This window comes from Aeromonas sp. ASNIH2 (genome assembly GCF_002934795.1).
GTDB lineage: Bacteria > Pseudomonadota > Gammaproteobacteria > Enterobacterales > Aeromonadaceae > Aeromonas > Aeromonas caviae.
Genome location: NZ_CP026406.1, coordinates 3,587,612 through 3,694,757 on the forward strand (window position 1 = coordinate 3,587,612; position 107,146 = coordinate 3,694,757).

Below are 107,146 nucleotides of genomic sequence, written 5' to 3' on the forward strand. Positions count from 1 at the left end.
GAACATAAGGAGGAGGCGGGCTCATCCGGTGATGAGCCTCATCTTATCCGTATCAGACGGGAAGCTGAACGGATTTTACCGCTTTTGCGCACACCGGGCGGCCTGGGGCCGCCGCCCGGGACGGTTCGCTAGCGGGTCTGGAGAATGGCTTTCTCCATGCGGGCCAGGGCCTCGGTGAGACGGGCACGGGTGCAGCCAAAGTTGAGCCGCACGAACTGGCCGTTGCCGAACTGGGCACCGGGGGAGAGACCCACGCCCGCCTGTTCGAAGAAGGCGACGGGATCGTCCAGGCCCAGGGCGCTCATGTCGATCCAGGCGAGGTAGGTGGCCTGGTTGCGGGCCAGCTTGACGCCGGGCCAGCGGGCCACGGCCTGCTCGATCAGGGCCAGGTTGCCGGCCAGGTAGTCGAGCTGTTCATTCAGCCACTGCTCGCCCCCCTCATAGGCCGCCTCGGCCGCCACGAACCCCAGCAGATTGACGTCGGCGCTGATGCCGCGCATCGCCTGTTGCAGCTTGAGCCGCAGGCGGGCATTGGGGATCACGGCGAAGGAGCAGCACAGCCCCGCGATGTTGAAGGTCTTGCTCGGCGCCATCATCACCGCGGAGCGCTCGGCCGCCTCCAGGCTCAGGGCACCATAGGGGATGTGGCGGGCATCTTTGTCCAGCAGCAGGTCGCAGTGGATTTCGTCGGAGCAGATCACCAGGTTGTGGCGCTCGGCGATGGCGTCGATGGCCAGCAGCTCTTCCCGGGTGAAGACGGTGCCACCCGGGTTGTGGGGGTTGCACAGCAGCAGCAGATCCGCCGAGGGGGCCTGACGCTCAAGCTCTTCGAGATCCAGCACCCAGCGACCTTCTTCCTCCACCACGGGGACGGTGAGCAGGGGGCGGTCATTGAAGCCCGGCGCCTGCAGGAAGGGGTAGTAGACCGGCTTGGGGGTGATGATGCCGCGCCCGTGCTGGCTCCAGGCCTTGCAGGCGAGGTTGAGGCCTGGCACCACCCCGGGCAGGAAGACGAGCCATTCGGGTTGGATGGTCCAGCCATAGCGGCTGGCCAGACGCGATACGATCAGTTCGATGAGCCGGGGAGAGGGGCGCGAATAGCCGAAGATGCCGTGGGCGACCCGTTTGGTGAGGGCCTCCAGTACGGCGGGGGGAGAGACGAAGTCGGTGTCTGCGACCCACATGGGCAGGACATCCTGACCCTTGTATTTGTCCCATTTCAGGCTCATGGTACCGCTGCGATCTATTTCCCGGTCAAAATCAAACATGTTAAATCCTTGTACTGGCGCTGGATGGGCTTCCAATGTACGGACTTGGACGCCCCCCCGCAACCCTTGAGGTGGCTGTTGATAATGGCATAAAATAGCCGCCGTCATACGCCAAGCCCGCCCGCATCTGGCTCCTTTTTTTCTTCCATATCAATGGTATCTCTATGAGTTTGCTGTCTGCTGCCCGCAAGAGGCCGGATCCCGTCTCTCTTTCGTTTCTCGCCGTGACCTTTATGACCGGGGTGGCGGTGGCGCTGCAGGTGCCGACCTTGAGCCTGTTTCTGGCCGAGGAGGTGCAGGTGCGTCCCTTCCTGGTGGGGCTCTTCTACACGGTGAACGCGGTGATCGGCATCCTCATCAGCCAGTGGCTCGGCCACCGCTCCGACAACAAGGGGGATCGCAAGCAGCTGATCCTGCGCTGCTGCTTCGCCGGCATCGTGCTCTCCCTGCTGTTTGCCTGGAACCGGCAGTACTGGTTGCTGGTGAGCCTGGGGGTGCTGCTGGCGAGCCTGACCGCCACCGCCAGCCCGCAGCTGTTCGCCCTGGCGCGGGAATACGCCGACAGCCGCAACAAACAGGCCGACATGTTCAGCTCGGTGCTGCGGGCCCAGTTCTCCCTGGCCTGGGTGATAGGGCCGCCCATCGCCTTCGCGCTCGCCATCGGCTACGGCTTCGAGGTGATGTATCTGGCCTCGGCGCTGGCCTATGTCATCTGCGCCTTCGTGGTGTGGCGCTGGCTTCCCTCCCTGCCGCTGCCGGTGATGGATAGCGAGGTGGAGCGGGTGAGCAGCTGGCGGGATCCGTCGGTGCGGGCTCTCTTCATTGCCTCCACCCTGATGTGGACCTGCAACAGCATGTACCTCATCAACATGCCCCTCTACATCACCCGCGAGCTGGTGCTGGAGGAGAAGCTGGCGGGTTTGCTGATGGGCACGGCGGCGGCCCTGGAGATCCCCTTCATGCTGCTGGCGGGCTACTACACCCGGCGCTTCGGCAAGCGGCCCATGATGCTGCTGGCGGTGCTGGCCGGGGTCGGTTTCTATGGCGGTCTCGTGACCCTGTCGAGTCAGCATGCCCTCATTGCGCTGCAACTGCTCAATGCCATCTTCATCGGCATCGTGGCCGGCATCGGCATGTCCTATTTCCAGGACTTGATGCCGGGGCGCGCCGGGGTGGCGACCACGCTCTTTTCCAACAGCATCCGCACCGGCTCCATCATGGCGGGGGCCATCGCGGGAACGGTGGCGGAGCTCTGGAGCTTCCACGGGGTCTTCATGGTGGCGGCGGCCCTGGCGCTGATGGCGCTGGCCGCCTGCTGGCGGGTCCCCAACGTATAGGGGATGCAAAGGGGAGGCCGATGCCCGGATGTGCCGGCACCAGTGCCCCGGTCGTGCGGGGAAGACGCGGCCTTACCTGGGGTTGTCTCCCTGGTATTCGATGCGCAGGCAGCGCAGCAGCAGCTCGGCCGCCGGCCCCAGCGCCTCCACCGAGGGGGTGAGCAGGTAGGTGTAGAGATAGCGCTCGCTACCGCCGGTGAGATCGAGCTGCACCAGCGAGCCCTCGGCGAGCTCCTCCTGCACCAGGTGGCGGGGCACCCAGGCGTAACCCATGCCAAGGCGCACCATGTTGAGCACCTCATGATAGTGGGTCGCCTTCCAGCCGGTGTCGTCCGCATCGTTCCAGTCCACCGAGCGGTGGATGGGGGGATGCAGGCTTATCTGGTTGTGGCTGGCCAGCACCTCGGCGGTGATGGGCTCTCCCTGCTCCGCAAGGGGGTGGCCCGCTGCGCACAGAGGAAGCAGACAGACTTCGTCCAGCGGCAGGCCGGTGCGATCCTGGGGCAGGTGCTCGGAGAGCATCAGATCTCCCGCCTGCAGCGCATTGAAGTGGCAGTGGATCCGCTCGTGCAGGTTGATGCGGCATCCGCGGCTGCGGGGATAGAAGTGGGCCAGCGCCCGGTAGAGGCGCTCCCGCGGCTGCACCACGGACACATAGAGGTTGATCTGCGGCTCCCACTGCCGCTCCAGGTTGTTGGCCAGGTTCTCCAGCTCTTCCACCTGCTGGCTGAGCTGGCGCGCCCGCTTGAGGAAGATCTCCCCCGCCGGCGTCAACACCGCCTTGCGTCCCCGCACCTCCAGCAGGGCCACCCCCAGACTCTGTTGCAGCTTGGCAACCGCATGATTGAGGGAGGATTGACTCTTGTTCAGCGCCTCGGCAGCCTGGGCATAACCGCCGCAGTCCACCACTGCCTGAAAGATCCGCCATTGCTCAAACGTGCTTTTGGGACGAAACATAGTGCAACCTGTCTGGGGCCGATGGGATTCAACAGGGCGCGCCTTGGCACCCCCTCTTCACTGTAATCCCATCCGGTTGATTTGTTGATTTATTTGGGCTGGGCCACGAAGGTCTTGCCGCTCTGGCCCTGACTGTCACGCCCCATCAGGTAGAGATAGAGGGGCATCAGATCGGCCGGGGTCTTGAGGGTTTGCGGATCTTCCGCCGGGAAGGCGCTGGCCCGCATCCTGGTGCGGGTGCCGCCCGGGTTCAGGGTGTTGACCCGCACACCGGTATTTTCCAGCTCGTCCGCCAGCACCTCCATCATCCCCTCGATGGCGAACTTGGAAATGGCATAGGTGCCCCAGTAGGCGCGCCCCTTGCGGCCCACGCTGGAGGAGGTGTAGACGATGGACGCCTCGCCGTGCTCCTTGGCGGTCTGGCGAATGAGGGGCAGCAGCGCCTGGGTCAGCAGGAATTCGGATTTGACGTTGACCTGCATCACCTCGTCCCACTCCTGCTCCTGAATGTGTTCGAACGGCGACAGGGTGCCGAGCAGCCCGGCGTTGAACAGCACGCCATCGAGGCGGCCGAACTGCTGGGCGAAGGTCTCCGCCATACCGCGGTAGTGGGCGGCAGTAGCCCCTTTCAAGTCCACTGGCACGATGGCGGGCAGGGGGTGACCGGCCGCTTCAATCTGGTCGTAGACCGCCTCCAGCTTGGCACTGGTACGCCCGAGCAGGATCACGGTGGCACCGTGGGCCGCATAGGTGAGGGCCGCTTCGCGGCCGATGCCGTCACCGGCACCCGTCACCAGAATGACCTTGTCCTTGAGCAGATCACGGGGGGCCTGATAGTCGAGCATGTGGACTCCTGTTAACAATGCCTGGCGGCTTGGCGCAACGAATCGAGTGGGCAAGTGTACTGATCCGGCCCGGCAGTTGACCAGTATGAGACGGCAAAAATGTGAATAAAACAGGGCGATAGCGTCGATCCCTCCGCCCTTGGCACGGGAGATGGCAGAGTTTTTGCGCGAGGGGGGCAAACTCCTTACTATGTGAAAAAACCGGACATAGCGCGGAGCATCAAGTGGCATTTTTGACCGAATACGGCCTGTTTCTGGCCAAGACCCTCACCTTCTTGCTGGCCATCGGCGCCGTCATCCTGATGGTGGCGAGCAGCCGCCAGCCCAAATCCCGCAAGGGGGAGCTGGTGGTGACCGATCTCTCCGGCGAGCTGGAGCAGGGGCGCCATCAACTACAGGCAGCCCTGGCGGGCAAGGCCGAGCGCAAGCAGATGGAGAAGACCCGCAAGGCGGAGCACAAGGCCAAAGCCAAGGGAGAGGATGAGCGCAGCCGGCTGTTCGTCATCGACTTCAACGGCAGCATGGATGCCAAGGAAGTGGCCTCCCTGCGGGAAGAGGTGAGTGCCGTGATAGGCGTGGCCCGGCCCGGGGACGAGGTGCTGCTGCGCCTCGAATCCGGCGGCGGCGTGGTGCACGGCTACGGCCTGGCCGCCTCCCAGTTGCAGCGGCTGCGGGACAAGGACATCACGCTGACCGTGGCCATCGACAAGGTGGCGGCGAGCGGTGGCTACATGATGGCCTGCGTCGCGGACAAGATCCTGGCGGCGCCGTTCGCCATCGTCGGATCCATCGGTGTCATTGCCCAGATGCCGAACTTCAACAAGCTGCTCAAGAAGCACGACATCGAATTCGAGATGCACACCGCAGGCCAGTACAAGCGCACCATCACCATGTTCGGCGAGAACGACGATCTGGGGCGGGAGAAGTTTCGCGAGGAGCTGGGGGCCATCCACGAACAGTTCAAGGCCTTCGTGGCCGAGCACAGACCCGGTCTCGACATCGACAAGGTGACCACCGGCGAGCATTGGCTGGCGAGCCAGGCCAAGCAGCTCGGACTGGTGGATGCGCTTTGCACCAGCGATGACTACCTGCTGGCCCAGGCCAGCCATCACAAGGTGGTCGGCATCCGCTACAGCAAACCCAGGAGCCTGACCCAGAAGCTTGGCAAGCAGGCGGCACTGGGGCTGGAGGGGGCCCTCGGCCGCCTGTGGCAGCAGAGCCCCTGGCGCTGAGAACCTGTTTCGAGCTTACTGCGAGGTCGTGATCAAGGCTCATGTGCTGCTCGGAATCCTCATGTGTATCTACACACTCCGGTTCCTGCGCTGCTCTTCACCTTGCTGACGATCTCTCGCTACAGCTCGTGAACAGGTTTTATAGCTCAGTGCAAAGGACTAAAAAGAGAGCCGGGCATTGCCCGGCTCTCTTTTTTTATTGCGTCGGCTCTGCAGGCCGATGGCGCACCTCAGCGCTGGAAGGGGTAGACGGAACCCAGTTTCAGGATCTGGGTCAGCTCGTCCAGGGCGGTGCGGGTCTCCAGCACCAGGGAGGGGTCGCGCAGATCGTCCAGCGCCAGGCTGTCGCGATAGTGCTTCTCGACCCACTGATCCAGGCGGGCAAACTGGCTGTCGGTGATGAGGCAGGCCGGGTTGACCGCGGCGAGCTCGGTGTCGTTCATGGCAACCCGCAGGCGCAGACAGGCGGGGCCGCCGCCGTTTCTCATGCTCTGCTTCACGTCCATGTAGTGGACGTCCTTTATGGGGGTGCCCAGGGTCACCAGCCTGGCCAGATAGGCGGACACCGCCGGGTTGTCGCGGCATTCGGTGGGGGCGATGATCGCCATCTCGCCGGATGGCAGGGTGAGGATCTGGGTGTTGAACAGGTAGGATTTCACCGCATCCTGCACCGACACTTCGCTGGTCGGCACTTCGATGAAGTGCAGTTCCCCGTCGCCGAACTTGGTACGCACCTCGGCCAGCGCCGCCTCGGTATTGAGGAACGCCTGCTGGTGGAAGAAGAGCACGTTCTGGTTGCCCACCGCGATGACGTCGTTGTGGAACACCCCCTGATCGATCACGTCCGGGTTCTGCTGGATGAAGACCGCGCTCTCATCCCCCAGGCCATGCAGGCGGGCGATGGCCTGGCTCGCCTCCAGGGTCTGGCGGGCCGGATAGCGTTTGGGGGCGGGCTGGGAGACGTCGAAGGCGCTGCGGCCATAGACGAACAGCTCGACCCCGGCCTCGCCATAGGCGCGGCACAGCCGGGTGTGGTTGGCGGCGCCTTCGTCACCGAAGTGGTCGTTCTCCGGCAGATGCTGGTGGTGATAGAAGTGGCGATCGTTGTTGAACACGGCCCGCAGGATGCGCCCGGTCACCTCGGGCTCCAGGGAGCGGTGGAACTTGTTGGTCAGGTTGGCGGGGGTGAAGTGAATGCGGCCATCCTGGGTGTCGGCGCTCGGGGAGACGGTGGCGGCGTTGGCAGTCCACATGCTGGAGGCGGAGTAGCAGGCGGCCAGCACGGCGGGGGCCTGTCTGGCCGCCTGGGTCAGGACGCTGGCATCGTTGCCGGTGAAGCCCAGGCGGCGCAGGGTCGCGAGATCCGGCCTCTCCTGGGGGGCCAGCACGCCCTGCACCATGCCGAGGTCGGTCAGCGCCTTCATCTTGCGCAGCCCCTGCTTGGCCGCTTCCTTGGGGTTGGAGGCCTCTTTGGCGTTGCTCTGGGAGGCGACGTTGCCATAGGAGAGGCCGGCATAGTTGTGGGTGGGGCCGACCAGGCCGTCGAAGTTGACCTCGAAGTGCTTCATGATCACATCCTTTCGATTTTTATATGGGGAGCGGTTCCTTCCGCGCACAAAGCTGCGGTGTGCGGCCATTATAAAGAGATTTCATCCTTTGTAACAAGCTGATAACCAGAATGGGTTTTTATGTCACAAGGGTGGCTGGATATGTCATTTCCAATCTAAAAAAGGGGGGGATATAGCATAAAAACAAAAAAGCGGTTGCTTCCCGCGCCCCGGCTTCGCATTAATAAATAAAGAAGCAGGGCGGTTCGGGCTGTCGGGCAAATTGACCCGCAAGATTGCTTTTTCCCGTCAAATCTCTTATACAGCCCCACAAAACCGCACGCCAACCCCGTCGGGTGCAATGAGGATAATAGTTACAGCATGGGCAAATCACTGGTCATCGTGGAGTCTCCGGCCAAGGCCAAGACCATCAACAAATATTTGGGCAAGGACTACGTGGTGAAATCCAGCGTAGGCCACGTGCGCGATCTGCCGACCAGCGGCAGCGCCAGCACCGAGCCCAAAAAACCTGTCATTCGCGGCATCAAGCTCAGCGAATCCGAGAAGGCGGCCAAGGATCGCAACGCCCTGTTCTCAAGGATGGGCATCAACCCGACCGCAGGCTGGCAGGCCAACTACCAGATTTTGCCCGGCAAGGAAAAAGTGGTCAGCGAGTTGCAAAGTCTGGCCGCCAAGGCCGACACCATCTATCTCGCAACCGACTTGGATAGAGAGGGGGAAGCGATCGCCTGGCACCTGCGCGAGATCATCGGTGGCGACGACAGCCGCTACAAGCGCGTGGTGTTCAACGAGATCACCAAGAGCGCCATCCAGGAGGCGTTCGCCCAGCCGTCCGAGCTGAACATTCACCGCGTCAACGCCCAGCAGGCCCGTCGTTTCCTCGACCGGGTGGTGGGCTACATGGTCTCCCCGCTCTTGTGGAAGAAGCTGGCCCGCGGCCTCTCCGCAGGTCGGGTGCAATCCGTCGCGGTGCGCCTCATCGTCGACAAGGAGCGGGAGATCAAGGCGTTCGTGCCGGTGGAGTTCTGGGATCTCAACGCCGACCTGCTCACCGCCGAGAAGAGCGAGCTGCGCATGGAGGTGGTCAGCCGCAATGGTGCCGACTTCAAGCCGGTGACCCAGGCCGAGACCTTCGCCGCCGTGGCGGCCCTGGAAGGGGTCGACTACAAGGTGGTCAACCGGGAAGACAAGCCGACCGGCTCCAAGCCCTCCGCTCCCTTCATCACGTCCACCCTGCAGCAGGCGGCTTCTACTCGTCTGAGCTTCGGGGTCAAGAAGACCATGATGATGGCCCAGCGTCTCTATGAAGCGGGTTACATCACCTATATGCGTACCGACTCCACCAACCTCAGCAAAGAGGCGGTGGATGCGGTGCGGGAATACATCGGCGAGCAGTATGGTGCCGCCTACCTGCCGAGCGAGCCGAACCTCTACGGCGCCAAGGCCAATGCCCAGGAGGCCCACGAGGCGATCCGCCCCTCCAGCGTCCAGGTGACTGCCGAGATGCTGGAAGGGATGGAGCCCGATGCCATGCGGCTCTATGACCTCATCTGGCGCCAGTTTGTCGCCTGCCAGATGACCCCGGCCCAGTACGACTCCTCCACCCTGACCGTCAAGGCAGGGGAGTTCGAGCTCAAGGCCCGTGGCCGCACCCTGCGCTTCGCCGGCTGGACCAAGGCCCTGCCGCCCATGGGCCGCAAGGGTGAAGACAGCCAGCTGCCGGCGGTGACCGTCGGTGAGGTGCTGAAACTGGTCAAGCTGGATCCGCGCCAGCACTTCACCAAGCCGCCCGCCCGCTTCACCGAAGCGGCCCTGGTGCGCGAGCTGGAAAAGCGCGGCATCGGCCGTCCGTCCACTTACGCCTCCATCATCTCCACCATCGTCGACCGTGGGTATGTGCGGGTCGAGAGCCGCCGCTTCTTCGCCGAGAAGATGGGGGAGATCGTCACCGACCGCCTGGTGGAAAACTTCGTCGAGCTGATGAACTACGAGTTCACCGCCAAGATGGAAGACAAGCTCGACGGCATCGCCGAGGGGAGCCTGGAGTGGAAGAAGGTGCTCGACGCCTTCTACGCCGAGTTCACCCAGGAGCTGGAGCAGGCCGACAAGCCCCATGAAGAGGGGGGCATGCGTGCCAACCAGATGGTGCTGACCGATATCGACTGCCCGGATTGTGGCCGCAAGATGGGTATCCGTACCGCCACCACCGGCGTCTTCCTCGGCTGCTCCGGCTATGCCCTGCCGCCCAAGGAGCGCTGCAAGAAGACCATCAACCTGGTCAGTGCGGACGAGTTCGTCTCCGCCACCGACGGGGACGAGGCGGAAACCGATGCGCTGCGAGCCAAGCATCGTTGCGGGATCTGCGGCACCGCCATGGACGCCTACATCATCGACGACAGCCGCAAGCTGCACGTCTGCGGTCGCAACCCGGATTGCGATGGCTACGAGGTGGAGCAGGGGCAGTTCAAGCTCAAGGGCTACGAAGGGCCGAGCATCGAGTGCGATCGCTGCGGCTCCGAGATGCAGCTCAAGAACGGCCGTTTCGGCAAATACATGGGTTGCACCAACGAGAGCTGCAAGAACACCCGCAAGATCCTGAAAAATGGCGACATTGCGCCGCCGAAAGAGGATCCGGTACCCCTGCCCGAGCTGAAATGCACCCAGTCGGACGCCCACTTCGTGCTGCGGGACGGCGCTGCCGGCCTCTTCCTGGCCGCCAGCAACTTCCCCAAATCCCGCGAGACCCGTGCGCCCCTGGTGGAGGAGCTCAAGCGCTTCCGCGATCGCCTCTCCCCCAAGCACCAGTACCTGGCGGACGCCCCGGCGTCAGATCCTGACGGAAACGCCTCCGTGGTGCGCTTCAGCCGCAAGACCAAGGAGCAGTACGTGATGACCGAGGTCAACGGCAAGGCGACCGGCTGGACAGCCCATTACGACAACGGAAAATGGCAGGAGAGCCTGCCCAAGGCGAAGAAAGCCTGATGGCGACGCCGCTCACAGCATGATGAAAGAGGCCCCTTGCGAGGGGCTTCTTTGTTGGTGGATGGCGATATACTGGAATGGCTGCATGGATGGCAGCGCAAGACAGGGAGTTGTCATGGAGATACATGAAATACGGCCGGGCATGACCTGCCTGACCCGTGAAGGGACAGCCTATGTGCTGGAGGTGGACAGACAGAGTCTGCTGGTGCTCTTGCAACGGGAGGATGAGACCATCCCGGTACAGGTGCGCAGCGATGACATTCTGGGGCCCATTGCCGGCGACTAGGGAAGGAACGTGACGGAGGGCGACCACAGATGCCCTCCCTTTGTTGCAAGAACGCCCATCCCTTCGGGACGTGTCAGCCTCGTCAGAAGGGAACCAGAAAGAGCAGCTCGGCCAGGTCGGGCTGCCACTGCCACTCCCGCATCCTGACCCGCCCGCCAATCACGGGCACCCCCTCCTCCTGCAGCAGCCCCGCTTGCTTGTCAAAGCCTGCGGATCCTTTTGGCAGCGAAATGGTGCCTGCCGCCCCCAGCACCCGGTGCCAGGGCAGCACCTTGTCGGTCTCCCGCAAGACTTTTCCCACCAGTCGTGCCCGTCCGGGCAGGCCCGCGAGATCCGCCACCTGGCCGTAGCTCACCACGCGGCCGGGGGGGATCAGGGCGAGGATCGCCTCGATGCGGGCCGTCTTGTCCAGGGGGGGCGCGTTCGTTCTCATGATGATGGCTCGTCAAAAACAGCAGAAGCGCCATTGTGGCGCTTCTGTCATGGGGCTTGCAATCTGTCAGCCGAAGGTCTGGCTCAGTCCCCTGAGCTCGCGGGCCCGCCTGAGCAGCTCCTGGCTGGAGTCGTCCACCGCCTGGATCTTCTGGCTGTTGGCGCGGGAGTATTCGGAGATCTGGTGGATGTTGCGGCTGATCTCCTCCACCACCACCTGCTGCTGCTCCGCGGCGGCGGCGATCTGGGTGGAGAATTCGGTCACCTGATCGATTTCCCCCAGCACCAGGTGCAGGTTGCCTGATCCCTGGCGGGTCATCTCGACGCATTCCCGGGTCTGGGCCAGGTTGTCCTGCATCATGCCCTGCCAGCGCTCCAGGGTGTGCTGGATCTGGCTGATGCTGCCCTGGATCTGCTCGGTCGCCTTGTGGGTACGGGTCGACAGGGTGCGCACCTCGTCCGCCACCACCGCAAAGCCGCGCCCTTGCTCGCCAGCACGGGCGGCCTCGATGGCGGCGTTGAGGGCCAGCAGGTTGGTCTGCTCGGCGATGCCCTGGATTTCACCCATCACGCTGCCAATGCGCTCCGACTCGCTGGCGAGCTCCACAGCGGAGTGGAAGGCCTGCTCCGCCTGGCTGGCCAGCCTGGTCATCTGCTGCTGGGTCTGGTCCAGCTGTTCCACCGTGCTCTGGCAACTGCTGCGCGCCTCGGTCACCTGGCCGTTGGTGTCCTGGATGTTGCGGGCAATCTCGTGGGCGGTGCTGGCCATCTGGGTCATGGCGGCCGCCATCTGCTGGGTCTGGGCATCCTGCTCGTTGATGTCGAGGAAGGCGCGGTGTGAGGAGTCCTGCAGATCGGTTGCCAGAGCCTGAAGCGGATGGGTGGCATCGTCGACCCGCCCCAGCACGGTGCGGATCCGGGCCTGCAGCATCTTCAGGTGAAAATCGGCGATGGCACCCGGGGCATCCCCCGAATAGACCAGCCGGGTCAGGCTGTCATATTGCTGACCGAGCTGCCTGAGATAGCGGGGCAAGGCGATGAGCTCGCGCCAGTAGGCGCCCGCAATGACGAGGGGGGGAAGCAGCATCAGCAGCGCGGTGAGGGGGCCCTGGGTGAGGGCGGCCCAGACCAGCAGCGCCAGCAGCGGCAGGCCGAGCATCAGCGGCCTGAAACGGCGCAGCGAGGGGCGGGCCGGGGTGCCCCGTTGCTCGGCCGAAAGCAGGGCCCGATAGGCCTGGGCGGCAGCCTGCTTGAGCTGGGGTTCTGGCTTGCAGCGCACCGACTGGTAGCCGCTTATCTTGCCGTGCTCGTAGATGGGGGTGACGTAGGCGTCGACCCAGTAATAGCGGCCATCCTTGCAGCGGTTTTTCACCACTCCCCGCCAGGGGTTGCCCTCCTTGAGGCGATCCCAGAGATCGGCGAAGGCGGCCTTGGGCATGTCGGGGTGGCGAACCAGGTTGTGGTTGTGGCCGACCAGTTCATCGACCTGGTAACCGGCGATGCGGCAGAAGGCGGGGTTGGCGTAGGTAATGACGCCGCGCAGATCCGTGGTGGAAACGAGTTGCACGTCGGCGGGAAATTCCACTTCACTGTCCACGACCTGGGCGTGTTTGCGGGCCATAAGGGTAAGCTCCGATCTGTTTGCTGATTGTTATTGTGGCGGAACCGCAGGGAGGTGCATCCCCTGTCTGGTTTCATCGGGGGCCTTATTTTGCCAACAAAGGCAGATGAAAAGTAGGGGCTAGGTTGGGTTTTTGTTGTCGATGGGTAAAAAAACGGCGACCAAAAGGTCGCCGAAAAGAAAAAGATAACACTACCTCTGTGGCACCCGGTAACGCACTTGCAACTGGTCGAGGATGTGCAGCTGGCCGGGCAGACGGGCGACGAAGTGCTCCCACACCTTGCGGGCGGGAGTGCTCCAGGCCACCTCTGCCGTGGCCAGCATGCGCGGGAACAACATGTAGTCGAGACGATCGCGAGTAACCGTTCACCGGGACGGTGTTGACAGCACCAACTCCTCCGGGAACGGGTAGTCGGTTTTCTCGATGCAGGACCTGACAACTGCCCTCAGCCACTCCTGCGGGCAGCGGCCCAATCGCTTGGCCGTCTCCACCAACGATAGGATACGCTGCCTAAACTGCTCGCCTCGATGCGACCAGACGCCATAGCTTCCCTTGCGCCACAGCACATAGCCACGCAGCGCCCGCTCCGCTTCATTGTTGGTCAGCGCTATCTCGTCGTTTTCCATAAAACGCCATAGCATCTCATCGTCCTTGAGCAGTAACTGGCAGCGCCCACGGTAGCGCTTGGAACACAGTACACTGCCCCGCTCCAGCTGCCTTCGCCAGCTTTGCCGACATCGCTGCAACCTTCGCTGGTACTGCTCCCGGCTTAAGCAGCCTTGTTCATAGCCATGCCGGGTTCTGAACACCGTGTCAGCCAGCAGTACCAGCCGGGCTCCGATAGGCTGGTTGACGGCGTCGCTACTCTCGGCAATCGCCGCCACGTTGCGCAGCACATGCGCCCAGCACAGTTGGCGCTGGGCGCTGTCGATGAAGCGGTATCCCGCATACTGGTCGGTCACCAGCACCCCATCAAGCTCACTGCCCAGCAACCGCTTCGCTGCCTCCTGACCGCGGCCAAACGCCGTCATGAAGCAGACCGCGACCTTGCTCAGGGCCAGCCACATCCAGCGTCGCTCACCGCCCCGCTGGTGCCGGGTTTCATCGGCATGGATGATGGCGGCAGACTGCACTTGCTGTTTGATGGCTTGGTGGGTCGGGGTGAGCATGGCGCTGACCCGGCCTTGCGCTTCACTGATGGCGCCTCGGCTAAAGCTCAAACCGAAGTGCTGCTTGAGCTGCTGCTGTATCTTGCTGATGCTCTGGTGGAACTGACCACTCTGCAAAGCGATATAGCTCAGCAGATTAGCCCCCATCTGGCTGTGGCTCACCGTATCGGGCAGGGCTGCTTCACTGGTGGTGACGCACCCACGGCAGGTGCCCCGATACAGCTGATGCTCTGTCACCACATAGCTGACCTCGGGCAGGTCAAACACCTGATGAACCCGGTAGGGCTTGTCATGGGACACCACCTGCTCACCACAGCAGGCGCACTGCCGGGCAGGATAGTGTGGTATTGCCGTCAGTCGGTCGTCCTCAGGATGACGTTCACGCCGCTGCCCCTTGTGGCCAGGCTGGGCACCACGAGCCTTGCCGGAAGCGGGGCGCTTGCGCGCAGGCGGGGTCCCCGAGCCATCAGTGGAGGGGGGCTTGGAGGAGTTATTGCTGTTTTGGTTGAGGCGGTCTTCAAGCTCGGCGATGCGCGCCATCAGCTTGTAAATCAGCTCGTTGGCTTGCTCGAGGGTCAGCGGCAGGCCGGGTGGTGGCGTAATGGGTTTGCTCATGACGTGATGGTGCCAAGCTGGCGGGATCAGGCAAGGGGCAACAGTGGATCAAGGGATGATCGTCTCACTTTTTCCTGTCAATGCCATCTGGGTGAACAGTTACGATCGCGAGAGGTGATCAGTTCCGACCACAAGGGGCTCAGCACCCCCAGGATGTTATCGTTGGCATGGAAATCGGCCGGGGCAGGATCGCATGCATGCACCTGCGCCAGGTTGAGGGTACCCGCCCAGTAGAGTCCCGGCTCGTGGATGTCCTGACTCCAGGCGAGATCCAGATAGAGGTGCTGGGCAGGCGCCATCACCACGGGGTAACCGGATGCGGCGGCATCCAGGCCGGCCTGGAAGCTGGTCCAGGCGAAGACGGTGGCCTCCCGGCTCACCTTGTCACCGTGCAGTATCTCCTCCCACCCCAGCATCTGCTTGCCCTTGCTGGTCAGGTACTGCTGGCAGTGGCGCAGCAGGTGCCCCTGCAGCTCGCGGCAATCCTGATACCCCTGCTCGGCCATGAGCTGCTGGCAGGCGGGACTGTCGGTCCAGACGCCGGTGGGCACTTCGTCCCCCCCATGTGAACCTGACTCCCGGGGAAGAGATCGCACACCTCGTCCATCACGGCGTCCAGGAACTCGTAGGTGCCGGGCAGGGCCGGGTTGAGCACGTTGTCGTCGAAATATTGCACCGAGAGGTAGCGGGAGCGGTCTGCCTCTTCCACCAGCAGCTCGGGCAGCGCCTTGATGGCGGCGTGACAGTGCCCCGGGATGTCTATTTCCGGAATGATGGTGATGCCAAGCCCGGCGGCGTAGGCGACCAGCTCGCGCACCTCGCTCTGGGTGTAGTAACCGCCATAAGGGTCGGGGCCGCCGCTCAGCTGGGGCCCCACCGCCAGGCCATGCCCGCGCCAGGCTCCCACGGCGGTCAGCTGGGGGAAGGCCTTGATCTCCAGGCGCCACCCCTCGTCATCGGTGAGGTGCCAGTGGAAGCGGTTGAACTTGTAGAGGCTCATCTGCTTGAGCAGGCGCTTGAGGGTGGCGATGGAGTGGAAGTGGCGGGCACAGTCGAGGAAGATGCCGCGAAAACCGAAGCGCGGTGCATCCCGCACCGTCAGGCAGGGCAGGCTCTCTCCGTGTTGCAGCGCCCACTGGGCCAGGCTCACCAGCCCGTGTCGCCAGCCCGCCTCGCCGGCGGCCCGGATGACGATCTCCTCAGGGGTGATGGTGAGCTCATACCCCTCGGGGGGAAGTGTCGCCTCGACGAGGTGGATCTCCGCATCGTGATCCTGGGTCAGGGCCAGGCCTGTCAGCTCGTTGAAATGGGCTAGCAGGGAGGCGAGGGGAACGGGGCCGTCGACGTGGGCCCGCTCGGCCAGCCGGAAGTTGCCTTCTGTATAAATCAGGTGGGCGGGCTGGGGCACGAGGCCATTGACGGCCTCCACCTGTGGCAGGTCGGGGCCCGGGGAGGGCGGGTTGGTCAGGCCAAGGTCTTCCCCCTCCAGCACCAGGGGTTGCAGCTGTCCCTTGCTCTCCAGGCTCAGGAAGAAACCCTTGGGCATATCGGAGTCATGCTTGAGCGGGGTGTTGCGACAACAGAAGAGCAGCTCGCTCACCCCCTCATGGGGCACCATGACCTTGTAACTGCCGCTCTGACGCTCCAGGGTGCCCCCTTCGATCGAGTGGGGATCGATCTGGCGGGCGAGGCAGAAGTGGAGTTTCCAGGGGGCTGCTGGCAGTTGGCTCAGGGTGAAGCGAAACCAGACATCGTCACCGTCACGGTGATCGACCCGGGTGTGGATCAGGGGTGCGGACATGGGAATTCCTCTGATGGGGTGAAGGAAACGGGAACCTGTCCCGCAGGTGTTGTCGGCCCGGCCAGGCTCAGGGATGCAGACATGGCAGCGCCTCCGTCCTGGCAAACAGGATGGCCCCCTCCAGCGCGTCGCGCTTGGGGGCGACCAGATGGAAGTGGCCCAGACGGGGGGCGAGGCGCGTGCCGATGCCGCCCAGCAGGGCGATCCGGTCTGCCCCGAGCTGGGTCATGCCCTCCAGCAGCATGCCGAGCTGGGCATAGGTCTCATCCAGCAGGGCGGTGGCGAGATCGTCCCCGTCGCTCGCGGCATCGAAGACCCAGGGGGCGAAGCGGCCATAGTCGGCCGGGATGGCGCGCGCAGCCCAGCGCACCACCTCGGCCTGATCCCGCTTGAAGTGATCCATCAGGCGCACCGCCAGGGTGCTGGGGGGCAGGATGCCGTCGTGGCAGAGCAGGGATTGCTGGATGGCGCGCAGCCCGAGCCAGGCGCCGCTGCCGAGATCCGAGACGGGGAATCCGCGACCCGAGCAGGTGCGAAGGCGTCCCTCCCGGTAGATGAGCCCCGCCGAGCCGGTGCCCGCGATCAGGATGGCCCCCTCCTGGCCGTCGAAGGCGCCGAGGCAGGCACCAAAGGCATCGGAGGTGAGCTTCACCCGCGCAAACGGGAAGGGCATGGTCAGCATGGCGTGGTAGCAGTCGGCGAGCTCGGCGGAGGCGAGTGCGAGCCCGACTCCCATCCGCTGTTCGCTCTCCCTGGGCAGACCCGCGTCGATGCGGGCCTGATCGATGGCAGCCAGCACATGGCCGTGGGCGAGGGCGATGCCCAGCTCCAGATTGGAGCCGGCGGCGCGCCCCTCGCCGAGCAGCTTGCCTGCGTTGTTGCGAATGCGGGCCCGGGTGTGGGTGCCGCCGCCATCCACCCCGACCCAGAACTCAATCATGGGGGCCTCCCTGCGCGCTTTGCCAGGTGATGGCCAGGGTAAACCTGGCTGGCGGTATGGAGGATCCAGGGCTCTCCCCGGTGCGAGTGATGTGTGAACCGCTCTCAATCATGGTGGCCTCCTTGTGCGCTCTGCCAGGTGATGGCCAGGGCGAACCAGGCGGCGTGCGGGATCCATTGCTCCCCCCAGCGCCAGTTCTGATCCAGCCGATCCTTGTACGCCTCTGGAATAAAGGCCACGTCATTTTCGTCATTGAAGCCGGCGGTGATGCCGTTGCAGATCCCCCCCTGCGCATTGGGGTAGCCGGCGGTGTATTCCGGGTTGTTGATGCCCTGACCCGCCAGCATGCAGGCGTTGAAGGGGTTTTTCCCCAGGATCCAGTCGAGCTGCTGCTGGCCGAAGGTGCAGAGCAGTGCGCTCTGCCCGGGCAGGTGCTGTGCGGCAGCAAATGCCATGGTGGCGAGTGACGCCAGCCGGGCGTTCTCCCCCTGCCACCAGTAACCGGATTCGTTGTGGTGGGGCATGAAAAAGCTCACCCGGGGCGCCTCATCGACCCCTTTCACATACTGGCGGGCGAGGGCGAAGGGATTGCCTGCCCGGGCCGCGAGGGCCAGCTCGGCCGCCAGGGCCTGCTCGGCGACGGTCCGGGCCGCCCACTGGCGCGCCGGATCCGGCTCGATGGCGAGATACTCCAGCAGTGCCAGTACCGGCAGGCCCGCCTCGGCGGCGTGGTAGTAGGGGCGAGAGCCATCGTCGTTGGCGGCCCAATGGTGGCCGAGATCGGGGTGGGCGCGCTGGCGGGCGCACAGCCGGCCGGCCCGATCCCGTGCCTCAGCGAGCCACTCGGCGCCCAGCGTTCTGGTGAGCTCGACCGCCGCCAGCAGGGCGCAATAGTCGTCGATGATGTTCTCGACCCCGTCGTCCAGGTAGGCGAGGTTGTGCTCGCGCAGGTGCAGGTAGCCGCGTCTGGCCGCTTCGGCGTACTGGCTTGTGTCAAGGTCGCCGCCACTCGATTCCCGGGCGGCGCGGGCCAGGGCGGCGATTGTCATGCCGCCCCCCTGGCGAAAACCCGCCTGCCAGCGGGCGGACTTGATCCCCTGCTGGGTCGCATAGGCGCACAGCTCCCGCTGCTCGGGATCCTTGCTCCACTTGTCGAACAGGGTCATGTAGAAGAAGCCGCGCTCGTCCTGCATCCGGCAGAGAAAATCCGCCCCGTGCAGCCCCTCGTCATTGAGCCGTTTGCACAGGTTCATCCCGTCGATGTCGCGACGTGTCGCCAGGAGCTCCCGGCACTTGAGCAGGGACCAGACCACCATGGGGGTCTGCTGGGGATTGAGGTAGTTGGCGTAGGAGAGGTGACTCAGGTACTTGCTCATGTCGCCGCTGGCGTCGAACCAGCCGCCATGTACGTCCCGGTGCTGATCGGTGCCAAAGAGGCGTGCCCTGCGGTCCGCCCGGTCGAAGGTGCCGCTGGCGCGTTGTCCCTTGAAGTAGTGGATGACATCGGAGAGGCAGCGGCGTGCCAGCAGCCCTCGGTCGATGGCAAAGGGGGGGGAGCGCACCAGACGCTCCTGCGCTTCCGTGGTCACGACGGCCTCCAGCCGGTAGTAGCCGGGCTCGGTGAAGGCGGAGAAATCGGCCCGCCAGTAGTGGCGCCCCTGCCAGCCGGGGACGCATCCCGCTGCCACCAGCGGCGTCTCCAGCAAAAGGTGGTCGTCCTCCTGGCGCAGCAACCTGACGTGGCCGCAGATATCGAGGTCGGCGCCGCACTGCAGCAGGGCGCTCTTCTCCCCGTCACATTCGTAACCCACCTGGTTGATCAAAAGTTCCATCAAGGTCTTACTCCGAAGGCTCGCCCCTGGCGGGCGAGGCTCATTGCGGGGCCTTGCGGCCCCGACGCGAGGCATGGCCGGGCGACGGCGCCCGGCCGCGGGCCTGCTTACCCCTGTTCGTGGAGGTAGCAGCGCACGAAGTGGTTGTCGGCGAGCCGGGTCACCGGGGGCAGGCTCTCCTTGCAGCGGGGCATGGCCTGATGGCAGCGCCCGGCAAAGGGACAGCCACGGGATTCCGGGGTCCAGAGCGGGATCTCCCCCTTGCGGCCTCCCTCCAGCTCGGCGTGGATGCTCTTCTCCGGATCCGGCACCGCCGAGATGAGCAACTGGGTGTAGGGGTGCTGGGGGTGGTGCAGGATCTCGTCCACCTCCCCCCACTCCACCATGTGACCCACGTACATCACCGCCAGATCTTCCGCCACGTAGCGGGCGGTGGCGATGTCGTGGGTGATGTAGAGCATGGAGACGCCGAGCTCGTTCTTCATCTGCTCCATCAGGTTGAGGATGCCGATGCGAATGGAGACGTCGAGCATGGAGGTGGGTTCGTCCGCCAGCACCACTTCCGCCTCCACCGCCAGGTTGCGGGCGATGTTGACCCGCTGGCGCTGGCCGCCGGAGAGCTGGTGCGGGTACTTGGCCGCGGTCGCCTTGGCGGGGGTCAGCCCCACCTTTTCAAGGAGGCCATAGACCATGTCGGGCAGATCCCGCTTGTCGCTCACCTTGCTGTGCAGCAGCAGGGGACGGGCGATGTGGTGGTAGATGGTGTGGGTCGGATTCAGTGAACCGAACGGATCCTGCCACACCATCTGCACGCTCTGGCGATAGTCCAGCAGGGCGGTGCCCTTGTTGAACTCCTCCAGGTCGCGGCCACGGTAGAGGATGCGGCCGTTGGAGAGCTTGTACATCTTGGCGATGATCTTGGCGATGGTGCTCTTGCCGGAGCCGGATTCCCCCACCACTGCCAGGGCGCGGCCCCGGTGCAGGTTGAAGGTGATGTCGGACAGTGCCCGCATCTTGCCGCTCTTGATGGCGTTGGAGTTGACGGCGAAGTCCTTGTAGAGGTGCTGGACCTCGATGATGGGCGCGTCGGTTTGGGCGATTTGCATGACAGACATCCTTAACAGCCAGCGGCCTTGTCCAGATGGATCGGAAGATCCGGTTGTTCCTCTGCTGCCTCATGAAGGTGGCAGGCAGCCTGTTGGCCGGGCCGGATCTCGGCCAGCCGGGTGTATTCCTGGCGGCAGCGCTCGTGCACCTTGGCGCAGCGTGCCTGGAAGCGGCAGCCCACCGGCACCTCCAGCAGATTGAGTGGGCTGCCAGGGATCCCCTCCAGCACGGTCTTGGGCCCATGCAGGGGGGGGAAGGAGTTGCCAAGGCCCCGGGTGTAGGGGTGCAGGGGCGCGGTCAGGATCGCCTTGGCCGGCGCCACCTCCACCAGTTCCCCCGCGTACATGATGCCGATGCGATCGCAGAACTCGACCATGAGCGAGAGGTCGTGGGTGATGAACAGGATGGAGAAGTTGAACTTCGCCTTGAGCGCATAGACCTTCTGCAAAATCTCCCGCTGCACCACCACGTCGAGCGCCGTGGTGGGCTCGTCCATGATCAAGAGCTCGGGGTTGAGGGCCATGGCGATGGCGATCACCAGCCGCTGGCGCATGCCGCCGGAGAACTGGTGCGGGTAGTCCTTGAGCCGGCTCGGGTGGATGTCGACGATCTCCAGCAGCTCCTGGGCGCGCTTGATCGCCTCATAGCGGGTCATGCCGGGGTTGTGGGCCAAGAGCACGTCGCAGAACTGCTCCTCCATGCGCAGCACTGGGTTGAGCGCATTCATGGCGGACTGGAACACCACGCTCGCCTGGCGCCAGCGGTAGCTGCGCAACCGCTCGTCGTCGAAGGCGAGGATGTTCTCTCCCTTGAACAGGATCTCGCCGCCGCTGATGTAGGCGGGCGGCTTGTGCAGCCTAGCCACCGAGAAGGCGACCGTGGACTTGCCGCAACCGGACTCGCCGGCGAGGCCGAACACCTCACCCGGCATGATGTCAAAACTGACCGAATTGACGGCGCGCACGTCGCCGCTCTCGGTGATGTAGTCGACACAGAGCTGGCGCACCGACAGCAGGGGTTGTTGCGGCTTCATGCTGTCTTCTCCTGAGCAGTGATGGGAGTGGCAAGCTGCTTCCAGCGACGCAGGCCCTTGTGGGAACGAAGCTGCGGGTTGGCGATTTCGTCGATGGCGAAGTTGAGCATGGCGAGGCCCGCCCCCAGGGTGGCGATGGCAAAGCAGGGGGCCAGGATCTCCCACCAGGCGCCCACCAGGATGGCGCTCGAGGTCTGGGCGTTGTAGAGCATGATGCCCCAGCTGACCACGGTCGGGTCGCCGAGCCCCAGGAACTCCAGGGTCGCCTCGGTGACGATGGCGTAGATGATGGACCCGATGAAGCTCACCCCGATGATGGAGATGAGGTTCGGCAGTATCTCCACCAGGATGATGCGCCAGGCCGGTTCACCCAGCACCTCGGCGGCGATGACGAACTCTTTCTCCCGCAGGGCCAGGGTCTGGGCGCGGATGACCCGGGCACCATAGGCCCAGGAGGTCAACCCTATGATGAGGGCGATCACCATGGGGGAGGCCTCTCCGATGAAGCTCGCCAGCACCAGCAACAGGGGGAGGTTCGGGATCACCAGCACCACGTTCATCAGGAAGGTGAGGCACTCGTCCACCACGCCGCCGAAGTAGCCGGCGGTGATGCCCACCGTGATGGCCAGGGCGCACACCAGCAGGCCTGCCCCGAAGCCCACCATCAGGGAGATGCGGGCGCCGTTGGTGAACTGGGCCCAGAGATCGTGGCCCATGCGGTTGGAACCCATCACCAGCTCCACGCTGGGGGGCTGGTGGGGGCGGGCGACCCGCTTGGTGGGTTCGTTGCTGGCGAGCAGCGGGGCGAACAGGGCCATCAGCACGAAGGTGACCACGATGGCGAGGCCGAAGGCGGCCTTCTTGTTACCCAGCAGGATTTTCAAGATAGTCGGCATACGCATCTTATTTGCCTCCTGTACGCAGACGGGGATCCAGGAAGACGTAGAGCACGTCCGCCAGGAAATTGAAGCTGAGCATGGTGATGGTCATGATGAGCAGTTGCCCCTGGATGAGGGGGTAGTCACGGGCCAGGATGCCCTGATAGAGGGTCAATCCCAGGCCGGGGTAGTTGAAGATCACCTCGGTGATGAGGGATCCGCCGATGACGAAACCGAGCGCCATGGAGAGGGCGGTGACGCTGGGCAGCACGGCGTTGCGGGCGCCGTAGTTGAAGATCACCCGGTTGCTGGAGAGCCCCTTGGCCTTGGCCATGGTGATGTAGTCCTCGCCCAGGAGGTTGATCATGTTGTTGCGCATGGTGATGAGAAAGCCTCCTACCTGCACGGCGGCCAGGGTGCCCACCGGCATGATGGCGTGCAGCAGGATGCTCTTGATGTGCTCCCAGCCAAAATCGGCGGGGATCTCGGGGCTGTAGGCGTAGCCGATGGGCAGCCAGCCGAGGCTCACTCCGAACAGGAAGAGGGCGAGCAGAGAGACCACCACGGGGGGGATGGCCTGCATCACCAGGGTGAGCGGGGAGAGGATGCTGTCCATGCGTCCGCCCCGGTACCAGGCGGCGAAGATGCCGACGATGGAGCCGATGGAGAAGCTCAGAATGGTGGAGGTGCCCACCAGGAACAGGGTCCAGCCGATGGCGCGGCCGAGGACGTCGGCAACCGGTTGGGGGTAGTAGCGCACCGAGGTGCCGAGATCCCAGGTGAAGACGCTCTTCACATAGGTGAGAAACTGGGTGCCGATGGGGCCGTCCACGAAACCGAAGGTGGCTTTGAGGGCTTCCAGCGCGGCGGGTTCCATCATGGCGCCGGCCCGGGCAAACATGACGGAGACGGGGTCCCCCGGCATGGCTCTGGGTAGCAGGAAGTTGATGGTGGCGGCCACCAGGAAGGCGACCAGATAGAAGGAGAAGCGTCTAAGTATAAATCCCATGGTGATACCTTTTACTGCAAGCCTGCCCCGCGCCGGGCAAAGCTCCCCCAACCCCGGCAGGTGCGGGGGATGGAAGACATGGCGGGGAAGAGGGCCCCCCGCAGGGGGCCGGGGTGATTAGCTGTTTGGCTTGAGTGACAGCACGTGCAGCAGACGCTCCGGAGTGTCCGGGTGAACCTGCGGCTTGGCGACCGGGTTGTCGGCACTGAACCAGCCATTGAAGCGCTTAGTGCTGTATTCGTACCAGGTCGGGTTGTTGAACACCGGGATGATGGTCTGGTTGGCCCCGACACGCTCCTGGATGGCGAACATGATCTCCTTCTGCTTGGCCGCATCGGCGGTCTGGGTGAAGTCGTCAATCAGCTTGTCGAGCTCGGGATCCTTGTAGCGGGGCGCCGCGAAGCGGTTGCCGCGCTCACCCATGTTGCGGGAGTGGAAAGCGGTCTCGAAGTACTTGTGCGGGTTGGCACCGGCAAAGTAACCCTGCAGGGCGACGTCGAAGTCACCGGTGATCAGGGACTCGGTCCAGACGGTGGCTTCCGGGGTGGCGGTCTTGGCGTTCAGGCCCAGGGCCTGCAGGCCTTCGACCCCGATCTGGACGGTGTTGACCCAGTCGGTCCAGCCGTTCGGTACCAGCACCTTGAACTCGATCTTCTTGCAGCTCGGGGTGTCGAGGAACTTGTCGCCGTCACAGTCCTTGTAGCCCGCCTGTTTCAGCAGGGCCTTGGCCCCTTCCAGGTCGAACTTGTTGTACTTGCCGTACTTCTTCTCGACGTCCGGGTTGTCCCAGGAGGCGAATGCCTTGCCAAGCCCTGACGGGTACTCGTTGACGGTGGGGTAGCCGTAGCCCGCGATGTCCACCATGGACTGGCGGTCCATGGCCATGGAGAAGGCGCGGCGGAAGTTGATGTCGTTGAAGGCTTCGTGGTTGCCCGGGTTCTTGCTCTGGAAGTTGACGTTGAACGCCACTGTGCCGGAGGCGGGGAACCAGTACTTGTTGTTCTTCGGATCGTTGCCGACGTAGAGGCGCTCGATGTCCGGCACGAAGGAGCCGAACCAGTCCACGTCACCCTTCATCACGGCGGCCAGTACCTGGTCGTTGGTGGCCATCTGCGGCATGCGCAGGCAGTCGATGGAGAGGCTGGCGTTGTCCCAGTAGTGCGGGTTGCGGCACTGGGTGTAGAGCTGGGCGGAGAAGTTGTCCACTTCGGTGAAGGGACCGGTCCCGACCGGCTTGTCGTTGGTGAAGGCCACCGGGTCTTTCACCGACTTCCACTGATGCTCCGGCACGATGGGCACCAGCACCAGGTCGTTCACCACGTCTCGGCCAGGTCGAATTTGACCTTGTGGTCACCCAGCTTCTCGACACCCTTGATCTGGGTCCAGATAGAGCGCTCGTCCAGCGCCTTGTTGGCCTTGACCAGGTTGAAGGAGAAGAGGATGTCGTCGGCGGTGAAGGCTTCACCATCGGACCACTTGACCCCTTCGCGCAGGTCGAAGGTGACGGATTTCAGATCATCGCTGAAGGCGTAGTGGGTAGCCAGACGATAGACGGGTTTGCCACCCTGCATATCGTTGAAGATCACCAGCGGCTCATAGATGAAGTGACGGGTGGTGTGGAGCAGACCCGCTTGCAGGAAGGGGTTGAAGTTCTTGACCCATGCGGTTTCCTGCTGGGCAACCAGGGTCAGCACCGTCTTGTTGTCGGCGGCCATGGCTGTGCCGGTGGCACCGGCAAGCAGAGTTCCCAGCATGACTGAGGTTGCGATTTTGGATACTTTGGCAAGCATATTTTTTCCTTTCTTATTGGTCTTCCATGGTTTTGGAATGGAGCACCGACATCGCATGCTTGGATACCGGCCCTCGCTGTTGGTCAGGTTTTGCACCCTTGTAGTTGTGTCGTCCAACGCCCTTAGAAAAGCAGAATTAACAGGAAAACAACAACTCTTCATTTCGTCGATATCGTAAAAATTGCACGGCGCACGTCATTATCGTCAAAATGCATTTTAAATCCTTTTAAATTATAAAGTTGCATTAATTCTCACAAAGTAAAAAGTCACCTTGCCACTCCCTGTTGCAACGATAATGTGAGCTGGATCGTGCTCGTTTTTTCCCCGTTGACACGGCTTATTTTTGCGCAGGAAACAAGCGGCTCATGTGGGCTGAGAGAAGTGTGCGCTGGTTCACGGGCGCGTGCGAAAAGAGCAAGGGGAGGTGAGCGGTGACGAGGGGCGGCACAGGGGATGACATGGGGGCATGCAAGAGCCTGACGGGCGGCGGACATTAAAAAAGCCAGTCGGTGAGACCGACTGGCTTTGAGGGGGAGTGGCGTGATTATTCCACCAGGCTGGCCCAGAGGTCGTACTCGTCCGCTTCGTCGATGCGGACCTTGACCATGTCGCCGGGCTTGAGGCCGGTTTCACCGTTCAGGTAGACCAGGCCGTCGATCTCGGGGGCATCGGCGGCGGAGCGGCCGGTGGCGCCCTCTTCGTCCACCTCGTCGATCAGCACCAGCATCTCTTTGCCCACTTTACGGGCCAGCTTGCGGATGGAGACCTGCTGTTGCAGTTCCATGAAGCGCTGGAAGCGCTCTTCCTGCACCTCGGCCGGCACCGGATCCGGCAGCTCGTTGGCCTTGGCACCCTCGACCGGGCTGTATTTGAAGCAGCCAACCCTGTCCAGTTCCGCCTTGTCGATGAAGTCCAGCAGCATCTGGAACTCTTCTTCGGTCTCGCCGGGGAAGCCGACGATGAAGGTGGAGCGCAGGGTGATCTCGGGGCAGATCTCGCGCCACTTCTGGATGCGCTCCAGGGTGCGCTCGACGGAGCCGGGGCGCTTCATCAATTTGAGGATGCGCGGGCTGGCGTGCTGCAGCGGGATGTCGAGGTAGGGGAGGATCTTGCCGTCGCGCATCAGGGGAATGACGTCATCCACGTGCGGGTACGGGTAAACGTAGTGCAGGCGCACCCACATGCCGAGCTTGGCCAGCTCTTCGCACAGGGCCACCATGCTGGTCTTGACCGGCATGCCGTCGTAGAAACCGGTGCGGTGCTTGACGTCCACGCCGTAGGCGGAGGTGTCCTGGGAGATCACCAGGATCTCCTTCACGCCAGCCTCTTTCAGGCGCTTGGCTTCGGCCAGTACTTCGCCGATGGGGCGGCTCACCAGATCCCCGCGCATGGAGGGGATGATGCAGAAGGTGCAGCGGTGGTTGCAGCCTTCGGAAATCTTGAGATAGGCGTAGTGGCGCGGGGTCAGCTTGACGCCGTGGGCCGGCACCAGGCTGGTGAAGGGGTTGTGGGTGGGTTTTTCCACGTATTTGTGGACGTGGCCCAGCACCTCTTCATAGGCGTGGGGACCGGTTATTTCGAGCACCTTGGGGTGGATCTCGCGGATCTGGTTCTCTTTGGCACCCAGGCAGCCGGTGACGATCACCTTGCCGTTCTCGGCCAGGGCCTCACCGATGGCTTCCAGGGACTCCTGCACCGCGCTGTCGATGAAGCCGCAGGTGTTGACCACCACCAGCTCCGCATCGTCATAGCTGGGCACCACGTCGTACCCTTCGGTACGCAGCTGGGTCAGGATGCGTTCGGAATCGACCAGGTTTTTGGGGCAACCCAAGGAGACGAATCCTACTTTGGGGGCCTGTTTTGTGTTGGACATCGCTCAATCACTCTTAGGTGGCTCTTATTCAAGGGCGCGGATTTTACCGGAATGGCTAACCAAAAACTATACAGCCGACACGTCGGAAGCGAACAATCTCTTTGCCCGGGGAAGCGGGGTGGGGCGGGCGTGACATGACCACGGGCAGGGAGGGGGCCGTCGCCGGTGCGGGCGGGATCACGATCCCTGTGCGCCGTCACCATTTGGCAGGAGGGGCAAAACGGGTGTCACTATACTCCCAACAGGCCTATCAGAAGGATGTGCGGGATGGAGAGTTCATTTGGTGAGAAAGTGCAGAATGTGCACGCCACCCTCAGGCAGCGGTTTGACAAGTTGAGCCGGGTGGCGATTGCCATCTACGACCCGCAGACTGACCAGCTCAAGACCTTTGCCCACAGCACGGACGGTGGCTCGCAGCTGTTGCAGTACGAGGTCAGGCTGAGCTAGGTGCCTTCCCTGCGCTACCTGGCCGAGCACCAGCGGCCCAGGGTGCTCGACACCCTGGATTCCCTGCTGGGCTCCCCCTCCGAGCACAGCCGCAAAGTGCTGGCGGCCGGTTACGCGTCGAGCTATACCGAGCCGCTGCTGCTCAACAGTCGCTTGTTCGGCCTTCTGTTTTGCGATGCCAAAGAGCCCGGTTACTTCGATGGCGCCATTTGCGGTGAGCTGGCGGCCTATGCCCAGATCCTGGCGGCCATCATCGCGGTGGAGTTCTTCTCCATCCAGACCCTGAACGGGGCCCTGACCACGGTGCGGGAGTTCAGCCGCTACCGGGACGAGGAGACCGCCAATTACCTGCACCGCATGTCGGCCTATTCGCGGCTCATCGCCAGGGAGGTGGCGGCCCATTACCCCTTGAGTGACGAGGAGGTGGAGTTCATTCACCTCTTCTCCGAGCTGCACGATATCGGCAAGATTGCGGTGCCCGACGCCATCCTGCTCAAGCCGGGCAAGCTCACGGCCGAGGAGTACGGGGTGATGAAGAGCCACCCCTTCAAGGGGCGGGAGATGATCGCCCTGATGATCCGCGAGTTCGGCCTGGACGGTATCCATCACACCGACATGCTGAAGAACATCATCGCCTACCACCACGAACGTTTCGACGGTCAGGGCTATCCGGAAGGACTGGCGGGGGAGGCGATCCCCCTGGAAGCCCGCATCGTCGCGGTGGCGGATGTGTTTGACGCCCTTACCAGCGAGCGCCCCTACAAGCAGGCCTGGCCCCTCGAAACGGCCTTTGAATACCTCAAGACCCATGCCGGCAGCCAGTTCGACCCTGTCTGCGTCGCGGCGGCGCTGCAAAGCCGGGAGGCGTTTTGTGCCATCCATCGGCAATATCGGGATCCCGTGATCACCTGATTGCGCCCCTCTCTCCTCCCCGGTTTCTCCCGGATTCCCCAGGCCCCGTCATCTGATGGCGGGGCCCTGGGGCCCTCTCGTTTCATCGCCTTTTGGTGCATCCGGCGCCGGGGGTTGTTCTGCGGCATTGCGGCTTTGCGGCGGGGCAGGGCGCCGCGGTGAGCGGGGCGGCCAACGGGAGGATTGTCCGGGGTAAGGTCATAAGAGTGCCTTATAAAAAGAGGCCAGATATTAGCCGTATGACTGACATGAGGCCGCTGGCGGGCACGACATGGCCGGGGCGGCGCCTCTGGCGGCCCGTCCCGTCGCGATGTCGGCTCGGTGGTGGCACTTTGATCATTTCAATAATTCTTGTATAGTTGAAATGAAGCATCCAAGGGGGGAGACCCATGAACAAAGAGACGGCCACCAAGGTCTTTGAATCGCTGGCTTCCGGCATCCGGCTCGAGGTGTGGCGGCTGCTGGTCAAGGCCGGGCTGAAGGGGCGGGTCGCGGGGGAGCTGGCCGGCGAGCTCGACATCGCCCCCAATACCCTCTCGTTTCACCTCAAGGGGATGCTCAACGCCGGTCTCTTGTCGGTGGAGCAGGAGGGGCGCTTTCTGCGCTACCGCGCCAACATCCCCCTGATGCTGGGGGTGATCGCCTACCTCACCGAGGAGTGTTGCGCCGGTCATCCCGAGGCGTGCGGCCTGCTGCCCGCCGGGCCCGGCAGCGCTTCCCGCGCCGAGGGGTCGTCGCCCTGCTGCGGCGAGTCGTAACAGGCCATGCCGGGCTGTCGATGCTCATGTGCCGTGTCATTCATCTATCCAACCTGGGGTGCGAGCGTGGATCGCACCGGGAGTCACCATGTCTGCAAACTGTGAGGCCAAGGCAGCCCCTGCCATCGGCTTTTTTGAACGTTATCTGACCGCCTGGGTCGCCCTCTGCATCCTGGTGGGCATTGGTCTGGGGCAGGGGTTGCCGAGTCTCTTCAAGGCCATCGGCGCCATGGAGGTGGCCAGGGTCAACCTGCCGGTGGGGCTGCTTATCTGGGTGATGATCATCCCCATGCTGCTCAAGATCGACTTTGGCGCCCTGCACCAGGTGAAGGGGCACCTCAAGGGAATCGGGGTCACCCTCTTCATCAACTGGCTGGTCAAGCCCTTCTCCATGGCCTTCCTCGGCTGGCTCTTCATCCGCGTGCTATTTGCCGACTGGCTGCCGGCGGATCAGCTGGACAGCTACGTGGCGGGCCTCATCCTGCTGGCGGCAGCCCCCTGCACCGCCATGGTGTTTGTCTGGAGTCGCCTCACCAACGGCGATCCCTACTTCACCCTGTCGCAGGTGGCGGTGAACGACCTCATCATGGTGTTTGCCTTTGCCCCGCTGGTGGCGCTGCTGCTCGGGGTCTCCAGCATAGTCGTGCCCTGGGATACCCTGCTCACCTCGGTGGGGCTCTACATCGTCATCCCCGTCATCCTCGCCCAGCTGCTGCGCAAGGCCTTGCTGAGAAAGGGGCAGGCCCATTTTGACGGCGTCATGACCCGCATCCAGCCCTGGTCGGTGGCGGCCCTGCTGCTCACCCTGGTGCTGCTGTTCGCCTTCCAGGGCAACGCCATCATCGAGCAGCCGCTGGTCATCGCCCTCCTGGCGGTGCCCATCCTGATCCAGGTGCTGTTCAACTCCGGGCTCGCCTACTGGCTCAACCGCAAGGTGGGGGAGAAGCACTCGGTGGCCTGCCCTTCCGCCCTGATCGGGGCCTCCAACTTCTTCGAGCTGGCGGTGGCCGCCGCCATCAGCCTGTTCGGCTTTCATTCGGGCGCGGCGCTCGCCACCGTGGTCGGGGTGCTCATCGAGGTGCCGGTCATGCTGCTGGTGGTGCGCGTGGTCAACGCCAGCAAACCCTGGTACGAGGCGGGACTAAGGCGCTAACGGATGGCCACTAACCCATTTCTATTCACTTGAGTCATGAGAGACAGGCAAATGAGTGCAATCACTATCTATCACAATCCAGAGTGCGGCACCTCCCGCAACACCCTGGCGCTGATTCGCAACAGCGGCGTGGAGCCCACCATCATCCACTATCTGGAGACGCCCCCCTCCCGCGACGAGCTGGTGGCCCTGATCGCCGCCATGGGCATGCCGGTGCGCGATCTGCTGCGAAAGAACGTGCCCCCCTACGAGGCGCTGGGGCTGGCAGAAGATCGCTTCAGCGATGACGAACTGATCGATGCCATGCTGGCCGACCCCATCCTCATCAACCGGCCCATCGTGGTCACCCCCCTCGGCACCCGGCTGTGCCGCCCGTCGGAGGTGGTGCTCGATATCCTGCCTGACCCGCAGCAAGGGGCCTTTGCCAAGGAGGATGGCGAGCAGGTGGTGGACGGTCAGGGCAAACGGCTTCGTTGAGCCCCTGCGCGTCAGCGTCTGACCCGCGCCGGGGGGATGCCCTTAACGGGCAGGCGCCAGATCTGCTACTGTGACCTTCGACTCATCACAGAGGGTGGAAACAATGAAGATTCGATTCTTGGTGATAGCCACGGCACTGGCGCTGGCCTCAACCCCCGGTCTGGCCGACTGGGCAAAGCTGAAGGAGGCCGCCTCCGAACTCGGTACCGCGGTGAGCGATACCAGCAAGGAGGCGTGGAAGGGGATCACCGATTTTTCCAAGGAGACCTGGGAGTCGGTGTCCAGCTGGGGGGCCGAGGCCTACAACAAGGCGGGGGCCTGGACGGCAGAGAGCGCGGCCACCGGCAAGGAGTGGCTGACCGCCGCCGACAAGAAGCTCGACACCATGCTCGAACCCAAGACCCCGGAGGAGGCGAGAACCGCCCTCGATACCATGGCCGATACCGCCCTGGTGCGGCTGTTCAACGAACAGCCCTCGGCCAAGTTGCTGTTTGACAAGGCTTATGGCTATGCGGTGTTCGACTCGCGCAAGTTCTCCCTGATGATCCACACCAATCAGGGGGCCGGGGTGGCCGTCAATCGCACCAGTGGCAAGCACACCTACATGAAGATGTTCGGTGCCGGTCTTGCGGCCGGGATCGGCGGCAAGTTCTACCAGCAGGTGATCCTGTTCGAAGACAAGGCGAGGTTCGATGCCTTCGTCAGCAAGGGGTGGGAAGCCACCTCCGAGGTGGGCGCCGTGGCGGGCAAGGAGAGCGCCGAGCTCACCGCCAAATACAATGGCGGCATGGCCATCTATCAGATTGGCGAGAAGGGGCTGTTGCTTGACGCCAACATCTCGGGCTCCAAGTATTGGCTGGATGATGAGCTGAACAAGTAACCCCTGCCAATCTGACCCGGTCTTTCATGGATGGCTAGAGATGTACCCTGTTTACTTGTAGGGATTTGCAGTAAAAAGAGGGCCTTGGGCCCTCTTTTTCATGGGGGCCGCACAGAGTCCGGCGACCAGGAGAGCAAGATGACCCATGAGGCCGAGCAGGATCGGATGGCTGCCCACCGCCGGGAGTGGGACAAGCAGAGCATCTATCTGCGGCTGCTGCTGGGCGATCCCCCCGGCTCTGCGGCCTGATCCCCGGATGGCCGGTGCCCGCCGGCCTGATCGCGCCCCGCTTTTATCCCTGATCTCGAGATCTCGCTCTGGTTGGCACCTTTATTGCTTCAAGCCAGTCAGTGTCAATGATTTGTCTGGGAAGGGAAGATGGAAATTAGCGCAAGCAGCCTGATGCAAGAGATGCAGGCCCTCAAGGTGGAAGCCGGTGCCACGCCGTTGACCCAGCCCGGTCGTCCGGTCAGCTCCGATTTCGGCCAGATGCTGCAACAGGCCCTGGACAACGTCAACGAGTTGCAGGGCACCGCCAACGATCTGCGTACCCGCTTCGATCTCGGCGACAAGTCGGTGGATCTCTCCCAGGTGATGATCGCCGGCCAGAAATCCTCCATCGCCTTCGAGGCGACGGTGCAGGTGCGCAACAAGATGGTCGATGCCTACAAGACCATCATGAACATGCCGGTGTAACTCGGGCCCATGGCGACCGAGCATCATGAAGATGTCAGCAACAAGGACATAAACCGTGGCAACTGATCAAAACGGCGATCTGCTGATCAACAACGAGGGGGCGGCCGCCCTCGACGAGCACGAGCAGAAGAGCTCGGCGCTGGGCTTCCTGTCCAACACCGATGTGTTGCGCCAGATCACCCTGATCCTGGGGCTGACCATCTGTCTGGCCATCGCCGTCTTCATCCTCTTGTGGGGCAAGGAGCCGGAGATGCGTCCCCTCGGCACCTTCACCACCCAGGAGCTGGTCTCCACCCTGGATTACCTGGATCAGCAGAAGATCCCCTATCAGGTGGATGGCAAGAGCGTGCTGGTCAGTGCCGAAAACTATGCGGACATCCGGTTGCGCCTGACCCGCGCCGGTCTGGCCAACAACAGCGACGCCAGCAACGACGGCGAAGCCATCCTGCTCAAGGATTCCAGCTTCGGCGTCAGCCAGCGCATGGAGAGCGAGCGCCTGAAACTGAGCCGCGAGCGCCAGCTGGCGAGCGCCATCGAGCAGTTCCAGAACGTCGCCAAGGCCCAGGTGCTGCTGGCTATCCCGAAAGACAACGTGTTTGCCCGCAACGAACGCAAGCCCAGCGCGACTGTGGTCCTGAGCCTCAAGGGCAACGCCCTGGGCCAGGGTGAGGTGGACTCCATCGTCGACATGGTCGCCTCCGCCGTTCACGGTCTGGAGCCGACCCGCGTCACCGTGACCGACCAGAACGGTCGCTTGCTCAACTCCGGCTCCCAGGATCCCCTCTCTGCCCAGACCCGCAAGGAGTTTGCGATGCAGCAGAAGCAGGAGCTCGAATACAAACAAAAAATTGACGCCATCCTGATCCCGGTGCTGGGGGCCGACAACTATACGGCGGAGGTGGATCTCTCCCTCGACTTCTCCCAGCAGGAGCAGACCCGCAAGACCTACAACCCGGACCTGCCGGCGGTGCGCTCCGAAATGACCATGGAAGAGAACAGCGCCAGCGGCAGCAACGGCGGGGTGCCCGGCGCCCTCTCCAACCAGCCGCCCGCTGCGTCCAACATTCCCGAGCAGGCAGCCGGCGCAGAAGGAACCGCCTCTTCCGGCCGTTCCCGCAAGGAAGCGACCCGCAACTTCGAACTGGATACCACCGTCAGCCACATCCGGCGCCAGCAGGGCGGCATTCGCCGCATGACGGTGTCGGTGGCGGTGGATTACAAGGCCATCCCCGGCGCCGACGGTGCCGTGACCCGGGAAGCCCGCAGCCAGGCCGAACTCGATACCCTGCGCCGTCTGCTGAGCGGCGGTCTGGGCTTTGACGTGACCCGGGGGGATACCCTGGAGGTGGTCGCCATTCCGTTCAACCGCCCGGAACTCGAGACCGTGGCTGACATTCCCCTCTACGAGCAGCCCTGGTTCTGGCGCGCGGTGCGCATCGCCGCCTCCGTGCTGGTCATCATAGTGCTCATCGTCACCGTGGTGCGGCCCATGCTCAAGCGCCTGCTCTACCCGGACGCCAAGCCGGAAGGGGAGCTGGACTTCGACAACCACACCGTGCTGGGTGGCGACGACGAACTGAGCCTGCTGGCCGCCCAGGCCGAGGCCGAACCGGTATTCGGTCTGCGGGATGGTCAGCTCAAGCTGCCTGACCTGCACCGTGACGAGGATCTGCTCAAGGCCGTGCGCGCCCTGGTAGCGAACGAACCTGACCTGGCCGCCCAGGTCATCAAAGAATGGGTAACCAAAGATGCCTGAAGAGAATAAAAGCCAGGTCACCGGCAACGACATCACCGAAAGCCAGCGCCTGATCCTGGATCAGATGGGCGGCATGGAGATGGCGGCGGTGTTGATGCTGAGCCTCAACGAGGAGGACGCGGCCCAGATCTTCCGCCACCTCGAGCCCAAGCAGGTGCAGCGGCTCGGCATGTCCATGGCCTCCATGTCGGATTTCAGCCACGATCGGGTGGCGGCGGTGCATCGTCAATTTATCGACGATATCCAGAAGTACACCAACATCGGCATCGGCAGTGAAGACTTCGTGCGCAAGGCCCTGGTGGCGGCGCTCGGGGAGGACAAGGCCAGCAACCTGGTGGATCAGATCATCTTGGGATCAGGTGCCCGTGGCCTCGACTCCCTCAAGTGGATGGATGCCCGTCAGGTGGCCAGCATCATCCAGAACGAGCACCCGCAGATCCAGACCATCGTCCTCTCCTATCTGGAGCCGGAACAGTCCGCCGAGATCCTGAGCCAGTTCCCGGAGCAGGTGCGCCTGGATCTGGTGATGCGCATCGCCAACCTCGAAGAGGTGCAACCGGCGGCGCTGCAGGAGCTCAACGACATCATGGAGAAACAGTTCGCCGGTGCAGCCGGTGCCCAGGCGGCCAAGATGGGCGGCCTGAAGGCGGCGGCCAACATCATGAACTACCTGGACACCAACATCGAAGGGCAGCTGATGGACTCCATCCGCGAGTCGGACGAGGAGATGAGCCAGCAGATCCAGGATCTGATGTTCGTGTTCGAAAACCTCATCGACGTGGACGATCGGGGCATCCAGACCCTGTTGCGGGAAGTGCCCGGGGATCTGCTGCAACGGGCCCTCAAGGGGTCGGACGACCAGATGCGGGAAAAAGTATTCAAGAACATGTCCAAGCGGGCCGCCGAGATGCTGGCGGACGACCTCGAGGCCATGGGGCCGATCCGGGTCTCCGAGGTGGAAGCCGCCCAGAAGGAGATCCTCTCCACGGCGCGCCGCCTGGCGGATGCGGGCGAGATCATGTTGGGGGCGGGTGGTGGCGAAGAGTTCCTCTAAGCCATGGGCCATGGAATGTGCGATGATGTCGGCCCCTGTACCCGGCCCTCGATAGGAGTCTCTTCGGCACATGAATGACAAGAACAGCAAACTGCGCGGCTATCTGAGGCCCGATTCCGACACGGCGCAGATTGAGACCTGGGGCTGGCCAGAGATGGAGACCGAAGCCGAGGTCGAGACCAATGCCCTTGGGCTGGCTCCTGACTGGTATCGTCAGGAGCAGGCCGATGCGGCACTGCCGGAAGAACAACCCGAAGAACCCACCCCCAGCATCACCGCCGAAGAGGTGGAGGCGATTCGTCAGGCCGCCTGGGAAGAGGGGATGCGCGATGGGCGCGAGGCCGGTTTTGCCAAGGGGCTGGAAGAGGGCAAGCTCGAAGGCTTGCAGCAGGGCCACCAGGCCGGGCTGGAGCAGGGCAGGGAAGAGGGACTCGCCATGGGGCGGGAGCAGGTGGAGCTGGAGATAGCCCGCTGGCAAGCCCTGGTCTCACGCCTGGCCACTCCCCTTGGCGAGATGGACGAGGCGGTGGAGCAGCAGCTCATCGCCCTGGTGCAACAGCTCGCCCGCGCCCTCATCCGCCATGAGGCGCAAACCTCCCCCACGCTGCTGCTGGAGGCCCTCAAGCAGGGGTTGGCCCTGCTCCCTGCCGCCGAGCAGGGGGTCACCCTGATGCTGCACCCGGAGGACGTGACCCGGGTAGAGGCCGCCTTTGGCGCCGAGGAGTGCGCCAGGCGCCACTGGCGGCTGCAAAGCGAGCCCACCTTCTCCCCCGGCGATCTGCAACTGGCCACCGAGCTTTCCAGCATCGATCTCACCCTCTCCGGGCGCATCGATCAACTGCTGCGCAACTTCCTGCGTGACAACGCGAGCTGAGCCATGGCCCGGTTCGAACCCGTCGTGCAGCGTCCTGCTGACGGCATCATCAGGCACTCATCGTCGGAGGCGACATGACGGCACCCCTTCTTGATCGGCTTAAAGGCTACCGGGTTCGCGAGCAGGCCCCCATACCGCCGGTGGCGGGCAAGCTCACCCGGGTGGTGGGGTTGACCCTGGAAGCCATTGGCTGCCGCGCCGCCATCGGCTCCCTGTGCCGCATCGATACCCAGGATGGGGCCCTGGAGGCCGAGGTGGTGGGGTTTGCCGGGGATCGCCTGTTCTTGATGCCGAGCGAGCAGCTCAAGGGGGTCATTCCCGGCGCCCGGGTGGTGCCCGTCACCGAAGATCACGGCATTCCGGTGGGCATGAGTCTGCTTGGCCGGGTCATCGACGGCATCGGCCAGCCCCTGGACGGGCTCGGTCCCATCCTCTCGTCCCAGACGGTGCAGTTCGCCCAGCACCGCATCAATCCCCTGGCCCGTCGCCCCATCCATCAACCCATGGACGTGGGGGTACGGGCCATCAATGCCGTGCTCACCGTGGGCCGGGGTCAGCGCATGGGGCTGTTCGCCGGCTCCGGTGTCGGCAAATCCGTGCTGCTTGGCATGATGACACGGGGTTCGGTGGCGGATGTCGTCGTGGTGGGCCTCATCGGCGAGCGGGGCCGGGAGGTGAAGGAGTTCATCGAGGAGATCCTCGGCGCCGAGGGACGCGAGCGCGCCGTGGTGGTGGCCGCCCCTGCCGATGCCTCGCCGCTGATGCGCCTCAAGGGGTGCGAGACGGCGCTCGCCATCGCCGAGTATTTCCGCGAGCAGGGGCTCAACGTGCTGCTGCTGATGGATTCCCTCACCCGCTACGCCCAGGCACAGCGGGAAATTGCACTGGCGGTGGGGGAGCCGCCGGCCACCAAGGGCTATCCCCCCTCGGTGTTTGCCAAATTGCCGGCGCTGGTGGAGCGGGCCGGCAACGGCAGCGACGGCCAGGGCTCCATCACCGCCTTTTTCACCGTGCTGACGGAGGGGGACGATCTGCAGGATCCCATCGCCGACGCGGCCCGGGCCATCCTCGACGGCCACATCGTGCTGGCGCGGGAGCTGGCGGATGCGGGGCACTACCCGGCCATCGACATCGAGAAGTCCATCAGCCGGGTCATGCCCATGGTCACCTCGCCTGAGCACATGGAGCTGGCGCGCACCTTCAAGCAGTTCTACTCCCTCTACCAGCAGAACCGGGATCTCATCACCATAGGCGCCTACAGCCAGGGATCGGATCCCAGGATCGACCGGGCCATCATCCAGAAACCCTATCTGGATCAGTTCTTGCAACAGAAGATGCGCGAGGTCATTCCCTACGACGAAGGCCTGCAATCCCTGCACATGGTCGCCATGCCATTGATGCGTTGAGCCGATAATGCCGCTGGAGTGCCGAGATGAGTAAAGGATTGGAGTTGCTGGCGACCCGATTGGTGGAGGCCGAGAACCAGGCCGCCATGGCGCTGGCCAAGGCGCAGCAGGACTTGAAGCTGTTTATGGAGCAGCAAGAGGCGCTGAATCAGTACCGCCAGATCTATCACCAGCAGTGGACCGACCGCGGTCTGCAGGGGATCAGCCCCCAACAGAACAGCCAGTATCACGCCTTCATCAACAAGCTCGAGAATGCGGCCACCCAGCAGTACCAGGGGGTGCTTCAGGTGCGCGAGGCGCTGGCCCAGTGCCGTACCCAGTGGCTCGAGGCCCAGCAGCGGCGCAAGGCGGTGGAGCTGTTGCTGGAGAAGAAGGCGGACAAGGTGCGCCAGAAGGCCCAGCGCCAGGAGCAGAAGATGCTGGACGATTACGCCATCCAGCGTCGTTACCACCAATCTGGCCTGTAATTTGCTTTCCATAGTCTGAACGGGCACGTGGCCTACCCCGCTGCTCGTGCTGTCATCACCGAATCGTCGCCAGGGATCCCAGCATGATACAGACCCAGTTGATTAAAACGCCCGCTCAGGTGCTTTCCAGCGACAGCAGTGCGTCCTCGGCGCTTCCCATCGGAGGAGTAGAGGGGGGTCAGCTGCCGGTCGATGGCAAGGTTGCCTTCTCCGACGCCATAGTCAGGGCCCAGCTGATGGGCAAGGCCCCCGCCAGTCAGGCCGCGATGACGCCTCAGGTGAGTGACGATATCCCGCAGACGAACGGCGCTGATGCCAAATCTTTGGCGTCTGCCGACCTCCCTGCCGACGAGACCCAGCCCGCGAGGGCGGCGGGTGACGAGCCGGGTCTGCCCCCCGACGATTTCCTTCAGCAGTTGCAGGCCTCCCTGCGTCAGGACGTGAGCCTGGTGCACCCCGCCGTGCCTCCTTCACCTCAGGGAGAGAGTGCGCCCGTCGACGGCAATGACTTGCCGCCCGAGTCGCAGCCGCTGGTCGAGTCCCGTGCCCTGTCCGGGCCCGGTGCCGAAGGCAAGGGCGTTACCGCAAAGCCTGCACCGATGCCGCCGAGCGGCCCTGTGCCGGGCAGCGCAGGACTGACCGAGCTGGCACAGACCGATCCGGTCCAGACCGTGGCGACGGCGCATGGCCCGATGCAGAATGCGTTGGCAGAAACCGGCTTGGCACAAACAGATCTGGCACAGACCGGGGCGACAGCCCGTGGCCCGATACAGAGTGGCCAGGCACAGGGCGACGTGACACAAAGCGACCTTGCCAGAGGCGCCCTGGCTCAGACCGGATTCGCAAAGGCTGAGCCAGCACTAGCAGCGGACGGCGAGACGACGCAAACCGCGGTGCGCGGCGATGTCCAGAGCGTGGATAAATCTGCTACGACCGAGGCTGGCGCAAGCAAGGGGGGACAAGGGACCCTGGCAGACGCCCTTGTGGCGAGCGACGCAGAGCTCGGATCCGCCGCTCCCGACCAGATTGCGGAGAAAGGCACGGAGAAGGGTACAGACAAGGCCGCCGACACTGGCGCCACACGGGCCAAGACCGAGGGGCCATCCCCCCTGTCCGGCGCGGAGCGGGCGGCTTTGCTATCAAAAGTGATCCCGAGCCCGGAGGCCGCTGCTGACAAGGGAACCGGCACTGCGGTACACCTCGAAGCCCCAACGGCGCAGGCCGGTGCGGCCAGGTCCTTCGGCGAGGGGCTGGTCAAGGTTGGTCTGGACAGTCAGGTGACAGCCCAGGGTGACGCGCCCAATGCCGCTGGGAACCTGCCCCGTGAGGCCAGCACCCGGGACGGGCTGACGGGCACGACCGGGGACGGCAAGCCCGGCTCGGCTCAGGACGTATCGGAGAACAAGCCGGTGCAGGCAGCCAGGCTCGAACAGAATACGACCAAGCCGGAACAGAATACGGCTCAGACCGGCAGCCCCAGCCCGGCAGCCGCCCCCGTGAGCACCCCGGAGCCGACGCTGGCGGCGCCGCAACAGATCCTGGCCCGCCAGGAGTCCCAGGGGCCCCAGGCCTCTCTGACGGCCTTGTCGGCCGGCATCCAGCAGATGGAGTCGGCCCCCGCGATGGTCAAGGTTGCCGCCGAGTTCAAGAAGAGCGATATGAAGGGGTCCCTGGACGAAGTGGGCAAGCCTGGCGGGGTTGAGACCAAGGGGGCGGGACAGACCGACGCCACGGCCTCCCTGCCGCCTGCCCAGACGGCGGCTGGCGAGAGCAAGCCCGCGGCCGAGCTCGCCGCACGGCGGGAGCCCCAGAGTCTGCCCCACCTCAAGCTGGCGACCCCGGAGGCGCCGGCCCAGTTGCACCAGAAGGTGAACCTGATGCTGGCGGACAAGCTGCAACAGGCGGAGATCCAGCTCGACCCCCTGGGCCTTGGCAAGATGAAGATCCAGATCCAGATTGATGCCTCCAGCCAGGCCAACGTCCACTTCATGGTGCAGCATGGCCAGACCCGGGAGATGCTGGAGCAGGCCATGCCGCGGCTGAGGGAGATGCTGGCAGGGCAGGGGATCCAGCTCGGCCAGACCGTGGTGCAACAGCAGGCGCAGCAGCAAGCCTTCCAGCAGCAAGGGCAGTCATCCTCCCAGGGTCAGTCCGGTTTCGGTGACCAGGGGCGACAGGGGGGAAATGGTGGCGGCAGCGATGGCAGAGAGGCCGAGGGGAGCGCTCGCAACCTCACGCTGCTGGTGGAATCGGCAAACGATGCCGGAATCGATTTCTATGCTTGATGCATTCTTAAGTAAGTTTATGATACCGAACAAGTTTGAGACTAGGGTGGACAAGGGATGGCAGACGATAACGAACTGACGCTGAAGGATCCGGCGGCAGGCAAGAAAAAGAAGCTGATCATGATAGTCGCCCTGGCCGTCGTGCTCCTTGGCGGGGGCGGCGCCGGCGCCTGGTTCATGCTCGCCGGTGGGGATGAGCCCGCTGCCGAAAAGAGCGAGGCCAAGCCGGAGGCGAACACGCCCCAGCCCTCGCTCTATGTGGGCATGCCCCGTCCCTTCGTGTTCAACGTGGCGGGAGGCCAGCGGGATCGGCTGGTGCAGATCAAGATCCAGCTGATGGTGCGCGGCACCGCCGACGAAACCCTGGCCAAACAGAACATTCCCCTGATCGAAGGCACCTTGCTGCGGGTCTTCAGCTCGGCGACCGCCGAACAGCTGATGACCTTCGAGGGCAAGGAGAAGCTGCGTCAGGATTCGCTGGAAGAGTGCCGCCGGGTGCTGAACGACCTGGTCTCTTCTCCCGTAATCGAACAAGTGCTGTTTACCGGCTTTGTCATGCAATGAAAGGTGAAGCGTGAGCGATCTGTTAAGTCAGGACGAGATTGATGCCCTGCTGCATGGCGTCGACGATGTCGAGGAGGAGGAGCTGGGATCAGCCGGAGATCCCGGTATCGCCCAGTTCGACTTCTCCTCCCAGGACCGCATCGTCCGCGGCCGCATGCCGACCCTGGAGCTGGTGAACGAACGGTTTGCCCGCCACATGCGCATCAGCCTGTTCAACATGATGCGGCGCACCGCCGAGGTCTCCATCAACGGCGTGCAGATGCTCAAGTTCGGCGAATATGTCCACACCCTGTTCGTGCCCACCAGCCTGAACATGGTGCGTTTCCGCCCCCTCAAGGGGACGGCGCTCATCACCATGGAGGCGCGGCTCGTCTTCATCCTGGTGGAGAACTTCTTTGGCGGTGATGGCCGCTACCACGCCAAGATCGAGGGGCGGGAATTCACCCCCACCGAGCGGCGCATCATCCAGATGCTGCTCAAGCTGGTGTTCGAGGACTACAAGGATGCCTGGGCACCGGTGATGGACGTGGGCTTTGAATACCTTGACTCCGAAGTGAACCCTGCCATGGCGAACATCGTCAGCCCCACCGAGGTGATCGTGGTGAGCTCCTTCCACATCGAGCTGGACGGCGGTGGCGGCGACTTCCACGTGGCCATGCCCTACTCCATGCTGGAACCCATCCGCGAACTGCTGGATGCGGGGGTGCAGAGCGACAAGGGGGATACCGACGTGCGCTGGAGCAAGGCCCTGCGCGACGAGATCATGGACGTCAAGGTGGAGCTCAAGGCCAAGCTGCTGGAGACCGAGCTCTCCTTGCGTGAGCTGATGGAGCTCAGACCCGGGGACATCATCCCGGTGGAGATGCCGGAGAACCTGCTGGTCTTTGTGGAGGACTTGCCCACCTTCCACGCCAAGATGGGGCGCACCAAGGAGAACGTGGCGCTCAAGATCACCGACAAAATCAAGCGCCCTGACGGGGTCAAGACAGAGATGCATCTGGTGACCCGCGGGGGCGTGCGCATTGATGGCGAAGCCGAGCTGGAAGAGCTCGAGCGAAGCATCTCTGACAAACACCCTGATTGATCCTCCCCCAGGGGAGGTGTTGCAACACTGAGGAATTGAAGATGAGCGGAACCGATGACGAGCAGGATTTGATGGCTGACGCCTGGGCGGCCGCACTGGAGGAGCAGGTCACGGCCGAAGCCAAGCCTGCCCCCCTTGAGGAGTTGAAGGACGAAGCCCCTATCAGCGCTGAAGAGCGGCGCAAGCTGGACACCATTCTGGACATCCCGGTGACCATCGCCATGGAAGTGGGCCGCAGCCAGATCAGCATTCGCAACCTGCTGCAACTGAACCAGGGCTCGGTGGTGGAGCTGGATCGGGTGGCGGGTGAACCCCTGGACGTGCTGGTCAACGGCACCCTGATCGCCCACGGCGAGGTGGTGGTGGTGAACGACAAGTTCGGTATCCGCCTTACCGACGTCATCAGCCAGATTGAAAGGATCAAGAAGCTCAAATGATCCGTGTGCTCCCGTTGTGGCTGTTTTCCCTGCCAGCCCTGGCCAACCCGGGGGTAGGGGCCAATCCCCCCAGCCTCACCTCCTGGCTGCTCTCCAGCCTGATGGTGATCGGCCTTATTCTGGTGCTCGGCTTCCTGCTCAAGAAGAGCAAGCTTTCCCAGGTGATGGGAGGGGGCCAGATGAAGGTCATCGCCACCCTGCCCCTTGGCTACAAGGAGAAGCTGATGGTGGTCAAGGTGGGCGGCCAGCAGCTGCTGGTCGGGGTGACGCCGCAGCAGGTCAACTTCCTCTATCGCCTGGAGGAGCCGCTGGACGAGAGCCAGCCCCAGGCGTTCTCCGAGCAACTGGGCAAACTGATGGGCAAGCATGAAAAACGTTAACTGGATCGGGTGGCTGGCACTGCTCTCCCTGATGCTCTCGCCCCTGGCGATGGCCCAGGACGGCATGTCTGCACTCACCGTCAAGACCATGGCGGATGGCAGTCAGGAGTACAGCCTGACCCTGCAGGTGCTGGCGCTGATGACCGCGCTCTCCTTCCTGCCGGCCATGGTGATCATGATGACCTCCTTCACCCGGATCATCGTGGTGCTCGGCATCCTGCGCCAGGCCATCGGTCTGCAGCAGAGCCCCTCCAACCAGGTGCTGATCGGCATCGCCCTCTTCATGTCGTTTTTCATCATGTCGCCGGTGCTGGATCGCATCAACAACGAGGCGCTGCAGCCCTATCTGGCCGAGACCATCGGGGCCAAGGAGGCCCTGGAGAAGGCGGAGCTGCCCATTCACCAGTTCATGCTGGCCCAGACCCGGGTCAAGGATCTCAATACTTTCATGGAGATAGCGAACGTGCAGGTGGCCGAGCCTGCGGACGTGCCGCTGCGGGTGCTGATCCCGGCCTTTGTCACCAGCGAGCTCAAGACCGCCTTCCAGATAGGCTTCATGCTGTTTCTGCCCTTCCTGGTCATCGATCTGGTGGTCGCCAGTATCCTGATGGCCATGGGGATGATGATGCTCTCCCCCATGCTGGTCTCCCTGCCGTTCAAGCTGATGCTGTTCGTCATGGTGGATGGCTGGAACCTCATTCTGGGCTCCCTGGCCACCAGCTTCGGGCTGGGCTCGGGTGGTTAGGGGAGGGCAGACCCTCCCCCGGCTCTCCCCTTCATTTGGGGAGGAGGCGAAGAAGCCTCTCTTTCTCTCGAAGGAGGAGGTCGGGAGGATGCGGCCCTGGGCAAACCCATCACAAGGAGCGAGCAATGAGTCCTGAAACCTTCGTCGACGTCTTTCGCGAGGCGCTTTGGCTGGTGACCATCATGGTGTGCGCCGTGATCCTGCCGAGCCTGATGGTGGGGTTGGTGGTCGCCATCTTCCAGGCCGCCACCTCCATCAACGAACAGACCTTGAGCTTCCTGCCCCGTCTGGTGGTCACCCTGCTGGCCCTGGGAGCGGGGGCCCACTGGGGATTGCAGAGTCTGATGGACTTCTTCCAGCTGATGGTGAGCCAGATCCCCGAGGTGGTGGGCTGATGCCAGCCAAGGGCCACCCTTTCGCTCTGGCCGAGGCAGACCGGGGCCTGCGTCCTCCCGTTGGCCTGCCCCTGCCGGGAGTGCCGCTGTCATGACCTACACCACGGCGCTCATCATGGAGTGGCTCTCCTCCATCCTCTGGCCCCTGGCCCGGGTGAGCAGTCTCCTGATGGTGATGGCGGTCTTTGGCAGTCGGCTCGCCCCCGCCCATATCCGTATCGGCCTGGCGCTGGCGATCACCCTCATCATCGCCCCCCTGCTGCCCCCCATGCCGAAGATCGAGCTCTTCTCCCTCGGCAGCTTCCTGGTGCTGGGGCAGCAACTGCTCATCGGCATCGCGCTCGGCCTCATGACCCAGTTCCTGCTGGAGACCTTCGTGATGGCGGGTCAGGTCATCGCCATGCAGACCAGCCTGGGCTTTGCCACCCTGGTGGACCCCATGAACGGCCAGTCGGCTCCCGTCGTGGGCCAGTTCTACCTGATGCTGGCGACCCTGGTGTTTCTCGCGGTGGACGGCCACCTGCTGATGCTGCGCATGGTGGTGCTGAGTTTCGAAACCCTGCCGGTATCTGACAGCGGACTCACCCTGCCAGCCATCCGCAGCCTGGTGAGCTTTCTCGGGGTCATGTATCAGGCTTCTCTGGTGATGGCGCTCTCGGCCATCATCGCCCTGCTGCTGATCAACTTCGCGTTCGGGGTGATGACCCGTGCGGCCCCCCAGCTCAACATCTTCAGCATCGGCTTTGCGGTCAGCATGATGTCGGGCCTGTTCATCCTCTGGCTCACCATCGGTGGCTTCATGGGACACTTCGACGCGCTCTGGGAGCGGGTGCAGGAGACCAGCTGCGAGCTCATCAACGTTCAGTGCTTCGGGGGCCAGCATGACTGAGGCCCTCCCGGTTGCGGCCCTTTTGCCGCCACTCTGGCGGGCCGCCAGTCGGCTGATGCCGGCAGGAGGCCAGCATGGCTGATACCGATCAGGAACGCACAGAACAACCCACGGGCAAACGACTGCAACAAGCCCGGGAAAAAGGGCAGATTGCACGTTCCAAGGAGCTGGGTACCGCCAGCGTCCTGCTGGCGACCGTGTTCGGCCTCCTGATGATCAAGGAGAGTCTGGCAGGGGCCATGATCAAGGTGCTCACCATGGGCTTTACCCTGGACCGGGATCAGGCGTTCGACCCCAATGCCATGGGGGCCATGGTGCCTGCCCTGCTGGGGGAGCTGATCCAGCCTCTGGGGCTGCTGTTCATGCTGGTGATCATCGCCGCCTTCGTCGGCAACACCCTGCTCGGCGGGATGAACTTCTCCTCCGAGGCCATGCTGCCCAAGTGGAGCAAGCTGAGCCCCCTGAGCGGCATCAAAAGGATGTTCGGGGTGCAATCTCTGGTGGAACTTGTCAAATCCATCGCAAAAGTGGTGTTTATCAGTCTGTTTGCCTGGTGGATGCTGTCGAGCCAGTTCAACCATCTGCTGAATCTCTCTCTCGAGGGCTTTCCCGGCGGCATCGTCGATGCCCTGGACCTGCTGCTCTGGATGCTGATCATCCTCTGCTGCGCCCTGATCCCCATTGTCGCCATCGATGTGCCGTTCCAGAGCTGGAACCACAATCGCCAACTCAAGATGACCAAGCAGGAGATCAAGGACGAGTTCAAGGACAGCGAAGGCAAGCCCGAGGTCAAGGGGCGGATACGCCAGTTGCAGATGCAGATGGCCATGCGCCGCATGATGGGGGATGTCCCCAAGGCCGATGTGATCATCACCAACCCGACCCACTACTCGGTGGCGCTCAAATACGATGCGGGCAAGCCGGGGGCGGCACCCAAGGTACTGGCCAAGGGGGTCGACGAGGTGGCGATGAAGATCCGGGAGATCGGGCGCGAATACGACATCCCCGTCATGTCCTCCCCGCCGCTCACCCGGGCCCTCTACCACGCCACCGAGATTGGCCAGGAGATCCCGGAGGGGCTCTTCGCCGCCGTCGCCCAGGTGCTGGCCTATGTCTATCAGCTCAAGAAGTTTCGCCGTGGCCGCGGCCGGCGCCCGACCCCCATCGCCACGGATCTGCCCATTCCACCCGAGTTTCGCAAATAACGCAGTGGTGGCAGCCTGATCCCGGGTTCTCTCCCTTGTGCCCCCCGCGTTTCGCAAATAAAGCGGCCACCATCCGATCTCTCCCTTGTGTCGCAAACAAGGCCGCAATCTCCCTGTCGAGGCGCGGCGCCTCGCCCCATGGCCTGGGCTGGCCTTTGGCCTGCTTGGTGAAGGCAGCTTCCCCCCTGTCACCATTCCCCGTGACGCCAACGACGGACTTCTGACAGCGTTAAAATAAAAACCATATAGATCAATGCATTGAATCCTTGGCTTGATATTTGCTTTAATCCGCTATTGGCAGTTTATCATTGAGATGCACGATGGGATTCAAAGCGGGACTGGGCCGTTTCAAAGAGTACAAATGGCTGCTCAGCAGAGGGGTAGGGACGCCACTGCTGGTATTGGCCTCTCTGGGGATGGTGGTACTCCCCATTCCGCCCCTGATGCTGGATATCCTCTTCTCCTTCAACATCGCCCTCTCCATCGTGGTGCTGCTGGTGGCGGTCTATACCCGCCGCCCCCTGGAATTTGCCGCCTTCCCCACCGTCTTGCTGATCGCTACCCTGCTGCGGCTCGCCCTCAACGTTGCCTCCACCCGGGTGGTGTTGCTGGAAGGCCACAACGGCAGCGCGGCGGCAGGCCATGTGATCGAGGCGTTCGGCAACGTGGTGATCGGCGGCAACTATGCCGTGGGCATCATCGTCTTCATGATCCTGGTGATCATCAACTTCGTGGTGGTCACCAAGGGTGCGGGCCGGATCTCCGAGGTGAGCGCCCGCTTCACCCTTGACGCCATGCCCGGCAAGCAGATGGCCATCGATGCGGACCTGAACGCCGGTCTCATCAACCAGGAAGAGGCCAAGAAGCGCCGTCAGGACGTGACTCAGGAAGCGGACTTCTACGGCTCCATGGACGGTGCCTCCAAATTCGTGAAAGGGGATGCCATCGCCGGCATCATGATCCTCTTCATCAACATCATCGGCGGCTTCATCATCGGCATGATGCAGCACCAGCTCACCTTCGGCGAAGCGGCCCAGGTCTATACCCTGCTCGCCATCGGTGACGGTCTGGTGGCCCAGATCCCCTCGCTCCTGCTCTCCATTGCCGCGGCCATCATCGTCACCCGTCAGAATACCGACCAGGACATGGGGACAGCGGTACTCGGCCAACTGTTCGAAAATCCCAAGGCGCTGGTGATCTCCGCCGGCATCCTGCTGATGATGGGCAGCGTACCCGGCATGCCGCACCTGGCTTTCCTGAGCCTGGGGGCGGTGGCGGCGGCGGGCGCCTGGTGGCTGCTGCGCCGCGAGAAGCAGAACAAGGCGAAGGCGGCGAGCGGTGAACTCATGCCGGCCCAGGGGGATGCCCCGGTGGAGCAGAAGGATCTCAGCTGGGACGACGTCATGCCGGTGGACATCATCGGCCTGGAGGTGGGTTATCAGCTGATACCTCTGGTGGACAAGAACCAGGGGGGCGAGCTGCTCAACCGGATCAAGGGGGTGCGCAAGAAGCTCTCCCAGGAGCTGGGCTTTCTGGTGCCTGCCGTCCACATTCGCGACAACCTGGATCTTGCCCCCAACCAGTACCGCATCACCCTGATGGGGGTGAGCACGGGGGAAGCCACCGTCTATCACGACAAGGAGATGGCCATCAACCCGGGGCAGGTGTTCGGCCAGATCCACGGTATCGCCACCCAGGACCCGGCGTTCGGGCTGGAGGCGGTCTGGGTCGCCAAGGAGCAGGTCTCCCAGGCCCAGACCCTTGGCTACACCGTGGTCGATGCGGCCACCGTGGTGGCTACCCACCTGAGCCAGATCCTCTCCAACCATGCGGCGCTGCTGCTGGGTCATGACGAGGTGCAACAACTGCTCGACATGATAGGGAAGCATCAGAGCAAGCTGGTGGAAGGACTGGTTCCCGAGGTGATCAGCATGGGCAACCTGGTGAAGGTATTGCAGAATTTGCTCAATGAAGGCGTGCCAATTCGCGATATGCGCACTATCCTGCAGACCCTCGTGGAATATGCGCCCCGCAGCCCGGACCCGGAAGTGCTGACCGCAGCCTGCCGGATCGCCCTGCGCAGATTGATTGTGCAGGAGATTGCCGGCCCCGAGCCCGAGCTGCCGGTGATCACCTTGTCACCAGAACTGGAACGTATATTGCATCAATCCCTGCAAGCAGGTGGGGGAGATGGCGCCGGTATCGAACCGGGACTGGCGGAGCGGATGCAACGCTCCCTGGTGGAAGCCACTCAACGACAAGAACTGGAAGGCCAGCCGGCCGTGCTTCTGACATCGGGGATATTGCGCAATACCCTGGCGAAATTTGTCAAGAATGCCATTCCTGGATTACGCGTGCTGTCCTATCAGGAAGTGCCTGACGACAAGCAGATCCGCATCGTCAGTGCGGTGGGACAGGGCTAGTTAGCGGAGATGACGGGTGAAGATTAAGCGGTTTTTTGCCAAAGACATGCGCACGGCGCTGGCCGAGGTCAAGGAGACTCTCGGACCCGATGCCGTCATCATGTCCAACAAAAAGGTCACCGGTGGGGTGGAGATAGTCGCGGCCGTCGATTATCAATCCCAGGTACCGGGGCCCAAAGACGCGCCGGTTCGCCGTCAGTTGAATGAAGAGAGCGTCAATATCTCGTCTGCGGGCAAGCAGATGACGAGGTCGGCGCCACCCAAGGAACAGAACGAATACTACGCCGATACCCTGGCGGCCCTGCTGGCACGCCAGCAGAAGCTCAATCCGGCCAACCCGGCGGGTGGCAATGCCGCACCGGGATCATGGTCTGGCAACGGAGGCAACGGTCAGCCAGCTTCGGCCTCCTGGCCCGCCAATGGCGCTGCCGGCACCCAGTCCGCCGGACTGGCGGGCGCGGCCAGTGCTCCCAGAACCCTGGCCGAACAGGGCCAGTGGGGCGCCGCTCCCGAGCCCGCCAAGCCCAAGGCCCGTCCTGCCGCCGCCCCGCGCCAGGCCCAGTCCGCCCAGCGAGATCAGGAGATGGAGGGGATGCGCAAGGAGATGGCCAGCATCCGCAAGCTGCTGGAGCACCAGATCTCCGGCCTGATGTGGCAGGAGGTGGAACGCCGCGAACCCATGCGCGCCCTGCTCATCAAGGAGCTCAAGAAGATGGGGTTTGACGACGCCTTCGCCGATCAGCTGGCGGGCCTCATCCCCGAAGACATGCCGATCCATCAGGCCATGGCCCAGCTGGCCGAGGTGCTGACGGCCCAGCTCAAGATCAGCGAGGACGAGATCCTGCGTCAGGGAGGGGCGGTGGCCCTGCTCGGACCGACCGGGGTGGGCAAGACCACCACCATCGCCAAGCTGGCGGCCCGCTTTGCCATGAAGTATGGCGCCGAGCAGGTGGCGCTCATTACCACGGACAACTACCGGATCGGGGCCCACGAACAGCTGCAGACCTATGGTCGCATCATGGGTTGCCCGGTGCGGCAGGTGCGGGACGCCGAAGAGCTGGCCAGTGCCCTCTATCAGTTCCGCCATCGCCGGCTGGTGCTCATCGACACCGCCGGGGTGGGTCAGCGGGATATCCGCCTGACCGAACAGCTCGACACCCTGGTAAAGAATGCCAAGGTGCGCATCCGCAGTTATCTGGTCATGTCGGCCACCTCCCAGCGACGTGTGATGCAGGAGGCGGTGGATCACTTCCGGCGCATTCCGCTCTCCGGCTGCATTCTGACCAAGCTCGACGAGAGCCTGAATCTGGGTGAAGTGATCAACGTGTGCATTCAAAACGCCCTGCCCATCAGTTACATCACCGACGGGCAACGGGTGCCGGAAGATATTCAAGTTGCCAACGCGGCGCTGCTGGTCGGTGCCGCCATGGGGTCGCTGGAACGGGAAGCAGAAGATCCCTATTTCTGGGGATCGGGTTTTGGCGAATCCGAAGATTCGGAGTTTTATGAGTAACATGTATATGGATCAGGCGAGTGGTCTGCGCAAAATGCGTCAAAACAATCGAGTGAAAGTGATCGCCGTGTCCGGAGGCAAGGGGGGCGTCGGCAAGACCAACGTGACCCTGAACGTGGCGGGAGCCATGGCCGCCCAGGGCAAGCGGGTGTTGGTGCTGGACGCCGACCTTGGTCTGGCCAACGTCGACGTCATGCTGGGGCTGAGGGTGCATCGCAACCTCTCCCATGTGCTGGCGGGGGAATGCACCCTGGACGACATCATCGTCGAGGGGCCCTACGGCATGATGATAGTGCCAGCCACCTCGGGCACTCAGTCCATGGTCGAGCTCTCCCCGGTACAACATGCCGAGCTCATCCGCGCCTTCAGCGAGATGAAGACCCAGGTGGACGTGTTGCTGGTGGACACGGCGGCGGGGATCTCCGACATGGTGCTGAGTTTCACCCGTGCCGCCCAGGACATCATGGTGGTGGTGTGCGATGAACCCACCTCCATCACGGATGCCTACGCGCTCATCAAGATCCTCTCCAAGGATCACGGTGTATTCCGCTTCAAGGTGGTGGCCAACATGGTCCGCTCCCTGCGCGAGGGGCAGGAGCTGTTCGCCAAGCTGACCCGGGTCACCGACCGCTTCCTGGATACCTCCCTGGAGCTGGTGGCCTGCGTGCCTTACGACACCAACCTGCGGGCCGCGGTGCGCAAGCAGAAACTGATAGTTGAGGCGTTTCCAAAATCCCCTGCCGCCCTGGCATTTCGTGCCCTGGCGAACAAGGCGGCGAGCTGGCCCATCCCGAATCAGCCGGGGGGCCACCTCGAATTTTTCCTGGAAAACTTGTTGCAAAAGCCGGTCATAACACAGGAAGACTCCCGTGAATAAAGCCCAAGCATACTTGCGTCATCAGGATTCCTACGTGCTGGTCGAGCGACACGCTCCGCTGGTCAAGCGGATTGCCCAGCATTTATTGGCTCGCCTGCCAAGCAGTGTCTTGCTGGATGACCTGATCCAGGCAGGTATGATTGGGCTGCTCGAAGCTTCCCGCAACTTTGACGGCAGCAAGGGCGCCAGCTTTGAAACCTATGCCGGCATCCGCATCCGTGGTGCCATGCTCGACGAGATCCGCCGTGGGGACTGGGTGCCCCGCTCGGTGCACCGCAACAGCCGTGCCATCGCAGAAGCGATCGAGAACGTGGAGCAGGCCCATGGCCGGGATGCCAGAGACACCGAGGTGGCCGCCAATATGGGGGTGTCCCTCGGGGAGTACCATGCCATGCTGCAGGATGTCTCCTGCGGCAAGATCATCGGCATCGAGGATCTGGGCGTCAGCGAGGATGTCATCGGTCATCCCGATGAAGGCAACGGTCAGGGAGGATTCGACGATCTGGCGGCCGAGCGCTTCCAGGGGGCCCTGGCGGAGCACATCGCCCGCCTGCCGGAGCGGGAGGCGCTGGTGCTCTCCCTTTATTACGATGAAGAGCTGAATCTGCGCGAGATCGGTGAAGTATTGAGTGTGAGTGAGTCTCGGGTGAGCCAGATTCATAGTCAGGCCATGCACAGGCTGCGCGCCCGTTTGCGAGATTGGAATTTATAAGTGGTTGTACTGGCTACACTGGAGCACAACTCTAAGGCATAATCCGCACCATAAAACCTGCGATCTGCATCATGTAAGTGAGCCGTCTTGGCGGCTATTTAGGAGGAACTTTGGACAAGAACATGAAAATCCTCATCGTCGATGACTTTTCAACGATGCGCCGGATTATCAAGAACTTGCTGCGTGACCTGGGATACAACAATACCCATGAAGCAGACGATGGCAACACGGCGTTGCCGATGCTGAAAAATGGCGATTTCCAGTTCGTGGTCACCGACTGGAACATGCCCGGCATGCAGGGCATCGACCTGCTCAAGGCGATTCGCCTCGACGACAAGCTCAAGCACCTGCCGGTTCTGATGGTGACTGCCGAAGCCAAACGCGAGCAGATCATCGAAGCCGCCCAGGCCGGGGTCAATGGCTATATCGTCAAGCCGTTCACCGCTGCCACCCTCAAAGAGAAGCTCGACAAAATCTTTGAGCGTATCGGCTAAGGAGCGGCAGGGATGAAGGCCAAAACGAGTGCCATGATCTCGCTTGACCAGGCAAGGATGCTGGTTGCCCACCTGGAGCGGGAAGAGTTTGAACAGGCCGATACCATCCTCGCCGATGTGTGCGCCCCCAATGCGGCGGCCCTGTTTGACAAGGTGGGGCAGCTGACCCGCCAATTGCATAACTCATTGCAGGATTTTCGCCTGGATCCCAGGATCCCCGACCTGGCCACCCATGAGATCCCGGATGCCCGGGAGCGTCTGAGCTATGTCATCGACATGACGGACAAGGCGGCCAATCGCACCATGGATGCGGTCGAGGCAAGCCTTCCCATCGCCGATCGACTCAACGACAACATTCAGCTGGTCATGCCCAACTGGAATGCCCTGATGAGCCGGGATCTCGAGCTGGGTCAATTCAAGGCGCTGTGCCATCAACTGAATGATTTTATTAAGGCTTCTGAGACGGATGCCGATAAGTTACGACAACTGCTGACGGAAATTCTGATGGCTCAGGATTTCCAGGACCTGACCGGTCAGATGATCCGCAAGGTGATCAAGCTGGTGCAGGAAGTTGAAACGAAGTTGATAGAGATGCTGACCATGTTCGGTGAGGGCGTTAGCGACAATTCGGCACGTAGCCTGCCTGTGAGCGGCATCGAGGCGGAAGGCCCCATCATGAACCCGCAGACCCGCTCAGATGTGGTCAATGGTCAAGATGATGTGGACGATCTGCTGTCTAGCCTGGGATTCTAATGGAGTGACGCATGGCCTTCGAAGTTGATGAAGACATACTGCAAGACTTTTTGGTCGAAGCATCAGAAATATTGGAACAGTTGTCTGAACAACTGGTCGACTTGGAAAAGCGGCCCGATGACAAGAACCTGTTGAACGCCATCTTCCGCGGCTTCCACACCGTCAAGGGGGGAGCGGGCTTCCTCTCCCTCACCGAACTGGTGGATGTCTGTCACGGTGCCGAGAACCTGTTCGACATGCTGCGCAACGGCAAGCGGACCCTCAGTGCCGAGCTGATGGATGTCATCTTGCAGGCGCTGGATGCCATCAACGTCATGTTTGCCCAGGTCCAGAACCGCGAAGAGATAAGCCCCGCTTCTCCCGATCTGCTGCACGATCTGCACGAGCTGTGCAAGCCGGAAGGGCAGGAGCAGCTGCGTACCGCCAGCGTGGCGGCCCAGCCAGCACCCGAGCCTGAGCCCGAACCCGCACCAGAACCCGAGGTCATCGCCGAGGTGGCGCCTGTCGCCGTCAATGGCGGTGGCTCCATCGACGAGATCTCCGCCGACGAATTTGAACGTCTACTCGATGAGCTGCACGGTGTCGGCAAAGCGCCAACGGTCTCTGCCGCCCCCGTGCTGAACGGTTCAGGTGACATCACAGACGACGAATTCGAAGCCCTGCTCGACCAGCTCCATGGTCAGGGCCAGCACGGTGGTGCCCCCGATCTGGCACCTTTGCAGTCGGTCCAGAAAGAGGTGGACGAGCTCATCGACGACGATGAGTTCGAGCGCCTGCTGGATGAACTGCATGGCCGTGGGCAGGGGCCCCAGCACAGTCTGGCACCTGCTCCTGCGCCCGCTCCCGAACCCAAGGCCCCGGCACCCGCTGCCCCCGCAGCCCCGGTTACGCCGCCCAAGGCGCCAGTGGCCGCCAAACCCGCGCCGGCAGAGCCCCCAGCGCCAGCCAAGGCCGCCCCTGCCAAGCAGGCCGCTCCCGCCGAGAGCAGCGCGGTACAGAGCGATACCACGGTGCGGGTGGATACCAAGACCCTGGACGTCATCATGAACATGGTGGGCGAACTGGTGCTGGTGAGAAACCGCCTGGTGAGCCTCGGCATCGCCAGCAATGACGAAGAGATGTCCAAGGCTGTCGCGAACCTCGACGTCGTGACCGCCGATCTGCAGGGCGCGGTCATGAAGACCCGCATGCAGCCTATCAAGAAAGTATTCGGCCGCTTCCCGCGCGTGGTGCGCGATCTGGCTCGTACCCTCAAGAAGGAGATCGAGCTGGTGATGGTGGGTGAGGACACGGATCTGGACAAGAACCTGGTGGAGGCCCTGGCCGACCCCCTGGTTCACCTGGTGCGCAACTCCTGCGACCATGGCGTCGAGATGCCGGACGTGCGCGAGAAGGCGGGCAAGCCCCGTCAGGGCACCATCACCCTGAGCGCCTCCCAGCAAGGGGATCACATTCTGCTCTGCATCGAGGATGACGGCGCAGGGATGGACCCGGAGAAGCTCAAGTCCATCGCCATCAGCCGTGGCGTGCTCGATGCTGACAGCGCGGCGCGCATGAGCGACAACGATGCCTACAACCTGATCTTCGCCCCCGGCTTCTCCACCAAGTCGGAGATCTCCGACATCTCCGGCCGTGGAGTGGGCATGGACGTGGTGAAGACCAGCATCGTCAGCCTCAATGGCTCGGTGCACATCGATTCCACCTGGGGCAAGGGCACCCGTCTCGAGATCAAGGTTCCCCTGACCCTGGCCATTCTGCCGACCCTGATGGTGGAGGTGGGTCAACAGACCTTCGCCCTGCCCCTCGGTTGCGTGAATGAAATTTTCCACCTGGATCTGAAAAAGGCCAACGTGGTGGATGGCCAGCTCACCATCATCGTCCGTGACAAGGCGATTCCGCTGTTCTACCTGCACAAGTGGCTGGTACGCGGTGCCGGCAAGACAGCCCGCCAGGACCAGGGCCACGTGGTCATCGTCCAGATCGGCACCCAGCAGGTCGGCTTCGTGGTAGACAACCTCATCGGTCAGGAAGAGGTGGTGATAAAGCCCCTGGACAACCTGCTGCAAGGTACCCCCGGCATGGCCGGCGCCACCATCACCAGCGACGGCGGCATCGCCCTTATTCTGGATGTGCCCAGCCTGCTCAAGGCCTATGCCCGTCGCCACTGAGCGCCAGGCTCAAGGAGTTAAAAGAATAACAATGGCAGTCAAGGTATTAGTGGTCGACGATTCGAGTTTCTTCCGCCGTCGGGTCAGCGAAATCATCAATCAGGATCCCCTGATGACGGTGATCGACACGGCCCAGAACGGGCGGGAGGCGGTAGACAAGGCGCAGCAGTTGCGGCCCGACGTCATCACCATGGACATTGAAATGCCGGTGCTCGACGGCATCAGCGCCGTGCGAGAGATCATGGCCAAGTGTCCGACCCCCATCCTGATGTTCTCCTCCCTGACCCACGAGGGAGCCAAGGCAACCCTGGATGCGCTGGATGCGGGCGCCCTCGATTTTCTGCCCAAGAAGTTTGAAGACATCGCCCGGGACAAGGACGAAGCCGTCAACCTGCTGCAGCAGCGGGTCAAGGAGATCGCTCGCAAACGCTTCCTGATGGCGACCCGGCCCCGCGCCCCCGAGCCTGCCGCCCGGCCCGCCGTCACGGGGACCCTGAATCGCCCCTTGGCCGAACGCCAGCCCGAGCCTGTGCGGGCAGCGGCGGCTCCCGCCGCGTTCAAGCGCAGCGGCAAGAGTTACCAGCTAGTTGCCATCGGTACCTCCACCGGCGGGCCGGTGGCACTGCAGAACGTGCTGACCAAGCTGCCGGGGGATTTCCCTCATCCCATTCTGCTGATCCAGCACATGCCAGCTACCTTCACCGCTGCCTTTGCCGCCCGCCTCAACGGGCTGTGCCAGATAGGGGTCAAGGAGGCGCAGGACGGCGACGTGCTCAAGCCGGGTCAGGCCTATCTTGCCCCCGGTGGCAAGCAGATGCTGCTGGAAGGGCGCGGGCCCGGTGCCCGTCTTCGCATCATCGATGGCAATGACAAGGTCAACTACAAACCCTGCGTGGACATCACCTTCGCCTCCGCCGCCAAGACCTATGGCGACAAGGTGCTGGCCATCGTCCTGACCGGCATGGGCGCGGATGGCCGCGACGGTGCCCGTCTGCTCAAGGAGCAGGGGGCGACCATCTGGGCGCAGGATGAAGCCTCCTGCGTGGTCTATGGCATGCCCCAGGCCGTTGCCAAGGCGGGCATAGCAAGCGAATCCCTGCCGCTGGATCGGGTGGCCCAGCGCATTCTGGTCGAGTTGGGTCGCTGACCATGGGCATGCTCGGCCTGGTGCTGGCGCTGGGGGCCGTCGCCATCGCCCAGTGGTGGCATGGCGGCAGCCTGCTGACCCTGCTGGATGGCCCGGCCTTTGTCATCGTCGTCGGGGGAACCTGGGGGGCGGTGATCTTGCAGACTCCCCGCAGGTACCTGCTCAGTGCCCTGAGGCAGGCGACCTGGATGCTGTTTCCGCCGCAGCTGGATCTTGCGGAGCAGGCCGAGCGCCTGAAGACGTGGGCCCAGTTCGCCCGCCAGCAAGGCTTGCTGGCGCTGGAAAACCAGGCCGAGGCCGAGCCCGATCCCTTCACCCGCCAGGGGCTTTCCATGATTGTGGATGGCGTCTCCATCGAGGATATCCGCAGCCTGCTGGAGGCGGACATCGACATCGAGCAGGAGCGCAACGAGCACTCGGCCAGGGTGTTCGAGTCCATGGGCGGGTACAGCCCCACCATCGGCATCATCGGGGCCGTGATTGGCCTCATCCAGGCCATGTTTCATCTGGAGGAGCCAGGCACCCTGGGGGCGGGCATTGCCGTGGCCTTCGTCGCCACCATCTACGGGGTGGGCTTTGCCAACTTGCTCTATCTGCCGATTGCGAATCGGTTGCGCGCCTTCCACTACCATTACGGCCTCTATCAGGAGATGACCCTGGAGGGGCTTCTGGCCATCGCCCACGGGGAGAACGGCCCGCAGGTTGAAAGGCGGTTACGGGCTTATCTGAAAGGGGAGTAGCCATGCGCAAGCGCTATCGTTTGCACCTGCAAGGGCGAGAGCATCTCGATCGCTGGCTGGTCTCCTATGCCGATTACATGACGCTCATCTTCGCCCTTTTCGTTGTGCTCTACTCCGTTGCCATCGTCAACAAGGAGGAGTACCGCGCCGTCATCGAGGGCATGACCCAGGCCTTCAACCAGGCGCCGCGCAGCGATGGCCTGCTGGAAGGGCGGGGTAATTCCTTGCTGGACAACCCGGTCTCGGCCGCCCCCAGCCTGCTGGAGAGCCAGGCCTCTGTGTCCCCCTCGCGTGCCCCCATCACGGGTACGCCCGTCTCGCAAGATGGCACGGCTCTTGCGCAGATCGACATGCAGATCCAGGAGTCCATGGGCGCCCTGGTCGATGCGGGGGTGGTGAAGCTTGCGCAGGATGACAACTGGCTGACGGTGGAGCTGAGTTCAGGTCTCCTGTTCAACAGTGGCAGCGCTTTTCTGGGGAACAATGCCGCACCCGTGCTCGATACGCTTTCAGGTATTCTCAAACCGGTCGATAACTATGTCAGGGTGCGGGGCTACACGGATAACCAACCGATAAACAACGAAATTTTCCGCTCCAACTGGACATTGTCAGCGGCCCGCGCCGAGGCAGTGCTCAATGCGCTGGTGGGCAAGGGGGTGGCTCCCGGTCGGCTAGCCTACGAGGCGTACGGAGAGTTTTCCCCCTTCGTCGACAATGGCACCGAGCAGGGACGATTACAGAATCGCAAGGTGGTGGTCGCCATATCCAGGTTCGCCTGGGTGCCACCAGCCCCCGTCAAACCGCTGACGGTGGCGCCGGTGCAGGACGCACCGCAGAGTGTCGACAGTGAAAAGATCAGGGTGATCGCGCTGCCCGGTGGGGGCATACGCATAACAACAAGGCAGGATTGATACAGTGATTGTTTGGACGGTTGCCAATCAGAAGGGTGGAGTCGGTAAAACCACCACGGTCGTCTCCCTGGCGGGCATTCTGGCCCAGCGTGGCCAGCGGGTACTGCTGATCGACACCGACCCCCACGCCTCCCTGACCTCCTATCTCGATTTCGACTCGGACAGGCTGGAAGGCACCCTGTACGAGTTGTTCCAGGCGGCCAAACCCAGCGCCGAGCTGGTCAACCGGATGACCCTCAAGACCCGATTCGAGAACATCAGCCTGCTGCCCGCCTCGATTACCTTGGCCACGCTGGATCGGGTGATGGGCAACCGGGAAGGGATGGGGCTGGTGCTCAAGCGCGCTCTGCTGCGGGTGCAGGATCAGTTCGACTACGTGCTCATCGACTGTCCGCCGGTGCTGGGGGTCATGATGGTGAACGCGCTGGCGGCCTGCGATCGCATCCTGGTGCCGGTGCAGACCGAATTCCTGGCCCTCAAGGGGCTGGAGCGGATGATGAAGACCTTCGAGATCATGCAGCGCTCCAAGCGGGAGAAGTTCCGCTACACCATCATTCCGACCATGTTTGACAAGCGTACCCGCGCCTCCCTGATGACATTGCAGTCCATCAAGGAGCAGTATGGGGAGGCGGTGTGGAATGCGGTCATTCCCATCGACACCAAATTCAGGGATGCCAGTCTGGTGCACATTCCTCCCTCCATCTATGCACCGGGCAGCCGGGGCACCTATGCCTATGAGACCCTGCTCAACCATCTCGACGCGCTGGAGCGTCAACGGACCCAGGAGGTGATGCCGTGAGAGAGACCACCCAGGTTCGGGCCATGGACGACTATTTCCACTCCCTGCTGCTGGACGATGCCCTGCTGCGGGAAGATCCCGAAGACGAAGCACCGGCTCCTGCGTTGCAACGTCAGACCGTCGCCGTGCCGGAGGTGGCTGCCACCCCCTATCTTGAAACCGATACCCGACTGGCCCAGCTGAGCGAGCTGCTTGCCCAGGTGGGACAGGTCCAGTTCGAGATGGATGCCCTGAGCCACGAAGAGGTGCATGTCGAACCATTCCAGCTCGAGGCAGAGGTGGTTGACAGTGAGCCTCTGGTCGCCCTGGCAGAGCCGGTGGTGGAAGCCGTGGTGGAGGAGGTCGAGCCCGTCGCCCTCGCGGTGGCAGAACCCGCACCCGCCCTAGAAGCGGCGCCCGCACCGTCGACCTGGGAGAACCTGGATACCGGCAACGAGTTTCAGGCGCTCTTCTTCGACGTGGCCGGGGTGACGTTTGCGGTGCCTCTGACCGAGTTGGGGGGCATCCATCAACTGGGGGAGGTGACCTCTCTCTTCGGCCAGCCGGGCTGGTACAAGGGGATCATGACCTCCCGCGAGCAGAAGATGAACGTGGTGGACACGGCCCAGTGGGTCATGCCGGGCCAGCATCTGGAGATGGACGATTACAAATATCTGATTATGCTGGGAGAATCACCCTGGGGATTGGCCTGTCACCAGTTGAAGGGCACAGAACTGCTGCACCGGGACCAGGTGAAGTGGCGCCATCAGGAGGGCAAGCGCCCCTGGTTGGCCGGCATGGTCAAGGAGAAGATGTGTGCCCTGCTGCACGTCAGGGAGCTCTTGCTGCTGCTTGGCCGGGGCGTGAACATCGAAGGCCGCTGACAACGTCGGCATCGCCATGGTTTTATTGCTAATTTTACCCGTTGACGGGTTCATACAAGGATCAAGAAGATGACAGAGAAGCGCAATATTGCACAGAATCTGGCCGAAGACGAAGTGCTGCAGTGGGTGACCTTCCAGTTGGAAAACGAGACCTATGGCATCAACGTGATGCAGGTTCAGGAAGTGTTGCGCTACACCGAGATCGCTCCGGTCCCGGGTGCACCTGACTACGTGCTGGGGATCATCAACCTGCGTGGCAACGTGGTGACCGTCATCGATACCCGCTCCCGTTTCGGCCTGCCGGCCGGGGACGTGAGCGAGAACTCCCGCATCGTCATCATCGAGGCGGAGAAGCAGGTGATCGGCATCATGGTGGACAGCGTGGCCGAGGTGGTCTATCTGCGCTCCTCCGAGATCGATGCCGCCCCGGCGGTGGGCACCGAGGAGAGCGCCAAGTTCATCCAGGGCGTCAGCAACCGTGACGGCCAACTGCTGATCCTGGTGGATCTCAACAAGCTGCTCTCCGACGAAGAGTGGGAAGACATTGGTTCCCTGTAACAGGGACGGGAACGTGCGGACGGGGGCGATGGCACCTGTCCGCCTCCCTGTGACGGTAAGGTGATGGTTTGATGATTGAATTTGCAGCCTTGGGGTTGTCCTTGCTCGCACTGGTGCTGGCCCTTTACGGGATCCTGGGACACCGTCGTCGCCAGCGAGAGTCCGAGGCCAGGGTGGAAGCGCTGCAGGGGCAGCTCGAGAGTCTGCGCAAGCAGATGATGGAGTTGCACACGGGCGCCATCGGCATGGGTCAGCGTCTGCAAGCCGCAGAAGGGGCCATGCAGAAGATCCACGACAGCCAGCAGGAGCTGACGTTGCAGGATCCGGAGCGCCGCCTCTACAGCCGCGCCGCCAAGATGGTGGAGCTTGGTGCCGATCTGGACGAGGTGATGAGCGAGTGCGAGTTGCCCCAGGCGGAAGCGGAGCTGCTTATTTCCCTGCGAAAGGGACGCAGCTGACGGATGTGTCGCGGGGAGGCCGGTGCCTCCCCGCTTTCTGTTCGGCCCGTGGCCACCTCTTTCTCGATGCCGGGACGGTGATAATCCTTTGGCATCAATCTCTTTGGTGGGGGCGCGATCTTCCCCACAAATCCTGTTGATTATTGGCATCTTTGAAAAGACGCCTCCGGATCCTGTGTTAAGATGCAGGCCGCCTCATTTTCAACGATTACATCCCCATGCTGCTTCAAGCGAACAATCTGAGCTGCGTGCGTGAAGATCGCACCCTGTTTGAACATCTCTCCTTCGCGGTGCGTGCCGGGGATTTGATGCAGATTGAGGGTCCCAACGGGGTGGGCAAGACCAGCCTGTTGCGCCTGCTCACCGGCCTCTCCCAGCCCTTTGCTGGCGAGGTGTGCTGGAATGGGGAGAATATCCGCCATTGCCGGGATGAATACCACGCCAGCCTGCTTTACCTGGGCCATCAGCCCGGCGTCAAGGCGACCCTGACCCCCCTTGAGAATCTCTCCTTCTACCAGAAGCTTCATGGCCCTGCCGGGGACGGCGTGGATCTCTGGCGGGTGCTGGCCCAGGTCGGCCTAGCCGGTTTCGAAGACTATCCCGCGGGGCAGCTCTCCGCCGGGCAGCAGCGACGGGTGGCGCTGGCCAGGTTGTGGCTGAGCGAGCGACCGGCGCTCTGGATCCTGGACGAGCCCTTCACCGCCATCGACAAGCAGGGGGTCAGGGTGCTGGAGCAGTTGTTCCTCGCCCACGCGGACAGGGGGGGCATGGTGGTCCTTACGACCCACCAGGATCTGACCCTGATGCAGGGACGGCTCAAGACCCTCTCCCTGACCTCGCTGTTGCAGGAGTAGCCCATGCTGCGCGCCGTCATACACCTTATTCACCGCGAGTTGCTGATGGCCCTGCGCCAGCGCGCCGACATCTTCAACCCGCTCTGGTTCTTCCTCATTGTCATCACCCTGTTTCCATTGGGGATCGGACCCGAGCCCCAGTTGCTGGCCCGCATCGCTCCCGGCATCATCTGGGTGGCGGCCCTGCTGGCGGCCATGCTCTCCCTGGAGCGGCTGTTTCGTGACGACTTCAGTGACGGCGCCCTGGAGCAGATGATGCTGATGCCCCATCCCCTGGGGTTGCTGGCCCTGGCCAAAGTGATCGCTCACTGGTTGCTGACCGGTCTGCCGCTGTTGCTGGTCTCCCCCTTGCTCGCCATCCTGCTCTCCCTGGAGCTGAAGACCTATCTGGCCGTGGTGGCCACCCTGGCGCTCGGTACGCCGGTGCTGAGCCTGCTCGGGGCAGTCGGAGTGGCGCTGACCGCAGGGCTGCGCAAGGGGGGCGTGCTGCTCAGCCTGTTGCTGCTGCCGCTCTATATTCCGGTGCTTATCTTCGCCACGTCCGCCATCGACGCGGCCAGCATGGGACTGCCCTATGCCGGTCAGCTCGCCATCCTGGGGGCCATGCTGGTGGGGGCATTGACTCTGACGCCCCTGGCCATCTCGGCGGCGTTGCGGGTGAGTGTCAACTGATTGATTTGGTGAAAAGATTTTCGTTTGAAGCCTTGTTAGGGGCGAGATAGTTGAGATAGATCAAGGGGATGGCTGCTTATTGCTTTCGGGGGATATGATGTTTTTCCCCCATGGGTATGGTAGCCCTCGCCACTTAAAAATTAATAACTGAAAGGTTTCGTGAGCTATGTGGAAATGGTTGCACCCTTATGCCAAACCCGAGCGCGCCTATGGGCTGGCCGGCACCCTGCTGCCCTGCTTTGCCGTGACAAGCCTGCTTGCCTTCATCATCGGCACCGTTTGGGGGCTGGCTTTCGCACCCGCCGATTACCAGCAGGGCGACTCTTTCAGGATCATCTATATCCATGTGCCCTCCGCCATCCTCTCCATGGGCGCCTACTCCACCATGGCGGTGGCCGCCTTCATTGGCCTGGTGTGGCAACTGCGCATGGCAGACATGACGGTGGCGGCCATCGCCCCGGTGGGGGCCGTCTTCACCTTCATTGCCCTCTTTACCGGCGCCGCCTGGGGCAAACCCATGTGGGGCACCTGGTGGGTGTGGGATGCCCGGCTCACCTCCGAGCTCATCCTGCTGTTCCTCTATCTGGGTGTCATCGCCCTCTACAACGCCTTCAGCGACAAGGTGGTGGCGGGCCGCGCCGCCGGCATCCTGGCGCTGGTCGGGGTGATCAACCTGCCCATCATCCACTACTCGGTGGAGTGGTGGAACACCCTGCACCAGGGGGCCACCATCACCAAGTTTGACAAACCCTCCATCTCCCCCGAGATGCTGTGGCCGCTGCTCATCATGATCCTGGCGTTCGCCGCGTTTCTCGGTGCCCTGACCCTGATGCGTTTTCGCAATGAGCTGCTGATGCGGGAGTGGCATCGCCCCTGGGTCGCCGACATCGCCAGGCAGGAGAAGTAAGCATGCACTTTGCCTCGTTCAGTGATTTCATGGCCATGGGAGGCTATGCCTTCTACGTCTGGCTCTCCTTCGGTCTGACCCTGCTCTGCCTGGTCGGCATCGTCATTTCCACCCGGTTGAAGACCCGCAGCCTGCTCGGCGAACTGCGCAACAAGCAGGCTCGGGAGGCACGCCGCAAGGCAGCCCAGCAGATGGAGAACACCCTATGAACCCACGCCGCAAGAAACGCCTCACCATCATCCTGGCCATCAGCCTGGGCCTTGCCAGCGTGACTGGCCTGGTGCTCTATGCCCTGAGTCAGAACATCGACCTCTTCTACACCCCGAGCGAGCTGGTGGAAGGGAAGGGGCCGGAGAAGATCAAGCCCGAGGAGGGGCAGCGCCTGCGCATCGGTGGCCTGGTGGTGCCGGGGTCTGTGGTGCGGGATCCCCAGAGCCTCAAGGTAGCCTTCAAGCTGGTGGACAACGGCGGCCATCTGGTGACGGTGGAGTTTGACGGTATCCTGCCGGATCTCTTCCGGGAAGGGCAGGGCATTGTCGCTCAGGGCACCCTCAAGGATGCCACCACGGTCGCCGCCTTCGAGGTGCTGGCCAAGCACGACGAGAACTACATGCCGCCGGAAGTGGCCGACGCCACCAACGGCATGCACTTCAAGCCCGAATACACAGAGGCGCAGTTGCAGGGAGCCAAGCAATGATGCCGGTATGCGCCAAGAATTCACTTCTTTATACCGCCAAATCGGCAGATTTCTCCGTGCAATCTAGAGGGAATAGTCAATGATCCCGGAATTAGGGCAGTTCTCACTGATCCTGGCCTTCGCCACCGCCCTGCTGCTGGGCAGTTACCCGCTGATCGGGGCCCATCTCGGTCGTCTTGGCATGATGTCGGCAGCCCGCCCGCTCGCCTACAGCCAGTTTCTGCTGCTGCTGCTGTCGTTTCTCTGCCTCACCTGGGCCTTTATCGACAACGACTTCACCGTGCAGTACGTGGCCACCAACTCCAACAGCCTGCTGCCCCTGCAATACCGCATCTCGGCGGTGTGGGGAGCCCATGAAGGCTCGCTGCTGCTCTGGGTGCTGACCCTGGGGGGCTGGACGGCGGCGGTGGCCCTCTTCAGCCGTCGCCTGCCGCTCGATGCAGTGGCGCGGGTACTCGGGGTGCTCGGCCTTATCTCGGTGGGCTTCACCGCCTTCGTGCTGTTCACCTCGGATCCTTTCACCCGCACCCTGCCGTATTTCCCGGTGGACGGGCGGGATCTCAATCCGCTGCTGCAGGATCCCGGTCTCATCTTCCACCCCCCCATGCTCTACATGGGGTATGTGGGCTTCTCGGTGGCCTTCGCCTTCGCTATCGCCTCCCTGATGACGGGGCGTCTGGACGCCACCTGGGCGCGCTGGTCCCGTCCCTGGACCATGGCGGCCTGGGTCTTCCTGACGCTGGGCATCGTGCTCGGCTCCTGGTGGGCCTATTACGAACTCGGCTGGGGTGGCTGGTGGTTCTGGGACCCGGTGGAAAACGCCTCCTTCATGCCCTGGCTGGCGGGCACGGCCCTGCTCCACTCCCTCGCGGTGAGCGAGAAGCGCGCCACCTTCAAGGCCTGGACCGTGCTGCTGGCGCTCTCGGCCTTCTCCCTGAGCCTGCTCGGCACCTTCCTGGTGCGTTCCGGCGTGCTGGTGTCGGTCCATGCGTTTGCCTCGGACCCGACCCGGGGTCTGTTCATCCTGGGCTTCCTGCTGGCGGTGATAGGCAGCTCCCTATTGCTGTTCGCCTTCAAGGGCTCCCAGGTGAAGAGCCACGGCAAGCATGAGCTGTGGAGCCGGGAGACCCTGCTCCTTGGCAACAACATCCTGCTGGTGGCGGGCCTGCTCACCGTGCTGCTCGGCACCCTGTTGCCCCTGGTGCACAAGGAGCTGGGGCTTGGCAGCATCTCCATCGGCACCCCCTTCTTCAACCACATCTACAGCTGGCTCATCATCCCCTTCGCCCTGCTGCTGGGGGTGGGCCCCCTGTTCCGCTGGCGCCGCCAGGATCTCGGTGAGCTCAAGGGCAAGGTGATGCTCGCCCTGGTGCTGAGCCTGGCCGCGGCTCTGCTGTTGCCCAAACTCTTTGCCGAGGCGTTCAAACCCTGGGCTGCGCTCGGTATCGGGCTTGGCGTCTGGATCATCGTCACCAGCGTGCAGGAGACCTGGGCGCGGGCCACCCACAAACACGGTTTTGCCACCGGCGTGCGCAAGCTTGGCAACAGCCACTGGGCCATGATCCTGGGGCACGTGGGGCTCGCGGTCAGCATCATCGGCATCGCCTGCACCCAGAACTACAGCATCGAGAAGGACCTGCGGATGCAGGCCGGTGATCGCGTTCAGTTCGCCGATTACGAGTTCGTCTTCACCGGCATCAAGGAGAAGAACGGCCCCAACTACGACGGTTTCAAGGGCGTGCTGGAAGTGCACCGGGATGGCAAGCAGGTTGCCCTGCTCAAACCCGAGAAGCGGATGTACACCGTGAGCCGCATGCCGATGACCGAGGCGGCCATCGATGCGGGGGTTACCCGGGATCTCTATGCGGCGCTTGGCGAGCAGCTCGACAACGGCGCCTGGGCGGTACGGATCTACTACAAGCCCTTCGTGCGCTGGATCTGGTTCGGCGGCGTCTTCATGGCCCTCGGCGGCGTGCTGGCCATGCTGGACAAGCGCTACCGCTTCGGACGTCGTGACGAGGAGGCCAAGGCATGAACAAAAAGACCTGGTTGTTTTTAATCCCCTTTATTTTGTTTTTATTAATGCTGGGGTTTCTTCTTAAGGGACTTGGCTCCGATCCCACCAAGCTCGAATCCGTGATGGTGGACAAGGAGGTGCCCGTGTTCACCCTGCAGGACATCTATGACCTGGGCAAGCAGCACGACAGGAGCATCCTCAAAGGGCGCCCCATGCTGCTCAACGTCTGGGCCACCTGGTGCCCGACCTGTTACGGGGAACACACCTACCTCAAGGAGCTGGCGGGGCAGGGGATCTACATCGTCGGCATGAACTACAAGGACGAGCGTGACAAGGCCATCAAGTGGCTGGCGGAGCTTGGCAATCCCTACCAGGTCAACCTCTACGATCCGGACGGCATGCTGGGGCTGGATCTCGGTGTCTATGGCGCGCCCGAGACCTTCTTGATCGACAGCCAGGGCATCATCCGCTATCGCCACGTGGGGGACATCAACCCAGACGTCTGGGCCAGTACCCTCAAACCCATCTTTGATGCCATGAAGTGAGGCCTCCCCGATGAAAACACTGATTGCATCCCTGTTGCTGCTGGCCGGTCTCGTCTGTGCCGGACAGGCCCGCGCCGCCATCGATGTCTACACCTTCGAGAGCGACGCCCAGGAGCAGACCTTTCGCGAGCTGACTAAGGAGCTGCGCTGCCCCAAGTGCCAGAACCAGGACATCGCGGACTCCAACGCCGGGCTCGCCAAGGATCTGCGGGACAAGACCTACCAGATGGTGCGCGAGGGCAAGGAGAAGCAGGAAGTGGTGGACTACATGGTGGCCCGCTACGGCAACTTCATTCTCTATGATCCCCCCCTGATGGCCTCGACCCTGATCCTCTGGCTTGGCCCCTTGCTGGTCATCGTGATTGGCGTCGTCACCGTGGTGGTGCGAAGCCGCCGCCATGCCCCTGCTCCCTTGCAACAGCCTGAAGGCACCCTGAGTGCAGAAGAGCAGGCCAGGCTGTCCGCCCTGCTCAAAGAGGAAGAGAAACCATGACCCCATTCTGGATACTGGGTGCGGCCCTGCTGGTGCTGGCGAGCCTGGCGCTGATCGTGCCGCTCTGGCGCGGCGAGGGCAGGCAGAGCATCAGTCGCTCGGCCCTCAACAAGCAGCTCTATCGCCAGCGCCTGCTGGAGATAGGGGAGGAGCGGGAGCAGGGGATACTGGCGGAGGAGCCGGAATCCCTGGTGGAGCTGCAGCGCAGCCTCCTGGACGACATTCCCGACGTGGAGCAGACCGCCCGTGGCGGCAAGAGCCTGATCTGGATCCCCGGTGTGCTGGTGCTGGCGGTGGTGAGCATCGGCCTCTACGCCAAGCTCGGCGCCTGGCAGGAGGTGAGCCGCTGGCAGGATGCCAGCAGCCGGTTGGGGGAGCTCAGCAATCGCATCCTGGTGGAGCGTGATGCCCGGGTGACCGAGCAGGATCTGCTGGACTTCACCCTGGCCCTGCGAACCCGGCTGAAAGAAGAACCGAACGACTACCGTGGCTGGCTGCTGCTGGGGCGCCTGACCCTGGATGGCAATGATCCCGAGATGGCCCGCGAGGCGCTGGAGCGTGCCTACGCCCTCGCGCCCCAGAAGGCCATGGTGGCGGTGCCCTATGCCCAGGCCCTGATGATGACGGGGGAGGAAGCCCGTGCGGATCAACTGTTGCAGGCGGTCATTGCCGAGGACCCGGCCAACATCGAGGCCCGCTCCGTCCACGCCTTCATGGCCCTGCAAAAAGAGGATTTCCAGACCGCCCTCGACCGCTGGCAGGGGATGTTGCCGCTGCTGGAGCCGGGCTCGGCCCGCTACACCATGGTGGAGCGCTCCATGGAGTACGCCAGGCAGCAGCTTGGCCAGCGTGGCATCGCCGTGACCACCCCGTCTGCCGAAGGCCAGGCACAAGCCGGGGTGCTGGCGGTGAAAGAGGGGGAGTTCCCCCTGCACATCACCCTGGCGCCGGGTATAAAGATGCCGGAAGATGCCCATCTGTTCGTCTTTGCGGTGATCCCCAACGGTCCGCCCATGCCCATCGCGGTCAAGCGCATTGCAGGCCCGCATCTCCCGCTCACCCTCTCCCTGGGGGACGGGGATGCCATGATGGAGGGGAGCAAGCTGGCGGCCCATGCCGAGCTGCAGTTCAAGGCGCGACTCTCCCGGGGCGGCAACGTCATGAACAAGGAAGGCGCCTTTGAAGGGGTTTCGGTCACCGTGCCGACCAGCACCATCCCCACAGCGCCGATTGACATCCGCATCGATCACGCCCTCTAATACGCTTTTGGCCCACCCCTTGGGGTGGGCACCCTGTATAATTCATATCAATACCCAAAAAAATCTTAGGACTTTCATATGTATCTGCGTTCAGGAGCATTGGCGGTGGCATTGCTGCTCGCGGGCTGTGCGGGCGGCCCTCCCAAGCCGGGCCCGGAGAGCCTGGATCTCGGCGAGACCCCGAGCCGCCCCGGGGCATCCAGCACGGCCAGCGATCCTCGCGACCCCTTCCAGGGGCCCAACCGTGCCATGTGGGCCGTCAACTATGACGTGCTGGAGCCCTATGTGGCGCGCCCCGTGGTACACGGCTATGCCCGCTATGTCCCGCAAGGGGTGAGGGACAGCATCGAGAATTTCGTGGACAACTTCGACGAGCCGAGCAGCATGGTAAACCACCTGCTGGTGGGTGATCTGAAAGGGGCCGGTACCAACCTGGGCCGCTTCACCCTCAACACCACTGTGGGCCTGCTCGGTCTGTTCGATGTGGCCAAGCATGCGGGCCTGGCTCGCAACACGCTGGAGATGGACACCGTGCTCGGCAAGGCCGACATCGGGGATGGCGCCTATCTGATGGTGCCGGTCTACGGTCCCACCACCACCCGGCAACTGGTAGGGGATACCATTGATACCATCTACTTCCCCTATGCCCTGCTGACCTTCCCGCTGAAGGTAGTGCACTGGGCGCTGGATGGCCTCGGTACCCGCTCCAAGCTGATCGATCAGGAGCGCATCATCGACAACGCGCTGGATCCTTACGCCCTGACCAAGGACTTCTACTTGCAGTACAACGATGGCAAGGTGACGGGCCGCAAACCCGAGCTCCAGGAGCAGAAACCAGAGGCGGCGGATGATGGCAACCTCGACGATTACATGGACGAGATAGACCAGTAAGCACGGTCATCTTCCACAAGGCGCCTGCGGGCGCCTTTGTTGTCGATGGCAGGTATTCGACCATAAAAAAACGCCCCGCAAGTGCGGGGCGTTTTGGCAAGAAAGGCTTATCAGGCAGCCAGGTTCTTGGCCACGAATTCCCAGTTGACCAGGGCCCAGAAGGTTTCCATGTACTTCGGACGCAGGTTGCGGAAATCGATGTAGTAGGCGTGTTCCCACAGGTCGACGGTCAGCAGCGGGGTGGTACCGGCTTCGGTCAGCGGGCAACCGGCGTTGGAGGTGTTGACGATGGCCAGGGAGCCGTCAGCCTTTTTCACCAGCCAGGTCCAGCTGGAGCCGAAGTTGCCGATGGCAGACTTGGTGAACGCATCCTTGAACTCGGCGAAGGAGCCGAAGGCCTTGGTGATGGCATCGGCCAGGGCGCCAGTGGGTTCGCCACCGCCGTTCGGGGAGAGGCAGTGCCAGTAGAAGGTGTGGTTCCAGATCTGGGCAGCGTTGTTGAAGACGCCACCAGTGGAGGTCTTGATGATCTCTTCCAGAGACTTGCCTTCAAACTCGGTACCCGGCACCAGGTTGTTCAGGTTGACCACGTAGGTGTTGTGGTGCTTGCCATGGTGGTATTCCAGAGTTTCCTGGGAGATGTGCGGTTCCAGAGCATTGATTGCATAGGGCAGAGCGGGAAGTTCGAAAGCCATTTTCTACTCTCCATTGGCTGGTCCGTGCGAAGGCGACGGTTGCAAGACATTGCGTACTCTTTTCTATCTTGAAAAGAATTTTTCTTGAAATGAGGGGGCCAGACGGCCCAAAGCCCGTCGATTGTAGCAGTATCAAAGATGGGCGAACAACCCTTGATTCTTGCCATGATCCGGATCAAGCTGCGGCGTATTGATGCATGACTTCTTTCATTCGCAACGGTTTGCCAGTTTGTGGTCTGCCCGGATTGCAGTAGAATGGCCGCCGAAATCGCTCCAGTGAGGCATTTATGGAAACTATTGAAAAGATCAAACAGCAGTTGGCTGAGAATCCCATCATCCTCTACATGAAGGGATCCCCCAAGCTGCCCAGCTGCGGTTTCTCTGCCCAGGCCTCCCAGGCCCTGATGTCCTGCGGCGAGCCTTTCGCCTATGTCGACATCCTGCAGAACCCGGACATCCGCGCCGAGCTGCCGAAATTCGCCAACTGGCCCACCTTCCCGCAACTGTGGGTCGAGGGCGAGCTGGTCGGTGGTTGCGACATCATGATCGAGATGTTCCAGGCCGGCGAGCTGCAGACCCTGATCAAGGAAACTGCCGCCAAGCACAAGCAGGATGACGCTGCCGCCGAATAAGGCCGCATCCATACCATGCAAAAAGGGGAGCCACTGGCTCCCCTTTTCTTTGTGCCCACGACAGACATCAGGCGATGCGTTCGAGGCGCGCCATGTAGAAGCCGTCGAAGCCGGTCTCGGCCGGGCTGACGTTGTGATCGCCGATCAGGCGGAAGTGCTCGTTGGCGGCGAGGAACTTGTCCACCTGCTGGCGGTTCTCCTCGGGCAGGATGGAGCAGGTGGCGTAGACCAGCAGGCCGCCCACCTTCACCATCTGGCTGTAGCGCTGCAGGATCTCCTCTTGCAGGGCGACCAGCACCGGCAGGCGCTCGGCGGTGTCGCGCCACTTGGCATCCGGGTTGCGCTTGAGCACGCCAAGGCCGGAGCAGGGGACGTCCAGCAGCACGCGATCGGCGCTTTCTTTAAGGCGCTTGACGGTCTTGCTGCTGGTGATGACCCGGGTCTCCACGTTGTGGGCACCGGCGCGGCGGGCGCGCTGCTTGAGGTTCTCCAGTTTCCACTCTTCCACGTCCATGGCCAGCAGACGGCCCTTGCCCTGCATCATGGCGGCCAGGTGCAGGGTCTTGCCGCCGGCACCGGCACAGGCGTCGATGACCCGCATGCCGGGCTTGACGTCGAGGGCCGCGGCCACCAGCTGGGAGCCGGCATCCTGCTGCTCGAAGCAGCCGTCGGCAAAGGCCTGGGTACGGAACAGGGCGGCGTCCGAGGTCACTTGCAGGGCGGTCTCCACTCCGTCGACGGGCACTGTGGTGACATGCTCTTTGGCCAGCATGGCTTGCAGCTCGTCCCGGGTGCACTTGAGGGTGTTGACCCGCAGGTAACGCTTGGGCATCCAGGCCAGGGCGGCACGCTCGGCCGGCCAGGCGTCGCCCAGTTGCTCGCTGCCGAGTTTTTCCAGCCAGGCAGGGCAGCCGTCCATCAGCACGGGGTTCTTCTTGGCCTCGGTCAGGCGGCGGCGGAACGCCTCCTCGTTGAAGCGATCCAGGGTCGGGTGGTTGGGCTGATCTATCTTGTGGAAGGCGTGCCAGCTGTGCAGCAGCGGCCAGACATTCTTCTCCGCCTGACGGACCTGGATGCCGGTGAGGAAGCAGTAGAGGCTGAGGCGGCGCAGCAGATCGCCGGTGACCAGGGCAATCCTTGCCTGTTCTTGCGGTTTGAGTTCGATGCCGGAGAAGTGACGTGCATAGGCGCGGTCGAGGGTAAGACCCTGACCCAGCACATCGTCAACGATGGCAACGACCAGATCCCCGAAACGGGGCAACAGTGGGGACTTGAGCATGAGATTAACCTTGGCCAAAGAAAGAGTGAACCGGCCCCGTCGAAGAGGGGTTCTGGAACGGACAAATCCGCGCCATGATAGGGGCTAGTCTGCATTGGTGCAACCTTCCCCATTCGGGGAATGTACAGAGGATGTTGCTGGACTAATCGGACCAGCGGGCAAATGATGCCGTGGCAGTTCAGGTGAATCCGTTTAAAAAGGAATTAAAAAGATGCAGTTGATGAAATATTCTCCGCTGGCGGTGCTGGTGGCGGGTCTGATGACGTCCGGCAACCTAATGGCCGGCGAGTGGCATACGGTCACGGCGCGGGCCACCGCCGCCGATGGGTACGAGGTGAGGGCCAGCCAGTATCGCATCGTCACCGTCTCCACCGATTACCTGGCTGCCCTGAAGGGGGGCGAGCGCCGCCTGACTCTGCCTCTGCCGGATGGCAAGGAGGTGACCTTCAGTCTGCAACCCTATGATCTGCTGCCGGCGGATCTGGCCGCCAAATATCCCGATATCCTGGCCTTCAAGGGGTACAACGAAGCGGCGCCGGGCGAGACTGGGCGCTTCGATCTCGGTCCCCAGGGATTCCACGCCATGTTCAGCCATGAAGGGAAGATGGTGTTCGTCGATCCCCTTCGCAATGGGGAAGGCTATGCCGTCTATTACCAGCAGGATGCCCACAGCCGGCTGGAAGAAGAGGCGGACAAGGTGATCGGGGGCGAGGCCAAAAAGCTGGCCCGCCAGGTGCTGGTGGATGGCAACGAGCGCAAGCGTTATGTCATCGCCATCTCGGCGGCGGGGGAGTACACCCAGTATCACGGCGGTACCGTGGAGGCGGGTCTTGGCGCCATCACCACCCTGCTCAACCGGGTCAACGAGGTCTACCAGCGTGACGTGGCGGCCGAATTCCAGCTGGCCAGCGGCAACGACACCATCATCTTCACCGACGTGGCGAACGATCCCTTCAACAATGATGACGGCGATGTGGATGCCAACATGCAGGTGCAGGCCGATGCCCTGACCAAGGGTCTGGGGGCCTTCGACATCGGCCATGTGGTCAATACCGGTGGCGGTGGCCTGGCGGGACTGGGCGTACTCTGTACCGACGAAAAATCGGCGGGGATGACGGGCTCCTCCGAGCCGGTGGGGGATGCCTTCTTCATCGACTACGTAGCCCACGAGATTGGTCACCAGTTCGGGGCAGACCACACCTTCAACGGCACCACAGGCAGTTGTGGCGGCGGCAACCGGGAACCAAGCCAGGCCTGGGAGCCGGGCAGCGGCAGCTCCATCATGGCCTATGCGGGGATCTGCGGAGACGAAGATCTGCAGCCCCACAGCGAGCCCTATTTCCACAGCAAGTCCATCGAGCAGATGCGGGCCCACATGGCCACTGTGCCAAATTGCGGCACCCCGTTGGCGCTGGTCAACAATGCGCCCCAGGTGGCGGCAGGCAATGACTACGTCATCCCTGCGAACACCCCCTTCGTGCTCAAGGGGGCGGGGGCCGATCTTGACAGCGATCCGCTGAATTACACCTGGGAGCAGATCGATCTGGGGACGGAGTCGAGCAGCCCGGCCACCATGGTGGACGACGGCAGCCGTCCGCTGTTCCGTTTCGTGGCGCCGACCAGCGTGCCGGAGCGCACCCTGCCGAGTCTCACCTCCCTGCTCACCAACACCCTGGCGATAGGGGAGGCCTGGCCTGCCACCAACCGGGACCTGAACTTCCGCCTCACGGCGCGGGACGGCAAGGGCGGTGTCGCCAGCGATGACATGAAGATCCAGGTGGTCAACACCGGCAAGGCCTTTGCCCTGACCAGCCCGGTGGTGACCCCCCTGGGGGCGGGCAAGACGCAGACCATCAGTTGGGAAGTGGCCGGCACCAATGCCGCCCCCATCAACTGCAGCAAGGTGGATCTCTTCATGACCCGGGACGAGGGGGCAAACTGGACTCCCCTTGCCAGCGGCAAACCCAACTCGGGCTCGGCGAGCGTCACCATCCCGGCGGGCCAGGACGGCACTGCCCGCTTGAAGGTGGCGTGCAGCGACAACATCTTCTTCGCCATCAGTCCCCTCAAGCTCTCGGTCACCCAGCGCGGTGAAGAGGGGGGAAGCGGTGGCGGCGGGGCCCTCGGCTTCTGGACCCTGGCCCTGGCGTTGCTGGGCTGGCAGCGGAGGCGGGCATGAGACTGGCCGGGGTGCTGCTGCTCACCCTGCTCGGCGGTTGTCAGGCCGATGCTGACACCCTGGATCAGGCGGTCAGCGCCAGCCTTGCCAAGCAGGATTACCGGCTGATCGTGCGGGCCGGGCGCGGCGAGGTGGCGCCCGGGATCGCGGCGGATCAGCAGGCGGCGGCCAAGGCCCGCTGCGGCGTGCGCTATCTCGACGGATTCGGGGATGTCATCAAGCCGGATCAGAAGGAGGCCCACGCCAGGCTGAGCGCCTATGCGGCGGACTACAACCGGCGCATGCTGGCCCATTGCCCGCCGGTTGACGGCAAGCAGTAGGCTGACGGTCATCGGCATAAAGAGGGAGGCATGGGCCTCCCTCTCTTTTTGCTCCGCCATTTGGCCGCCCCGAGGCTTGTACCCATGGCGCGCTCGTCGCACAATGCCTGCACCCATCGCCGCACGGGCGGCAGAGAAAGAGAGAAGGAAAATCAAGATGATGGATGTGGCTGATCTGCGTCGCGAATACACCAGGGGTGGACTGCACCGGGCCGATCTGCCGGCCGAGCCCCTCACCCTGTTCGAGAAGTGGCTGGCCCAGGCGTGCGAGGCCAAACTGACCGATCCCACCGCCATGGTGGTGGGCACCGTGGATGCCGATGGCCAGCCCTGGCAGCGCACCGTGCTGCTCAAGCACTACGATGCCGACGGCATGGTGTTCTACACCAACATGGGCAGCCGCAAGGCGCATCAGCTGGAGGGCAACCCCCGTATCAGCCTGCTTTTCCCCTGGCACACCCTGGACAGACAGGTGCACGTGACCGGCCGGGTGGAGAAGATGAGCACCTTCGAGGTGATGAAGTATTTCCACAGCCGTCCCAAGGACAGCCAGATCGCCGCCTGGGTCTCCAAACAGTCGACCCGCATCTCGGCCCGTGGCGTGCTGGAGGCCAAGTTCCTCGAACTCAAGCAGAAGTTTGCCAATGGCGAGGTGCCGCTGCCGAGCTTCTGGGGTGGTTTCCGGGTGCGCATCGACACCGTCGAGTTCTGGCAGGGCGGGGAGCATCGTCTGCACGATCGCTTCTATTACACCCGCGAGGGGGACGGCTGGCACATCGAGCGCCTGGCGCCCTGATGAACATCGCCCGGCTCAAGAACTTCACCGAGATAGTGAAGAACAACTTCAACATCTCGGCGACGGCGGAGAAGCTCTATACCTCCCAGCCGACCCTCAGCAAGCAGATGAAGATGCTGGAAGAGGAGCTGGGGCTGGCGCTGTTTACCCGCAAGGGCAAGAACCTGGCGGGCCTGACCCCCATGGGGGAGCAGGTGATGGAGCTGGCCAGGGGAGTGGTGGCCCAGGTGGAGCAGATTGGTCAGCTTTCCCTCGGGGATCAGCTGGCCACCAGCGGGGTGCTGCGCATCGCCACCACCCACACCATGACCCGCTACAAGCTGCCGGCGGTCATTACCGAATTCTCCCGCCGCTACCCCGAGGTGAGCATCCAGCTGCATCAGGGAGCCCCTGCCCAACTGGCGCAGATGGCGCAAAACGGGGATGTGGAGATGGCCATCGCCACCGAGTCCATGCACCTGTTCGACGAGCTGGCGACCGTGCCCTGCTATCGCTGGGGGCGCAGCGTGGTGGTGCCCCACGGCCATCCGCTGCTGGACTGCCAGCCGCTGGCCATGGCGGATCTGGCCCGGTATCCCCTCATCACCTATGTGTTCGGTTTCACCGGCCGCTCCAAGATGGACAAGGCGTTCGGACGCCATGGCCTCAGCCCCCGCATCGTGCTGACGGCCACCGACAGCGACATCATCAAGCACTATGTGCGCCTGGGGATGGGAGTCGGGGTGATCGCCACCTCGGCGTTCGACGAAGGGGACAGGGAGAGCCTGGTCTGCCTCAACATCGATCATCTGATCGCCTCGAGCGTGGCCCATGTGTGCCTGCGCAGGCACGCCCACCTGCGGGACTACATGTACGACTTCATCCACCTCTATGCCCCCCATGTGAGCCGGGAGACGGTGCAGCTGGCGCTGCTCAACCAGGGAACGCCCGCCCCGTCTGCGACTCTGCCCTGGCTCTGACGCCGAGACATAAAAAAGAGAGGCCGTCGGCCTCTCTTTGCATTGCTATCCCCTTGTACTGATCCCTCAGGCGGCTCGGGTCGCCAGATTGACGAAGATCTGGGCTCCCACCAGCAGGCAGTCGTCGTCCAGGTAATAGGGGTTCGCGTGCAGGTAGTTGCAGATCCCCTTGGCCTGATTGCCGCTGCCGAGGAAGAACATGGCCCCCATGCGGCTTGGCGTGGCGTTGATCATGTAGCTGAAGTCCTCGCTGCCGGTCATGGGCTGGCCCTTTGCGTTGATCCCGTCGCTGGACAACACATTCGAGGCGGCTTGTTGCAGGCGCTCGCAGGCCTGGGGGTGGTTCTCCACTGCCGGGTAGCCGGCATGGACCATGGTGGTCTTGAAGCCGCGCAGCTCGCTCTGGGCGATGATGTCCCTGAAGCTGTTTTTCAGGATCTGGTCGGTTTCGGCGTCCATGGCGCGGATGGTGCCACGGGCCTGCACATGATCGGCGATGGCGTTGGGAATGGTGCCGCCGTTGATCATGCCGCAACCAAAGACCGCCGGGCTGAACGGGCTGGTGCGCTTGGCGACGATGTAGTCCATATCCTCGATGATCCGCACCGCCTCCCGGATGGCATCCAGCCCCTTGTGGGGGGTGGAGCCGTGGGCGGAGATGCCGTGCACATCGAGCGTCCAGGCAGACCCCCAGGAGGACATGACCCCCTGGTTGAACTTGATGGTGCCCGTCTCCATGGCGCCGTCGTTGTGCAGGGCATAGACCTCGTCCACCCCCTTCATGCAACCAAGCTCCACCATCTTTTCGGCACCGGGGACGCGCATGTCCTCTTCCGCCATCTGGAAGATGAAGCGGACGTTGTATCGCAGGCGATCGCGGTTGGCGGCCAGAAACCTGGCGGCGGTCAGAGCGATCGCCATGTGGGAGTCGTGGCCGCAGTTGTGGGCCATCCCCTCATGGGTGGATTTGAACGCCACCTCGCTCATGTCGTGCATCTCCAGGCCATCCATGTCGGCACGAAAGGCAATGGTGGGCAGGGCAGGGTCGACCGCCAGATCCCCGTGAAAACCGGTGAAGCCGGGATACAGGGTGATCCTGTAGCCGAACTCTTCCATCAACCCACGGCAGTAGGCAGAGGTCTTGAACTCGGCCCCGGAGTATTCCGGGATGCGGTGCAGGTGGTGGCGCACTTCGTAGCTGAAGTCGCGCAGGGCCAACAGGTCAGGTTCGATATGGTAGTGGTTCATCAGATGATCCCTTGAATGGAGAAACCGAGCTGGGCAACCAGGGAGGCGCCAAAGAAGCAGCAGGTGGAGACGATCATGAAGATGAGGATCACCTTCCACGACATCTTCTTGAGCTCCTCCAGCTGACCGCCCACCGAGAGGCCGGCGAAGGCCAGGAGCGGCACGCAGCAGGAGAGGAAGGAGATCTTGGCCACGGCATCGATGAAGAGGCCGCGCACCGGGGTCTCGGGCAGGCAGATGAGAATGCCGATGATGGTGGCATAGGCAAAGGCCGGCAGGGAGGAGGGCAGATAGCGCTTGGTCACCAGGGAGGCGAACACCACCAGGGACATGGCGATGAAGCTGTCCCCCATCTGCCACAGCGGCAGGCCCGAGGTCAGGGTCTGGGTGAACATGGCCAGCAGGATCGCCAGGAAGACGAAGCGCATATCCATCACGATGCTTTTCATGCTTTCTCTCCTTTGGCGGTCAAGGCATAGATTTTTTCAGCGAGCGGCAGACCCAGATAGGTGAGGGAGAGCGCCCCCAGGGCCGACGAGAGCAGGTTTGAGGCGGCGGCGATGCTGAGCACCTGCTGGGCCATCGCCTCATCGAGGCCGTTGATGAGGGCACCGGAGGCGGCGCTCAGCATGGAGCCGGATCCCACGCCGGAACCGGCGGCCAGGGCCAGGGGATGCAGCCCCGTGAGGGGGGCGATGCTGCCGAGCACGCTGAACCAGAGGGTGCCGATGACGGAGCCGCACAGGTAGATGGCGAGCACGCCGATGTACTTCTGGGAGCCGGTGCCGAACTTGCCCTGGATCACCGCGACCGAGGGTTCACGGCTGATGGAGGAGCAGGCCCCGATGGCGCGGCGGCCAAAGCCGAACTTCACCGCCAGCGGAATGGCGATGAGGATGGGCAGGAGGTTGCCTATCTCTTGCAGGAAGAGCGGTACGCCGACGCTCAGGATCATCTTGAGGTTGGGGATGATCATCCCCGCATACTGGGTCCCGAGGATCAGCAGGCTGAAACCCACCATCTTGCCGCAGAAGCCCTCTTCTCGCTCGGTGAAGAGCCTCTTCCAGCCGGGAATGCGATCCTTGACGGGCTTGGCGGAGACGATCATGCCGATGATGACGGCAAAGAGCATGGGCAGGATGGGGATGATGGCGATGCCGAGTCTGATCTCCTGCTTCCCAATGAGGGATTGGGCCACGAAGATCAGCAGGGCGGTCGCCAGGGTACTGACTACTACCGTTTTGAGTGGGCTGGTTGGCTGCATAGTGTGTTCTCTTGTTATCCGTTGTCCTTCATGGGCGTCTTTGGTCGCGCCATGATGGGGGCATGATAGGAAGCGAGGAGGGGAAGGAATGTGACCGCCATCAAGTCAGCCATATGGCATTTTTTCATGGGGTATGCCGTTTAACCATGGTAAACATATGGTTTAACAACTCATTGGTAGCTGCTTATGCTGCCTCAGACAGGAGTGTGGTGCCGCCCGGGCACCCGGTGCCTGATCCGGGGGGGCGGATGTGGGGGAAGGAATGGATCTGTTGATCGAGGGTGCGCTCTGGCGCCCCTCCTGGCAAGCGGCGTTGCAGGCCTGGCAGCACCGGGGAAACCGCTGGTGGCTGCTGCTTGGCAAAGGGGAGGCGAGGGAGATGGCACCCTGGTCTGTCAGCCCGCCAGATGGCATTCTCCGTGCCCGCGACCTGCTTGCCGCCTGGCTGGGTGAGGCCGCCTCCCCGCTGATGGCGACACAGCCGGACCGGCAGATCCTGATCGCTGCCTCCGGCTCCCTGCTGACCCTGGCCAGAGAGAGCGGCCTGCTCACCCTGGGGCCCGCGGGGGCGGATCATCGCCTCGGTGCCGATGACGACCTCGGGGTTGCCCTGCAACGCCTGCTTGCCCGCCGCCTGATGACCCCTGTGCTGCGCGAGCCTGGCGGGCAGGACGCGCTGGTGCTGCGCCCCCTGCTGCCCGGCGATGAGAGCGCCATCCTGCGTTATTGTTCGGATGCGGCGCTCGCCCGCTATACCCTCAACATCCCCCACCCCTATTCGCCGGAGGCGGCGCGGGACTGGCTTGCCCTGAGCGGGCGCAAGGCTGCTCTCGGGCTGGGATGCACCTGGGCCCTGACTCTGCCCCAGGGGCGTGAAGACGAGCCCGCTCCCCTGGTCGGCTCTCTCTCCCTGCACTGGCACGGGGAGCTGGCATGGTGGGTCGGTGTGCCCTGGCAGAACAGGGGGCTGGCCACCCGGGCCGCGAGCCTGGTCAGGGCGTTTGCCTTCGAGCAGTGGCACCTGCCTGCCCTCACCGCCCGCCACATGCCGGGCAACCTCGCCTCAGGCCGGGTGATGGAAAAGACTGGCATGCACCATGACGGGCGTCGGCCAGATCCGGCCGATGGCGCCCTCGAGCTCGATCACTGGCGGCTGGATCGCCCGGCGCGCCTGACGGATGCACGCAAAGAGGCGCTGGCCCCCTGGCTGGATGACGAGGAGGTGGTCGTGGCCATACTGCACGGTGAGGGGGTGGCACTTTTCATGGCGGGGGAGGCGACAGGGGGCGAGCAGACACTCAGCGGGCTGACGGTGCGGCGCTATCCCCAGGCCATGCTGGCGCCAGAGGCGCCCGGGGTGCAGGCCCATGGTGGTGGCGCCCTGCTCAAGGAGTGCGGGGATCTGGGCCTCGCCTATCTGCGGCGATTGCGACAGCCTGACGACGGACGCTGATGGCTTGCCCAGGGGCGGTCATCGCGAAGCCTGGTGCGGGGTCTGTCAGGCGTTTTCCTGAGTCCGTCCTCCCATTTTCAGACAAAGGCAGTGAAGTGGCGCCCCACTTCTGTGGAATAATGGCCGCCCTGCTGTACGAGGAGTAACGCTGTATGTTGAGAACCGAGCGTCCCGGCGACATGCTGCCAGTCTATGAGCTGGTGAGTGCCGCCTTTGGTCGTCCCGACGAGGCCGAACTGGTCAACCGCCTGCGAGAATGTGGGGCCGCCGTGGTCACCATGGTCGAGGAGGAAGAGTACGAGTTCATGGGGCACCTGATGCTGAGCCCGATCACCATTGAGGGACAGGAAGGGCCCTGGTTGGGACTGGCACCCGTGGCCGTGCATCCCGACTGGCAGGGACAGGGCATTGGCTCGGATCTGGTGCGGGAAGGGCTGGACACGGCACTGGAGATGGACTGGAAGGCGGTGGTGGTACTCGGGGATCCCGCCTACTACGCCCGTTTCGGCTTTCGGCCTGCCAGCGACTTCGGCCTGCACTGCATCTACGAGGTGCCGACGGAGTGTTTCATGGCGATGGAGTTGCAACCCGGCGGGCTCGACGGGGTAAGGGGCGAGGTGCTCTATCACCCCCTGTTCGATGAAGAGCCGGTGGAGTGACCGCCTGCCCATCCATGAAAAAGGACCCTGAGCGGGTCCTTTTTCGTGCCATGCCCATCGCTTGAATGGACGTCACTGGGCCAGGGATTTCAGCTGCTGCTTGCCCGGCGGGTTGTTCCAGTCGATGGGGCCGTGGGTGAAACGGTACTGAAGCCTTGGCAGACTCAGTTCCAGCCACTCCTCCCGGAAGTAGGCATAACCCTGGTCCCAGTCTGGATCCTGCGCCCAGCCGGTCTGCAGGAAGTGGAGCCGGGTGCCTTGGCCCTCCGGCACGAAGCGCAGGCTGACCTGGGTCTTCTGCTGACGAATGTGGGGAAACTGGGGAGGGAAATTCCAGCTGAAGCTGAGCAGATCATGGGGCATGACCGCCATCACCCGGCACCCTTCGCTGCCACGCTCGCCGAGGGGAGCATCGGGTCTGAAATAGATCTCGAACGGCCCGTTGGGTTCCGGGACCATGAGGCACTCCGGCGCCAGAAAACTGCGCAGCCCGCTCTCCGTGGTCCAGGCCCGCCAGACATCGTCAATGTGGGCGGGTACCAGAATACTGCCTTCAATTTGCTTGTTATCCATAAATCAGTGAACCTCAAACCAGTCATGGACGGGACCTCGGCAGTATAGTCTCTGAGGCGATAAAATAGGCAGCCCTGTGTCACACGGTTACGTATTCAAGAGGGTCCACATTGCCGATTTGACAGCACGGCGGGATCCATCGAGAGTGGGAAGCGACAAGCACGCAACGCAAGGATGGTGTCATGATCAGAATGATGACGGAAGCTGATGAGCCCATGCTGGCGCAGCTCTTCCTCAAGGGAAGGCGCCAGGCCTTCCATTGGGTTGATCCCGCCCTGTTCCGGCTCGAGGATTTTGCCGAGCAGACCCGGGGCGAGGAGATCTGGGTGGCGGAGAAAGGGGGCAGCCCGTGCGGATTCGTCTCCATCTGGGGGGCCGAGAGCTTCGTGCATCATCTCTACGTGGTGGCGGACTGGCACGGGCAGGGCATGGGGCGGGCCTTGCTTGCCGCCGGCTTGGCCGGGTACCCCTCCCCGGCCTCCCTCAAGGTGGCCATGCGCAACACCACGGCGATGGCTTTCTATCATCGCCTGGGCTGGGAGAACACCGAAGAGACGGGTCATTGCGACATCACGGGCCCCTGGCGCAGGCTGGTGTTGACGCCCGATGCCGCAGGGGAATAAGCCGCTGGCAGACTGCGGCAACCGCACCGCACATTGATCTCCAGCCCTGGCAGGGCATAAAAAAGCCACTTCGCGGGAAGTGGCTCTTCAACACATCCGGGGGAGGGCAGACCTTCCCTCGCTCAACCGATGATCACAGGGCCGCCACGGCCTCTCTTACCAGGGCGGCCAGCTCTCCCCACCTGCTGCCCTCGTCGATGAGCTTGGCCGGCATCATCCAGGTGCCGCCGCAGGCGATCACGGCATTCAGCCCCAGATACTCCTTCAGATTGGCCGGCGTCACGCCGCCGGTGGGCATGAAGCGCACCGGATAGACGGCGCCCAGGGCCTTGAGCATGGCGGTGCCGCCAGACTGCTCGGCCGGGAAGAACTTGAGGTGGCGCAGCCCCATCTCCATGGCCTGCTCCACCAGGCTGGGGTTGTTGACCCCGGGGATGATGGTGACGTCCTTGTCCAGGCAGTACTGCACCGTGGTCGGGTTAAAGCCGGGGCTGACGATGAAGTCGGCGTCCGCCGCAACGGCCGCATCCACCTGCTCGCGGTTGAGCACGGTGCCGGCCCCGATCAGCAGATCCGGGTAGGCCGCGCGCATCTGGCGGATGGCCTCTGCGGCGGCGTCGGTGACATCGGCCCCTTGCAGGCGTGCGGCGAGATAACCGGTGCTGAAGGAGTCGCCCGCCGCCGTGGTGTCGATCACCTGTTCGGCGGACAACCGCAGGGCGGCGATTTCGATTCGCTGCGCTGCCGTGACCACCAGGCAAGGCTCAGAGCCGCGCCTGACGACGATCTCGCCCACCCCGAAGCCCTGGCTCCCTGGCTGCATTGCGAGCGCAACCCCTATTGGCACAAGCTCCACGAGCATATCGACGACAAGGCCATCTCCAGCTGGTGCGACGATCACGACCAGATCCTCAAGGCCCTGATGCGCAAGGATCCGCAGGCGGCCAAGCTGGCCATGTGGCAGCACCTGGAGAACACCAAGCAGATGCTCTTCCAGGCCACCATCTTCGATGACGAAATGGAGGATGACCGCTACCTCTTCTCCGAAAATCCCGTCGTTCATCTGACCCAGCCTTCCACTGCCAACGGCTAGTGGAAGATTCTCGGGGGCGAACCCTCGAGGTTGTTTCAACCCCATGGAGGCGCTGGGCTGATGGCGTGGCCCACAGCGCCCGGGCAAATTGCTGCTTCACTCGCCGGTTTTTGCTGGCGACGCCACCTGGAGCTGGCCCATGTCAAATGCAGCCACCCCCCGCAGAGCCTTTGGCCTCAGGTCTGGTCATGCACTGTGCTCTTGGGGCGGTTACATCCTCTGAAAGCCAGAAAAAGGATACAAAAAGGGCCACTTCTTGCGAAGTGGCCCTTTCCAAACGTTTGGTGGGCTGGGGGATGTTCGCGAATTCAACTTCGAAGTGCGACACTCGCCTATGCCGCCTGACAGTACTCTTCGAATACCTTGACAGGCTGCCTGAATCCGAGACATTTCCGAGGTCGTAGGTTGAGCCACTGCTCCGCTCTCCTGACATCCTCGTCCGTGACCTCTCTCAGGTCTGTTCCCTTTGGGATAAACTGCCTCAACAGCCCATTGCTGTTCTCGTTCAGACCGCGCTCCCACGAAGAGTAAGGGTGCGCAAAGTAAGTCTCGGCACCCAGCGCTTCCTCTATCGCCTTGTGTTCGGCAAACTCGCCGCCGTTGTCAAAGGTGATGGTATGCACCTGCTCGATGTAGGGCGTTAACATCTCGATTATCGCATCCCGCACCACCCCAGCCTGTTTGCTCGCGACCCGCTTGACCAGATAGAGCCGGCTCTTGCGCTCCACCAGGGTGACCAGTGCACCTGTGCCTTGCTTGCCCAGCACCGTGTCCGCCTCCCAATCACCGAGCCGCTCCCGGCTATCGACGATAGCCGGCCGTTCATCAATAGAGCGGGCTTCCTTGATGGGAGAACGCAGGCTGCTCGCCCCCTTGCGGTAGCGCTTGTGGCCCTGGCGCAGATGGCGGTACAACTGGCCACCCCGGGCTTTGTCGGCGGCCACATGGCGGTATATCCACTCGTGACTCACCATGAGGCCTATCTGCTTGCCCACCGCGCTTATCTGCTCCGGGCTCCACCACCAGGCGAGTGTCAGCTCGACAAACTGGATGACATCGGCAGATAGCCGAGATTTGGCCGCACTGGCCCGTCGGTGGGTGGCGTGCTGATGCGCATTGTCTGGCTGGTAGCCCTGCGGCCCGGCGTTACGACGCAGCTCCCGGTAGAGGGTGGAGCGATGAACGCCAATGGCGCGTGCGGTGGCAAGGATGGACATCCCCTGTGCGCGAAGCACCGATAACTGGTATCGTTGCCCCTCGGTCAACTGCTGATAGCTCATGGTGATACTGCTTTTACTTTGGCGAGCAGAAGGGTACCACCAATCAGCAGTTGGCCACCTCTCGCCATTCATCCATGAGTGTCGCACTTATTATCTGAATTCCCGCCTCATTTTCGATGGTCATTGCCCCAACAAGACTGGCGGCAGGCTTTCACCACTGCATTTCAACTGCCCCAGAGCGTTGGTTCTACAGACGGTACCGTCGGAAGCACGTAAATTGCCGAGGCTATCCTCACGCCAGATCACCCGCTCCCCAGTTTTTGGGTTGCTACCACGCACATTACCCAATGCATCTTCACGGTAGGTTGTACCGTCACTGCCCTTGAGGTTGCCCAAGACATCAGTGCGCCAGGTGATGCCCGAGCCCGAATCCCTAATATTGCCGAGAGTATCCTCACGCAGGACACCCTGCTTGCCATCGTCACACCGGTAGTGGGTATGGCCCAACGTACCTTACCGATAGGTGCAGTTGGCTGCCAATACTGTTGATTGCAGCAGCCCAAGCAGCAGAGCGGCCAGCGACAACTGGCGTGCTGCTAACCAAAAAGCGGTTAGGTTACTCATCGCATGCCCTCTCTGAGGTGGTCTCGGCTGACTATACCGGGCCTGCCGCGCAGCTTCGATACTGGGGTTTTGCACATGTCGTGTTTTCAGGCGGATGCGGATATCGCTAAAAGTCTGTGATCGAGGCTGCGCCCATCAATATCGAACCGTGGTAGGCTAAACCAAATGGAACTTTTTTGGGAAATATCATGCCTATACCACCACCTCCATTTACCTTTCGTTGCCCTCAGTGTTGCTGGCACAAGACGGTTGTTCCCAAGAGCGACGTTATGGTACGTGGCCACACCTGGTTTGAGACCTGTCCCGAGTGCCACCATGCCCCACTGGAAAAATCGTCGACCACCATGGTGGAGCTGGCCATTGCGATGTTGAAGGGGGTCATCCGAAAGTAGCCGCTGTTATTACCACTTGCTATTCCAGCCAGTTCGTCACCAACCAGATGATCAAACAGCGGGACAGAGAGAGCATGGTTGCCGAAGCTGGCTATTCATCTGATTGAGAAGGAGATCATCGTTGAATTTTGAACAGTTGAAAACTCGTCACCGGATGCTGCGTGAAGACTCTCCCAGCAATCTCAACCTGCGAGTTCATCGTGCCTTAAGCTGGCTTCAACGCGCTGAAATGGCCGCTTTATCTTTCTCTGGATTGCGTTCAATGCGGCTTATGCCACTGAAATCGATGACGATCGTCGCCTCTCGGAACAGGAGACCTTCAAAGGCTTTCTGGAGAAACTGTGCGACCTGGATGAGCACAAAAAGATCGAACATCTGGTCTGGCAGGAGTTCTCTGGCAGTATCCGCATACTGCTGGACACCCCGTTTGTACTACAAGGCTTCTGGGATTATCACAGCGGCAAAATAAGCGAATCCCAGTGGAAGGAGCGGCTGACACAAGGCAAGAAGATGGCAAACCAGGCACTCGCCAGCGGCAACACCCCGCAGTTGCTGGGCGTGGTGTTTAACCGCCTCTATACCTTGCGCAACCAGTTAATCCATGGTGGTGCGACCTGGAACAGCTCGGTCAATCGCAAACAACTGAAGGATTGTGCCAACCTGCTCGGCAAACTGGTGCCGGTGATCATCGAGTTGATGATGGCCCACCCAGATACCCTGTGGGGAGATGCCTGTTATCCGGTGGTTGAGCTGGCTGGTTAATCAGCCGCAAGATGGCGGGGCAGCAGCTGCCCCGCAGCTTCAAGCAGTCAGATCTGACAGATAGAAAGCACCGGCCAGCAAACCATAGACCAACCGCACCCGCTCATCCCTGCCCAGCAGCACACCGAGTAGCACTTCTCCGCTTTCCAAATCATCACCATGCCAGAAGCACCATAGGGCTGCCTCCACAACATCCAGCCAGCTGGCATGGCCCAGCTGATTACGTGACTTGCGCCGCCAGCTGCCGCGTATCACGGCGCAGCTATTCGGGGAGCTGGTCGCCAGCGCCCGCTGCTCCATAACGCTTACCGTTAATCCATCCAGCTTGGCCTGACGACTGCCATGCCCTCCTCGCAATAATTTTTCGAGTAGCAGCGCCAAAAGACGCAACGCATCCAAATCTTCAAAACTGGCATCCTCCCCAAGCAAACTGGCGGTACCCTCCATCAGTTGCTCACGCCCTTGGTAGATTGGCTGTGAAGTGCGATCCAGCCGATGTTGCTCGACATGGATAGCCAGTGCCGTCACCACCGTCAGCGGTGAAGTCTCACCCTCTTGGTGATACGCGCCTTTGGCAAGCAGAACGGTCAGAGCCCTAGCTCGCTCGGCTGGTAGTAGGCAATAGATCCCCCTGATCAGTGGCATGGCCGCCTGATCCGATAACAGTCTTGAGTTCATAGCGCCTCAGTGACGATCGCGTTTGAAGTGGGTGGTTTTATGACAAACGGTGACAATCTCACCGTCTTGCAGAACTAGATAGTGACGGCGCAGCCGCTGGCAACATTCCGCGGGCAATCCGCCTCCGGTTTGCAACATCGCCAATCCTTTGCGGTCGAGATAAACCAGTTCGCGCCCCTGGTGATAAGCAGAGCGTCCGATGTTCAGCAGCATATCCACCAGCTCGGGTGCAATACCGCACTGCTGCATCCGGCACGCGGCGTGATGGCTGTACGCACTATCCAGCCTCCCGTTCATGACATGTTCCTTTGGCGCTCATTTCGATGGACTCATTATATGTAGCCTTTATACTCATGCCGATACTGGTTACATAAACATGTCGCATTTTGGAGCACGTATGTCACCCAAAGAGCTCACCTGGGATCAAACCCTGCGCTTTCGTCTGCTGGAAATCGTATTGCAGTGGGAGGGACGGCTGACCACCAATCATTTGATGACCGCCTTCAATATCGGTCGCCAACAGGCCTCGCGGGATATCAACCACTACCTGATCCACTACTCACCGGAAGGGTTGATCTATGACAGAAGCCTGAAGGGATACAAACCCACAGAGCACTTTGTCCCGCGCTTTAGCGAAGGCAAGGTGGACGAGTATCTGATGCTGCTCCACCGTGAAAAGCAGCACCAACGCCAACATGACGCGGGGCTGTTGACCCTGCCGCTGATGGATCTGCGCTACGGCCATATCGAGATCCTGGATGTGCCAAACCGCCATATCGACCCGAAAATCGTGCGCGGCTTGGTGCAAGCGGCGCGCGGCCAACTGCGGGTCGATGTCGATTACGTATCCCTCAGCTCAGAGGAGCAGAGTGGCCGCAATATCGTGCCTCACACTCTGGTCTATGACGGGATCCGCTGGCACGTACGTGCCTATTGCGAGAAGAAAGGGGAATATCTGGATTTTGTGATGAGTCGTTTTCGCGGGGAACCGGATCTGCTGGATGCCTCCCCCCACGGCCGGGATCAGGATCTGGAGTGGAACTCCCAAGTGACCGCCATAGTCGTTCCCAATCCTGGGCTCAGTGAGGGACAGCAGGCCATCATTGCCAGAGACTATGCCATGACCGGGAGCCAGCTGTTGATCCGCCAACGGATCCCCTTGGTTCATTACGCATTGGAACGGATGCAGGTGAGCTATAACGGCGAACACCAGCAGCATCCCCTGCTATACCCGCTGGTGCTGGCCAACCGGGAGGAGCTAATTCAGCAAGGATGTACCTTCAAGCTCAAGAGCGCGGATTTGCAAATTTAAAAATGCAAAGGGCGCTTGGCTCCATAACTAAAAATGTTGAGATAGAGAGAGGCTCCCGGCACTGCCGGGAGTCTCTTCATTCAGGTTATAGGATTTAGATTGTGCTGAGTCGAGTCAGCAATTCATCATAATCGGCCAACTCCTGCTCCTTGTGCTGCAAGCCTTGGCGTACTTGATCCAGTTCTGACCGAAGATCCCGGGTCAGCTCCTCCTTAAGAGAGGTCTGCAACGCTTCCAACTGAGCCAGCACCTGATTGATCCCCTTATCCAACTGTTTTTCCAATCGGTCAAAGACATTTCCCAACGCTTCGTCCAGATAGCGGCGAAGCCTCTCCATCTCGTCACGTTCCTTGATCTGACCCGAGAAGGGGATGATCGAGGTGGCATCCCCAAGCGAGAGCCTCAGGGTCGGCATCGACAGGCGATTGATGGCCCCCTCCAGGGTGCTCCTGAACAGCGCGGGATCGAAGTGATCGCTCTTGGTATCCAGATGCTTGAGCAGGGCCTTGCGCAAACTACTTTTAAGCTCGTGTGGGGAGATGAGACGGTTGATATGACTTCGCATCTGATCAGCACACTGAGCACCGAAGTCACGCACCTGTTCTATGGCATCGGCCGCATTGAGATAGTCATAGCTAACAGTGTCGGTATAGTACTCGGTTCTGGTGCTACCCCAAGTCCAGGGTTTATACCAGGTCGAATCGCTAACCTTGTATGATCTGGTCACCTCTTTGGTGCCGCTGCGAGTCTGGATATTTCTGAAGCGACCGCGATCACGGGCCAATTGCGACAGCATTTCCCCGCTATCCTTGCGCGCCCTTGCTGTCACACTTTCGACAATGGCTTTAAGCTCATCGGCGATGGCCGAAAGTCGCTTATCGCAGTTTTGCTGCTGCAGTGCCAGCGACTGCAGATCCTGGGTCTTAAGCAGGTGGATACGCTGCTTGATCCGCTCGGCAAAACCATTGCGCCACTCGATAAGGCGCTCTTGTATCTCTTGTTCAAAACCCTGCCGTTGCAGCTCCAGCAGCGGCAGGCGATCACAGCGTGCCTGTTGATAGGCCGCTTTCAGCGCATCGAAGTTCGCCAAGCGTTGCCATTGTTCGGTTGTGATGGGCTCATCCCAGCACTCCTCGGCCATCTCCTGCAACTTTCTGTGGGTATGGCGCATGCTGTCACCCCAACGTACCTCAGGCCAAGTGGCGAAACCGTAGGCAAAGGTGCTGGCAAACACCGGCAGTGCTAATTGCTCCAGCACCTTGGCGCGCGCATCTTGCCCCCGCTCGCGGCTCTTTGTTACCAGTTCGGTCACTGTCTCCGCAGCCCCCCGCTGCAGTCGACGGCGGATATTGTTGTCGGTTTCATCCAGCGAGCTGCGATCGTAACCATCATCGAGGATGGCCGAATCAAACTGCCCCGCAACCAACACTAGCCGCTTCACCCCCTTGCCCGGCAGTTGTTCGCCTAGTAGTCCTGAGGTGTCCTGACAAGATCGGACAGTCCCGGATCAAGCAGCCTGAGCAGTTCTCCAATACCTCTTGTTAAACTCCGCCGGGCTGACATTGCCAAGTCGTGAATGCCGACGCTGGCGGTTGTAAAAAATCTCTATGTATTCCTGAATCGCTGCCTTGGCCTCCGCTCTCGTCTCGAATCTATGGTGGTGAACCAGTTCATTTTTAAGAGACCCCCAGAAGCTTTCTATCGGGGCATTGTCGAAGCAGTTCCCCTTGCGTGACATGGAGGTCTGCATGCCAAATTGTACCTGGAGAGCCCGGTAAGCCTTGGCACAGTACTGACTGCCCCGGTCTGTGTGATGAATAAGCCCAACGGGTGGCCTCTTCTGCTGCACAGCCCGAAACAGCGCCTGACTGACCAACCCGGTGGTCATTCGCTCTCCCATCGCATAACCCACTATCTCACAGGTAAACACATCCTTGAGACCAGCCAGATAAAGCCAGCCTTCGTCGGTGGCGATATAGGTGATATCACCGGTCCAGACTTCGTTGGGCTTCGTCGGCGCAAAGACCTGACCAAGGAGATTCTCCGCCACGGGCAGGGAATGAGCAGAATGGGTTGTCGCCTTGAATTTGCGCTTTTGTTTGCAAGACAACCCCATTTCACGGCGCAATCGTCCAATCCGGTCCCGCCCAGCGTAAAATCCTTCGGCGGCCAACTCAGCTTGTAAACGCGCTGCGCCATAGGTCTGGCGCGTCTTGCTGTGAGCAGCCCGAATGGCGACCTTGAGTCGTTCATCTTCTTGTTGGCGCTGTGACGGTGGACGGTGGCGCCAGTGGTAGAAGCCCGCACGAGAGACCTCCAGCACACGACAGATAACGGAAATGGGATAGAGGTCCTGTTGGTTGGCTATCCACGCGTACTTGGCAGTGACTCCTGAGCAAAGTACGCGGCGGCCTTTTTTATGATGTCGCGCTCCATGTTGGCTTGTGCGAGAGCTTTGCGTAGCCGGGCCACTTCAGCCTCCAGCTCGGCGACAGAACGCGCTCCGGGAATGGCCGATGTATCCTTTCCTCCTTTGGCTGCGACCACCCAGTTGCTCAGTGTGCCTTTGGCAATACCCAACCTTCTGGCGGCTTCAGCTTGGCCAAGGCCTTGCTCCAACACCAGTCGAACCGCCTCTGCCCGAAACTCTGGTGAATAGTGTTCTCTCGATTTCATTCAATACCCCCGATTGTCTCATCGTAACAATCGGGACTGTCTGTGAAAATCAGGATACCTCATGCCTTGGAAAGCCGGTTCATCAGTTCTGGTAACTGGTTGGGGTTAATGCTGGGCATGTGCTGCTTGGCTGGCCGTTGAAACACCTTGCTGATCCCCGAACAAGGGTTGGCATCGATCAGACCAGAGTTGACGGCAAAGGTCATGATCTCGTTTACCCGCTGAGTGAGACGACGCACGGTTTCGAGTTTTCCAGCAGCGGCGATGGGCTCGATGATCTTGATGGCTCTCTGCGCTTTTATCTCCATCACGGGCACAGTGCCAATCTCGGGGAAGAGGTACATTTCGAGCGAACGCCAGAGATCCTCGGCATATGCCGGGGTGACGGAAGGACGCTTAACATCAAACCAGCGCTTGGCGACGGCTTCAAAGGTGTGCTCGCTCTGTGATAACGCAGCGGATGCTTGCTCATCACGATGATGCTGGGGATCAATGTTTTGCAGCAACAGCGATTTGGCTTCGGAGCGTTTTTCTCTCGCTTCAGCCAACGACATCTCCGGCCAGGAGCCAAAGCTGATCATGTTTCTCTGTTTAGTAAGGGGGCGGTAGTAACGCAGGCGCCACAACTTGGAGCCATTGGGCTTGATGACGAGCTCTAGGCCAGCCCCGTCGCAGAGGGTGTATTCCTTCTCTTTGGGCTTGGCTGCTTTGATCTCGGTTGGGGACAAGGGGCGGGTGATACGAGGCATAGGCATACGCTCCGGAAGGCATACAAAACGATATGCCTAACGATATGCCTAAAAGGGCTGGATGGCAACGCATGCCATTGGACAGCATAAGACAACAAAAAACCCGCAAAGCCTTATGCTATGCGGGTTTCTTAGACTTCGTTGGTCACCATTGGACCGGTATTTGGTGGAGCTGGGGGGATTTGAACCCCCGGACTGTGCAGCTTTACCAATTGAACTATAAGGCTTTTTTATTTTCCGGTTGGATTTTGGATCAGAATTGGCGCTTTTGCTGTCTGGCCGTCGTACTCGGCAAGGTAGGATCCGTAGTGCCGAAACAGCATTTCTGGCCCCTTGTGTCCCATCTGGGTGGAGAGCCAAAACAGGTTGCAGCCGCGGCTGATGTTGGCGGTGGCGAAGGTGTGGCGGGTTTGGTAGAGGTGGCGATAGCGAACGCCTGACCGCTTGAGGGTGTAGAGCCAGGCTTTCTTCCTGATGGCGTCGGCCCCGGCCCAGGGCAGGTTGAGCTTGGGGTCGTCAAAGACATACTCCCCCCGCATGAAGGTGAAGCGCTTCTGGCTGGTCAGTGCCGCCAGCGCCTCGCCGGTCAGTTCGATGGTGCGAGTCCCGGCCCGGGTCTTGGTGGTCTTGATGATCCCGACCACTTTGGCGGCCGACACCTGCACGGTGTTACCAATCCAGTCGATGGCCTCCCAGCGCAAGGCGCAGATCTCCGATGGTCTCATCCCGGTGGCGAACGCGAAAGCGAACAGGTTCGCCCACTGCTCATTGATGCCGCGGGCTGTCGAGAGGATGGCGGCCACTTCCTCCGGGGTGAAGGGATCCACGTCCTTGGCTCCCTGTTCGGGAACTGAACTCCCGTCCAAATATCGGGCAACGGTCACCAGCGAAACAGGGTTTGAGGCCAGTAAACCATCCGTGACCGCCTCGTCGATGGCGCTGCGCAGGAACGACAGCCGGTTGCGGGCCGTCTTCGCGGTAGTGCCTCCCCTGATCAGCCAGTTCTTCACCTGGGCTGGGGTCAGCTCAGAGACAGTGATCCCGTGCAGATCGGCCAGCGCCTTGTGGCATTTGCGGTACCCAACCATTGTGGATGGGCTCAGCCCCCGGCGTTCACATCGCTGCAGGTACTCGTCCAGGTAGTCGGCCACCTTGGCGGCGATCGAGGCGCCGCCGAACATCCGCAGTTTCTTGGACTTCGGGAAGTAGTCGGCGTAGGCGAACTGGCCACGCTCAATCTTGCCTTGTATCTCCCCGAGCAAGCGGGAGGCGTAACGCACGTTGGCGGTGGTGTTCGGCAAGTTGGACAGGGGCTCACGACAGCGAACCCCCTTGAACGTGAAGGTGATGTTGATCGTCTCCCCGCGGACCGTTACGCCGCGTGGGAGCTGTTTTTCATTGCCCACTTGGTTACCTCCGCGATGTTGACCCAACGCTCCTTCACCCCGTCCACGTTGACGATGTGCACCCCCAGCTGCCAGATGCCACGCTGTATCCGCTTGTTGATGGTGTCCCGATCGGTGAGCTCGATGGTGCTCAGGTAGGTGCTGAGCGGGATGGCGTCAGGCATTCTCATTATGATGAGCTGGCCCTGAATGTGGCTTTGCGCCGGGTCTGCTGCTGTTCCCATGGTTGTTGGTCCTCGTCAGTCTGGTGATTTCATCCCGGCCCGCTCGGTTGTAGAGGAAGCACTCCACCTGCTTCCTGCTGCTGGCCGCCTGGTCAAGGCGGTATTCCCCGAACGCCGGGCGCTTGAGTTGGTGCTGGTTGGCCAGCCGGCCAATGGCCTGGGCGCTGACCCCCAGCTCCTTGCCCAGTTCGGTGGCGCTCCAGAGCTGGCCGGCAACCCGGGGCGCTTCGATAGGCAGGTCGAAGTGAGCCAGGATGCGGCCGATCTCGGCGAGTTTGGCCGAACGGGAAAGGGTGGGGGAGAGCACGGTGCTGACCAGTTCGTTGAGTAGCTGGCTGTCCTGGTTGATGGTCAGTTGAAGTTGTTGCATGGCGTGGCCCTCCTGTCCCAGAGGATGGGGCGCCGATTGAGTTGAAGGAAGAGCCGTTAATCACCCCGCTCACCCGGGGTGACAGCCGATCGCAAGCTGCTGCCTGGTTTATTGGCTGTCAGCTTGGTCAGTTGCTTGCTGCGGCGATCACATCAGCCGCCATGACGTTAGCCAGCTCGGGAGCCAATACTGTCGTGGCGCTGATCAGCCTGTACTCGCCAGCCTCATGCTCGCTCGGCCAGCCGACCAGTTCGGCATGAACCTTGATGAGGCCGGACTTTGGCAGGCCAGAGCCGAGAGCATCAATAAACTCCTTGTCGCCATCCTCGGCTATATCATCAAGAACCATCTTCCGCACATCTGCTTCATGTGCTGACACCTCAAGAACGGCACCAGCCGACCAGCTCACACCAAGGGCTATCAGGGCTTTGAAAGTCATATCCATGGTCTATTTCCCCTTAACTTTGCAGCGGTTGCTGCTTGGGTTCGATTGTCACCACCCCGAGATCGCACTCGAACTGGATGGCTTGGCCGTGGTCTGATGCGACCCAGCACATCACCCGACTCATGCAGCTCAGGGCCTCCTCGGTACCGAGCGCCACCATGGCGGCGGCGATCTGCTCGGCGAATTCCTTGTTGTCAGCCATCAGCCACCTTTCACAAACAGGTCGGCCGCCACGATGACGGCCAGAATGTTAATGGCCAGGATTGCGATCCCGGCGGCCCGCTGTCTGGTCATGCCGCCACCTCGTCAGCCAAGTGCGGCACGGGGAGGATTATGGCCTTGCCGAGCTTGATGGCCAGGGCGTGCTCTGCTCTGGCGCCGGCGCTGCGCTCCCAGCCAGGCAGCATGACCAGCTGATCGGCCATCTTGACCATTTCGATGCAGATGGCCATGTACTCGTGTTGCTCCAGCCCATCCGGCAGGATCGCCGGGTTGAGCGCGATATGCCCGAGGGCATGCAGGCGTTCGGCCTCCAGGTTGAAGGCGTCGCGGTTGAAGTTCGGCAGGCCGCTCATCGGCCCGGCTATGTAAATTTTCGCCATGGTTGGTCCTTGAATAGAAAGCCCCGGACTGGCCGGGGCTTTAGCTGAACGCGGTGGCTATTAGGCTGGCACTTGGCTGTCAGTGCCTGCGCCGGTCATGACTTGGCTGCTTTTCATAAGCGCCATGTTGTTCTTGTGGGTACGAACGGGCGTATCAACCTCAACCGATACCGGGACCCCGTTTATATTCACAATAGTGCCGCTTGGAATTATCCCCACGACAGTCTCAGACAGCGAACAATCACACGCCCCTAACAGCTCCGGCACGCCGTGATTGTTGGTTGAGCAGTCAGAGTCGTGAGTCGGCGTACTGAGTGGCGGTGGTGTCACATAGGAATCGGTTCCCTCATCCCACACCAGCACATCCTTGGCATCCCAGAAGAGCACGCGCATCTCCGGCGTATCGGTCAGCCCAAGGCGGGCGAGCGCGTATTCGTAGAGGCAGGCAACCGAGTGTTCGCCTTCAACTGCGGCGCAGTCTTGTCCTTTGCAATCTTTCATGGGTTTATCCTCGTGGTTAAAAGAAAACCCCGGACTGGCCGGGGCTCTGGTTATGCCCGCCAGCCGCGGTACCCGATGAAGCCGGGCGCCAGCACCTGCCGGAGGGGCAGGACAGGGAGGTGGGCTATCAGGGTCTTGAGCTGTGGGTTGTCGGGTTGGCTGTCGATGGTGACCCGGGCGCCGGGGTTGATGCGGAGGTATCTGGCGCGGGTCTCTTCGGCTTCGGTGCGGGTCAGGCCGGGCTGGATGATGGGCTCGCGGAATCGCACGGCTCACCTCCTTGTAACACCGCAGGCTCGGCGAGATCCGCCCGCACATACGGCACCTCGCAGGCCATCACCGAATCAGCGCACCAACTCACCTCGCTGGTATCGCTCGGGAATGGCTCGCTGTGGCAGTGGCTCTGGTCGCCAACCTGCAGCCAGATGCGCTCCGGCGCGGTGCGGATGGTTTCGGTTACTGCCATGGCAGGCACTGTCATCTGTCCATCCAGCAGCGCGTCGATGCGTTTGCGCAGCAAATGAATCATTTCAACTTTGTAGGTTGCCTTCCTGTCAGCAAAGAAAGGCATAGCCTCCGATACGACAACGCCAGCCTCCCGCAGCAACGCCAGCGCCTCATTGAGCTGGGCCTGCAGCTGGCCATAGGTCTGGCCTTCACCGCGCTGCAGCGCCTGAAATCGCTGCTGGTATAGGTCCCTGTCCACCCAGATGATGATGCCATGTGGCATGTCGTCAGTGGCCGCGTCATTGGGACTGATGGCCTCCGTGCCAAAGGTGACCATGGCCACCCCCTGCCTGGTCTTGACGCTCTCCAGGCAGTTGTCCAACTGCTGGAAGTTCAGATTTCCGGGGCCGATGGCCTGCAGCAGGTCGGTAAGGTTGACGGGGTTGGTCATGCTGCACCGCCTTGTTCTGCTTCGGGCTGACTGCGACGAATGTCTTTCAGCAGGCGGCTGTTCTCGGTGCCGGTGGCGCCGTTCTGGTGCCAGCCGGCCACGCCCTGGCTGTTGTTCATCACGCCCATCACTCCATTCAGCGCTTCGAGCAGCACATCCCGCTGCTTGGTCATGGCATCCAACTTCTCAACCGGCGTGAGTCCTTCTGCACGCTGCAGGGTGATGGTGAAGGGGCCAAGCTCAGGCCGAGCCCCTTTCACCTCCAGATAGTTGGTGGCGCCGCGCTCGGCGAAGAGGCTGGTGTAAGCGCCGATGATGGCCTTTTCTGCCAGCTCGGGGTGGCTGTCCACGAACTCGCTCAGGGTCACGCCCTCCAGCGCCACGGTGTCGTAGCCGTCCAGCAGGTTCCAGCAGGCGACAATGCGGCGGGCGTTGGCCCTGCCTTCGCCGCCTGGAAAGCCGTTCTCATCCCGCGGCCAGACTTCGCAGACGCCGGTGCCATCGGCAGAGCCGACCGACTTACCGTTACGAAAAAGGGCCAGAAGGCCATTGGTGTGTTCGCTCATGCTGCCCCCTTGGCAATGACCTTCCTGAGACCTTGTGAGTCCGGTTTGCTGATGACGCCCCCGGTTTCCATGGCTTCGGCAAGCCACGCTGCGCGGTTGTATCCAATCCTGAAATGACGCTGGATTGCACTGACAGAAGCCCTGCTCGATGCCAGCACGAACTCAACCGCTAGCTGGTAGAGGGGGTCTCCTTCACCTTGCCGCTCTGTCTCAGGCAGAGATTTGCTTACCGTTCGGCTGTCACACGCCTCCTCGCCGCCCAGGGCGGCAAACAGGGCTGGGATGAACTGGGAAAGCTCGGCGGTGACCAGGGCGAAGTCGGCGTCCAGGCGGGCGGCCGGATCTTCGCTGGTGATGTCGTCGTTCTGCTCGCGCATGTCCTCGCTGAATTTGAGGCGCTTGATGGAGAGGTCGTCGCCCAGCACAAAGCTGAGGCGCTCACCCCAGTTCAGGGCCAACTTTGTGACCAGCTTGTCGTTGGCCAGGTGATTTTTCACCTCGTCGGTCATCAGGTCTTGCTGTTTGAAGCGGGCGATCCCGCCGTGCTCCATGGCGCTGCGCAGCTCGGATTCATCCTCCAGCGTGAAGGCGGAGGGCAGATTGCCCTCCTGCAGCCACTCGGTCATGGTGATCTCGGGCGGGTTCTTGAGCGCCACCGGCACCACTGGCAGACTGCCGATGGACTTGCGAAGCAGAGCCAGCACATCGTCCGCCTTCTTGGCGGAGGAGGCATCGACCATCAGCAGGCCGTCGGCCGGGTTGATCCAGGCGAAGGTGTTGGCGGTACGGCTGAACGCCCTGGGCAGCAGGGTGTGCAGCAGCTCCTCCTTGAGCGCTTCCTTCTCTTTCTTCTTGAGGGCGCGGCCCTGCTCCATCTCGATAGCCTCGATCTTCTCAGCCAGGGCTTCCTTGACGACGGCGGGCGGCAGGATCTTGTCCTCCTTGCTGGCGCAGATGAGGATCTGGCCGGCGGCGGCATGGGTCAGGGTGCTGCCGAACTTGCCGAGTGGGCGGGTCCAGCCGAAGCGGGAGAGATCTTGGCTGCCGCAGGGGGTGAAGGCGCATGCCTCGAGCTGGGTTTCCAGCTGTTCGGCGGTCAACTCGAACGGGCGGGTGAAGCGGTAAACTTGAAGGTTTTTAAACCACATGGTCTGGGTCCTGTGTTGGTTAGTTGCGGGCTTTCTTGGCCTGCAGGTCGTGTATCTTCTTGGCTGCGGCCTCGGCGGTTTGCCTGTCGCAGGTGATGCCGCCTGGCAGAACGAACTTGCCGGGCTGCTTGGGATGGGGCATGACGACGCCCAACCCGATGACTACTGCACCGCAGTAGGGGTTTTCCGTGGTTTTCATGGGGGTCCTCGACTTATCCACCGTTTCTGTGTGGCGGGCGGTGGATTGGTTGTGGGGATCAGGCGGCAGCGCTGATGGGCTCTGCTCCGGCAAGCAGCAGGGTGAGCTTGCTGACATCGCGGATCCGGCATTCACCGCGCCAGTTTGGGGCGAAGATGAGGAGCATGGAGCCCTTGGGGTTGCCCTTCATCTCCTCGCCGGTGGCCTTGTTGATGAAGCTCACCCGGCCGTTGCGCCATTTGCCATTGGCATCGTGGTAGCCAGTGATGTGCCGCACCTCGCTGGCACGCATACCGGGATACCATTCGGTGCTGGTGTCCTGGGGGACCAGCATGACGGTGCCGATGCCGTGCCCCTGCTGCTCGATGGCCTTTTCTACCCACGGCCCTATATCGGAGTAGGGTGGGTTGAGCCATGCCCACGGCGAGCGCACTGACGGGCTGATAAAGTCGCCCCAATCTACGCTCAGGGCGTCGATATCCGGTGTCAGGTACTTCTCGCAGAGCGCCGTCTCCGGCAGGGCGGCGGCATCGAGGGCGAAGTTGAGCTCCCGATCCAGCGCCCGGAACAGCCAGAGCGGGGTCTGGGTCATGTCGCGGGTGGCTTCTGGAGTGGTAGAGCCGCGGTAGTCGCTCATGCTACCTCCCCTCCTGCTGCATTTACCTCAAGGAGCTCTCGGCCAAGTTTGGTGATGGTTGCCTTGGCGCGACCGTGCCGAATCCGAGCCTTCTTGCGCTGTTGGATCAGGGAGTGGGCCTTTCGGCAGTGCCCACAAATCCCGCTGCTCGCGATCTCGTCTAGGTATTCGGCAGCCTCCTCGATGGTTAGCCGGCGCTCTGACTGGTGGCCGCCATAGTGATCCTCGGTGGTGGTCGCCGTGTAGGCTTCGATCAGATGCGGGCGTTTCGGGTAGTCGGCCTCCTGCGGGCACTGTCCCAGCTCAAAAGCGATCTCGTCGGTGAGCCTTTCGACTTCCTGTCGCGTCTCGCCATACCGGAGGATTGCCTGCATGGCTCGGTTCTCGATCTTCGGTTTCATGCTGCCTCCTGGTGTTGCTCTTCCTGTTTGCTGGCGACGAACTGCTCCTCCCACAGCTTCACCTTGAGCTCGCAGGCGTAGACGATCTGGCCGACCAGCTTCTCGCCGATCCCCTTCACCTTGTCCAGCTTGTTCCCCTGGTGGCTCATCACCTTGTAGAGGGTGTCGATCCCGGCCTCCTCCAGCGGCTTGATGGTGCGCGGCGGCAGGCCGCATTCATGGATGCTGACCGTCTTGGCCCATTCGGTGCGGGGTTGCAGGTGGGGGTGACTCTGCTCCAGTGCCTCCTGCATGAAGGCGAAGATGTCCTGAGTCATGTCGTCCGGGGCCCCGGCACCATAGGGCGTCGGGTAGATGGGGTTCATCCACTGGCTCAGCATGACCGAGCAGCCGGAGCCGTCGGATTTCATGGCGTGCAGCTTCCAGTTGAGGTCGTTGATGAGGTAGGGGAGGTTGGATTTCAGGCCGTGATCCACCAGATAGACATTCCAGAGCGTGCCATCCTCGCCCTTGTAGGTGTTGGCGAGGTGCTTGTGCCAGACCAGCTTGGCAGCACGGCTGCTCTCCAGCTCCATGATGACGGTGTGGCGGCGCTCCAGCTCACGGTCCTGCTCGTTGATAGCTCCCAGCAGCTCCTTGATGCGGCGCTCGAGCTTCAGCACCTGATCGCGGTAACCCGCCTCGTTGCTCTTGTGCTTGGCGATGGCCGTGCGCTGCTCCTCCAGCAGCTCGTTCTTCTCCTTGATGCGGCGTTTCATGCCTGCCGGATCCATGGCGTTGAGGTCGGCCAGTTGGCGCTCGAGCTGGCGGGCGCTGTATTGCAGGGCGCTGTATTTGGTCTGGACGTCGTTCAGGGCGCGCTGGGCCTTGTAGAGTTCTTCGGCCTTGGCTTCCAACTCGGCGGCGCCTTCTTGTCGTGCGACAGCGATGCGCTGCTCGGCTTCGGCAACCTGCTGGCGCAGCTCGCTGACCAGGGCCGCCTGGGTGAGCAGCTCGCCATCCCGGGCTTCCAGTTCGCCGATCAGGGTGTTGAACTCGTCGATGTGGGCGTTGGCGGCCTCGCTGATCATGGCAAGGTTGGCGGTGAGCAGGGTTTCGAAGCCGCCGATGGCGGCCTTGGCCGGGCCGTCAGGCATCAGCAGGATGTTGCGGATCTGGCTGGTGAGGGTGTTCAGGGCGAGACTGGTCGCCTCGCTGGGGTTCAGCGTGGTCATGGTTGGTCCTCTGGGAGTGCAAAAGCCCCGTTGGCGGCGGGGCTGGTGATCAGTAGTTGATGGTCAAGTGGTCGATCTTATTGCCGGCGATGTGCTTGATGAGCGTGATGGCTTTCGCCTCTTCAATGCCCAGGCCCATGAGGTCCATCAAGATGGATTGGTTGATGGTACGGCGGTGCTCTACGTCTGCGGCGCGAGCTGCGTCTGCCTCTACTTTCAGGCGCCGTTCTTCGGCTATGCGCTGGCGCTCCTGCTCAGCGGCTTGTGCGGCTACAGCTTCGGCATGAAGCGCCGCATTGCGCTCAGCCTCCTGCCGGCGCAGTTCTGCCTGCTCTGCTTCGGCAATGCGGCGGGCTTCTGCCTGCTGGCGGGCCAGTTCGGAGGCTTCGGCATCGCGCCGAGCTTGCTCTTCACGCTCGCGGGCGGCCAGGGCTTGGCGCTGGGCCTCCAGCTCACGGTGCTGGGCCGCTTCACGCTCCAGGCGCTGGCGATTCTCTTCCTCCCGGCGAGCTTGCTCCGCCGCCTGCTCGGCTATCAGGCGCTCGCGGTCGATGCGATCCTGTTCTGCCTGCTTTTGGCGCAGCTGCTCCAGCTCGGCCTGCTCTGCTTCGTACTTCTGGCGGGCTGCCAGGGCCTCGCCGAGGCGCTTGGTTGCCAGCTCCTTGGCGACGGTCGCCTGGGGCAGCAGCTCTTGCCAGGAGTCGTCCATGGCGTTCTGCTCGACCTCCTGCAGCATGACCTGCAGGTCGGCGGCGGCGATCTCGATACTGGCAGAGGATCCCAGTTCATTGAGGCGGGCTAGTCGGGATTGCAGTGCTGCCACCCGGGCCTCCTCTGCCGCTTCGTACTGGGTGAGCGGGGCGCGCACCTCGTCTTTCAAGGTGTCCAGGGTGTCGCGCAGGGTTTTGCGGTTGGCGTCGATGCGCTTGGGGATCTCCTTGTACTGGTCGGTCAGCTCTTTGCCGAGCCCGTCCAGGTAGGTCTTGGTGCGGGCGACTGCGTGGGCGATGCTGGCGATCTCTTTGCGCCCCTTGGGGGTGGTAATGTCGGGCACCAGGCTGGTTGCCTTCTGGCGGATGTCGGCCAGCAGTTCAGCCACGCCCTGGCCCTCGGTGAACAGGGCGACGGCGGTGGTGGGTTCGATGACAACCAGCTGGGCTTGGGTGTTGTCTGCTTTGGTCTTTTCGACAGTGGCTTGTTCGGTCATGACGGGTCCTTGGGATTGAAAAGGCCCGCAGTGTGCGGGCCTTGTGGGTTATTGCTGGGCGCTGAGCTGTTTCTTGCGCTCGCCGGCGATCTGCTTGATACCGGCAATGATGTTCTGGTCGCCGGTTTCGTTGGCCCAGGTCCAGGCGGTGGTGTAGGCCTGCTGCCACTCTGCGGTATCACAGGCCCCCTCGATGGCGGCACAGTGGTCGGCGTAGGCATTGGCGTGGTCCGCCTGGGCGGGTTCGGCCATCTGCTCGTGCTCCAGGGTGACCGGTTCGGTGATCTGGCCGCGGATGGCATCCAGGGCGCGACTCTTTGCGGGTACCCCCTGTTGCGGTTGGTTGCCTGGGATCTCGTTGATGATGATCTCCTTGCCCTCCATCTCCTCGGCGGTGGGCTCGCTACCGATCTCCGGCCAGGCCTTGCGCAGCGCCTGCGCCTCGGTGCACTTGGCGAGCTGGGCATAGGGCCGCTTGCGCCACATGGCGTTGGGGCACTCGGTCTTGCCGCTCTGGGTGGCGTAGTTCTCCTTCCAGCGTTCCAGGGCGTGGAAGGCAACGCGCTGGCCGTTGACCATCTTGTAGACGGTGTACTTGCACCACTGGGGGTAGGTGACCTTGATCTTGGCGCTCTGGTTGTAGGGGTCTTGGAACTCTTCGGTGACATCCGGCCCGAACACGGGTTCATCGGCCCCCGCGTAGTTGCCGGAGCGATCGGCCTGGATCCGGTACATGCCGATCCCGGGCATCGGCACATCCCGCCAGACCTTCTCCTTGCTGCGGGCATCGGTTACCTGCATGGGGACGAGGTGGACTGGCTTGAGCAGAATATCCAGGCCGCGCGCCTTGCAGTAGTCGATAGCCATGACCACCGAATCGGGGTTGGCTCCCGGGTAGATGGTGTTGCACAGGGCGTTCCAGGTCGGCTCGTCGATGCCTCGCTGGACGAGAATGGGGAACTGGGCGGCGAAGTTATCGGCCGCCTGCTGCTTGATACTGGTGATGTTGCTCATGCTGCTTTCCTTGTCGCCCAGGCTGGGCGCTGGAGGGGTTTGAAGTCGTGCCAGTCGTTGTTGACCCGGCAGTCGTGGAAGCGATGGAGGTCGCGGCGGAACAAGTCCCTGCCAGCATCCTTCCAGTCATCCGTCAGGGGGCGCACCCGCACCGGGTAGCGGCCACAGTTCACACTGGTGCTGACCGCCAGAAAGACGAATTCCGGCTCCTCGCCCATCACCCGGTGGAAGCCTTCTGAGTACATGGCGTCCTGCACGTGGTAGCGGAAGTCCTCGACATGGCGCTCGAAGCGCCCCATATCGTCTACCGACTTCACGTCGATCATGATGGGGTGATTGCTCAGGTGGCGGTCGGGGCGGATCCGGCACAGCTCCTGGGTCTGGGGGTCAATCCAGTAGAAGGAGGCCTCGCTGTGTCCTTCCTGCTCCAGCAGCCAGCGGGCGTCCGGGTGGGCCATCACGCTGTCGCGCATTAGGTAGAGCTTGCGTCCCTCCTCGGCATCCATCACCGTCTTGCCCAGCTCTGCGCAGCTGGCCAGGAACTCGGCCTCTTCTGCCTTGCCGGCATTGGTGCGGCGGTTGAACGGTGGGGCGATGATGAAGCGGTCTTTGAACTCGTCGGGCTCCAGCAGCAGGCAGTGGATGGCGCTGCCCATGTCGAAGGCCTTGAGCTTCTCCTCATCTACCGGGGCATTCTTGGCCCAGATATAGGTGGCCGGACTCTCGGCTATCTGGTCGAGCTGGCTTTTGCTGACCCCGGGGCCAGCGTGGTACTCCTCGTTGGAGAGGCCGAACACCCGGCCCAGCGGGTGCGCGGCGGAGGTGTCGGCGATGGCATTCATGCTGCGCTCCTGTGCTGGTACTGCTCCCATTGCTCCTCGCTCATGGCGTCGTGCAGGGCGGCGAGGTGACTGCGCCAGGCGGCCTGGGCCAGGGCGGCCAGGGCGGCGTCCATCAACTGCTTGGTGAGCTGCATCAGCGGGGCAGGATCGCCCTCGGTCATCAGCAGGAACATCGCCTGGTTGAGCTGCAGGCCCTGGTCGTGGTTCACCTCGGCCAGCAGGGTGGACAGGTCGGTATCGAGTTCCCCGGCCAGTAGCAGGGGACGGTTGGCCGCGATCCACTCGGCGACCCACTCGGCCTTGGCGTTGGCCTCGGCCTCGCGGCTCTCCAGCAGGGCGAGCAGGGCGGTTTCGTTGGTCATGGCTACATCTCCATTTCCAGTTGCAGGGTGCGCCGTTCGTGATACTCCTCGATGGCGCGGCGGGTGGCGGCTTTGGTCTTGGCCATCCGCTTTTGCTCGGCGGATGGGGCGGCGTCTACGTGGTACTTGCGGCGGGTGGGTGGCACCATCGCGCCGCGAAATCCCATCAGCTGGGCTTCGGTCAGTGGTTTCATGGTCTGGGTCCTGTGGTGGTGAAAACAAAAACCCCAGCGCGAGGGCTGGGGTTGTGGTGGCAGTAGAAAACAAAAAGCCCAGCGATTTGCTGGGCTTTGGACTTGCGCGATTGGGTCAGGCTCGCTGTTGGTGCGGAGGTTTGTCGTGGTCGGTGGTTGCTCTGGCACTGGTGACGGCATTTCGCAACAGTGCCTTCTTCTCTGCATCGACAAAGCGGGTCAGCACCTGCCGGATCAAGGGTTGGTAGCCAAGGCCATTCAATTCCGAGATCATCTTGAGATCTTCAATCAGCGCTTTCTGCAGCCTGATAGAGATCATCTGCAGGCCGAGTGATTCGTTGATAACCAGCTCGTCATTGCTGTTATCTACAGCTACGAACTGTTCATCTCTACCAAGCTCACCACTCTCCCACGCTTCATCAGAGGCTGTGATTTTCTTGGTTTCAGTTGTCATATGGGTTCCTCAGGGTGACGGCGTTCTTCCTATCTGGCCATACTTTTCATAGATGTATATTTCATCTGGGTTGGGTTCAAAGGCCGATCTTATTGTGATCGTGCCATTAGTTGCTTGAATAAACGCGACTTTCAAGCGGCGACCATAATCGGTCTGAGCAATAAACCATTTTGTTGGCGGGTCTGATTGGTGTTTTTCCCGCTGGTCAAGTAAGAACTTGCCTTCGCGGTTGGCAAAGCACTGTTCAATCTCGGGCTGGGTCACACCGTGTTTAACTTTAAGTTTCTGGCGAACGCTTGGTGAGATGTGGAGCATTGGGCACCTCAGATATACGGTGTATATACACTGTATTTACGTTGGTCATGGATGTCAACTTAGATCGCCTGCAACCCCCTGATGCAAGGGGCTCCAGGCTGGCCACTGTTGCCAGTGGCCAGCGTTCACGTTCACGCGCTGCTTTCCGGTTTGAACGGGGTATCGGCGCATCCCTACCGGCATCGGGATTCGTGGTTGTGAGCCGGTTCCAGGTTGTTAAAGAGCAGGCCCAGCCGAATTTGGCGTGAGCGAAGGCAAAGCATCCTTGCGGTGCTTGAGAAAGAGGCTTTGGCTACGGCGCTATGAGGGAAGCGCCAGACCCGGGTCAGATGGCTTTGCGGTGAAACTGTATGCGCCAGTGGAGGAGGGCGCTGTGCTTGGTGATGCCGGCGGTGCGCTTCTGGGCTGCACGGGCGGCGACGATGTGGTGCTGCTCGGTGGCCATCATGGCCAGGTGCAGGCGCTGCTTGATGGCTCGGCGGCGGGCAGCGTTGCCGTTCAGGCGGTCAGCGATGGCAGTTACAATCTGGTCGGCGCTTTTCGCGGCTCTGGAAATAGTGACTTTCATCATGTTATCCTTGCGTCTGTTGGCGAGTTGGTCCTCGCTAATTCCCAGTTGATTCGTCATGCTGGGTCCTGATTGCTGGGGTTGGTCCCTCGGCTTTCACTGACCGGGTGGTACCCGGTCCTTCGAAGCCCGCCTTGTGCGGGCTTTGTCGTTCTTACGCGCTGGTCAGGCGCCTCACTTCTGCCCTGGTCAGGGGCCGGGTCCTGTTGCTGGGTGGTACTGAATTCTTTAAGGTATCTGGCGATGGTCAGATTTATGGCCAGCATCTCCAGTACACAGCCAGCGCAGATCTACTTGTAACGCCTCAGCAATACTGATCAGGCTGCTTATCCTGGGGTCGCAGGTGTCGCCGTGGATGATGGCACTCAGCGTTGGCTTGGATAACCCGGTCGCTCGCGCTAAGTCAGCAGCACTCATCCCCAACACTTTCAGCTGTCTCCCGATGCGTCGCCCCAGCGGATTTGCGGGTGCCTCTTGCTCGCTCAACCATTCATCGCCAGTCTTGCCGATGTAAAGCCAAACCGGATCTAGCTGCAGGGCGGAGGCGATAGCAAAGAGTGAGGCGGCTCTAGGGTCTCGCTCTGAGTTGTTAATGATCTCGCTCATCGCAGCCTTACTCACACCTGACAATCTGCACAGTTCCGCAGGTCTGAGCCCAAGTTCACTCAGCCTTTCCTTGATTCGTTGGCCCAGCATTTTCATGTTCATGTCCTTTGGGTTTCTTTACGATTTGCAACACGCGCCGCCACCTTTGGAATGAGTTCATTATTGCCTTCAGGCAATAACAGGTCAATATGGTGACTAGAATAAATTTAATTTTTTTTGGGGGGTGATAAAAAGCCCGCCAAGTGGCGGGCTGTTGGATTGTATGTAGGAAGCGGGGTTACGAAGGGAGGCGGATCTCGATAACTTTGCCTATGGGGAGCAACTGTTTATCAGTGAGAGAACCTGCGCGAGGGTCATCCACGCCATAGCACCAGCCTGACAACCCCTTGATAGCGCGTAGAAACATAAACTTGTCGTCCACCTTGGCCAGCATGATCTTGTTGTGCTCTGGCTTGTCATCATTGAGATCAACCAAGCACAAGGCTCCGTGGGTAATGCCTGCATCAGCCAACTGATCATTGTCAGCTACCACGGCTATCAGGTGGCCGTCTCTCTCTGTAGCCAGCTTGCGCCCTGTATCTGCGTGGGGCCAAGCGTCTATAACTGGATCGGCCTGCAACCCAGGAATGGTCCACACCGGCACCATGCCTGGGCCAGCTTCGATATCGCGGATCAGGTTGGCGGCCGAGCGCCCCAGAAACAACCAGACGGGATCAACCTTCAATTGTTTAGCGATGCTCATCAAGCTGCTGGCTCGAATCTCTCGGCCAGGCTCTGAAAGAAGCCGACTGAGAGCTGCCGGTGAAATCCCTGTTTTGCGGCTCAATTCGGCAGCGCTTACATGAAGCTCTTTCATTCTAGCTTCAAGGCGTTGCGAGAAATTCATAGTCCTTTCACCTAGTTAACTTTTGTTGTTTGAAGTTTATCAAGAAGGGATTTGCCTGAGCGCTACGAATGGCTTGCAATAGTTGCCTGCAAGCAAGATAATTGGTGGGTGATATATAACACCCACACGAGGACCAACTATGCGTATCGATGATGTAGCCAAGTTCTTTGGCAATGCGGCCAAGGCGTGTAACGCCATCGGCACGAGCCAATCCAATTTCACCAAGTGGAAGAAGCTGAACAATGGCATTGTTCCGGCCCAGCATGCCGTCAGCTTTGTTATCGCCAGCAATGGCGAGCTGCGACTGGGGCTGGAGGATTACTCCCTCAGCAAGACCCAAGACCAAGCCGCCTAACCAGCCACTCAACCATCCACAGGACCCAAGACCATGACCAATCTGATTAGCAAGGCCTTTGAAGGGCACAACATTCGCATCATCACCGACCAGCAGGGCGAGCCCTGGTTCGTGGCGGCCGATATCGCCAAGGTACTGGATTATCTCGAAGCCAAAGACATGACCAGGCTGCTCGATGACGATGAAAAGGGTCGGCAGATTGTGCCGACCCTTGGCGGCAAACAGGAAATGAATACCATCAACGAGTCCGGCCTCTACTCGGCCATCCTGCGCAGCCGCAAGCCGGAGGCCAAGCTGTTCAAGCGCTGGGTTACCTTCGAGGTATTGCCCAGCATCCGCAAGCACGGCGGCTACCTTGCCGGCCAAGAGAGTGATTCCCCAGAACTGATCATGGCCAAGGCCCTGATGGTGGCGCAGTCGGTTATCGACCGTAAGAGTCAGGAGCTGGCTGCCGCCCAGCAGACCATTGCGGCCAATGCCCATAAGAGCGAGTTTTTCGACAACTACGCCTACAGCGGTGGCGCCCTCAGCTTTCGCGCCGTCGCCAAGCTGCTCAAGGCCAATGAGAACGCGTTTCGCGCCTTCCTGTTCAGCAGGGGGTACATGTATCGCCTGGGTGGCGTGCTGACCGCTTACGCCCAGCATATCGATGCGGGCCGCTTTGAGGTCAAGACTGGGACCGCCGAGCACAACCAGCACGCCTTTGTTGCGACCAAGTTCACCACCAAGGGGGTGCAGTGGATCGCGGGTGAGTGGGGTAAGTACCAAGCCGAGAGAGAGCTGGCTTGTCAGGTTCCTGCATTGCAGGAGACCCCCTATACCTATGCGCAGCATTGAGACCCAATCTCCTGAAAAGTCAGGCGATTAAAAAACCACCAGAGGACCAACCCCATGGGAAGAGTAACGCTCCCCGATCATGAAAATATGAGCACCCGCTCCCCGCTGCGAGTGCGTGGCACCCCAGCTCAGCGCCAGGTATGGCAGGAAGTCGGAGCCGAGTGTGGCATGACTGAAACCGCATTTGCGCGCGCTTCATTGCTGATCCTGCTCAAGGCCATATCTCAGCATGAGCCCGGCATCTTGGCGAGGGCCGTCAAACGGGCCAATCGGAGCCTGCTCGAGCAGGGTTTTCCGCCCGTGACCGTCGAGGAGATCCTGGAGGGCTCCGGCCTGCCCGAGCGCGGCCTGCTCCAGTTCAGCCAAGAAGACGAGGCCGTCTACAACGAGGAGCGCCCGCTGCGCCCCCTGCAAAAACTCATCAACTTTGTCCTTGGGAGGTAACCCATGACCATGCAACACCGTCCGCCGCGCCCGGCATCCCAGCACGTCAGCGATCGCGACAACATCATCCTGAA

At 62.1% G+C, this 107,146-nt stretch carries 116 protein-coding genes and 4 pseudogenes (1 of these 120 only partly in view); 63 read left to right on the plus strand and 57 right to left on the minus strand.

From position 1 onward, the window contains the following. Positions 1-128: 128 nt before the first annotated feature. Positions 129-1,268 (minus strand): MalY/PatB family protein, encoded by a 1,140-nt coding sequence (locus C3F36_RS17200; protein WP_104455522.1) that lies wholly within the window; start codon positions 1,266-1,268, stop codon positions 129-131. 164 nt (positions 1,269-1,432) lie between these two features. Here C3F36_RS17200 and C3F36_RS17205 point away from each other — a divergent pair, with 164 nt between their 5' ends. Next, complete coding sequence (locus C3F36_RS17205) at positions 1,433-2,605, plus strand: MFS transporter (protein ID WP_104455523.1); 1,173 nt, start codon at positions 1,433-1,435, stop codon at positions 2,603-2,605. A 72-nt stretch (positions 2,606-2,677) separates the two neighbouring features. On the opposite strand, the gene C3F36_RS17210 is transcribed toward C3F36_RS17205, so the two are convergent. Together C3F36_RS17210 and C3F36_RS17215 are read right to left on the minus strand one after the other, a co-directional pair. Next, on the minus strand, positions 2,678-3,562 hold the full coding sequence (locus C3F36_RS17210) for a LysR family transcriptional regulator (protein ID WP_049637266.1): 885 nt from the start codon (positions 3,560-3,562) through the stop codon (positions 2,678-2,680). An 89-nt stretch (positions 3,563-3,651) separates the two neighbouring features. After that, positions 3,652-4,407 carry a YciK family oxidoreductase gene (locus C3F36_RS17215; RefSeq protein WP_104455524.1) on the minus strand — a complete coding sequence of 252 codons (756 nt, stop codon included), beginning with the start codon at positions 4,405-4,407 and terminating at the stop codon, positions 3,652-3,654. A 224-nt stretch (positions 4,408-4,631) separates the two neighbouring features. On the opposite strand from C3F36_RS17215, the gene sohB reads away from it, so the two are divergent. Further along, on the plus strand, positions 4,632-5,639 hold the full coding sequence (sohB, locus tag C3F36_RS17220) for a protease SohB (RefSeq protein WP_042880316.1): 1,008 nt from the start codon (positions 4,632-4,634) through the stop codon (positions 5,637-5,639). Between the two features lie 230 nt (positions 5,640-5,869). On the opposite strand, the gene astB is transcribed toward sohB, so the two are convergent. Then, positions 5,870-7,207, minus strand: coding sequence for an N-succinylarginine dihydrolase (gene astB, locus C3F36_RS17225; RefSeq protein ID WP_043155903.1), 1,338 nt, complete (start codon positions 7,205-7,207; stop codon positions 5,870-5,872). 360 nt (positions 7,208-7,567) lie between these two features. On the opposite strand from astB, the gene topA reads away from it, so the two are divergent. Both topA and C3F36_RS23615 read left to right on the plus strand, forming a co-directional pair. Next, complete coding sequence (gene topA, locus C3F36_RS17230; protein ID WP_010673895.1) at positions 7,568-10,189, plus strand: type I DNA topoisomerase; 2,622 nt, start codon at positions 7,568-7,570, stop codon at positions 10,187-10,189. Positions 10,190-10,304: 115 nt separating this feature from the next. Continuing rightward, the gene (locus tag C3F36_RS23615) at positions 10,305-10,475 is read left to right on the plus strand and encodes a hypothetical protein (RefSeq protein WP_164882955.1); all 171 of its coding nucleotides are present in this window, start codon (positions 10,305-10,307) and stop codon (positions 10,473-10,475) included. An 82-nt stretch (positions 10,476-10,557) separates the two neighbouring features. Here the strand turns inward: C3F36_RS23615 and C3F36_RS17235 are convergent, their stop codons facing one another. The 13 genes and pseudogenes from C3F36_RS17235 to rimO form a co-directional block, all read right to left on the minus strand. Continuing rightward, a complete protein-coding gene (locus C3F36_RS17235; RefSeq protein ID WP_039040524.1) occupies positions 10,558-10,908 on the minus strand; it encodes an MGMT family protein in 351 nt (116 codons plus the stop codon). 66 nt (positions 10,909-10,974) lie between these two features. Beyond that, a complete protein-coding gene (locus C3F36_RS17240; protein ID WP_045525191.1) occupies positions 10,975-12,528 on the minus strand; it encodes a methyl-accepting chemotaxis protein in 1,554 nt (517 codons plus the stop codon). Between the two features lie 192 nt (positions 12,529-12,720). After that, the gene (locus C3F36_RS23360; protein WP_158656138.1) at positions 12,721-12,867 is read right to left on the minus strand and encodes a hypothetical protein; all 147 of its coding nucleotides are present in this window, start codon (positions 12,865-12,867) and stop codon (positions 12,721-12,723) included. Positions 12,868-12,894: 27 nt separating this feature from the next. Continuing rightward, on the minus strand, positions 12,895-14,313 hold the full coding sequence (locus C3F36_RS17245; protein WP_004576012.1) for an IS66-like element ISAs21 family transposase: 1,419 nt from the start codon (positions 14,311-14,313) through the stop codon (positions 12,895-12,897). Between the two features lie 77 nt (positions 14,314-14,390). Continuing rightward, a pseudogene (locus C3F36_RS17250) lies at positions 14,391-16,114 on the minus strand (beta-N-acetylhexosaminidase). A gap of 67 nt (positions 16,115-16,181) precedes the next feature. After that, on the minus strand, positions 16,182-17,054 hold the full coding sequence (locus C3F36_RS17255; RefSeq protein ID WP_104455525.1) for a BadF/BadG/BcrA/BcrD ATPase family protein: 873 nt from the start codon (positions 17,052-17,054) through the stop codon (positions 16,182-16,184). 104 nt (positions 17,055-17,158) lie between these two features. Next, positions 17,159-18,886 (minus strand): glycoside hydrolase family 9 protein, encoded by a 1,728-nt coding sequence (locus C3F36_RS17260; protein WP_104455526.1) that lies wholly within the window; start codon positions 18,884-18,886, stop codon positions 17,159-17,161. 107 nt (positions 18,887-18,993) lie between these two features. Then, complete coding sequence (locus tag C3F36_RS17265) at positions 18,994-19,992, minus strand: ABC transporter ATP-binding protein (RefSeq protein ID WP_039040529.1); 999 nt, start codon at positions 19,990-19,992, stop codon at positions 18,994-18,996. A gap of 11 nt (positions 19,993-20,003) precedes the next feature. Then, positions 20,004-21,026 carry an ABC transporter ATP-binding protein gene (locus tag C3F36_RS17270; RefSeq protein ID WP_042880395.1) on the minus strand — a complete coding sequence of 341 codons (1,023 nt, stop codon included), beginning with the start codon at positions 21,024-21,026 and terminating at the stop codon, positions 20,004-20,006. After that, entirely contained in the window at positions 21,023-21,928 is a 906-nt protein-coding gene (locus tag C3F36_RS17275; RefSeq protein ID WP_010673904.1) for an ABC transporter permease, read from the minus strand. The genes C3F36_RS17270 and C3F36_RS17275 overlap by 4 nt, the downstream gene beginning before the upstream one ends. 1 nt (position 21,929) lies before the next feature. Further along, the gene (locus C3F36_RS17280) at positions 21,930-22,913 is read right to left on the minus strand and encodes an ABC transporter permease (protein WP_010673905.1); all 984 of its coding nucleotides are present in this window, start codon (positions 22,911-22,913) and stop codon (positions 21,930-21,932) included. 117 nt (positions 22,914-23,030) lie between these two features. Further along, positions 23,031-24,703 (minus strand): annotated as a pseudogene (locus C3F36_RS17285) (ABC transporter substrate-binding protein). A gap of 544 nt (positions 24,704-25,247) precedes the next feature. Beyond that, complete coding sequence (gene rimO / locus C3F36_RS17290; protein ID WP_041215595.1) at positions 25,248-26,576, minus strand: 30S ribosomal protein S12 methylthiotransferase RimO; 1,329 nt, start codon at positions 26,574-26,576, stop codon at positions 25,248-25,250. 267 nt (positions 26,577-26,843) lie between these two features. On the opposite strand from rimO, the pseudogene C3F36_RS17295 reads away from it, so the two are divergent. The 44 genes and pseudogenes from C3F36_RS17295 to C3F36_RS17510 all read left to right on the plus strand — a co-directional run bounded on the left by C3F36_RS17295 (position 26,844) and on the right by C3F36_RS17510 (position 68,191). Beyond that, a pseudogene (locus tag C3F36_RS17295) lies at positions 26,844-27,935 on the plus strand (HD domain-containing phosphohydrolase). Between the two features lie 389 nt (positions 27,936-28,324). Further along, a complete protein-coding gene (locus tag C3F36_RS17300) occupies positions 28,325-28,693 on the plus strand; it encodes an ArsR/SmtB family transcription factor (protein WP_104455527.1) in 369 nt (122 codons plus the stop codon). 88 nt (positions 28,694-28,781) lie between these two features. Then, positions 28,782-29,846 (plus strand): ACR3 family arsenite efflux transporter, encoded by a 1,065-nt coding sequence (arsB, locus tag C3F36_RS17305; protein WP_104455528.1) that lies wholly within the window; start codon positions 28,782-28,784, stop codon positions 29,844-29,846. Between the two features lie 51 nt (positions 29,847-29,897). Further along, positions 29,898-30,323: a glutaredoxin-dependent arsenate reductase gene (arsC, locus tag C3F36_RS17310; RefSeq protein WP_104455529.1), complete on the plus strand. Its 426-nt coding sequence runs from the start codon at positions 29,898-29,900 to the stop codon at positions 30,321-30,323. Positions 30,324-30,426: 103 nt separating this feature from the next. Then, positions 30,427-31,203 carry a beta cell expansion factor BefA gene (befA, locus tag C3F36_RS17315; protein WP_048207223.1) on the plus strand — a complete coding sequence of 259 codons (777 nt, stop codon included), beginning with the start codon at positions 30,427-30,429 and terminating at the stop codon, positions 31,201-31,203. Positions 31,204-31,581: 378 nt separating this feature from the next. Then, the gene (fliE, locus tag C3F36_RS17320) at positions 31,582-31,899 is read left to right on the plus strand and encodes a flagellar hook-basal body complex protein FliE (protein WP_029314161.1); all 318 of its coding nucleotides are present in this window, start codon (positions 31,582-31,584) and stop codon (positions 31,897-31,899) included. A 55-nt stretch (positions 31,900-31,954) separates the two neighbouring features. After that, complete coding sequence (fliF, locus tag C3F36_RS17325) at positions 31,955-33,655, plus strand: flagellar basal-body MS-ring/collar protein FliF (RefSeq protein WP_010673916.1); 1,701 nt, start codon at positions 31,955-31,957, stop codon at positions 33,653-33,655. Then, positions 33,648-34,709, plus strand: coding sequence for a flagellar motor switch protein FliG (gene fliG, locus C3F36_RS17330; RefSeq protein WP_010673917.1), 1,062 nt, complete (start codon positions 33,648-33,650; stop codon positions 34,707-34,709). The genes fliF and fliG overlap by 8 nt, the downstream gene beginning before the upstream one ends. Before the next feature lie 70 nt (positions 34,710-34,779). After that, positions 34,780-35,583, plus strand: a complete 804-nt coding sequence (gene fliH, locus C3F36_RS17335) for a flagellar assembly protein FliH (RefSeq protein ID WP_104455530.1) — start codon at positions 34,780-34,782, stop codon at positions 35,581-35,583. A 74-nt stretch (positions 35,584-35,657) separates the two neighbouring features. Beyond that, entirely contained in the window at positions 35,658-36,989 is a 1,332-nt protein-coding gene (gene fliI / locus C3F36_RS17340; RefSeq protein ID WP_104455531.1) for a flagellar protein export ATPase FliI, read from the plus strand. A 26-nt stretch (positions 36,990-37,015) separates the two neighbouring features. After that, positions 37,016-37,456 (plus strand): flagellar export protein FliJ, encoded by a 441-nt coding sequence (fliJ, locus tag C3F36_RS17345; protein ID WP_104455532.1) that lies wholly within the window; start codon positions 37,016-37,018, stop codon positions 37,454-37,456. 83 nt (positions 37,457-37,539) lie between these two features. Further along, positions 37,540-39,741: a flagellar hook-length control protein FliK gene (locus tag C3F36_RS17350; protein ID WP_104455533.1), complete on the plus strand. Its 2,202-nt coding sequence runs from the start codon at positions 37,540-37,542 to the stop codon at positions 39,739-39,741. Positions 39,742-39,798: 57 nt separating this feature from the next. Then, complete coding sequence (gene fliL, locus C3F36_RS17355; protein WP_010673922.1) at positions 39,799-40,305, plus strand: flagellar basal body-associated protein FliL; 507 nt, start codon at positions 39,799-39,801, stop codon at positions 40,303-40,305. A gap of 10 nt (positions 40,306-40,315) precedes the next feature. Beyond that, positions 40,316-41,389, plus strand: a complete 1,074-nt coding sequence (gene fliM / locus C3F36_RS17360; protein WP_041212627.1) for a flagellar motor switch protein FliM — start codon at positions 40,316-40,318, stop codon at positions 41,387-41,389. Between the two features lie 41 nt (positions 41,390-41,430). Continuing rightward, positions 41,431-41,826, plus strand: a complete 396-nt coding sequence (gene fliN, locus C3F36_RS17365) for a flagellar motor switch protein FliN (RefSeq protein ID WP_010673924.1) — start codon at positions 41,431-41,433, stop codon at positions 41,824-41,826. Further along, a complete protein-coding gene (gene fliO, locus C3F36_RS17370; protein ID WP_010673925.1) occupies positions 41,823-42,206 on the plus strand; it encodes a flagellar biosynthetic protein FliO in 384 nt (127 codons plus the stop codon). The genes fliN and fliO overlap by 4 nt, the downstream gene beginning before the upstream one ends. Further along, positions 42,193-42,951 carry a flagellar type III secretion system pore protein FliP gene (fliP, locus tag C3F36_RS17375; RefSeq protein WP_104455534.1) on the plus strand — a complete coding sequence of 253 codons (759 nt, stop codon included), beginning with the start codon at positions 42,193-42,195 and terminating at the stop codon, positions 42,949-42,951. The genes fliO and fliP overlap by 14 nt, the downstream gene beginning before the upstream one ends. Positions 42,952-43,076: 125 nt before the next feature. After that, complete coding sequence (fliQ, locus tag C3F36_RS17380; RefSeq protein WP_010673927.1) at positions 43,077-43,346, plus strand: flagellar biosynthesis protein FliQ; 270 nt, start codon at positions 43,077-43,079, stop codon at positions 43,344-43,346. A 91-nt stretch (positions 43,347-43,437) separates the two neighbouring features. Further along, positions 43,438-44,235, plus strand: a complete 798-nt coding sequence (gene fliR, locus C3F36_RS17385; RefSeq protein WP_010673928.1) for a flagellar biosynthetic protein FliR — start codon at positions 43,438-43,440, stop codon at positions 44,233-44,235. A gap of 74 nt (positions 44,236-44,309) precedes the next feature. After that, complete coding sequence (flhB, locus tag C3F36_RS17390; protein ID WP_010673929.1) at positions 44,310-45,440, plus strand: flagellar biosynthesis protein FlhB; 1,131 nt, start codon at positions 44,310-44,312, stop codon at positions 45,438-45,440. A 320-nt stretch (positions 45,441-45,760) separates the two neighbouring features. After that, the gene (flhA, locus tag C3F36_RS17395; protein ID WP_010673930.1) at positions 45,761-47,863 is read left to right on the plus strand and encodes a flagellar biosynthesis protein FlhA; all 2,103 of its coding nucleotides are present in this window, start codon (positions 45,761-45,763) and stop codon (positions 47,861-47,863) included. Positions 47,864-47,879: 16 nt separating this feature from the next. Then, positions 47,880-49,376, plus strand: coding sequence for a flagellar biosynthesis protein FlhF (gene flhF, locus C3F36_RS17400; protein ID WP_041212630.1), 1,497 nt, complete (start codon positions 47,880-47,882; stop codon positions 49,374-49,376). A 1-nt stretch (position 49,377) separates the two neighbouring features. Beyond that, a complete protein-coding gene (locus C3F36_RS17405; RefSeq protein ID WP_010673932.1) occupies positions 49,378-50,253 on the plus strand; it encodes a MinD/ParA family protein in 876 nt (291 codons plus the stop codon). Continuing rightward, entirely contained in the window at positions 50,246-50,965 is a 720-nt protein-coding gene (locus C3F36_RS17410) for an RNA polymerase sigma factor FliA (protein ID WP_029314170.1), read from the plus strand. Before C3F36_RS17405 ends, C3F36_RS17410 begins: the two co-directional genes overlap by 8 nt. 122 nt (positions 50,966-51,087) lie before the next feature. Then, positions 51,088-51,459 (plus strand): chemotaxis response regulator CheY, encoded by a 372-nt coding sequence (gene cheY / locus C3F36_RS17415; RefSeq protein ID WP_425278782.1) that lies wholly within the window; start codon positions 51,088-51,090, stop codon positions 51,457-51,459. 12 nt (positions 51,460-51,471) lie between these two features. Continuing rightward, positions 51,472-52,212 (plus strand): protein phosphatase CheZ, encoded by a 741-nt coding sequence (locus C3F36_RS17420; RefSeq protein WP_041212633.1) that lies wholly within the window; start codon positions 51,472-51,474, stop codon positions 52,210-52,212. Positions 52,213-52,223: 11 nt separating this feature from the next. After that, positions 52,224-54,380 carry a chemotaxis protein CheA gene (locus C3F36_RS17425; RefSeq protein ID WP_104455535.1) on the plus strand — a complete coding sequence of 719 codons (2,157 nt, stop codon included), beginning with the start codon at positions 52,224-52,226 and terminating at the stop codon, positions 54,378-54,380. Between the two features lie 31 nt (positions 54,381-54,411). After that, complete coding sequence (locus C3F36_RS17430) at positions 54,412-55,527, plus strand: protein-glutamate methylesterase/protein-glutamine glutaminase (RefSeq protein ID WP_045525213.1); 1,116 nt, start codon at positions 54,412-54,414, stop codon at positions 55,525-55,527. Positions 55,528-55,529: 2 nt separating this feature from the next. Continuing rightward, positions 55,530-56,267, plus strand: coding sequence for a flagellar motor protein (locus C3F36_RS17435; RefSeq protein ID WP_164882629.1), 738 nt, complete (start codon positions 55,530-55,532; stop codon positions 56,265-56,267). 2 nt (positions 56,268-56,269) lie between these two features. Continuing rightward, a complete protein-coding gene (locus C3F36_RS17440; RefSeq protein ID WP_104455536.1) occupies positions 56,270-57,178 on the plus strand; it encodes an OmpA family protein in 909 nt (302 codons plus the stop codon). A gap of 4 nt (positions 57,179-57,182) precedes the next feature. Continuing rightward, positions 57,183-57,977, plus strand: coding sequence for a ParA family protein (locus C3F36_RS17445; RefSeq protein ID WP_010673940.1), 795 nt, complete (start codon positions 57,183-57,185; stop codon positions 57,975-57,977). After that, the gene (locus C3F36_RS17450) at positions 57,974-58,840 is read left to right on the plus strand and encodes a chemotaxis protein CheW (protein WP_104455537.1); all 867 of its coding nucleotides are present in this window, start codon (positions 57,974-57,976) and stop codon (positions 58,838-58,840) included. The genes C3F36_RS17445 and C3F36_RS17450 overlap by 4 nt, the downstream gene beginning before the upstream one ends. Positions 58,841-58,909: 69 nt before the next feature. Then, positions 58,910-59,398 carry a chemotaxis protein CheW gene (locus tag C3F36_RS17455; RefSeq protein ID WP_010673942.1) on the plus strand — a complete coding sequence of 163 codons (489 nt, stop codon included), beginning with the start codon at positions 58,910-58,912 and terminating at the stop codon, positions 59,396-59,398. A 71-nt stretch (positions 59,399-59,469) separates the two neighbouring features. Next, on the plus strand, positions 59,470-59,856 hold the full coding sequence (locus C3F36_RS17460; RefSeq protein ID WP_010673943.1) for a DUF2802 domain-containing protein: 387 nt from the start codon (positions 59,470-59,472) through the stop codon (positions 59,854-59,856). A gap of 218 nt (positions 59,857-60,074) precedes the next feature. Continuing rightward, the gene (gene ccmA / locus C3F36_RS17465) at positions 60,075-60,710 is read left to right on the plus strand and encodes a cytochrome c biogenesis heme-transporting ATPase CcmA (RefSeq protein ID WP_039039903.1); all 636 of its coding nucleotides are present in this window, start codon (positions 60,075-60,077) and stop codon (positions 60,708-60,710) included. 3 nt (positions 60,711-60,713) lie between these two features. Further along, positions 60,714-61,382 carry a heme exporter protein CcmB gene (gene ccmB, locus C3F36_RS17470; RefSeq protein ID WP_010673945.1) on the plus strand — a complete coding sequence of 223 codons (669 nt, stop codon included), beginning with the start codon at positions 60,714-60,716 and terminating at the stop codon, positions 61,380-61,382. 166 nt (positions 61,383-61,548) lie between these two features. Further along, entirely contained in the window at positions 61,549-62,289 is a 741-nt protein-coding gene (locus C3F36_RS17475) for a heme ABC transporter permease (RefSeq protein WP_104455538.1), read from the plus strand. A 2-nt stretch (positions 62,290-62,291) separates the two neighbouring features. Continuing rightward, entirely contained in the window at positions 62,292-62,498 is a 207-nt protein-coding gene (ccmD, locus tag C3F36_RS17480) for a heme exporter protein CcmD (RefSeq protein WP_039039901.1), read from the plus strand. After that, positions 62,495-62,986: a cytochrome c maturation protein CcmE gene (gene ccmE, locus C3F36_RS17485; protein ID WP_010673948.1), complete on the plus strand. Its 492-nt coding sequence runs from the start codon at positions 62,495-62,497 to the stop codon at positions 62,984-62,986. Before ccmD ends, ccmE begins: the two co-directional genes overlap by 4 nt. 79 nt (positions 62,987-63,065) lie before the next feature. Beyond that, on the plus strand, positions 63,066-65,021 hold the full coding sequence (locus C3F36_RS17490; RefSeq protein WP_041212639.1) for a heme lyase CcmF/NrfE family subunit: 1,956 nt from the start codon (positions 63,066-63,068) through the stop codon (positions 65,019-65,021). Further along, the gene (locus C3F36_RS17495) at positions 65,018-65,548 is read left to right on the plus strand and encodes a DsbE family thiol:disulfide interchange protein (RefSeq protein WP_104455539.1); all 531 of its coding nucleotides are present in this window, start codon (positions 65,018-65,020) and stop codon (positions 65,546-65,548) included. Before C3F36_RS17490 ends, C3F36_RS17495 begins: the two co-directional genes overlap by 4 nt. 10 nt (positions 65,549-65,558) lie before the next feature. Then, complete coding sequence (locus C3F36_RS17500; RefSeq protein ID WP_039039897.1) at positions 65,559-66,041, plus strand: cytochrome c-type biogenesis protein; 483 nt, start codon at positions 65,559-65,561, stop codon at positions 66,039-66,041. Then, on the plus strand, positions 66,038-67,300 hold the full coding sequence (ccmI, locus tag C3F36_RS17505; RefSeq protein ID WP_104455540.1) for a c-type cytochrome biogenesis protein CcmI: 1,263 nt from the start codon (positions 66,038-66,040) through the stop codon (positions 67,298-67,300). Before C3F36_RS17500 ends, ccmI begins: the two co-directional genes overlap by 4 nt. A 78-nt stretch (positions 67,301-67,378) precedes the next feature. Continuing rightward, positions 67,379-68,191: an MlaA family lipoprotein gene (locus C3F36_RS17510; protein WP_029314176.1), complete on the plus strand. Its 813-nt coding sequence runs from the start codon at positions 67,379-67,381 to the stop codon at positions 68,189-68,191. Between the two features lie 110 nt (positions 68,192-68,301). On the opposite strand, the gene sodB is transcribed toward C3F36_RS17510, so the two are convergent. Further along, on the minus strand, positions 68,302-68,886 hold the full coding sequence (gene sodB / locus C3F36_RS17515) for a superoxide dismutase [Fe] (RefSeq protein WP_010673954.1): 585 nt from the start codon (positions 68,884-68,886) through the stop codon (positions 68,302-68,304). Between the two features lie 287 nt (positions 68,887-69,173). On the opposite strand from sodB, the gene C3F36_RS17520 reads away from it, so the two are divergent. Then, a complete protein-coding gene (locus C3F36_RS17520) occupies positions 69,174-69,518 on the plus strand; it encodes a Grx4 family monothiol glutaredoxin (protein WP_010673955.1) in 345 nt (114 codons plus the stop codon). A 67-nt stretch (positions 69,519-69,585) separates the two neighbouring features. Here C3F36_RS17520 and C3F36_RS17525 read toward each other — a convergent pair whose 3' ends face one another. Beyond that, positions 69,586-70,797, minus strand: a complete 1,212-nt coding sequence (locus C3F36_RS17525) for an RsmB/NOP family class I SAM-dependent RNA methyltransferase (RefSeq protein ID WP_010673956.1) — start codon at positions 70,795-70,797, stop codon at positions 69,586-69,588. A 211-nt stretch (positions 70,798-71,008) separates the two neighbouring features. Between C3F36_RS17525 and C3F36_RS17530 the strand changes: the two genes are divergently transcribed. The 4 genes from C3F36_RS17530 to C3F36_RS17545 all read left to right on the plus strand — a co-directional run bounded on the left by C3F36_RS17530 (position 71,009) and on the right by C3F36_RS17545 (position 75,051). After that, entirely contained in the window at positions 71,009-72,976 is a 1,968-nt protein-coding gene (locus tag C3F36_RS17530) for a reprolysin-like metallopeptidase (protein WP_104455541.1), read from the plus strand. Next, positions 72,973-73,296: a hypothetical protein gene (locus tag C3F36_RS17535; RefSeq protein ID WP_104455542.1), complete on the plus strand. Its 324-nt coding sequence runs from the start codon at positions 72,973-72,975 to the stop codon at positions 73,294-73,296. Before C3F36_RS17530 ends, C3F36_RS17535 begins: the two co-directional genes overlap by 4 nt. 157 nt (positions 73,297-73,453) lie before the next feature. Next, positions 73,454-74,092: a pyridoxamine 5'-phosphate oxidase gene (gene pdxH / locus C3F36_RS17540; protein WP_104455543.1), complete on the plus strand. Its 639-nt coding sequence runs from the start codon at positions 73,454-73,456 to the stop codon at positions 74,090-74,092. Continuing rightward, positions 74,092-75,051, plus strand: a complete 960-nt coding sequence (locus C3F36_RS17545; protein WP_104455544.1) for a LysR substrate-binding domain-containing protein — start codon at positions 74,092-74,094, stop codon at positions 75,049-75,051. Before pdxH ends, C3F36_RS17545 begins: the two co-directional genes overlap by 1 nt. 66 nt (positions 75,052-75,117) lie before the next feature. On the opposite strand, the gene C3F36_RS17550 is transcribed toward C3F36_RS17545, so the two are convergent. Genes C3F36_RS17550 through C3F36_RS17560 form a run of 3 tightly spaced genes read right to left on the minus strand, consistent with a single transcriptional unit; the run spans position 75,118 to position 77,563 of the window. Then, positions 75,118-76,299 carry a M20 metallopeptidase family protein gene (locus C3F36_RS17550; RefSeq protein WP_104455545.1) on the minus strand — a complete coding sequence of 394 codons (1,182 nt, stop codon included), beginning with the start codon at positions 76,297-76,299 and terminating at the stop codon, positions 75,118-75,120. Beyond that, positions 76,299-76,748, minus strand: coding sequence for a hypothetical protein (locus tag C3F36_RS17555; protein WP_010673962.1), 450 nt, complete (start codon positions 76,746-76,748; stop codon positions 76,299-76,301). The genes C3F36_RS17550 and C3F36_RS17555 overlap by 1 nt, the downstream gene beginning before the upstream one ends. Next, positions 76,745-77,563, minus strand: coding sequence for a DUF3100 domain-containing protein (locus tag C3F36_RS17560; RefSeq protein ID WP_104455546.1), 819 nt, complete (start codon positions 77,561-77,563; stop codon positions 76,745-76,747). Before C3F36_RS17560 ends, C3F36_RS17555 begins: the two co-directional genes overlap by 4 nt. Before the next feature lie 262 nt (positions 77,564-77,825). Between C3F36_RS17560 and C3F36_RS17565 the strand changes: the two genes are divergently transcribed. Then, the gene (locus tag C3F36_RS17565; protein WP_104455547.1) at positions 77,826-79,016 is read left to right on the plus strand and encodes a GNAT family N-acetyltransferase; all 1,191 of its coding nucleotides are present in this window, start codon (positions 77,826-77,828) and stop codon (positions 79,014-79,016) included. Positions 79,017-79,168: 152 nt separating this feature from the next. Continuing rightward, complete coding sequence (locus C3F36_RS17570; protein WP_010673966.1) at positions 79,169-79,675, plus strand: GNAT family N-acetyltransferase; 507 nt, start codon at positions 79,169-79,171, stop codon at positions 79,673-79,675. 72 nt (positions 79,676-79,747) lie between these two features. On the opposite strand, the gene C3F36_RS17575 is transcribed toward C3F36_RS17570, so the two are convergent. Then, positions 79,748-80,248, minus strand: coding sequence for an SRPBCC family protein (locus C3F36_RS17575; protein ID WP_010673967.1), 501 nt, complete (start codon positions 80,246-80,248; stop codon positions 79,748-79,750). Between the two features lie 182 nt (positions 80,249-80,430). Between C3F36_RS17575 and C3F36_RS17580 the strand changes: the two genes are divergently transcribed. Next, the gene (locus C3F36_RS17580) at positions 80,431-80,871 is read left to right on the plus strand and encodes a GNAT family N-acetyltransferase (protein ID WP_042880882.1); all 441 of its coding nucleotides are present in this window, start codon (positions 80,431-80,433) and stop codon (positions 80,869-80,871) included. A gap of 133 nt (positions 80,872-81,004) precedes the next feature. On the opposite strand, the gene eda is transcribed toward C3F36_RS17580, so the two are convergent. Next, complete coding sequence (gene eda, locus C3F36_RS17585; protein ID WP_104456079.1) at positions 81,005-81,694, minus strand: bifunctional 4-hydroxy-2-oxoglutarate aldolase/2-dehydro-3-deoxy-phosphogluconate aldolase; 690 nt, start codon at positions 81,692-81,694, stop codon at positions 81,005-81,007. A gap of 99 nt (positions 81,695-81,793) precedes the next feature. On the opposite strand from eda, the gene C3F36_RS24190 reads away from it, so the two are divergent. Then, positions 81,794-81,964, plus strand: coding sequence for a hypothetical protein (locus C3F36_RS24190; RefSeq protein ID WP_010673970.1), 171 nt, complete (start codon positions 81,794-81,796; stop codon positions 81,962-81,964). Between the two features lie 332 nt (positions 81,965-82,296). On the opposite strand, the gene C3F36_RS17595 is transcribed toward C3F36_RS24190, so the two are convergent. Together C3F36_RS17595 and C3F36_RS24105 are read right to left on the minus strand one after the other, a co-directional pair. Continuing rightward, positions 82,297-83,244, minus strand: a complete 948-nt coding sequence (locus tag C3F36_RS17595; protein WP_104454191.1) for an IS30-like element ISAs2 family transposase — start codon at positions 83,242-83,244, stop codon at positions 82,297-82,299. 1,172 nt (positions 83,245-84,416) lie between these two features. Beyond that, entirely contained in the window at positions 84,417-84,575 is a 159-nt protein-coding gene (locus C3F36_RS24105; RefSeq protein WP_324804930.1) for a hypothetical protein, read from the minus strand. Between the two features lie 135 nt (positions 84,576-84,710). On the opposite strand from C3F36_RS24105, the gene C3F36_RS24110 reads away from it, so the two are divergent. Further along, positions 84,711-84,962 carry a hypothetical protein gene (locus C3F36_RS24110; RefSeq protein WP_324804932.1) on the plus strand — a complete coding sequence of 84 codons (252 nt, stop codon included), beginning with the start codon at positions 84,711-84,713 and terminating at the stop codon, positions 84,960-84,962. Between the two features lie 39 nt (positions 84,963-85,001). Here C3F36_RS24110 and C3F36_RS23865 read toward each other — a convergent pair whose 3' ends face one another. Both C3F36_RS23865 and C3F36_RS17615 read right to left on the minus strand, forming a co-directional pair. After that, entirely contained in the window at positions 85,002-85,640 is a 639-nt protein-coding gene (locus tag C3F36_RS23865; RefSeq protein WP_233759664.1) for an ADP-ribosylglycohydrolase, read from the minus strand. A 6-nt stretch (positions 85,641-85,646) separates the two neighbouring features. Further along, positions 85,647-85,937: a DUF4258 domain-containing protein gene (locus C3F36_RS17615; RefSeq protein ID WP_095593105.1), complete on the minus strand. Its 291-nt coding sequence runs from the start codon at positions 85,935-85,937 to the stop codon at positions 85,647-85,649. Positions 85,938-86,037: 100 nt separating this feature from the next. On the opposite strand from C3F36_RS17615, the gene C3F36_RS17620 reads away from it, so the two are divergent. Further along, positions 86,038-86,952, plus strand: a complete 915-nt coding sequence (locus tag C3F36_RS17620; RefSeq protein WP_104455548.1) for a WYL domain-containing protein — start codon at positions 86,038-86,040, stop codon at positions 86,950-86,952. 94 nt (positions 86,953-87,046) lie between these two features. Here C3F36_RS17620 and C3F36_RS17625 read toward each other — a convergent pair whose 3' ends face one another. The 29 genes and pseudogenes from C3F36_RS17625 to C3F36_RS17760 all read right to left on the minus strand — a co-directional run bounded on the left by C3F36_RS17625 (position 87,047) and on the right by C3F36_RS17760 (position 105,436). After that, positions 87,047-88,393, minus strand: a complete 1,347-nt coding sequence (locus C3F36_RS17625) for a hypothetical protein (protein ID WP_104455549.1) — start codon at positions 88,391-88,393, stop codon at positions 87,047-87,049. A gap of 66 nt (positions 88,394-88,459) precedes the next feature. Continuing rightward, positions 88,460-89,628 (minus strand): IS3-like element ISAeme20 family transposase gene (locus tag C3F36_RS17630; RefSeq protein ID WP_104455336.1). Its coding sequence is split into 2 segments (ribosomal slippage): positions 88,460-89,373 and positions 89,373-89,628, totalling 1,170 coding nucleotides; the frame shifts between segments, so codons are not numbered across the junction. 59 nt (positions 89,629-89,687) lie between these two features. Then, positions 89,688-90,377, minus strand: a complete 690-nt coding sequence (locus C3F36_RS17635; protein ID WP_233759665.1) for a phage integrase central domain-containing protein — start codon at positions 90,375-90,377, stop codon at positions 89,688-89,690. Positions 90,378-90,607: 230 nt separating this feature from the next. After that, the gene (locus C3F36_RS17640; RefSeq protein WP_104455550.1) at positions 90,608-91,783 is read right to left on the minus strand and encodes a site-specific integrase; all 1,176 of its coding nucleotides are present in this window, start codon (positions 91,781-91,783) and stop codon (positions 90,608-90,610) included. Then, on the minus strand, positions 91,750-91,953 hold the full coding sequence (locus C3F36_RS17645; RefSeq protein WP_223943950.1) for an excisionase: 204 nt from the start codon (positions 91,951-91,953) through the stop codon (positions 91,750-91,752). Before C3F36_RS17645 ends, C3F36_RS17640 begins: the two co-directional genes overlap by 34 nt. Then, positions 91,940-92,377, minus strand: coding sequence for a hypothetical protein (locus tag C3F36_RS17650; RefSeq protein ID WP_104455551.1), 438 nt, complete (start codon positions 92,375-92,377; stop codon positions 91,940-91,942). The genes C3F36_RS17645 and C3F36_RS17650 overlap by 14 nt, the downstream gene beginning before the upstream one ends. Positions 92,378-92,504: 127 nt before the next feature. Beyond that, positions 92,505-92,822, minus strand: a complete 318-nt coding sequence (locus tag C3F36_RS17655; RefSeq protein WP_104455552.1) for a hypothetical protein — start codon at positions 92,820-92,822, stop codon at positions 92,505-92,507. 13 nt (positions 92,823-92,835) lie between these two features. Beyond that, positions 92,836-93,024, minus strand: coding sequence for a hypothetical protein (locus C3F36_RS17660; RefSeq protein WP_104455553.1), 189 nt, complete (start codon positions 93,022-93,024; stop codon positions 92,836-92,838). Positions 93,025-93,112: 88 nt separating this feature from the next. Further along, complete coding sequence (locus tag C3F36_RS17665) at positions 93,113-93,424, minus strand: DUF4406 domain-containing protein (protein WP_043163221.1); 312 nt, start codon at positions 93,422-93,424, stop codon at positions 93,113-93,115. A 60-nt stretch (positions 93,425-93,484) separates the two neighbouring features. Then, positions 93,485-93,925 (minus strand): hypothetical protein, encoded by a 441-nt coding sequence (locus C3F36_RS17670; RefSeq protein ID WP_104455554.1) that lies wholly within the window; start codon positions 93,923-93,925, stop codon positions 93,485-93,487. Between the two features lie 50 nt (positions 93,926-93,975). Continuing rightward, positions 93,976-94,194, minus strand: coding sequence for a hypothetical protein (locus C3F36_RS17675; protein ID WP_017411486.1), 219 nt, complete (start codon positions 94,192-94,194; stop codon positions 93,976-93,978). After that, entirely contained in the window at positions 94,158-94,823 is a 666-nt protein-coding gene (locus C3F36_RS17680) for a hypothetical protein (protein ID WP_104455555.1), read from the minus strand. The genes C3F36_RS17675 and C3F36_RS17680 overlap by 37 nt, the downstream gene beginning before the upstream one ends. After that, on the minus strand, positions 94,820-95,389 hold the full coding sequence (locus tag C3F36_RS17685) for a hypothetical protein (protein ID WP_104455556.1): 570 nt from the start codon (positions 95,387-95,389) through the stop codon (positions 94,820-94,822). Before C3F36_RS17685 ends, C3F36_RS17680 begins: the two co-directional genes overlap by 4 nt. Continuing rightward, complete coding sequence (locus tag C3F36_RS24025) at positions 95,386-95,664, minus strand: DNA translocase FtsK (RefSeq protein ID WP_267893463.1); 279 nt, start codon at positions 95,662-95,664, stop codon at positions 95,386-95,388. Before C3F36_RS24025 ends, C3F36_RS17685 begins: the two co-directional genes overlap by 4 nt. Next, positions 95,638-96,537, minus strand: a pseudogene (rdgC, locus tag C3F36_RS17690) (recombination-associated protein RdgC); the annotation flags it as partial. The gene C3F36_RS24025 and the pseudogene rdgC, both read right to left, overlap by 27 nt. Positions 96,538-96,556: 19 nt before the next feature. Then, on the minus strand, positions 96,557-96,736 hold the full coding sequence (locus C3F36_RS17695) for a hypothetical protein (RefSeq protein ID WP_104452567.1): 180 nt from the start codon (positions 96,734-96,736) through the stop codon (positions 96,557-96,559). Between the two features lie 58 nt (positions 96,737-96,794). Continuing rightward, positions 96,795-97,373 (minus strand): phage N-6-adenine-methyltransferase, encoded by a 579-nt coding sequence (locus tag C3F36_RS17700; protein ID WP_104455558.1) that lies wholly within the window; start codon positions 97,371-97,373, stop codon positions 96,795-96,797. Beyond that, positions 97,370-97,774 carry a hypothetical protein gene (locus C3F36_RS17705; protein WP_104455559.1) on the minus strand — a complete coding sequence of 135 codons (405 nt, stop codon included), beginning with the start codon at positions 97,772-97,774 and terminating at the stop codon, positions 97,370-97,372. The genes C3F36_RS17700 and C3F36_RS17705 overlap by 4 nt, the downstream gene beginning before the upstream one ends. Continuing rightward, positions 97,771-98,988: a hypothetical protein gene (locus C3F36_RS17710; RefSeq protein WP_104455560.1), complete on the minus strand. Its 1,218-nt coding sequence runs from the start codon at positions 98,986-98,988 to the stop codon at positions 97,771-97,773. Before C3F36_RS17710 ends, C3F36_RS17705 begins: the two co-directional genes overlap by 4 nt. A gap of 49 nt (positions 98,989-99,037) precedes the next feature. Beyond that, complete coding sequence (locus C3F36_RS17715) at positions 99,038-100,195, minus strand: hypothetical protein (RefSeq protein ID WP_104455561.1); 1,158 nt, start codon at positions 100,193-100,195, stop codon at positions 99,038-99,040. Positions 100,196-100,243: 48 nt separating this feature from the next. Next, complete coding sequence (gene bet / locus C3F36_RS17720) at positions 100,244-101,209, minus strand: phage recombination protein Bet (protein ID WP_104455562.1); 966 nt, start codon at positions 101,207-101,209, stop codon at positions 100,244-100,246. Beyond that, positions 101,206-102,051, minus strand: coding sequence for a PD-(D/E)XK nuclease-like domain-containing protein (locus C3F36_RS17725; RefSeq protein WP_104455563.1), 846 nt, complete (start codon positions 102,049-102,051; stop codon positions 101,206-101,208). The genes bet and C3F36_RS17725 overlap by 4 nt, the downstream gene beginning before the upstream one ends. Beyond that, the gene (locus tag C3F36_RS17730) at positions 102,048-102,413 is read right to left on the minus strand and encodes a hypothetical protein (protein WP_104455564.1); all 366 of its coding nucleotides are present in this window, start codon (positions 102,411-102,413) and stop codon (positions 102,048-102,050) included. The genes C3F36_RS17725 and C3F36_RS17730 overlap by 4 nt, the downstream gene beginning before the upstream one ends. A gap of 2 nt (positions 102,414-102,415) precedes the next feature. Next, positions 102,416-102,607, minus strand: coding sequence for a PA3496 family putative envelope integrity protein (locus tag C3F36_RS17735; RefSeq protein WP_104455565.1), 192 nt, complete (start codon positions 102,605-102,607; stop codon positions 102,416-102,418). Between the two features lie 115 nt (positions 102,608-102,722). Continuing rightward, the gene (locus C3F36_RS17740) at positions 102,723-103,061 is read right to left on the minus strand and encodes a hypothetical protein (RefSeq protein WP_199769611.1); all 339 of its coding nucleotides are present in this window, start codon (positions 103,059-103,061) and stop codon (positions 102,723-102,725) included. A 9-nt stretch (positions 103,062-103,070) separates the two neighbouring features. Then, positions 103,071-103,376 (minus strand): ADP-ribosyl-(dinitrogen reductase) hydrolase, encoded by a 306-nt coding sequence (locus tag C3F36_RS17745; protein WP_104455566.1) that lies wholly within the window; start codon positions 103,374-103,376, stop codon positions 103,071-103,073. A gap of 325 nt (positions 103,377-103,701) precedes the next feature. Next, positions 103,702-104,004: a hypothetical protein gene (locus tag C3F36_RS17750; protein ID WP_233759666.1), complete on the minus strand. Its 303-nt coding sequence runs from the start codon at positions 104,002-104,004 to the stop codon at positions 103,702-103,704. A gap of 168 nt (positions 104,005-104,172) precedes the next feature. Continuing rightward, complete coding sequence (locus tag C3F36_RS17755) at positions 104,173-104,646, minus strand: helix-turn-helix domain-containing protein (protein ID WP_158656140.1); 474 nt, start codon at positions 104,644-104,646, stop codon at positions 104,173-104,175. A 181-nt stretch (positions 104,647-104,827) separates the two neighbouring features. Continuing rightward, entirely contained in the window at positions 104,828-105,436 is a 609-nt protein-coding gene (locus C3F36_RS17760; RefSeq protein ID WP_104455569.1) for a helix-turn-helix domain-containing protein, read from the minus strand. A 139-nt stretch (positions 105,437-105,575) separates the two neighbouring features. Here C3F36_RS17760 and C3F36_RS17765 point away from each other — a divergent pair, with 139 nt between their 5' ends. The 4 genes from C3F36_RS17765 to C3F36_RS17780 all read left to right on the plus strand — a co-directional run. After that, the gene (locus C3F36_RS17765; protein ID WP_104455570.1) at positions 105,576-105,791 is read left to right on the plus strand and encodes a hypothetical protein; all 216 of its coding nucleotides are present in this window, start codon (positions 105,576-105,578) and stop codon (positions 105,789-105,791) included. Positions 105,792-105,824: 33 nt separating this feature from the next. Then, positions 105,825-106,628, plus strand: coding sequence for a BRO family protein (locus C3F36_RS23365; protein ID WP_158656142.1), 804 nt, complete (start codon positions 105,825-105,827; stop codon positions 106,626-106,628). Positions 106,629-106,796: 168 nt separating this feature from the next. After that, positions 106,797-107,072: a hypothetical protein gene (locus C3F36_RS17775; RefSeq protein ID WP_233759667.1), complete on the plus strand. Its 276-nt coding sequence runs from the start codon at positions 106,797-106,799 to the stop codon at positions 107,070-107,072. Positions 107,073-107,075: 3 nt separating this feature from the next. After that, positions 107,076-107,146, plus strand: the 5' end (the start) of a protein-coding gene (locus tag C3F36_RS17780; protein WP_104455572.1) for a hypothetical protein. The gene runs 148 nt beyond the window's last position; only the first 71 of its 219 coding nucleotides appear in the window; its start codon is at positions 107,076-107,078; the stop codon falls past the right edge of the window.

What these genes read in the sequence shown, in the direction of transcription:
- C3F36_RS17260 (WP_104455526.1), bottom strand. Translation starts at nt 18,886, where the DNA reads ATGGAACTTTTGATCAACCAGGTGGGTTACGAATGTGACGGGGAGAAG.
- arsC (WP_104455529.1), top strand. Translation starts at nt 29,898, where the DNA reads ATGAGTGCAATCACTATCTATCACAATCCAGAGTGCGGCACCTCCCGC.
- astB (WP_043155903.1), bottom strand. Translation starts at nt 7,207, where the DNA reads ATGAAGCACTTCGAGGTCAACTTCGACGGCCTGGTCGGCCCCACCCAC.
- C3F36_RS23865 (WP_233759664.1), bottom strand. Translation starts at nt 85,640, where the DNA reads ATGAACTCAAGACTGTTATCGGATCAGGCGGCCATGCCACTGATCAGG.
- flhB (WP_010673929.1), top strand. Translation starts at nt 44,310, where the DNA reads ATGGCTGATACCGATCAGGAACGCACAGAACAACCCACGGGCAAACGA.
- C3F36_RS17655 (WP_104455552.1), bottom strand. Translation starts at nt 92,822, where the DNA reads ATGGATATGACTTTCAAAGCCCTGATAGCCCTTGGTGTGAGCTGGTCG.
- flhA (WP_010673930.1), top strand. Translation starts at nt 45,761, where the DNA reads ATGGGATTCAAAGCGGGACTGGGCCGTTTCAAAGAGTACAAATGGCTG.
- C3F36_RS17740 (WP_199769611.1), bottom strand. Translation starts at nt 103,061, where the DNA reads ATGACAACTGAAACCAAGAAAATCACAGCCTCTGATGAAGCGTGGGAG.
- C3F36_RS23615 (WP_164882955.1), top strand. Translation starts at nt 10,305, where the DNA reads ATGGAGATACATGAAATACGGCCGGGCATGACCTGCCTGACCCGTGAA.
- C3F36_RS17595 (WP_104454191.1), bottom strand. Translation starts at nt 83,244, where the DNA reads ATGAGCTATCAGCAGTTGACCGAGGGGCAACGATACCAGTTATCGGTG.
- C3F36_RS17670 (WP_104455554.1), bottom strand. Translation starts at nt 93,925, where the DNA reads ATGAAAGATTGCAAAGGACAAGACTGCGCCGCAGTTGAAGGCGAACAC.
- C3F36_RS17200 (WP_104455522.1), bottom strand. Translation starts at nt 1,268, where the DNA reads ATGTTTGATTTTGACCGGGAAATAGATCGCAGCGGTACCATGAGCCTG.
- C3F36_RS17270 (WP_042880395.1), bottom strand. Translation starts at nt 21,026, where the DNA reads ATGAAGCCGCAACAACCCCTGCTGTCGGTGCGCCAGCTCTGTGTCGAC.
- C3F36_RS17510 (WP_029314176.1), top strand. Translation starts at nt 67,379, where the DNA reads ATGTATCTGCGTTCAGGAGCATTGGCGGTGGCATTGCTGCTCGCGGGC.
- C3F36_RS17475 (WP_104455538.1), top strand. Translation starts at nt 61,549, where the DNA reads ATGTGGAAATGGTTGCACCCTTATGCCAAACCCGAGCGCGCCTATGGG.
- C3F36_RS17570 (WP_010673966.1), top strand. Translation starts at nt 79,169, where the DNA reads ATGTTGAGAACCGAGCGTCCCGGCGACATGCTGCCAGTCTATGAGCTG.
- ccmI (WP_104455540.1), top strand. Translation starts at nt 66,038, where the DNA reads ATGACCCCATTCTGGATACTGGGTGCGGCCCTGCTGGTGCTGGCGAGC.
- arsB (WP_104455528.1), top strand. Translation starts at nt 28,782, where the DNA reads ATGTCTGCAAACTGTGAGGCCAAGGCAGCCCCTGCCATCGGCTTTTTT.
- C3F36_RS17745 (WP_104455566.1), bottom strand. Translation starts at nt 103,376, where the DNA reads ATGCTCCACATCTCACCAAGCGTTCGCCAGAAACTTAAAGTTAAACAC.
- C3F36_RS17300 (WP_104455527.1), top strand. Translation starts at nt 28,325, where the DNA reads ATGAACAAAGAGACGGCCACCAAGGTCTTTGAATCGCTGGCTTCCGGC.
- C3F36_RS17750 (WP_233759666.1), bottom strand. Translation starts at nt 104,004, where the DNA reads ATGACGAATCAACTGGGAATTAGCGAGGACCAACTCGCCAACAGACGC.
- befA (WP_048207223.1), top strand. Translation starts at nt 30,427, where the DNA reads ATGAAGATTCGATTCTTGGTGATAGCCACGGCACTGGCGCTGGCCTCA.
- fliI (WP_104455531.1), top strand. Translation starts at nt 35,658, where the DNA reads ATGACGGCACCCCTTCTTGATCGGCTTAAAGGCTACCGGGTTCGCGAG.
- ccmE (WP_010673948.1), top strand. Translation starts at nt 62,495, where the DNA reads ATGAACCCACGCCGCAAGAAACGCCTCACCATCATCCTGGCCATCAGC.
- C3F36_RS17265 (WP_039040529.1), bottom strand. Translation starts at nt 19,992, where the DNA reads ATGCAAATCGCCCAAACCGACGCGCCCATCATCGAGGTCCAGCACCTC.
- rimO (WP_041215595.1), bottom strand. Translation starts at nt 26,576, where the DNA reads ATGTCCAACACAAAACAGGCCCCCAAAGTAGGATTCGTCTCCTTGGGT.
- fliJ (WP_104455532.1), top strand. Translation starts at nt 37,016, where the DNA reads ATGAGTAAAGGATTGGAGTTGCTGGCGACCCGATTGGTGGAGGCCGAG.
- C3F36_RS24190 (WP_010673970.1), top strand. Translation starts at nt 81,794, where the DNA reads ATGCGCAAGGATCCGCAGGCGGCCAAGCTGGCCATGTGGCAGCACCTG.
- C3F36_RS17460 (WP_010673943.1), top strand. Translation starts at nt 59,470, where the DNA reads ATGATTGAATTTGCAGCCTTGGGGTTGTCCTTGCTCGCACTGGTGCTG.
- C3F36_RS17700 (WP_104455558.1), bottom strand. Translation starts at nt 97,373, where the DNA reads ATGAGCGACTACCGCGGCTCTACCACTCCAGAAGCCACCCGCGACATG.
- C3F36_RS17660 (WP_104455553.1), bottom strand. Translation starts at nt 93,024, where the DNA reads ATGGCTGACAACAAGGAATTCGCCGAGCAGATCGCCGCCGCCATGGTG.
- sodB (WP_010673954.1), bottom strand. Translation starts at nt 68,886, where the DNA reads ATGGCTTTCGAACTTCCCGCTCTGCCCTATGCAATCAATGCTCTGGAA.
- C3F36_RS17695 (WP_104452567.1), bottom strand. Translation starts at nt 96,736, where the DNA reads ATGAAAACCACGGAAAACCCCTACTGCGGTGCAGTAGTCATCGGGTTG.
- fliH (WP_104455530.1), top strand. Translation starts at nt 34,780, where the DNA reads ATGAATGACAAGAACAGCAAACTGCGCGGCTATCTGAGGCCCGATTCC.
- fliO (WP_010673925.1), top strand. Translation starts at nt 41,823, where the DNA reads ATGATCCGTGTGCTCCCGTTGTGGCTGTTTTCCCTGCCAGCCCTGGCC.
- C3F36_RS17730 (WP_104455564.1), bottom strand. Translation starts at nt 102,413, where the DNA reads ATGACCAACGAAACCGCCCTGCTCGCCCTGCTGGAGAGCCGCGAGGCC.
- C3F36_RS17255 (WP_104455525.1), bottom strand. Translation starts at nt 17,054, where the DNA reads ATGATTGAGTTCTGGGTCGGGGTGGATGGCGGCGGCACCCACACCCGG.
- C3F36_RS17685 (WP_104455556.1), bottom strand. Translation starts at nt 95,389, where the DNA reads ATGAGCGAACACACCAATGGCCTTCTGGCCCTTTTTCGTAACGGTAAG.
- eda (WP_104456079.1), bottom strand. Translation starts at nt 81,694, where the DNA reads ATGCAGCCAGGGAGCCAGGGCTTCGGGGTGGGCGAGATCGTCGTCAGG.
- fliL (WP_010673922.1), top strand. Translation starts at nt 39,799, where the DNA reads ATGGCAGACGATAACGAACTGACGCTGAAGGATCCGGCGGCAGGCAAG.
- C3F36_RS17280 (WP_010673905.1), bottom strand. Translation starts at nt 22,913, where the DNA reads ATGGGATTTATACTTAGACGCTTCTCCTTCTATCTGGTCGCCTTCCTG.
- C3F36_RS17580 (WP_042880882.1), top strand. Translation starts at nt 80,431, where the DNA reads ATGATCAGAATGATGACGGAAGCTGATGAGCCCATGCTGGCGCAGCTC.
- C3F36_RS17635 (WP_233759665.1), bottom strand. Translation starts at nt 90,377, where the DNA reads ATGCCTCGTATCACCCGCCCCTTGTCCCCAACCGAGATCAAAGCAGCC.
- C3F36_RS17535 (WP_104455542.1), top strand. Translation starts at nt 72,973, where the DNA reads ATGAGACTGGCCGGGGTGCTGCTGCTCACCCTGCTCGGCGGTTGTCAG.
- C3F36_RS17420 (WP_041212633.1), top strand. Translation starts at nt 51,472, where the DNA reads ATGAAGGCCAAAACGAGTGCCATGATCTCGCTTGACCAGGCAAGGATG.
- C3F36_RS17680 (WP_104455555.1), bottom strand. Translation starts at nt 94,823, where the DNA reads ATGACCAACCCCGTCAACCTTACCGACCTGCTGCAGGCCATCGGCCCC.
- fliE (WP_029314161.1), top strand. Translation starts at nt 31,582, where the DNA reads ATGGAAATTAGCGCAAGCAGCCTGATGCAAGAGATGCAGGCCCTCAAG.
- C3F36_RS17760 (WP_104455569.1), bottom strand. Translation starts at nt 105,436, where the DNA reads ATGAATTTCTCGCAACGCCTTGAAGCTAGAATGAAAGAGCTTCATGTA.
- ccmA (WP_039039903.1), top strand. Translation starts at nt 60,075, where the DNA reads ATGCTGCTTCAAGCGAACAATCTGAGCTGCGTGCGTGAAGATCGCACC.
- C3F36_RS17425 (WP_104455535.1), top strand. Translation starts at nt 52,224, where the DNA reads ATGGCCTTCGAAGTTGATGAAGACATACTGCAAGACTTTTTGGTCGAA.
- C3F36_RS17665 (WP_043163221.1), bottom strand. Translation starts at nt 93,424, where the DNA reads ATGGCGAAAATTTACATAGCCGGGCCGATGAGCGGCCTGCCGAACTTC.
- C3F36_RS17705 (WP_104455559.1), bottom strand. Translation starts at nt 97,774, where the DNA reads ATGAAACCGAAGATCGAGAACCGAGCCATGCAGGCAATCCTCCGGTAT.
- C3F36_RS24110 (WP_324804932.1), top strand. Translation starts at nt 84,711, where the DNA reads ATGGCAAACCAGGCACTCGCCAGCGGCAACACCCCGCAGTTGCTGGGC.
- C3F36_RS17715 (WP_104455561.1), bottom strand. Translation starts at nt 100,195, where the DNA reads ATGACCGAACAAGCCACTGTCGAAAAGACCAAAGCAGACAACACCCAA.
- C3F36_RS17565 (WP_104455547.1), top strand. Translation starts at nt 77,826, where the DNA reads ATGGATCTGTTGATCGAGGGTGCGCTCTGGCGCCCCTCCTGGCAAGCG.
- C3F36_RS17440 (WP_104455536.1), top strand. Translation starts at nt 56,270, where the DNA reads ATGCGCAAGCGCTATCGTTTGCACCTGCAAGGGCGAGAGCATCTCGAT.
- C3F36_RS17710 (WP_104455560.1), bottom strand. Translation starts at nt 98,988, where the DNA reads ATGACCACGCTGAACCCCAGCGAGGCGACCAGTCTCGCCCTGAACACC.
- C3F36_RS17735 (WP_104455565.1), bottom strand. Translation starts at nt 102,607, where the DNA reads ATGAAACCACTGACCGAAGCCCAGCTGATGGGATTTCGCGGCGCGATG.
- C3F36_RS17765 (WP_104455570.1), top strand. Translation starts at nt 105,576, where the DNA reads ATGCGTATCGATGATGTAGCCAAGTTCTTTGGCAATGCGGCCAAGGCG.
- C3F36_RS17620 (WP_104455548.1), top strand. Translation starts at nt 86,038, where the DNA reads ATGTCACCCAAAGAGCTCACCTGGGATCAAACCCTGCGCTTTCGTCTG.
- fliP (WP_104455534.1), top strand. Translation starts at nt 42,193, where the DNA reads ATGAAAAACGTTAACTGGATCGGGTGGCTGGCACTGCTCTCCCTGATG.
- fliR (WP_010673928.1), top strand. Translation starts at nt 43,438, where the DNA reads ATGACCTACACCACGGCGCTCATCATGGAGTGGCTCTCCTCCATCCTC.
- C3F36_RS17455 (WP_010673942.1), top strand. Translation starts at nt 58,910, where the DNA reads ATGACAGAGAAGCGCAATATTGCACAGAATCTGGCCGAAGACGAAGTG.
- C3F36_RS17240 (WP_045525191.1), bottom strand. Translation starts at nt 12,528, where the DNA reads ATGGCCCGCAAACACGCCCAGGTCGTGGACAGTGAAGTGGAATTTCCC.
- fliQ (WP_010673927.1), top strand. Translation starts at nt 43,077, where the DNA reads ATGAGTCCTGAAACCTTCGTCGACGTCTTTCGCGAGGCGCTTTGGCTG.
- C3F36_RS17525 (WP_010673956.1), bottom strand. Translation starts at nt 70,797, where the DNA reads ATGCTCAAGTCCCCACTGTTGCCCCGTTTCGGGGATCTGGTCGTTGCC.
- C3F36_RS17645 (WP_223943950.1), bottom strand. Translation starts at nt 91,953, where the DNA reads ATGAGAATGCCTGACGCCATCCCGCTCAGCACCTACCTGAGCACCATC.
- C3F36_RS17545 (WP_104455544.1), top strand. Translation starts at nt 74,092, where the DNA reads ATGAACATCGCCCGGCTCAAGAACTTCACCGAGATAGTGAAGAACAAC.
- C3F36_RS17275 (WP_010673904.1), bottom strand. Translation starts at nt 21,928, where the DNA reads ATGCGTATGCCGACTATCTTGAAAATCCTGCTGGGTAACAAGAAGGCC.
- C3F36_RS17650 (WP_104455551.1), bottom strand. Translation starts at nt 92,377, where the DNA reads ATGCAACAACTTCAACTGACCATCAACCAGGACAGCCAGCTACTCAAC.
- C3F36_RS17575 (WP_010673967.1), bottom strand. Translation starts at nt 80,248, where the DNA reads ATGGATAACAAGCAAATTGAAGGCAGTATTCTGGTACCCGCCCACATT.
- fliG (WP_010673917.1), top strand. Translation starts at nt 33,648, where the DNA reads ATGCCTGAAGAGAATAAAAGCCAGGTCACCGGCAACGACATCACCGAA.
- C3F36_RS17215 (WP_104455524.1), bottom strand. Translation starts at nt 4,407, where the DNA reads ATGCTCGACTATCAGGCCCCCCGTGATCTGCTCAAGGACAAGGTCATT.
- C3F36_RS17520 (WP_010673955.1), top strand. Translation starts at nt 69,174, where the DNA reads ATGGAAACTATTGAAAAGATCAAACAGCAGTTGGCTGAGAATCCCATC.
- bet (WP_104455562.1), bottom strand. Translation starts at nt 101,209, where the DNA reads ATGAGCAACATCACCAGTATCAAGCAGCAGGCGGCCGATAACTTCGCC.
- C3F36_RS17725 (WP_104455563.1), bottom strand. Translation starts at nt 102,051, where the DNA reads ATGAATGCCATCGCCGACACCTCCGCCGCGCACCCGCTGGGCCGGGTG.
- C3F36_RS17490 (WP_041212639.1), top strand. Translation starts at nt 63,066, where the DNA reads ATGATCCCGGAATTAGGGCAGTTCTCACTGATCCTGGCCTTCGCCACC.
- C3F36_RS17435 (WP_164882629.1), top strand. Translation starts at nt 55,530, where the DNA reads ATGGGCATGCTCGGCCTGGTGCTGGCGCTGGGGGCCGTCGCCATCGCC.
- C3F36_RS17495 (WP_104455539.1), top strand. Translation starts at nt 65,018, where the DNA reads ATGAACAAAAAGACCTGGTTGTTTTTAATCCCCTTTATTTTGTTTTTA.
- C3F36_RS17350 (WP_104455533.1), top strand. Translation starts at nt 37,540, where the DNA reads ATGATACAGACCCAGTTGATTAAAACGCCCGCTCAGGTGCTTTCCAGC.
- ccmD (WP_039039901.1), top strand. Translation starts at nt 62,292, where the DNA reads ATGCACTTTGCCTCGTTCAGTGATTTCATGGCCATGGGAGGCTATGCC.
- ccmB (WP_010673945.1), top strand. Translation starts at nt 60,714, where the DNA reads ATGCTGCGCGCCGTCATACACCTTATTCACCGCGAGTTGCTGATGGCC.
- C3F36_RS17550 (WP_104455545.1), bottom strand. Translation starts at nt 76,299, where the DNA reads ATGAACCACTACCATATCGAACCTGACCTGTTGGCCCTGCGCGACTTC.
- C3F36_RS17775 (WP_233759667.1), top strand. Translation starts at nt 106,797, where the DNA reads ATGACTGAAACCGCATTTGCGCGCGCTTCATTGCTGATCCTGCTCAAG.
- C3F36_RS17615 (WP_095593105.1), bottom strand. Translation starts at nt 85,937, where the DNA reads ATGAACGGGAGGCTGGATAGTGCGTACAGCCATCACGCCGCGTGCCGG.
- cheY (WP_425278782.1), top strand. Translation starts at nt 51,088, where the DNA reads ATGAAAATCCTCATCGTCGATGACTTTTCAACGATGCGCCGGATTATC.
- C3F36_RS17500 (WP_039039897.1), top strand. Translation starts at nt 65,559, where the DNA reads ATGAAAACACTGATTGCATCCCTGTTGCTGCTGGCCGGTCTCGTCTGT.
- topA (WP_010673895.1), top strand. Translation starts at nt 7,568, where the DNA reads ATGGGCAAATCACTGGTCATCGTGGAGTCTCCGGCCAAGGCCAAGACC.
- C3F36_RS17560 (WP_104455546.1), bottom strand. Translation starts at nt 77,563, where the DNA reads ATGCAGCCAACCAGCCCACTCAAAACGGTAGTAGTCAGTACCCTGGCG.
- C3F36_RS17235 (WP_039040524.1), bottom strand. Translation starts at nt 10,908, where the DNA reads ATGAGAACGAACGCGCCCCCCCTGGACAAGACGGCCCGCATCGAGGCG.
- C3F36_RS17555 (WP_010673962.1), bottom strand. Translation starts at nt 76,748, where the DNA reads ATGAAAAGCATCGTGATGGATATGCGCTTCGTCTTCCTGGCGATCCTG.
- C3F36_RS17405 (WP_010673932.1), top strand. Translation starts at nt 49,378, where the DNA reads ATGTATATGGATCAGGCGAGTGGTCTGCGCAAAATGCGTCAAAACAAT.
- C3F36_RS17530 (WP_104455541.1), top strand. Translation starts at nt 71,009, where the DNA reads ATGCAGTTGATGAAATATTCTCCGCTGGCGGTGCTGGTGGCGGGTCTG.
- C3F36_RS17245 (WP_004576012.1), bottom strand. Translation starts at nt 14,313, where the DNA reads ATGAGCAAACCCATTACGCCACCACCCGGCCTGCCGCTGACCCTCGAG.
- fliN (WP_010673924.1), top strand. Translation starts at nt 41,431, where the DNA reads ATGAGCGGAACCGATGACGAGCAGGATTTGATGGCTGACGCCTGGGCG.
- C3F36_RS24105 (WP_324804930.1), bottom strand. Translation starts at nt 84,575, where the DNA reads ATGTTCGATCTTTTTGTGCTCATCCAGGTCGCACAGTTTCTCCAGAAA.
- pdxH (WP_104455543.1), top strand. Translation starts at nt 73,454, where the DNA reads ATGATGGATGTGGCTGATCTGCGTCGCGAATACACCAGGGGTGGACTG.
- C3F36_RS23365 (WP_158656142.1), top strand. Translation starts at nt 105,825, where the DNA reads ATGACCAATCTGATTAGCAAGGCCTTTGAAGGGCACAACATTCGCATC.
- C3F36_RS17755 (WP_158656140.1), bottom strand. Translation starts at nt 104,646, where the DNA reads ATGAAAATGCTGGGCCAACGAATCAAGGAAAGGCTGAGTGAACTTGGG.
- C3F36_RS17210 (WP_049637266.1), bottom strand. Translation starts at nt 3,562, where the DNA reads ATGTTTCGTCCCAAAAGCACGTTTGAGCAATGGCGGATCTTTCAGGCA.
- C3F36_RS17430 (WP_045525213.1), top strand. Translation starts at nt 54,412, where the DNA reads ATGGCAGTCAAGGTATTAGTGGTCGACGATTCGAGTTTCTTCCGCCGT.
- C3F36_RS17205 (WP_104455523.1), top strand. Translation starts at nt 1,433, where the DNA reads ATGAGTTTGCTGTCTGCTGCCCGCAAGAGGCCGGATCCCGTCTCTCTT.
- C3F36_RS23360 (WP_158656138.1), bottom strand. Translation starts at nt 12,867, where the DNA reads ATGTTGTTCCCGCGCATGCTGGCCACGGCAGAGGTGGCCTGGAGCACT.